Source organism: Acidithiobacillus sp. AMEEHan, assembly GCF_030996345.1.
GTDB lineage: Bacteria > Pseudomonadota > Gammaproteobacteria > Acidithiobacillales > Acidithiobacillaceae > Igneacidithiobacillus.
Genome location: NZ_CP118747.1, coordinates 2,326,043 through 2,441,385, shown reverse-complemented (window position 1 = coordinate 2,441,385; position 115,343 = coordinate 2,326,043). Strand labels below are relative to the sequence as shown.

Sequence of the window (115,343 nt, the reverse complement as noted above, 5' to 3'; positions counted from 1 at the left end):
AATGATCTCGGTAATCCCCTGTTCGGCATCGTCCACCACGCAGCAGAGCAGATAGGCAAAGGGTCCATCGGCACGCAACAGAACCGGGGGATGCTTGGGAAAACTGGGCTCCTGGCGTCCCAAGTAGCGATCGTACCATGTAGTGTGGGGCAGTCCACGGAGATCGAGGCGCCAGGCTCGCGGTCTGCGCGGCGGCCGGCCGCGACAGGTACAGGACCGTTGGACGAGGCTTTGTCGGGTACAGTCGCAGGGGTAGGCAAGCTCTTGCTCTTGCAGGTGTCGCAGTGCCGCGGCGTATTGCTCCAGATGCTGCGACTGATAGCGAATGGGGCCGTCCCACGCCAATCCCAAGGAGTCCAGTTGCCGCAGGATCTGCTCGGGGGCCTCGGGCCGGCAACGGGCGCCGTCGATGTCGTCGATACGCAGCAGCCAGCGACCACCCTGGGTCTTGGCGCTCAGGTAACTGCCAATGGCCGCCAGTGCCGAGCCCGCATGCAAGGGTCCGCTGGGGCTCGGCGCAAAGCGGCCGGTAATGACTTGCGCCGAACGAATCGGTAGATTGTTGCAGGAATCCGTAGGCATCGTTGCAAAATGCGAAAGAGGAAGCAGCCGTTCATGCCAGCATACCCTGTCTGCAGCGAAACGCTGAATCTATGCTTTGGAGGTACCTGAATGCCCTCCGCGGAGTTTGCCCTGATTGCCGAACTGCGCGATGCCCTGGGCCAGGGGCGGGCTGGGGATGGTACCCTGATCGGCATTGGCGATGACGCGGCGGTGCTCGATTGCGGCGGACGGGCGCTGGTCGCCTGTACCGATACCTTGGTGGCGGGACGGCATTTCTTTGCCGATGTGAACGCCGCGGATCTGGCCTGGAAGGCGTTGGCAGTCAACCTCAGTGACCTCGCAGCCATGGGTGCCGAACCGCGCTGGGCCTTGCTCAATCTGGCCTTGCCTGTTGGCGTGGCAGGGACGGAGTGGCGTGCCGATTTCATACGTGGTTGGCAGGCTCTGGCATCTTCCTGGGCGCTGCGTCTGGTGGGGGGCGATACAGTGTCCACCGCTGGGCCGCTGACCGTGACAGTGAGCGCCCTGGGACTGCTGGAGGGGCCGGCCTTGCAGCGCAATGCAGCACAGATGGGCGACGACATCTACGTCACGGGCACCCTGGGCGATGCGGCACTGGCCCTGGAGCGCGCCTTTGCCGCGCGCCGGGGAGAGGAGAACGCGCTCCTGGTGGGGGACGACTGGCTGGAGCAGCGACGCTTGCGTCCTACGCCCCGCCTGGCCTTTGCGCAGGCGGCGCAGCAGTTGGGTGCCCGTTGCGCGCAGGATGTCTCGGATGGCTTTCTGGCCGATCTGCGTCACATATTGTCTGCCTCGCGGGTAGGCGCACGGATCGATGCCGATCAGTTGCCCCTGAGCCCGCCACTGGCCGGCTGGGTGGCGGGGGATTGGGAGCGACTGTCGCGCAGCGCCCTGACCGGTGGCGACGATTATGAGTTGATCCTCTGCGCGCCGCCCTCCCTGGCCGTCGCGCTGCAGGACGTGGCGCGGCGTACGGCGACGCCTCTATGCCGGGTGGGGAGGATTCTACCGGTAGAGGCGGGCGTACGACTCTTCTGGCAGGACGAAGAGCGGCCGCTGCCGGCACGATGGGGGCATGAGCATGAACTCTGAATTCCCGATTTATCTTCCTCTGCGTCCCGCTGCCTTGCCGCTGGCGCAGCGGGTGGCGACGTGGATCGAATGGGCCGGGCAGCCGGTGCGGCTGTCGCTGTGCCGCGAGCTGCCGCTCCACTCTGTACAGGGCGTAGCCTTGGGAGACTTTGCCAATGCCGCTGCCTGGCAATCTGCCGGGGGAATTCTTCTCGACCCCCTCGACTGGTCGCGGCTTGCAGAATACCTTTGTCGCCATTGGTTCCTCACAGCAATGCCACGCACCCGCTTTGGCGTGACGCCGGTGGACGCGCCCTTGCCCGGAGAAATCTGGTCTGGCGGCGGGGACGGGATGGCGCTGGATCTGGCGCCGCCGGAGTGGGCCTTGTTGCGTTGGGCCGAGAGCCGCGGCTGGCAGCTGGCGACCGCCGAATCCTGCACCGCTGGTGGAATTGCCGCGCGCATCGCCGCCTTGCCGGGGTCGTCGGCCGTGCTGCGCCAGGGTTTTGTGGTATACAGCAATGCCGCCAAGGAGGAGATGCTGGGGGTGGCGGGCAAGACGCTGCAGGTGCACGGTGCCGTGTCTGAGGAGGTGGTAGGAGAGATGCTCGATGGCGCCCTGCGTCACGCCGACCTTGCGATTGCGGTCAGCGGCATTGCCGGCCCCGGCGGCGCAGTGCCCGGGAAGCCCGTCGGCACCGTTTGCCTGGGCTGGGCAAGCCGCAACCAGCGTGAGCTGCGCACCCTGTGCTTCGCCGGGGATCGTTGGGCCGTGCAATATGCTGCCGGTTCGGTCGCCATCGGCGGTCTGCTGGGCTTGCTGACAGAGAGTGAGCATCCCAAGATTGGTCTGTACGAATCCCTCGGGTAGAATGCCCGGGTGTCCACATGAGGAGATGGCAAGATGGATGATCAACGGAGCAAGGCGCTGGCTGCGGCCCTGTCGCAAATCGACCGCCAGTTTGGCAAGGGTGCCATCATGCGCCTGGGTGAGCAGAGCGCCATCAAGGACATTGCCGTCTATTCCACGGGTTCCCTGGGGCTGGATCTGGCCTTGGGGGTCGGTGGACTGCCGCGCGGGCGCATCGTCGAGATCTATGGGCCGGAATCCTCCGGCAAAACGACCCTGACGCTGCACGCCATCGCCAGTTGTCAAGCCGCCGGCGGTACGGCGGCCTTCATCGACGCCGAACATGCCCTGGATCCCACTTACGCGCAGAAGCTCGGGGTGGATCTCGAAAATCTCCTCATCTCGCAGCCGGATACCGGCGAACAGGCACTGGAAATTGCCGATATGCTGGTGCGCTCCGGTGCCGTCGATCTCATCGTCGTGGATTCCGTGGCCGCCCTGACGCCCAAAGCGGAAATTGAGGGCGAGATGGGCGATTCGCATGTGGGTCTGCAGGCGCGGCTGATGAGTCAGGCCCTGCGCAAGCTCACTGCCAACATCTCGCGTACCAATACCCTGGTCATTTTCATCAATCAGATTCGTATGAAAATCGGCGTCATGTACGGCAGCCCGGAAACCACCACCGGCGGCAACGCCCTCAAGTTTTACGCCTCCGTGCGCTTGGATATCCGCCGTATCGGCGCGATCAAGAAGGGCGACGAAGTCCTTGGCAACGATACCCGGGTGAAGGTGGTCAAGAACAAGGTGGCCCCACCGTTCCGCGAGGCGGAGTTCGCCATCTATTACGGCGAGGGAATTTCGCGTCTGTCGGAGCTGGTCGATCTGGGGGTCAAGTTCGACATTCTGGAAAAGAGCGGGGCCTGGTACAGTTACGGCAGCGAGCGGATCGGGCAAGGTAAGGACAATGCCCGTCAGTATCTGAAAGAGCATCCGGAAGTGGCGAAGGCCATTGAGGACAAGGTGCGCGCCGCGGCCCTGGGCCACCCGCTGGCCTTTGCCGAAGAGGTGCCGGGGCTGGCCGAAGCCGAAGGGTGAGCGACGGGGAAGCGGCCATCGAGGCCGTGGCCCTGCGCCTCTTAGCGCGGCGGGAATATGCCCGCGCCGAATTGCGATCTCGCCTCTTGCGGCAGACTGGCTTCGCTGCCGAGGCGGTGGACGCGGTCCTTGCGAGTTTAGTAGAGCGCGGATATTTGAGCGACGCCCGCTACCGCGAGGCGCGGATGCGCAGTCGAGCGGCGCGTGGGCAGGGCCCCATGCGGGTGCTGCAGGACTGGCGTGCGAGTGGCGCAGGCGAGGACCGCGTCTTGCTGGCCGAGGTGGATTGGCTGGCGCGGGCGCGGCAGGTGTTGCAGAAGCGTTTTGGCGAGCAGGCGCCCAGCGACGCCAGGGAGTGGGTACGCCGGGCGCGATTTTTACAGGGTCGCGGCTTTCCCCCCGACCTGATTCGTAAGGCTTTGGCCCAAGAGGATTTGTTTGCGGATGGGGAGTGAGCCCCGCCGAGTATCGTTCAGGGAGTCACATGAAGTCAGCAGCCATCCGTAGCGCCTTTTTGCAGTTTTTTGCCAGCCAAGGGCATCAGGTCGTCCCCAGCAGTCCTCTGGTGCCGCGTAATGACCCGACGCTACTCTTCACCAACGCCGGCATGGTGCAGTTCAAGGATACCTTTCTTGGGCTGGAGCAGCGCCCTTATACTCGGGCAGTCTCCACCCAGCGCTGCATGCGTGCTGGCGGCAAGCACAACGATCTCGAAAACGTTGGCTATACGGCGCGTCACCATACTTTCTTCGAGATGCTCGGCAATTTCTCTTTTGGTGATTACTTCAAGCGGGAAGCCATCCAGTTCGCTTGGCGTTTTCTCACCCAAACCCTGGGCCTGCCGGCCGAGAAGCTCTGGGTGACGGTTCACGACAAGGACGACGAAGCGGCCGAGATCTGGCTGAACGAGATGAAGATCGACGCTGCGCGCTTCTCCCGCTGCGGCGACAAGGACAACTTCTGGAGTATGGGCGATACCGGCCCCTGCGGTCCCTGTTCGGAGATCTTCTACGATCACGGTCCGGCAATCCCCGGCGGCCCGCCCGGAAGCCCGGAGGCCGACGGTGACCGCTACATCGAGATCTGGAATCTGGTCTTCATGCAGTACGACCGGGACAGCTCGGGCAAGCTCACGCCCTTGCCCAAACCTTCGGTCGACACCGGCATGGGTCTGGAGCGTCTGGCGGCGGTCCTGCAGGGTGTGCACAATAACTACGACACCGATATCTTTCAGGTACTGATCGCGGCAGCGGCGGAGCTGGCCGCCACGCCCTATGGCAGCAGTGCCGAAGGCGACACCAGTCTGCGGGTCCTGGCAGATCATATCCGTGCCTGCAGCTTCCTGATCACCGATGGTGTCATGCCGAGTAACGAAGGTCGCGGTTATGTGCTGCGGCGGATCATCCGCCGTGCGGTGCGGCATGGGCGCAAGCTTGGCATCGAGGACGCATTTTTCTACCGTCTGGTGGCGCCGCTGGTTGCCAGCATGGGCGACGCCTACCCGGAGCTGCGCCAGGCACAACACGAGGTCGAGCGGCAGCTGCATCGCGAGGAAGAAAAATTCCGCGAGACCTTGCAGCGCGGGCTGGATCTGCTCGACGAGGCCATTGCCAAGCTGCCGGTGGGGGCACCCATCCCCGGTGAAGTCATCTTCCGCCTGTCCGATACCTACGGCTTTCCGGTCGATCTGACGGCGGATATCGCCCGTGAGCGTGGGCTGGAGATGGACATGGCGGGCTTTGATGCGGCGCTGGCGGAGCAGCGCGAACGCTCCCGTGCGGCGTGGTCCGGCAGCGGCGCGGTGAAGGCGGAAAAGATCTATCACGATCTCGCCATGCAACTGCCGTCCACCGAATTTCTCGGCTATGGCGGTTGCGACGGCGCCGGGAAGGTGCTCGCAATGGTCCGGGATGGCGCCTGCGTCGATAGCTTGCAGGCGGGCGAGTCCGCCGCGATCATCCTCGATCAGACGCCTTTCTATGGCGAATCGGGCGGGCAGGCGGGTGACTGCGGCAAGCTCTTCCACGGTCAGGAAGTCCTGTTTTCCGTGACCGACACGCAAAAGCCGGTACCCAGCCAGCACGTGCATATCGGCACCCTGGAACGTGGCAGCATCCGCGTCGGTGAGATTCTGCAGGCAGCGGTCGATCCCGTTGCCCGTGCCGCCACTGCCGCCCACCACTCGGCGACGCACCTTCTGCATGCCGTGTTACGTCGCCGTCTGGGCAGCCACGTGCAGCAAAAGGGATCGTTGGTGAATGCCGAGCGTCTGCGCTTCGACTTCAGCCATCCGGAGCCCCTGGGGTCGGCGGAACTACAGGCCATCGAGCGCGAGGTGAACGCTGCGATTCGTGCCAATGTGCAGGCCGAAACGCGAGTATTGCCCCTCGCTGAGGCGCAAGCCCTGGGTGCCATGGCCCTCTTTGGGGAAAAATATGGCGAGGAAGTTCGCGTGGTGCTGATGGGGGAGCACTCGCTGGAGTTTTGTGGTGGCACCCATGTCGCTGCCCTGGGGGAGATCGGCTTCTTCAAGATCCTGAGCGAGTCCGCCGTTGCGGCGGGGATTCGCCGTATCGAAGCGGTAGCCGGGGAAGCCGCCTTACGCAGTGTGCAACAGGATGAGGAACGCCTACGTGGGGCGGCGGCGTTGCTCAAAGCCGCGCCTGCGGAGCTGGATCAGCGGCTCGCCCAGACCCTGGAGCGCCTGCGGCAACTGGAGAAGGAGCTGGAGCGCAGCAAGCGGGAATTGGCCGCCACCGCAGGTGCCGATCTGGCCGCGCGGGTAGAGCGCATTCGGGATGTGCCGGTCCTGTTGCAACGCCTGGATGGGATGGATGCGAAGGCCTTACGCGAGGTGCTCGATCGTCTCCGTTCGGAAATCAGCTCCGGCATCATCGTGCTGGCTGGTGTGGCGGACGAGAAGGTCTCTCTTCTGGCCGCAGTCAGCAAGGACCTGCACGGCAAGGTCCATGCCGGTGAGCTGGTGAATGTGCTTGCGAAACCGCTGGGAGGTAAAGGTGGCGGACGACCGGACATGGCGCAGGCGGGCGCCGCGCAAGCGGAAGGGCTGGACGCGGCGATGGCCGAGGCAAGAACCTGGTTGAACGAGAAGATGGCTTCTTGAGGAAGTGACTTCTGTTAGGGGCGGCCAGGCTCTTGGTCGCCCGGCCCATGATCTCCGTGTCCATGATCTCCGCGACCTGGGTTGCCATGGTCGGGGCCATGTTCATATCGTGGACCTGGTTGCGGGTGATAGGGACCCTGTTCCGGTCCGTGTGGCCGGTACTGCTGGGGGATGGGCGGCTGGGGCCTAGCCTGTGGCCGGAAATGCCGCCAATGCGGGTCGCGCGCGCGGTAGTGGGCCTCGTTCTGTACCCGCTGCCAATCGCCAGGATGCCAGCGCTGCAATCCCGGGGGCGGCGCCGCAACGGGGCGCCACGGCCCACGATAGGCTGGACCTGCCCACCAACGATTGCCGTAAAAATAGTAGTAGCTGGAGCCACTGTAGAAAATGGGCTGGGAGCTGCCGTAGGCCGCATAGACGCCCAGACTGGGTAGCCACACCATCAGCGGCGGAGTGGCGACGACCGCAGGCGGGTAGTACGCCGGCGTGCCGATGTTCAGTTGCAGATCGATGGGGTTGGCCATCGCCGCGCTACTCAAGCCCAGAGCTGCAATACCCAATAGGCCATTTCTTAGGGAAATTCTCTTCTGCTTTTTCATGATGCTCTCTCCAGTTGCGTCCCACTCGTAGTCAAGCGCTGCTACTCTGCGCTATTCTCCAGCCAGACTCTACCGGCCAGCTTACGACTTTGCGGCGGAAAGGTGCGAATGCAAAAGTGTGAGAAATCATGAATTGTCCCGTAACGCCTGATGATCGATACGGCTGAGCTGGAGCAGCTGCTACTTGCTGTTGCGCGTGGCGATCAGCAGGCTTTCCAGCGTTTTTACCGGGAGACGTCCGCGCATCTCTACCCTGTCGCTTTGCGTATTTTAAGAGAAGATGGCCGAGCGGCAGACTGTTTGCAGGATGCCTTCCTCAAGATCTGGCTCAAGGCATCCGAATACCGCGCCGGGCGCTCTCCCATGGCCTGGGCGGCGGCCATCGTGCGCTACCAGGCGATCGATCTGTTGCGACGCATGCCCAAGGACGAGCCTGGCTGGGAAGAGCCTGACTGGGAGCGGGAAGAATGGGGAGCCGTGCACAATGAGGCCGCATTGTATCCTGCCGAGCGCAAGCGCATGGAGGATTGTTTGCAGAAGATGACGGCGGAGCAACGTCAGGCCGTCGTGCAAGCCTTTTATCGTGCCGCGAGCTACGAAGAGGTGGCCAAGCACTTCGGAGCGGCTCTGGGGACGGTGAAGAGCTGGATTCGCAGGGGGTTATTGTTTTTGCGGGACTGTTTGCAGCATGAATCTACGTAACCATGCACAGCTTGCCGAGCAACTGGCGGCGCTGTATGTGATCGGCAGCCTGCGGGGAAGGGCGCGACTCCGCTTTGCGCGCCTCGTGCAGCAGGATGTCGTCCTTGCGCAGATGGTGGAGCGCTGGGAGGATCTGCTCTTGCCTGCATTGCTTCCTGCGCGCCCGCAGCCGGCGCCAGAGCGGGTGTGGCAGGGAATTCGCGCGCAGTTGCCTAGACCGACCGACGCCTGGTCTGGATCGTCGCATTTGCCCTGGTGGCGCCGCCTTGGCCTATGGCAAGGCCTGAGTGGGGCGCTGGCGATAGTGCTGGTGATCACCTGGTTGTGGCCCAGTGCGCCACAAATGCCCATGCTGGCAGTCGTCAACAATGGCCAGGGACAGGCAACCTGGGTGTTCCACGCGAGTGCGCATCACATGCGCTTGGTCACTCTGCGAAACACCCAGATTCCCCCGGACAAATCCATGCAGCTGTGGGCCATCGTGCCCGGTAAGAAACCCGTCTCGATGGGCCTGTTGCCGATGCGCGCCGGGCAGACGCCGGTGCTGCCGGTGCCGGACCATATGAACCTTTCCCATGCCCGCCTGTTGGCAGTGACCATGGAGCCCGCTGGCGGTTCTCCTACCGGGCAACCCACCGGACCCATTCTGCTCCAGGCGACGCTGATCCGCGGTTAGGATGCATCCGCAGGGCCGCGCCGTGCGTACTAGACTGTGATGACACGATTCATCACTCTTTTTTCGTCACAGGCAGGAGAATATCATGCAGAAAAATGAGCAAGACGGCGCAAATCGTCGGGATTTTCTGAAAAAAAGTGCCCTTTTTGGTTTGGGCTTGGCCGCCGCCGGAAATCTGGTTTTGCCAGCTACGGCGCGGGCCGCTGGGATGTCTGCGAACAGTGAAAGCCACGATCTGGGTATCCTCAATTTTGCCTTGAATGCCGAACATCAGGCGATTGCGGCGTACCAGGTGGGTGCCGACAGTAAGCTGCTGAAGCCAGGTCCACTCAAACTGGCCCTGGAATTCCAGAAGGATCATGAAGCGCATGCGGACGTACTCGCTGAGACGATCCGGAAGATGGGTGGTAAGCCAGTCGCGGCAAAGCTACCGCTTACCGCTCCCATGGGTGATTTGGCCAAGGCGTGGGGTTTCCCTGTCGACAAGTTGAAGGATCAGGCCGATGTGCTGCATTTTGCCGCAGGCTTGGAAATCGGCGCCGCCAAAGCGTATTTGGGGGCGGTGAAACAGTTCAGCAATCCCGAGCTGGCCCACGCCGCAGCCAACATCGAAGGTGACGAGGCGATGCATTTTGCCACCCTACGCTACGCTCTGGGGATGAATCCGGTGCCCGCTGCGTTTATCTCGGCCATGCCGAATGACTGAAGTAGCGTGGTGAAAAAGAGGCGCTGCGGCGCCTCTTTTGTTGTCCGGGGCCCACGCTACCCGGGAAAATGAGCGGATTTGCGCAGGGTTAGCCCAGCGGATGCCGCAATCGTCGCGCATAGGAGTATCACTAGGGCCATGGGCAGGGCGCTGGGGATGTCGATCAAGCCGACGCCCATGGCAGCGACGGCAGCGCTGGCGAATTGCAGGCTGCCAAGCAGGGCGGAAGCGGTGCCCGCCTGTTTTCCTTGCTCTTGCATGGCCAAGGCGCTGCTGTTCGGGGAAACCAGACCAATCGAGGCGACATAGAAGAACAGCGGCACGATGAGGCCTGCAAGGCCCGTTTGTGGTAGGAGACTGGCAAAAAGCAGGAACACTGCGGCGCCGAATTGAATGAATAGGGTCGTCCGTAACAAAGAACGCGAAGAATAACGTCGGTGCAGAAAGCGATTGAACTGCGAGAGAAGGATCAGGCCCAGGGCATTGAAGCCAAAGATCCAACCAAAATCATGCGCTGGCACTTTGTGTAACTCGATGAATACGAAAGGGGAACCGGCGATGTAGGCAAACATGCCGGAAAAACTCGCGGCGAGAATGATGGCGTAGGGACGAAAGCGCGGATCACGAAGCAGGGTCCAGAAGCGCGCGACAATGGCATACAGGTGGAGCGAATGCGCGGGATCTCCGCGATGGCCGGCAGGCAGGAGCAGGGCGCTGGCCAGCAGGCTCAGGAGCCCGAGGACCGCCAGCAGGACGAAGATTGCTTGCCAGCCAGACCAGAGGAGCAGATAGCCGCCAAGGAGGGGTGCAAAAATGGGAGCCACCCCCATGACCAGAATCATCCGTGCAAAGACGTGGCTGGCGTCCTGCGGCGGGAAGAGATCGCGTACCAATGCGCGGCCAATGACCGGCCCTGAGCACGCCCCGATGCCCTGCAGCAGGCGAAAGAACGCCAACCAGGCGGCGCTGGGAGCAAAAGCGCAGGCAATGGAAGCGGCCATATAGAGCGCCAGCGCGAGTAGCAGAGGAGGGCGGCGGCCGAAACGATCGCTGATGGGACCGAGGATCGCTTGGCCCCCAGAAAATCCGAGAAAAAAAGCGGCTAGGGTAAGCTGAATGGCAAGTTGGTTGACCTGAAAATGCTGTTGTAGTGTCGGCAAACTGGGCAGGTACATGTCGATGGAAAGCGCGCCGAAGGCGCTGAGGCTGCCGAGAAGAAATACACTGCGCCGCGGGTGAAAGTTTTCCGTCACAGCTTTGCTCCCAGTAGGAAAGGGCGATGATAACGCAGCATTATGGCGGCAGCCAGAGCGATCAAGCCCATGTGTTTGCGTAATTTGGGGGATAAAAATTTTTGCAACATTCTCATGATATATAACAATTAACAATTCAGTTTTGACAATGGATGATTATCCTTGTTAGGGTTTGGCTTCACTATTTTTGCCGTGTTCTAAACGGGAGAGATCATGAAGAAGGAAATTATTGTTGGTGTTTTGTCTTCTGCGACTTTGATTTGTGGTAGCACTTGGGCATTGGCCAGTACCGAGATGCCAGCGCAGACGACGCCTGCTGAGCCGATGGTACAATCTCCTGTCAAGCTGCATGTGGACCAGCAGGAGCTGCATCACTTCGCCGCGGCAGTGAAGGAAATTCAACCTATCGATATGCAGGCGCATACCGTCATTTCCAGCAAGAGCATGAGTGAAAAAGAAAAACATCAAAAGCTAGAGGGCTATGACAAGCAAATTACTGCAATTCTTGCGCAGCATCAGCTGACGCCAACAAAATATGAGGCGTTGCTAAAAAAGGCCGAGACCGATCCAGCTTTTGCCAAGCGGACCGAAGCGGCCTTGCACGGCTTGGGATGATCTGCTCAATCTTCGAGGGTGCTGATATCCTGGGTGATTTCCTCACCGCGAGCTTGGGCGCGCAACAGCCGGCGCATGATTTTACCCGAGCGGGTTTTGGGTAGGCTGTCGACGAAGTGGATGTCGTCGGGACGGGCGATGGCGCCAATCAGGTCAGTCACCTGGGCGCGTAACGCCGCGCTCAGTTGATCATGATCGTCTCCCTGGTGGGAGGCCTTGAGGATCACGAAGGCAGATATCGCTTCTCCCTTGATCTCATGCGGAACGCCGACTACGGCAGCCTCGGCGACGGCGGGATGGGAAACGAGGGCAGATTCGATCTCCGCCGTACCGAGGCGATGGCCGGATACATTGAGGACATCATCGATGCGGCCCATCACCCAAAAGTAGCCATCCTTGTCGCGACGGGCGCTGTCGCCGGCAATGTAGTAGCGATTGGCGAACTTCCCCCAGTAGGTCTGCGCGTAGCGTTCGGGATTGCTCCAGATGCCCCGCAGCATGCCCGGCCAAGGGCGATCGATGACGAGATAGCCCCCCTGGTCGGCGGCATGGATTTCCTCACCCTGCTCATTCACCACCTTGGCGGAAATTCCGGGCAGGGGCAGGGCGCAAGAGCCGGGTTTGTTGGCGCTGACACCCGGCAGTGGGGCGATCATATGACCGCCGGTTTCGGTCTGCCACCAAGTATCGACGATGGGGCATTTCCCGCCGCCAATGACGTCGCGGTACCAGATCCAGGCTTCGGGATTCATCGGTTCGCCCACGCTCCCAAGCAATCGCAGGCTGCTGAGATCGTGTTTCTTGACCCAGGCATCGCCCATCTTCATGAAGGCGCGCACTGCCGTCGGCGCTGTGTAGAGGACAGTGATGCCGTGGCGTTCGACCATCGACCAGAAGCGATCGGGTTGCGGGTACATGGGTGCGCCTTCATACAAAAAGACAGTGGCGCCATTGGCCAGTGGACCATAAACCACGTAGCTGTGCCCAGTGATCCATCCGACATCGGCGGTACACCAATACACGTCGTCATCTCTTAGATCGAAAGACCAATGACTGGTGAGCTTCGCCCAGAGCAGGTAACCGGCACTGCTGTGCAGAATCCCTTTGGGTTTGCCGGTACTGCCCGAGGTGTAGAGGATGAAGAGGGGATGCTCCGCGGGGAAGGCGGGGGCAGGACAGTGGGCCGACAGCCCGGCGACTGCCTCGTGCCACCACAGATCGCGGCCGTCGAGCATGTCGATATCGGTGCCGGTGCGCTGCAAGACAATGACCCGTTCCACCTGGTGTTCGTGCTCGCGCAATAGGGCCTGATCGGCATGGCGTTTGAGCGGGACGATCTTGCCACCACGATAGGCGCCATCGGCGGTGAGCAGAACTTTGGCACCGGTGTCCTCCAGACGATCCTTGAGTGCCTCGGCGGAAAATCCACCGAACACCACGGAGTGCACAGCACCGATACGCGCGCAGGCAAGCATCGCCACTACCGCTTCGATAACCATGGGCATGTAGATCACGACCCGATCCCGGCCTCGACCTTCTCGGCGCGCAGGGCATTGGCAAAGAGGTTGACCTCGCGGTGCAGTTGCGCGTAAGTCAGGGTCTTGACGCTGCCATCCTCTCCCTCCCAAATCAACGCTGCCTTGTGCTTCTGCGCTCCGTGCAGGTGACGATCGATGCAGTTTTTTGCGACATTGAGGCTGCCGTCGGCGAACCAGCGGTAGAAAGGCGCCTCGCGCCCGTCGAGCACCTGCGAGAATGGCTGCTCCCAGAGCAGGTGTTCGCGCGCCAGAGCGCCCCAGAAAGCATCAGGATCTCGTTCCGCTTCTGCCTGCAGACGCTGGTATTCGCCATGATCGAGATGCGCCCGGGCGGCGAATGCCTCGGGGACCGGGAAAAGACGCTGGTTCTTCGATGTTTCATGTGGGTGTAGCCTGAGATCCGTTTACGGGATCAGGTAGAGCCATGTTGATAAAGTTCTTGTGGGTACGGGTAGCCACGGGCTTTTGCCTTGGCGGACTGGAGGAGGCTATTGAAGCCTTCCAGAATCCCGTTGGTGAATCTGGCTTCTCGAACCAGCGGAGCACACCATCCCAGTGATTTCATGACGGTGTAGGCGACCTTGACCATTGGCGGTAATCCGCTGTCCTTGACGTTTTCCACCCAGGCCTTGAGCAAGGTGGCGCCCTAGGTGGCGATTCTGGACGGTGAAGATTCTTGGAAGGTCAGGCGAAGCTGATAAGCCTGTGCTGTCTTGAGGTTCTGTTCTTGAGGATCTCCCGGAGCCTGGCGCTTTGCTTGGCGGAGAGCTTTCCCGGGTCTTGAGCCAAAGCCAGCGGCTCTTTTTCAGGTCTGGTTGGGAGAGGGCTTCCCCCTTGCGTACGGCATCTACGGCCTCATTGACGAGCTTCATGAGGTGAAAGCGATCGAAGGTGACCTGGGCGTTGGGCAGGTGTTCTGCGGCCCCTTTTGGAAGGCTGGCGAGAGGTCCATGCTGACCTCCGTAATGGCCTCGGCGCTGCCGCCATGGGCCTGCAGATCTTCGGCGAACTGCGCAAAAGTCTCGGCATCCTTGCCGGGTGTGGCAAACAGCAGGCGCTTCGCCACGAGGTCCACAAACAGGGTGATGTAATCATGGCCGCGCCGGCTGCTCGTCTCATCGATACCGACGGAATGGACCTCTGACACTGTCCGCGGCCTCGCGGGCCTTGGCGACGTAATGATCGAGCACCCGCCAGAGTCTGGTCCGTCTCCCGCACTAGGCGGGAGACCGTCAACACGGGCATCTCCCGGACCATGGCCATGACTAGAGCCTCAAAGAGCAGCGTGAATCCCGAGCCTTCCGCGCCCAAGGGACGGATACCAAATGCACGCCGTGTTCCGGGCAATGGACCCGTGGTACGCGGGCATGGAGATAAGCCGCATGCTGGAAGAAGTCGATGGTGACGCCAGACCTTCTCCTGGGTGTCATAGACCGGGCAGTCCTGGCCGCAGACCGGACAGGGAACTGACTACCCCTTGGAAGTTCACATGCAGGTCCAGGCGCCTTTTCCTCCACCGTGAACCGCACATCGTCCACCATCCACGGCGGAACCACCCCAACGCCAGAGTGAACAGTTGATTACCTTTGTCCATCCTTATCCTCAGCTCGCTGCCCTTCCATAAAGCAATCATACCGCCTTACCCACTCAATGTGTCGGGAGCCAAGACGCTCTTCGTTGAGATGGGAATCGATAGATTGAGTCATGATCGTCGTCATCGCTGCTGCTGGCTTATGGAGCGATGGTAAGACCTCTGCCGGCAACTGGCAAACGGGAGCGGACTGCAGCAATTCACTGGGTCACGCAGAGCTGGACACCTGCTCTGCGATGCTTCGCAGGATTCTTTTGCGCAGCTGCTCCTCCGCAAGCAGCAGTTTCTGCGGGGAGGCGAGGCAGGCTGATAATGCCCGACTACCGATACCAAATCCCCATAATGCAAAAGGTGAAACAAGTGCTTCGCATTTTTATAGGGCATTTCTACGCATCCGGCGCTTTGTGGCCAGCCATAACTCTTGCGCGGGTAGAAGTGGATCGCTCGGCCATCGTAAAAGTAATTGACAAATCGGACGTTGGGAGCGACATATTTCTGCCAGTAGACCAGATGACCGTGATAATGTCCGCGTTGATCTGGCGATAGGCTGAGATATTTTGTCTTCGTGACGCGGATGGGAAAAGTGCCGTGCATCGTCGTGTCGGCAAGGCGCTGATAGACTGGCCAAGTCCCATCTGGCGTAGACTGTAACACGCCGGTGTTGACCACGGAATGATATCCCCAGTGACCCGCCAATGCAGGTCAGTTGCCGAGGAGGGCGGCACTTGCCAGATCCGCAGCTGCTCGGGATGATGATCTTTGCGAACCTCGACCCACTGAAACGGATAGGGGTTGTAGGGGATATGCCCCGCCTTCAGCCGAGCAATCAGGGTGGCATTCGCCCGTCCCCGGGAGATGCCATTGGTGGGCAGGATCTTACTGACTCGTTCAAATTGAATGACTCCGCTGCGGAATTCCGGGTTCAATGCAGAATAGCCCCAGCGGTTCGATAAATCCTGCAATTTTTGTGGAACGGAAACATCCCAGGCGGCGACCGTGCGTAGCGCGCCATAGCGTCCCATATAAGTACCATAGACCACATGAACGTAGCCGTAGCGCGCCAGTTGTTGCCACACCCACTGCCAGGCATTGGCGTTGCTCGCAAGATTTCCTGCGGCAAAACTGTTGCTGGCGAAACCTCCCAGCACTGGCAACAGGCACAGGGTCAGCAGGCGCCTGCGAAGCAGGCCAGATGTTGCAGGCAAAGCCAAGGCTCAGAGTCCACCCTGATATTTTAGGGATACTTCATGACATTGCGGACAAACGAATACTCGCACCGCCATTTTCTTCTCAAAGGCCTCTTCTGCGTCATCGGCGATTTGCCCGCCGACCAACGCGGCGCCTGCCCCAAGAATTCCAGTCAACCCGCCCATGCGGATTCCGTGCGAACCCATGTCCTGCATGGCGCTTTGACAGGCCGGGCAGTTGACAGCTGGCATTTCTTCCTTTCCGAATCCAAACATAGCGGCGTTCCTTGGGGTTATGAATGACGATCTGTTGACCATTTTGGATGCAGATTGGTTCCCTTAGATCGATCTTTGTCTTGTGCGTTGTCGCCAACCCTGATCCAATGGCCTCCATTGTTGGGGAGAGTGATGGAGATAGCGAAGCAATATTCGATAGGTATCGGTATCGAAGCTGGCCGAATCCGCGAATTGTTCTATTACTCCGTTATCTTCTCGTACGATTCCCATATGACACCAGTGATCAAAAACATGGAGAGAGGCGCTATTGTCCTCCTCGGGAATGCCGATGGGCCCAGAAAAAGGCCAATGTTGGATTTGCAAAATCTGCATGGCGGCAGATAGACGTTCATCGTGCTCCGCCGCAGATTCCTGGCCGGCACATACGCCACGACAGCGTTTGATTTGAAAACCAAAACAGGCGCCTTTGCCTTTTTGCAAGCCCAAGCGGATATCGCAAAGTCCCCATTCTTGTGCCAGACGCTTGAGTGCGGCCTTCGCGCTGCGGCGATTGGCGAAAATTCCGTGGCAGACCCCTGGCCGAATCTCTTCGCCGCAGCGGATCTGTGGTGCAGCGCTCCCTGGGCCGGCCCAAACGATGGTGCATAGCTCCTTTTTTCTGCGCAACTGGCGGTTGTAGAGAGGATTTCTTTCTTTCACCAGACGCGATTCCAGCAGCAGTGCGCCCAACTCGCCCTGCGTTTCCAGCCATTCAATGCGCTCCACCTGCTGCGCAATCTGCATTTCGCGGTCGTGGCGGAAATCATTACGGAAGTGCTCCAGGACTCGTTTGCGTAGGTGGATGCTCTTGCCAATGTACAAAGGAATCTCACCGCTCCCAAAAAACAGATAGACTCCCGGCCGATTGGGAATACTGCGAAGGAATTCTGCATCCAGATTGGGAGGTAGACATTCCTGCTCCCATTGCAGTTTGCAGGCTTGCACGACCTCGGGCAAACGCTCGTCGGCGAGGCGGCGGAGAAATTCCGCAACGACTCGCGCATCGTCCAAGGCACGATGACGATTGCGGCAGGGGATTTCCAGTCGATCGATGATGGCGTCCAGACCATGTCGCGTTTCTTGGGGGAAAAGTCGCCGCGAGAGTTTGACGCTGCATATCGCCTTCGCTTGGAAAGGGATCTCAACGCGCTGGAAGGACTGGCGCAAAAAAGCGAGGTCGAAGCGTGCGTTGTGGGCGACCACGATGTGCCCCTCTAAGCGGAGCGCCAGGCTTGCAGCGATTTCCTCAAAGCGTGGCATATCGCGGAGCATATTGGGATGAATCCCCGTCAACTGCGTGATGTAGGGGGAAACGGGGCAACCGGGATTGAGTAACTGCGCCCATTGCTGCGGCTCTTGCCCAGGCGTAAGGGTCACCATGCCGATTTCGAGAATGCGGTCCTGCTGGGGGCGCCCGCCAGTGGTTTCCAGATCCAGGCAGACGATGGGTTGTTCCAGTTCAGCGAGCAAACGATTGAGCGAGGTGGAAAGATGTTTCATGGGTCCATTCTATTGTGCTTTGCGAGGATCTTCATAGGCTGCGGTTGACAGGAGAGGCGTCTTCTGGAATAGTACGCCGACCAGAAATTGGGGCTATAGCTCAGCTGGGAGAGCGCTTGAATGGCATTCAAGAGGTCAGCGGTTCGATCCCGCTTAGCTCCACCAAACCAAAGGATCCGGAAAAGTTCCGGATCCTTTTTCTTTAGCGGTACCAAAGAATCGCGTTGTTTTCGAGGGGCACCTGACAAAGCGGATGCTGCGCAACGATCCGTGGGGTGTAGTCGGAAACCGGACGACGCTTGGCGATGTTGCAGCGATAATTGTAGCTGTTGACGGCGCCAGTGAGGGTCTCGGAGCGCTGCATTGGATGCAGTTCCGGGCCGGCTCCCTCGAGACCATTGGCAAACAACTCTACCTTGATCATTTCCGCGGGGATGTCGTCCAGGTACGTATGTATCTGGAACTGATATTCCTCGCCGATTTCCTCAACGTGCAGTTCGCCAAAACGCAGGCCGTGCCAATGCGCCTTCAGATGGTTCTGCCAAGCGCAGATACTCTGCAATTGTTCCAGTGAAGAACGTTGGCGCAGCCGCCTGGCGGCGGGTAGGTAGAGTTCTTCGACGTACTCCTGGAGCATGCGATGGCTGCTGAAGCGCGGAGTGAGCTCTGCCATGCTGGTGCGGATCTTTTCCACCCAGGCGCAGGGACAGCCGCTCTCGTCACGGCCTTGATAAAAAAGCGGAGCGATTTCTTGCTCAATGGTCTGGTAGAGCTGTTCGGCCTCTTGCCGATCCCAGGCCAAATCGGCATCGTGTTCGTGGCGGTCGCCCAGGGCCCAGCCGACCGCGTCGCTATAGGCTTCTGCCCACCACCCGTCCAGTTCGGAAAAATTCAGACCGCCATTGACGAGAACTTTCATGCCGCTGGTGCCACTGGCCTCCCAGGGGCGTCGGGGCGTATTGATCCACACATCCACCCCTTGCACCAGTTGTGCCGCCACGAGCATATCGTAGTCGGCAATGAAGACGACCTTGTGGAAGAGGTCGGGATGGCGGCGGAGAAACTGGGTCCATTCCTGGATCATGGCCTTGCCGTCACCGTCCCGTGGGTGCGCCTTACCGGCGATCAGGAGTTGCACCGGATGACGGAGATCACTAAGGATGCGATACAGGCGTTCCGGATCACTGAGCAGCAGATTGGGACGCTTGTAGGCGGTGAAACGGCGGGCAAAGCCGATGGTCAGGGTGTTGGGGTCGAGAACGAGGGCGGCGGCATCGATTTCTGTCTGTGGACGATGCGCCATGGCCAGCTGTCGTTGCAGGCGGTTGCGGGCAAATTCGATGAGTCCTTTGCGCCCTTGTGCCCGCAGTTGCCAGATTTCCGCATCGCTCACGTTGCGAAAGTGTACAGCGATTTGCTGTAAATCACCCAGCCAGCGCTCAGTGCCGCAGTGTTTTGTCCATAGGGCATCGGCCTCAGCATTATCCCAGGAGGGAACATGGACGCCGTTGGTAATGCCGCATACCGGGATTTCATCGGCCGGCCAACGAGGAAAAAGTGGTTGAAAAAGATGTTGGCTCACTTTCCCGTGCAAGGCACTGACGCCATTCACGTGGATGCTGCCGTGGATGGCCAGCCAGGCCATGTTGAAAGGCTCCCGGGGGTCATCCGCATTGGCCCGGCCGAGCGCCAGGATCTGCTGCAGGTCAACGCCAAAGATCTTGGGTGCGCCTTCGATATAGCGGGAGATGAGTTCCGGCGCGAAGCGGTCGAAGCCAGCCGCTACTGGCGTGTGCGTGGTAAAGACGTTGCCGGCGCGGGTGGCGTTCAAGGCACACTGGAAGTCGCTGCCATGATCGCGCATATGACTATGGATGCGCGCCAGGATGGCGAAGGCGGCATGCCCTTCGTTCAGATGACAGATCTCTATCTCCATGCCGAGATGGCGCAGCAGCAGCCAACCGCCCGCGCCCAGGCAGATCTCTTGCTGCAAACGCATTTCTGGGCCACCGCCATAGAGTTCGGCGGTAATACCCCGGTCGGCGGGGCTGTTGAGGGGATCGTTGCTGTCCAGAAGATAGAGCGGGACGGTACCGACCTGGGCCTGCCAGGCACGCAGGATGACGGTACGACCGGGAAAGGGCAATTCAATACGAAGCCACTGCCCTTCCCGATCGCGCACCGGGAGAACGGGAAGTTGGGTAGGATCGTTGTAGGGGTAGAGCTCCAGTTGGCGGCCACAGTCGTCGAGACTTTGCCGGAAATAGCCTTGCTGCCAGAGGATGCCGATGCCGACCATGGGTACGCCCAGGTCGCCCGCAGTTTTCAGCACGTCGCCAGCCAGAATCCCGAGACCCCCGGAATAGATGGGTAGGGCCTCGGAGAGACCGAACTCCATGCTGAAATAGGCGACGCGTTGCAGCTGTGCCGCGGGGACATTTTTTTGAAACCAGCTTTCCCGACGGCTCTCCTGGCGGTGGTATTGCAATTGCGTCTGCAGCTGAGCCAGGAACGCCTCGTTGCTGGCCAAGGCATCGAGTTTGCCTGCATCCAGATTCTGCAGCAGCAACCAGGGGTTGCGGGTCCGGCTCCAGAGTTCTCCATCGAGTTGCTCCCAGAGGACGTCGCTGTGATAACTCCAAGACCAGCGCAGATCCAAGGCCAGTTCGATGAGCCCGTCCAGTGCCTCCGGCAGTTGGGGCAAGACATACGATGGGGTGATATTCATGCGCGTCCTCCGGCTCCGCTACCTCATTGTAGACCATTCGCCCATCCGCAGCGGCGAACTATACTGACAAGTATATAATTGGATCAGGAGGTCAGATATGGGTGAGACAGTGGTGGATCTGCTTTGTATTGGGGCCGGCGGTGCGGCGTATCCGGCGGCGTTTCGTCTGGCGCGGGTTGGACATCGGGTACTCATGGTCGACCCCAAAGGCGTGATGAGTGGCAACTGTCTCTATGAGGGCTGTGTGCCATCCAAGGCGGTACGGGAGATGGCGTCTTTGGCTGGCGCGCTGGGGCGCTTTGGTACGCAGCTTGGGCTGGCTGAGCGGCTGGCGCCGGACTATACGGCCATCGTGCAGCACAAGGACCGGGTGCAGGAACGTCGCTATGCCCAGCACGCACAGGAGCTTGCTGCACAACCCGGTATCGAGCTACGCAAGGGGGTGGCACGCATTCTGGATCCCCATACCGTGCAGATCGATGATGAGCGCGGTAGCGAGAAAATCCAGTGCCATCACATCCTGATTGCCAGCGGTTCAGACGTTTTCGTACCTCCCATTCCCGGGGCCGAGCATTGTCTGACCAGTCATGATCTCTATAAACCGGATCCCGTCCTGCGCAATTTGCCCAAGCGCCTGATCGTAGTGGGTGGCGGCTATATTGGCCTGGAAACGGCGTCTTTCTTTGCCGAGCTGGGTAGCCAGGTGACGCTCTTGCAGAAGGGCGGACAGATCCTGAACGGCATGGACCCGGGCATGGTGGCCCTTCTCCAGCCGTTGTTGCCGGCGGCGCTGCGGATCCTGACCGATGTCGATGTGCAGCGCATCGAGGCCCAAGGTCCGCTGCGTCGGGTGGTTTGGCAACGGTCCGGGCAGGAGGAAAGTGCCGAGGCGGAGGCGGTGCTGCTTGCGGTGGGGCGTTCCCCAGTGATTCCCGAGGGTTGCGAAGGGATCGGTATCGAATTTGACCGACACGGCATCCGCGTTGGGCCTTCCCTGCAGACCCGCTATCCGCATATCTACGCCGCCGGTGACGTCAATGGTCGGGTGCCGCTCTTTCATGCAGCGGTACGGCAATCTCTGGTTGCCGCCCATAATATCCTGGGCGGCAATCAGCCCCTCGATTACGCGGACTTCTACAACGTGCCAACGACGATCTTCACCCTCCCGGCCGCGGCCTATATCGGCGTTACCCCAGCCAAGGCCGAAGGACGCGAGCTATTGGTGGGCCGCTATGATTTCGCCGAAGACTCCCGGGCGCAGATCCTGGAGCGCCTGGAGGGAGAGATTCGCTTGTTCTTCGAGCCTTCCTCCCTGCGCCTGCTGGGGGCTGGATCGTCGGCATCGATGCCGGTAGCCTTATTGGGCAGATGGGAACGGCGCTAAGCCTGGGGGCGACGGCCTATGATCTCGCCCGTTTTGCCGACCAGCATCCTATGTCCGCCGAGGGCATTGGCAAGGCCGCCCGTAGCCTCTTCTGAGGCGCTAAGCGGCCGCGTTGTCAGCGGATGGCCGGACGGACGAAGGCCTGGGCGCCAGCGTAGGTGGCGGCAGTGCCCAATTCTTCTTCGATGCGCAGGAGCTGGTTATACTTGGCGACGCGCTCGCCGCGGCAGGGTGCACCGGATTTGATGTGACCGCTGTCCAGGGCCACGGTGAGGTCGGCAATGAAATCGTCGGTGGTTTCCCCGGAGCGATGCGAAACGAAGGCCCCCCAACCGTGGAACTGGGCCAGTCGCGCGGCAGCGAAGGTCTCGCTGACGGTGCCGATCTGATTGAGCTTGATGAGCACGGAATTGGCGATGTTGTCCCTGATCCCGCGGGCGATGATCTCCGGGTTGGTGCAGAAGATATCGTCGCCCACCAGCTCGATGCGACTGCCCAGCCGCGCGTTGAGTTGTTTCCAGGAATCCCAATCGTCCTCGGCCAGGCCATCCTCCAACAGCACGATGGGATAGTCATCCACCAGCTTGCTGTAGTATTCGATCATCTCTTCGCTGCTGATGGCACGCTTTTCGGTGTGCAGCTGATACAAGCCATCTCGATAAAATTCCGAAGAAGCCGGGTCGATGGCGATGCCGCAATCCTTCCCCGGGACGAAGCCGGCCTTTTCAATGGCAGCGACGAGCAGATCCAGGGTTTCGTGGTTAGACTGCACCGCCGGGGCAAAGCCGCCCTCGTCGCCCACGCCAACGCTCAGGTGTCTTTCCAGAAGCAGACTTTGCAGGGCGTGATAGACCTCCGCGCCCCAGCGGATGGCTTCGCGGAAAGAATCGGCGCCAAAAGGCACCAGCATGGTTTCCTGAAAATCCGCCCCCTGCCAGTGGGCATGGACGCCGCCGTTGAGGACGTTGAGGCAGGGCACCGGCAGGCGGGAGGCAGCAGGGCCACCGAGATAGGCATAGAGGGGCAGATCCTTGCTCTCGGCGGCAGCGCGGGCGCAGGCCAGGGATACGGCGAGCAGGGCATTGGCCCCCAGGCGAGATTTGTTGGCAGTCCCATCCAGGCCGAGCAGGGTATCGTCGATCATTTTTTGGGCGCTCGCGTCCAGATCGATCAGATTGGGGGCGATCTCTTCTTCAATGTGCTCGATGACTTTCCGCACCCCTTTGCCAGCAAAGCGTTTGGGGTCCTGGTCGCGCAACTCCAGGGCCTCGCGGCTGCCGGTTGAGGCACCCGAGGGCACCGCGGCCCGTCCGCGGCTGCCATCGGTCAATAAGACCTCCGCTTCGACGGTGGGGTTGCCGCGCGAGTCGAGAATTTCGCGAGCGGTGATGTCTTCAATCAGGCTCTCCATCATTGTCTCCTTGCTTTGGGGGGAATCGGATACCGCGAGGTCGATGATCTCCAATCTATTGGTGCCACCCGGGTGACCTTGGCTTGGACCCTGAGTGAGAATGATGTGGCCCTGTTGCCAGCCGTTGTCGAGCAGCCAGCGGCGTATGGCGCTTTCCCAGCTGCCAGAGCCTGGGTCGAGTAAGATCGGGTAGACCCCCGAGTAAAAACACAGACGCTGACAGGTTGCCGGGTGACGGCTGGGGGCAAGGATCCAGGTCGGCGGCCGCAGGCGCGCGATGCGCGCTGCGGTAGCCCCGGTTTCCGTGGGGGTGACGATGAACTGCGGCTTCAACATTGCGGTTGCCGCGTGCACGTCGCAGGCGATCACCGCTTCCACGGCTGCCTTTTCACTCTTTTGACAGCTGAGCTCTCGGGCGTTGAAGCCCGAGCCTTCGATGTCGGCAGCGATGCGCGCCATCATGCGCACGCTTTCGAGCGGATAGTTGCCCATGGCCGACTCCTCCGAGAGCATCACGGCGTCGCTGCCATCGAGGATGGCGTTGGCGACGTCGTTCACCTCGGCGCGGGTGGGACGGGGGTTGTTGACCATCGACTCCAGCATCTGTGTGGCGGTGATGACTGCCTTGCCGGCAGCGCGGGCACGGTGAATGAGTTCTTTCTGCTGTCGGGCAATGCTCTGGATCGGGATCTCCACCCCCAGATCGCCGCGCGCCACCATAATCCCATCGCAAGCCGCGAGGATTTCTGGCAGATTGCGGAGGGCGCGCTGACGCTCGATCTTGGCCACCAGAAACGGCTCCTGACCCTGTTGCGCGGCTATACGACGGGCCTGCTCCAGCTCGGCGGCCGACTCGACGAAGGAAACGCTGATCCCATCCACCTCCAGAGGCAGAATGGCGCGCAACAAGTCCTGGTCGTGCGGCGTGAGCGCAGTGCCGGCGAGCAGCAAGCCGGGCAGATTGACGCCCTTGTGGGAGCGCAACTCGCCGCCCACCACAACGCGGCAGTGCAGTATCCCCTGTTCCTCTGTTTCGACGCGCAAATGCAGGAAGCCGTCGGCCAGGAAGACATCATCTCCCTTGCGCAAAGGACGCGCGAGTTCCGGCAATTCCAGAGGCAAATAGGCCTGCCCCTGCTCTTCGTGGTAGGGTCCCGCCCCCAGACGCAGACGTTGACCTTTTTTGAGCTGGAGGGGCTGCGGCAATGCCCCGATGCGAATCTTGGGCCCCGGCAGATCCGCGAGGATGGCTACCCGTTTGCCGATCCGCGCGCTGGCGCTACGGATGCGCTGGATGCGTTGGGCATGCTCGGGGATGCTGCCATGGGCGAGATTGATGCGTGCGACGTCCATGCCGGCCCGCAGCATGGCCTCGAGGACGGTGACGCGATCAGAGGCCGGACCGATGGTACAGACGATCTTGCTTTTCTGGCGCGGCAGATGACCCATGCGCGCTCAGCCCTCGTGCAACAATGCCAAGGCATGGTCCAGGCCGCGATCCTCGACCACCAAGCTGTGAATGGCCCGGCACAGGGCGACAGCTTCTGGTTGACTGCGTTGGTGGACATTGCGGCCAGTGGCACAGCCCGCCGTGTGCCCGTCGCGCAGTTGCTCGTCCAGACGGCGGACGAAGTCCGCACTGCTGACTTCCGAGCCCCCGGCACAGACCAGCTGCGTGCGTCCGGCGGCGGCAACCGCTTCGCCCAATAGCTTGGCCTCGGCCTCACCTTGGGCATTCAGTGGTGGGTTGACCTTGACGAAATCCGCACCCAGGCAGGCGACCAGCCCAGCGGCCCCGGCAATCAGATGTGGATCGTGTTCCCGTTTACCCACCGCTCTTCCGCGCGGATAGGCCCAGATCACCGCCAACAGACCGAGGCTATGGGCATCGTGGATGAGTTGCGCGGCCTCCGTCAACATTTCCGCTTCAAATTCCGAGCCAGGATAGATGGTGTAGCCCACACCCACGATCGTCACCCCGGCATGCTGCATGAACTCCTTGACCTGCGCCATGCTTTGCCACTGACGACTGCGGGGATCGTGTTCGGCGCCGGAAAGCAGATGGGTCTTGCTGTTGAGCTTGAGCAGGTACGGAATCTCGGGGTAGTCCCCTCCATACTGCGCCACCAGTCCGAGCTGGGTGGCGAAGCAGCCAATGGGCGCCTGGCTGGCAATGCGAAAAAGATGTTCTGGATCGGCGTCCGCGGCGGCGACGTTACCGCCCACGAAATCATCATTCAGATGTTCGACCTTCTGGTCACCAGCCATCAGGAACAATCGGCCGGAGCCTTGGGTAATCCGTTCATAGTTTTCCTGCCAGCGTCGGCTGGCCTCCCGGCTGATACCAATGGGAGCTTTGCGTTGCTGTTGCATGGCGTTCTCCTTTCAGGGTACGAGATTCTCCACCTCGATCTGCCGCAGAAGTGGGTCTAGATCGTTGTGGGTGAAAATGCTGGTGCCCGGCTGTGCCGCCGTCGCACTACCGCAGGCGACGGCAAGGCGCAGGGCTTCCTCCGGACGTTGCCCTTGCGCGAAAGCCGCTACCAGCCCGGCGACCATTGAATCGCCAGCGCCAACGGTGGAGCGGATTTGGATGCGTGGCGCATTGGCGAAGAAGCTCTGCTCGGAGCCGATGAGCAGGGCGCCCTCGCCACCAAGGGAGACACAGACGTAATCGATGCCCTGTTGTTGTACCTGGCGGGCCGCGGCGATCATCTCCTCGCGAGTGCTCAGACTTTTGCCGCTAAGTTGGCGCAATTCATGGGCGTTGGGCTTGATCAGAAACGGTTTGGCGGCGATGCCCCGTTGCAGGGCTTCGCCGTTGGCGTCGAGGATGACCCTGGCCCCTTGCTGCCGCAGCTGTTCGATGAGCTGCGCATAAAAATCCGCCGGCACGCCGGGGGGCAGGGAACCGGTGAGCACGGCAATGCCAATGTCGGCCAGACTGCAGACCTTGCTGCGCACCTCTTCGAGAACCAAGGAGGAAAGCAGCGGACCCTGTCCCGTCACCTCGTACTGCACCGCGGGGTCTTGTTGCAGTAGGGTGGCATTGATCCGCGTTTCGCCGATCACTTCCACACAGTGGGGATCGTCCAGGCTGTGGCGCAACAACGTTTGCAGGAGGCGGCCCACATGTCCGGCGACCACGCAGCAACTGTGCGCACAGACGAAGAGCTCTTTCAAGGCACGCGCAACGTTGATGCCATTACCACCGGGATCGAAGCGAGTACTGCTGGCATGGGTTTTTTGATCGGGGAGCAACTGCGCAAATTCATAGCTGACGTCCACCGCCGGATTCAGGGTCAGGGTGACGATGTTGGCACAGGGATGGCACTCGGCGTTTTGCGGGCTCATTTGGACTTCTCGGCATAGTGCAGGAGGGCGGCCAGGGCGGCGGAAACCAGGCGTGCGCGCGGGGGATCGGCACGTGAGGTGAGGATGATCGGCACCTTGGCCCCCATGACAATGCCCGCCAGGCTGGCATGGGCCAGATATTCCAGATCCTTGGCGAGGATGTTGCCGGAAACCAGATCCGGCACGAGCAGGATATCCACCTCGCCAGCGACCGGACTAGAGATTCCTTTGACCTCGGCTGAATGGGCGGAGATGGCATTATCGAAGGCCAGGGGCCCATCGACGATGGCGTGCTGGATCTGCCCACGCTCTGCCATTTTGGCCAGGCAGGCGGCATCGACGGTGGAAGCGATGGCGGGATTCACCGTCTCCACTGCGGACAACGCCGCTGCCTTGGGCTGCTCGACACCGAGGATCCGGGCGAGATCGATGGCGTTTTGCAGAATCGCTGCCTTGCTGAGTAGGTCCGGGCTGATGTTGATCGCCGCATCGGTGATGAGCAAGGGTTTGTGGTAGCTTTCCAGCTCGGCGACAAAGATGTGGGACAAACGGCGATCGGTGCGCAGTTTGGCGAGGATGGGATGGAGAAAGGCATCGCTGTGGATGTGGCCTTTCATGATGGCCGCCGCTTCGCCGCGTTCGACCATCTGTACCGCCTCTTCCGCTGCCGCCTCACTGCTTGGGACGTCAATAATGCGAAACGATGGACAGTTACCAGTCTCCTGTCGCAGATTCTCCAGCAATGCACGGATCTGTTGCGCGCTACCCAACAGAATGGGCTCGATGATGCTTTGTGCCCTGGCGGCACAGGCCGCTTCCAATACTTCCCGTTGGCCGGCATCCACCACCGCCACCGGAATGTCGTCGAGCGGCGCTACCTGCTGCAAGATCGCGTCAAAATGAGAAAACGGCATGTGAATCTCCGATGTGCTCACCAATAAGCTCCCCTACTTTGAGCATTTCAGCCTTCCAGCTGACGTGAGCGCAATGGCAGGCTTCCATGGTGCTCCTCCAAAGTCAGACCGTGGCCTTCCACGCGGAAAGTATAGGTCAAAATTCCCCCGAGCAGACTGAGCAGCGCCAGCCCGAGCAGGAGCAGCTCTACGCCCAGATCGTGTTGCAGTATGGGCAGCAAAAAGACGGCCAGGGTAGCCCCGATTTTGGCGAAGGCAGCGGCAAAGCCCGATCCAAGGGCGCGGACCTGGGTCGGATACATCTCGGTAGGCAAGATGAAGGTGGTCGCATTGGGCCCGACGGTCATGGTGAAATTGTAGACGGCAAAGCCCAGAAACAGCGCAACAAAGGACCAGTGCGCCGTCGTCGCCAGCCAGAGCAGCAGCAAGCCCAGGGTCATCCCCCAAAAACCCTGGATCTGCATCTGCATCCGTCCAAAACGGGGGACGAGCCAGAGGGCAGCCACGGCGCCGGCGAGGAGAAAGAAATCCACCTCTGCCGTGTGCAGGGTGTTGACCCAGTCTCTCTGGGAGGCCGAAAGATCCGGCGGCAGGAAGCTCATCGAGGCAAGCAGGATCGGAGTGAACAGGCCGATCCCGTAGGTCGTCATATCCATCAGAAACCAGGGAAGAGTGACCAGTGAGCTGCGCCGACGATATTCCTTGGTAAACAATATCTGCCAGGCAGGCTTGGCAGCGACTGGAGTCTTGCTTACCTCATGGATACGATGGCCCAGTTCTCTGCCCATCCGCTGTAATTCTGTGGCGCGTTGTGGCGCAAAACGGGTAAGCTCCGCTACGGCGATCTGATTGTGGCCGTGCGCCATCAACCAACGTATGCTCTCGGGTAGTCGCCACCGACCCAAAAAGTAGGGCAGGGCGATGGCGGCCTGCCAAGCCATGAGCCAACGCCAGGCGGTACCGCTGCCGTCTATCAGCAGCAGGGCGATCCCGGCGCTGAGCAGCATGCCCAAGGGTTGCAGAGCCATTGACGCGGCGAGCATGCGCCCGCGATGGTGTTGCGGCATGAACTCAGAAATATAGCTGCTCCCTACCGGAAAATCGCCGCCCACGGCAATCCCGAGAACCAGCTCTCCCAGAAGCAGAAGAGTGGCGTTAGGCGCGAGACTGAGCCAGATCCCTGCAAGCAGGAGGCCCAAGGCATTGGCGATGAGCAGCGGCCGGCGGCCAAAACGATCGGCCAAGTGCCCGCTCAGCAACGCGCCGATGACCGTGCCCCCCATCAGGCTCGCCGCTGCCAGGCCCATGCTGCTGGGATGAAGATGGAAAGGCGTGTGTAACAGCGGCAGGCTGATGCCGAGTACCATCATGCTCACGCCACTCAGTAGCGGACCGGCGGTTGCCAGCAGCCAGAGGCGGTAATGTCGCGATGACAGGTGGGCCTGGTCGAGGATCCCTGCCATTGCTTGATGGTATGGATGGACTTCGGTGACGCGTTCCTCTTTCATGAAGGGAGCATACGGCGCACTCCCTGCGTCGGCAATGCGAGACTAGAGGCCGGGAATGCTGGTGATGCCGCCGTAGACCCCAAGTCCGGCGCTGGCGCCGCCTAAAACCAGAACCACCCAAAAATACCAGCCGCGCAGGCGATGCTCGTCGGGGAGCGCCTTGAACGCCAGAGCAATCAGGAAGCCCAGCACCAGCGGGAGCAAAAGCGCATTCATGACCTCTACCGCGATATCCAGGCTGACCAGATCGGGAATGAAGATCACCGCGATGGTACCCGCCAGTAATACCAGGGTGTAGGTGCCATAGAACCAGGGTGCCTCCTTGGGATGATGCTCGAGGGAATGCTTGAAGCCCGTGACTTCGCCCCAGCCCCAGGCCGCCGCCAGGGTGGCAACGATGGCGGCAATCATGCCGGCGCCGACGATGCCCAAAGAGAAGACGATGCGTCCCCAGGCCGTCCCGAGAAAGGGCGTAATGGCCTCTGACAACTGTTGCACGGTATTCAGGGAGGCATTGGGATTGGACATGCCAATAGTTGCAGCGGTTGCGATCAATACCGCGGCCATGATCAGCTGGGTGATTACCGAACCGATGGCGGTATCCCAGCGGGCATGAGGGTAGTCCATCGGGCGTAGCCCCTTGTCGGCAACGGCCGATTGCTGGTAGAAGATCATCCAAGGCATGATGACGGCGCCGATGTTCGCTGCCACCAGCATCATGTAATTGCGGTTGCCGAGCTCCACTTGGGTGAGGCCGTGTAACAGGCTCTGTAGATCGGGATGGGCGGCCCAGGCGATACCAAAAAAGACCACTTCAAAGGCCCCAAAAATCAGGGCAATTCGCTCTACCCGGCGGTACGAGCCAGTAATCACGATCAACCACAGTGCGCTGGCGCCCAGAACCACCCCCAACGCTCGCGGTAGGCCAAACAGCTCACTTACCCCCGCCAGACCAGAAAATTCCGTAAGTAAAGCGCCAGCGCTGGCAATGCTCAGTCCGGTTACGGAAACATAAGCCCAGTGCTTGCCAAAGGTCTCGCTGATCAGCTCCCCATGACCTTTGCCGGTAAAGATCCCCAGGCGAACCGTCAGCTCCTGTACCACATAGAGGATGGGCATCAAAATCAACTGCAAGAGCAGCAGTCGGTAGCCCCATTGCGCACCGCTCTGCGCCGCAGTGATGACACTTCCCACATCGGTGTCCGCCAACATCACCACCAGCCCGGGTCCCAGCACGGCAAGAAAGGTGCCTAATCGGTGTTTTTTGGGGAGGGGTAGACCGCTCTGTGCGATTGCCATGCTCTGCGAACCTCTTCTATCGTAGAAATGATAACGCGAATGATTATCACAAAAGAAGAAAAAGTCAATGTCTACGGCTGCCGTCGCTGCTTTCTTACACTTTTTCCAGATCCTCCAGACTTTTTTGCCGGGGTTCGACGCCGTAGCGCCAGGTCACCCAGACCGCAAGAAGAGAAATAGCCGCTAGCAGAACCAGCAGGCGGGGGAGACCCCAAGTTTTCTCCAGGGAGGGGAAGAGAAGGGCGGAGAGGAGGGCGCCGGCACGGGAGATCCCCGTGGCCAGGCCGGCGACGCTGGCGCGGTATTCGGTGGGAAAAAGCTCTGTGGCGAAAGCAAAGACGGTGACGCCAGGCCCGATTCCCACCCCTAGGGCGTAGATCGCAGAGGCTACGTAGATGCCGCTCAGCCAGTTCTGCGCGGCGGCCAGCGCAAACAACAACAGGCCGGCGGTCATGAAGAGAAACCCGGTGCTTTGCAGCGGAACCCGGCCCCAACGGTCGATCCGGGGCATCATATAGCCGATGCCCAGCAGCGAGATACAGAGGATGCCGGCGTTGATGGCCGCTGCTGCCGCGTCACTCGGCGCAAAGCCGCTGCTGCGCAGCACCAGAGGGAAATACAGTCCAATCCCCAGTCCGACCACATCCAGACAGAACCACGGGAAGATGCTCAGAAACAGGCGACGCAACCACGCCTTCTGTATCAGAATCCGCCAGGAACGGGACGGTGCAGCAAAATCCCGCAGCATCGCCTGTCGTTCCGCGGTAGTACTTTCTGGGTGCAGTTGCAGCAGAGCCAGGTCCGCTTGCGGCATCCTCTCGTGGCGCACCAGCCAACGTGGCGACTCCGGTAGCCCGCGCCGTAGCCAAAGGAGCGCCAAGGCGGGTAGGGCAGCGCTGCCCAACATCCAGCGCCAGGAGTCGCTGCCGATGAACAGCAATGACCAACCAATGGCAGTGGACAACAGAGCACCCACGTACCAGGCCATGTTCACCCTTGCGAAGCGATTTCCGCGCAGAGCCGACGGAGTATATTCGGCGACGATGGTGGCGACCAAGGATAGTCCAGACCAATGGCGATGCCGGTGAGCAGGCGTCCGGCGAAGAGCATGCTCAGGTTGGGGCTCAGGGCGCTGAGCAAGGCCCCGCCAATATACAGCAGCATATTTGGAGTGAGGAGTCCTCGCCGTCCAAAGCGGTCGGTGAAAAATCCGCCAAACAATCCCCCGAGCAACGAGCCGATCAGGGCCATGCCCATGAGCAGTCCGGTTTCTGCGGCATGCAGGTGCCAAGCACTGTGCAGCGGCAGAAGCACTACAGCCATGATGCTGAGATCGTAGCCATCCAGAAGCATGCCCAGCATTGCTGCGCCCAAAGCACGACGCACGCCAACATCCTGATGTGGGGTACTGGAATAGCGAGACATGAGCGACTACCAGTTGGCGCCATGCTTATGGCGAGGGCCGTTGTTGTAACACAAAAGCATGGGCTCCTCGACACATTGAGTGGGTAAGGCGGTATGATTGCTTTATGGGAAGGGCAGCGAGCTGAGGATAAGGATGGACCAAGGTAATCAACTGTTCACTCTGGCGTTGGGGTTGGTTCCGCCGTGGATGGTGGACGATGTGCGGTTCACGGTGGAGGAAAAGCGCCTGGACCTGCATGTGAACTTCCCAAGGGGTAGTCAGTTTCCCTGTCCGGTCTGCGGCCAGGACTGCCCGGTCTATGACACCCAGGAGAAGGTCTGGCGTCACCTCGACTTCTTCCAGCATGCGGCTTATCTCCATGCCCGCGTACCACGGGTCCATTGCCCGGAACACGGCGTGCATTTGGTATCCGTCCCTTGGGCGCGGGAAGGCTCGGGATTCACGCTGCTCTTTGAGGCTCTAGTCATGGCCATGGTCCGGGAGATGCCCGTGTTGACGGTCTCCCGCCTAGTGCGGGAGACGGACCAGCGACTCTGGCGGGTGCTCGATCATTACGTCGCCAAGGCCCGCGAGGCCGCGGACATGTCAGAGGTCCATTCCGTCGGTATCGATGAGACGAGCAGCCGGCGCGGCCATGATTACATCACCCTGTTTGTGGACCTCGTGGCGAAGCGCCTGCTGTTTGCCACACCCGGCAAGGATGCCGAGACTTTTGCGCAGTTCGCCGAAGATCTGCAGGCCCATGGCGGCAGCGCCGAGGCCATTACGGAGGTCAGCATGGACCTCTCGCCAGCCTTCCAAAAAGGGGCCGCAGAACACCTGCCCAACGCCCAGGTCACCTTCGATCGCTTTCACCTCATGAAGCTCGTCAATGAGGCCGTAGATGCCGTACGCAAGGGGGAAGCCCTCTCCCAACCAGACCTGAAAAAGAGCCGCTGGCTTTGGCTCAAGAACCCGGGAAAGCTCTCCGCCAAGCAAAGCGCCAGGCTCCGGGAGATCCTCAAGAACCAGAACCTCAAGACAGCACAGGCTTATCAGCTTCGCCTGACCTTCCAAGAAATCTTCACCGTCCAGAATCGCCACCAGGGCGCCACCCTGCTCAAGGCCTGGGTGGAAAACGTCAAGGACAGCGGATTACCGCCAATGGTCAAGGTCGCCTACACCGTCATGAATCACTGGGATGGTGTGCTCCGCTGGTTCGAGAGCCAGATCACCAACGGGATTCTGGAAGGCTTCAATAGCCTCCTCCAGTCCGCCAAGGCAAAAGCCCGTGGCTACCGTACCCACAAGAACTTTATCAACATGGCCTACCTGATCCTCGGTAAACTGGATCTCAGGCTACCCACATGAAACATCGAAGAACCAAAGCATGGGCATGGCGTAGACGAATCCCCCCGGATTAGTGGAGGCCATCTTCCGTTTCTTGAGAGGAGCGTGTCTTCCATGGTCCACGGTGATGAATGACCTCCCCAATTTGTAGAGTCCGTTGACGGTCTCAGCGAACGGGATGTCGTAGGAGTCTCCTTTGCTGCCGACGGCGACTGCTACGGCGGGCTTGGTTATAGATTACAATAAGCGTTTTCTATGGCTTCTTGGGGATGCTCGAAAAAAGGTGATGCTCTTTAGAAAGCTGAGAAATAAACCTTTTTCATGGGTAAATAAAAATATGTCAATTATCCTTCTTAAGCTTACATATCCCAGTTTTTTCCACCGAGTTTTTTGATGTGAATATTGTGCGCTAGTCGAATCGACGGGCGAATCAACAATTGCGCGCTGCCGATGACGAAAAGCCAGACGCCAGCTGTTTCTGTCGCGGAGTAAAAGAAGAAAATACTACCAATCAGAAATAAGAAACCAATTATGAAATCGTTAACGATACTTAATGTTTCGTAACGACGATCAATGACAAGGGTATCGCGTTTGCCAAGAGAGAAATCCAGGCAATCATCCTGCTGATTATCGATGGCAGCCATTGCATCTCCGTTTTTACGACCGAAATTGGAACCCTACTACGAGTTATGGGAAACTGTCAAAACGCTTTGCCACGAACATTGCCTCTGGGCAGGATGGTCGTGGCGTACAACGTGCGCCGCCTAGCCTTTACTGGGGGCGTAATGCGCCCAGAGTCCAGGTGTTTGGGCTAAAAAGCCCAAAGCAAGGAAGAAAAGTTCCGCAAAACGGCCATTCCTTGCCTCGTGCGCCGTTGTCACCACGCTAGCTCTGATTTTTAGGGGTTGATCTAGGTTCCTCTTTGTACTCTTGGTCATGGCAGCCTCCACGCACGGTCTTGCAAGTAGAGTATTCCAATCCTATCTTGGAGAAGATTGGAAACGAGCTGAACTTTCCGGAATTCGACTTGTCCCAAGCAACGGAATCATGCGATCACGGAGACTGGAATGTTTTTATTTTATGCCCTGTTCATCATCCTTCCACTACTTTGGTTTGCCGCCATGTTCGCCGGAATGAAAAGCACTTATGCCAAAGAAGATTCGAGCAAGTAGCAGAATAAAGACAAATGGTACCTGTGCTTCTATGAATATATTCTCTCAAGTTACAGAGATTTTCGGAATCACCGTTGGCGTCTTTGTATTTGTTCTTCCTATGAGTAACGTAGCACTATACTTCTGGGATCGAGTAACAGACCGTCACAAAAGGAACCTCAGTGCGAGATAGCTTCCCGCCACCGTTTCTCTGCAACCTGTCAGACTGAAGCGCAACGGATTTTGACAGGTGATAACCAGAGATTGCGATGTCTGTCAGGAGGATGTGGATCTGCCAAAAAACTAGCGGCAAGCAGACTGATTACCAGCGGCGTGCCATTAGCCGCGATGGAGAGAATGCATGAGAGATTGCACCTGCCCTGCGAAGAGAATGCCTGTTGGGGACACCGGAAATCCCATGTACTGCAAGGACCCTGCCGTCCACGTATTACAGGTGTGTAGCGCGTCATAAGTCCGCCACGAGCGAAAAAACTCACCTCCCGGATACCAGGGCTCTTTCTTGGGAAAGCCATGCGCATGAAGCGGCTCGTCGAGGGAACCAAGAATATACTGAGTCAAGCGTAAAAAGCGGGCGTGACTGACCTGTAATGGGAATAAGCGAACCTGAGGAAGCAATTGCGTAGGCCAATCCGGAGAACGAAGTCCTTGAATCAAGACCACGCTTTTGGACGGAAGTAACGCAGAAAGTCCGGTCAAAACTCCGGGGTTTTGCGCCATATAAAAACTACGGTTTCCCCATCCAATCAAGAGCTCTTGATCGGAGCTAAACCAGTGCTGCAGTACCGGAGCAACTTCGAGAAATGACTTGGCCGGAACTGCCCACCCAGTATGCCAGCCAGTATCGAGCACAAAGATATGTATTTCTTTCCCGGTAGTGGCCTGTAACCCAGCTGGATCATAAAGCTTCGAAGATAAGGGATTTCTTGCGGAAAAGGAAGCGGGTGCACAGGCTGTCAAAGAAAGAGCCAGAAGTGCCAGGAGAAAATATCGTAATGATCTACGCAAGGCTATGAATCCATAGAATTAGATGACTGCTCGACACCAAGATCCTGGGTTAGGGCTCTATTCAGGCTATCGGTTCCATCCATGCTGCTGTTTTCGGGAGGTAGTGAGCAATGCCTTCCAAAATACCAGCGGCGTAATTCCCGTTCATTCCCAGGAATCCGCCCTTGGCAAGGTAGAGGGTATCGCGTAGGTCGGAGGCTGATGCCAACCGAAGCGCCTGTTCCCGAACATCAGGGTGGGCGTTGGCCACCAAGACTGAGTTGATATGACTACCCAAAACCTCCAAATCATTGCCTGAATCGCCCGCAAAAACTGTTTGATCTATAGAATATCCGTGTTGGTGGACGAGAAACTCTATGGCGTGCAGCTTACTGGCGCTGCAAGGTAGGATATCCAGCAAACGTATATTAGCCAGTTCATCGACGGACCAAATCAGCTTGGCATTTACGCCCAAGCCCCAAAGTCTTTGCAAAATTTCCTCTTCGAGAGCCGCATAATCCAGGTCAAGAGCTAGATAATAACTTACCTTGAACATACCCTGCTGTGCCGTTGGTTGGAGGCTGATGGCAGATATGTTGGCAAGCTCTTTGGTGATATCACCATGGGTCATCCCCCCCAATCTGGAGCGATTTCCGCAGCCCAATGTTGCCATGGACGCCATTTGTCATCCGTCAAGGCGTAGATACTCGTTCCTACATCACCGATGATGAACTGTGGCATGGGTAGCTGCCAGTAGTCGATGGCTTCCGTGACGAGGTCCAAATGACGCCCGGTCACCATGATCAACTGCACTGCAGAATGCGCGCACAGACCCCGGAAACGGGGTCGTGCCTCTGGGCTTTCCAAAGAAATGCCATTTGGGATCAACGTTCGATCCAGATCGCAACACAGCAATACCGACTGCCTTTCTTTCTCTGGTCTATCCATGCTACCGGTCTCCCATTCGGGGTCTTGATCATTTCCTGACATTTCCTGAATCCCCTTACATATCCAAAAACTGATAGTGGGAAATTGCTTCCAAGATCCCCGCTAGACCCTCAGATTGACAGGAATAAACGTCATCGGACAATCGCGCCCCTTCGCTTCCTCCGCCTATTTGCGCCGCAAGAATATTTCCCCCCAATAATTCGAGGTCAGCTTGTGGGCTACCAACGACCAGAACATGCTCGAGGGGAATATCATGCCGATCGGCGACATAGCGAACGGCAAAACCGAGAGATGCGCGTTGCGGAATGACCAAAAACTCCTGTGGATTGATTGCCACGACACGAGCGGGGATATCCTGGGCATGCAATTGACTATCTAACGCCGTGATACCGCCAAAATCGGAGCCACTATGAATGAAACCATGCACCGTATACATGCCTTGACTACTCCTGCTTGCCAAATGGACGCCGGCTGTTTCAGCAAGCAGATCGTAGACGCGGTCACCTTGCCAATTCACTGCTATGTGACGGCTCCATGCCTGATCTCGAGTCAGGCTTGTGCCATAATGGATATAGGTACCGGCGCCAGTAATGAGAAGTTCGGGGACCCCCAAGCCGCGTTCTTTGAGAAGCATCAGAAGCTCGGAGAGGGGGCGCATGGTCACCAGTCCCAGGGCTACCCGCTGCTTCCGCGAAAATAACTGTGCCGCCAAATCCGCCGGTCCGATCGGATACTGGTCCAAAAGACGAACACCAAGGAACAGCAGTCGTTTGGAGGTAACGCGAGGCTCTCTTGGGGTCAAAATATCTGGTGTAGAGGGAGCATTCATCGGGCATTCTCTGAGTGCCTCCAAGTATTGTTCAACATGCGCCGGCCAAGTGTAATGGCGGCGCACAGCGGCGACCCCGTTTTGCGCGTAGTGCCGCCGATTCCTTGCGTCGTTGAGAATGGCCAGCAGTTTGCTGCTCATCTCATCCGTGTCCAACGGATTGATGAGCAGGCCATTATTACAGTTGGTGATAATGTCTTTCGGGCCTCCGTTTTCCGTTGCCAGGACCGGAAGACCACAAGCCGCCGCCTCGATCAGCGTCAACCCAAAGGGTTCAGTCAACGCCGGATTGATAAATACCCCTCCCAAATCAGCCGCCCAACGATACAGGTCAGGGACATCCTCGGGAGAATGTTGCCGTGGGTAGGCAACTTTCCCATAGAGGTTATAGCAGTCAATCAGGAATAACATTTCTGTTAACACTTGCCTGAGGCCTGCCGGCATATCACGTATATCTTCCCGATTTCCAGCAATAATGACCAAATTTGCGCGGGCTTGTAGCTCTGGATTTTTCCCATAAGCGTGAATCAGGCCGGCAATGTTCTTACGTTCATCTGGGCGGGACAAAGCGAGAATTGGCGGCCGTTTCGCATTTCGTAGAAAGCGTTTTAACTCTTCAACAATCGGTGGCGCTGGACGGGAAACTGGTGCGAATCGGGAGAGATCTACCCCCGGCGGTATTACGCGCATGCGCTCAGGATTAGCTCGATCGTACATCCCGTACTGGCTATCGATCTCGTCTTGGGTGCTGGCCACGACAAGAGCAGCCGTGGAAAGAATTTCTTCCTCTACGTGGATTCTATGGGACAATCGGTATTTCTCTTCCAAGACTGTCTCGGATTCGCCAAAAGCCAGCAAATGTTGCCGCTTGCTGCGGCCCAGGGAATGAGCCGTGTGCACCAGCGGGACGCCAAGCTGTAATGCCAAGCGCATGCCTACGTAACCGGCATCGGCGTAGTGACTGTGTATGACACTTGGCGCCTGTGCCTGCTTGCGTAAGTATTCAATCGCATGATCGCTGAAACTATCCAAATACGGCCAAAGCGACTCTTTTGGCAAATATTCCTCGGGCCCGGCAGGGAGTCGAATGATATGTGCTTTCGGCTCATCCGACAGAATTTCCTGTTCTTGTTGATAGTCATCACTCACTCTAGGATCGATGATTTGACGGGTCAGCAGGTCAACTCGTGAAACTTTCGGATGTGCCGCCAGAGCATGAAGTAGCTCAAGTACATAAAGTATCTGACCTCCGGTGTCTGCATCCCTCCCAAGCTCGATGTTCTGGCCACGAATGAGCCCGTGGATACTGATAAGCACCAAGTAAAGCAACGGCGAGCCCTTTTCTTGCGGATGATCCGCCGGTTCTACCAATTGCTTGTCTACGGTCATGGGCTAAGAATTCACCTCGCTAACCTCAGCAGGGCTAGGTTCGTCAATACCTAAGCGAAGCAACAACCCAGGATCATCCAAGAAATAGCGCGCAAGAAGAAATCCCGCCGCACTCCACACTTGCCCGATATTGGCGCGTCGCCCTACCAATCGACCTAAACGACCATCGTAATATTCTGGCCACCGATTTAACATCAAGCGCTTTTCGACCAAATTCCAGGCCATTCCCGCGAGGTCTGCTCGCCCGCTTTTCAGCAGTGCTGATACCAGAGGCCAAATCAGCACCGGCCAATGCCCACCATTGTGATAAGACCAGGGGATGTTTTTTGGATCCGAGCCAGTAATCAGTCGCCATTCATCCCCTTCGATAGCGGGGTAAACCAGCTTCATGGGCATGCGCCCAATCAAGTCGGTCCAACGCTGTTCGATCAGGTTGGTCAACGCCACGCGCTGATTCGCGGTAGCCATACCAGTTGCCAACATCAGCAGATTACCCTGCGCGAAAAACCGAAAATCCATTCTTCCGGGTCCCAAATTGCCAACGAAGTACCCGGCATCATCCGGAAGCCAATCCTGTACCCACAAGGGAATCGTTTCGGGATGAATATTAAATAAATTCTCTACATTCTCACCAAGCATTTCCGTTTCAAAACGATAAATCCGGTTGAGCACGTCCATATCCAACCAATAATATCGTTGCACATAGGAACGCAAAATTTCGCGCCGCCGTTGTGCCATATTCAACAACCAATGGCTCCCAGATTCTGGAAGTAACAAAGAGGCAGCACGCAACGTACTGTCAAATAGGGCCTGAATTTCGAGAGGGTGGCCGTAGACTCCCATGCGCCGATCGATCATGAAGGAGCCGTCGGGGACCGGCAAGGTTGGAAAGACCTCGAAACGACTCTGCAGACACAAACTCAGGATCATCCGCAGCATCCGCTGAATTTCCGGGCCGTGCGCAAAAGCAATATCACCGGTGTAATGTACATATGCTTGCAGCAATATCGACCACCACATCATTGAATCCACTGGCGCCACCCTGCCAATGGCTCGATCGCCGAAATCGGCAATGATTCGCTCGTTGCCAGACTCATCATGCTGCACACGAAAGGAGGCCGGTAGAACTCCAGGCGCAATTTGTTGGCCTTCGAGATCTTCTTGCTGCCCCCGCAACTGCATGATCAGATAAAGAAAGGATCGAACTACGTCTTCCCGGTTTTCCAATAGCATGATCAGACCAACCGGAAAGAAATCCCGCACAAAACAGTCGGCGTAGTTGCTTGCTGGCGCGTTGAGATCGACGCTAGCAACCGTGCCTACCAACTGCCCACGATAAAATACCTTCGCATCCTCGATTAATTGGTAAGCATCGTCTAGTGCTGGGCTGGCGCCTGCGTAACGCGGGTACGAAAAACAGGGCTCTGACGGGATCAACGAAATTCTCCTTCAACCTGTCTGTTGTCTGACGGTGGCGCATCAAATGCGCCTAGTCAAGCTTACAATAAAATTCCTTGGGATTACTCGGTAGGGCTCCCGACAGGGCGCATACCTGCGCCGCTAACTGACTCGCCAAACGTAAGGACTCGGTAAAGGCACGTCCCTGTAGTCGCGCGTATATCCATCCTGCACTGAAGGCATCTCCTGCACCAACGGTGTCCCGAATTTGTACCGGTACTGCAGGATGTTGATGGAGAGATCTACCGTCCCAATACGCCGCGCCCTGGGCGCCAGCCGTTACCAATATCTCTGCTACGGCAAAACGCTGGCCCAGGGCCGCCATAGTGTCAGCTAAATCGGCTCCCTGCAGACAAAATTCTTTTCCCAATAGGGCAAGTTCCTCATGGTTGCATTTCAATATCGAAGCCCCAGTCAGAAACTCCTCGAGAGTGTTCTTTTCCCAATTGCCAGCACGCAAGTTGATATCCACGAAGCGCCAATTTGCACGCGAAGCCAATTGGCGCCATGTATTTCGGCTGGGACCGTTTTCGCGCAGAGCCAGAGTCCCGTGATAGAGCCAAAAGGATTGGTTACGTGTAGCGTCAACCAATGGCTTGTCATATTGGATCGCGTCGTAGGCCTGATGGGGCAAAATTTCAAAACGGTGCTCACCGTGCCCTAAATCGTGGACGAGTACCCTCCCTGTCGGCAGTGTCGCATCTTCTTGCAAGATTGCCCGGGCGTCCGGCCAAAGCTGGAGGTGGTTTCGGATCCGGGCGCCGGAAGGATCCTTTCCCAATCTGCTGATAAAGCGTACGTTACTGCCCAGCGACCAAAGGTGACACGCAACATTGAAGGGAGCTCCACCAACCCGCTGCGTATCCCCAAAGTCATCCAGCAGGCATTCACCAAAAATCCAACCGTCCATTCATGTGGTTTCCATGCTGATTTTCTCCAAACTTTCCCGAACGACCTGTTCTGGCTGCAAGTTTTGTCCACTCATCCAACCCAAGAGTATGCCCACCAACGCCAGGATGGATAGAATTGGGTAGCCGATGCTTGCCACCAAAGGCCCACCCAAAAAGGTGCCCAGTACCGTCGCAATCGCCCCACTGGCGTTGAACAATCCCATGGCTGACCCTTGGCTAAACGGCGTCAAACGCGCAGTCAATGTCATTCCGGAAATACTTTGCAACGGCCACGCAAGAATGATCAAGGCAAAGCCAATGAGCGCGATGACGGCCTTTGGAATGGGCAAATAGAAAACGCTCAGCAATAACAAGAAGCCAAGAAAACGCAGTAGCAATGACCAGCGATAGACGCGTCCAGCACCATATTTCCCGGATAATCTCGCCCCTACAGAGTACAGCACGAGGGCAATCGCGGCAGTAACGGCGTAGGTACTGGAGGTAAGAGCGGGCGCGACGTGGTAGGCATGCTGCATGGCGACCGGGAAGTAGGCAAAGAATGCTGCCACGCCAAATGCGACGATAAACCAGGAGAACAAAAATCGGCCAAAGCGACTGCCCAACACTTCCGAAAGACGCCTCACGCCCTGTAGCGAGAGGTGATGGGAAAAGCGCGAAATCCCACCAGCTAGAAGCTCGGGCCTGCCGAAGATGGCGAGGAAACGCCAGTCCAGATCCCGCCGCATACGCTGACCCACCTGCACCCTCCAATCAATCTCCGATTTACTGGGAAGCCCCTTAGCGCCGAGCCAAAGGGCCGGGAGAATGATCGCTGCGGAGCATAGGAGTCCCACGGTAAAATTCGCCACGAATATGCCGGCGACCAACAGTCCCATCACCTGTCCGGCTCCATTCAGCGTTTGCAACCATCCAAGCCGGGGCTCCCAGTCATTTTGCGGATCAAATTCGACGACGAAGAGGCTCGCCATCGTCGCCGCCGCCGATGTGCCGGCACCCGCCAGGAAGGACAGCGCCGTCCAAGGGATGATGCCCGGTACAAAGGGCATGATTGCCAAGGACGCGGCTAAGACTAAGAAGCCGGCATAAAAAATTGGGCGATAAAGGCGGTAACGATCCGCCATAACGCCCCACAGGGGTGAGGTGAGGAGTCCGAGATTGAATCCCCCCATAACATACGCAACCCAGCTGAGATGATGGGTGACCCCAACAATCATCAGTGGCAGTAAGATAGGCAGTAAGCCTGATGAAACAGCGCCCAGGAGTGCATACGCGAGAAACCATATGGAAATCCAGCGTCGCGGTTCACCCAACACCTGGCGGAGGCGCGCCATCCGCTCCTCCATCAGGCGGACACGTTGTATGACCCATTCTTCGCGAAATGATCGAAAGGTACCGCGCTTAGCATCCGTCATGGAACCCCTCCTGGCAGGTGGCGAGTGGTTAACGTGACTCCAAAGCCCATAAGTATTGTGAATGCCTAGAGACAGTTTGGTTCCCTCGATGATGAAATCTCCCGATTGAATCCATTTGAAGGGGGGGTGGCAACATCGCTTCAGGGGGTCACATTGAACCCCGGTGATGTGCTCAGCGTGACCAATATGGGCTTGGAGATCCTCTGCGAAACGGGCAAAGGCCGCTGCGTCCTTGCCGGGTGTGGTGTAGAGCAAGCGCCTCTTCTCCAGAGCCATCAACAGAGTGATCTAGTCGTCCGTAGGTAGAGAGGCAAAAAATGCAGCGATAACCCACCGAAAAGCAGGATGAATATCATCAGCATCGGATCACTCCTGCCCCGTGGATTTCTTGTGCTCAAGAATGGCCCTTCCGAGTCCTTCGAGGGGGGAGGGATCAAGTTCTTCTGCCGCCTGCACCAAGGCTGCGACGGTATACTGCGGGTTTGCGCCTACGAAGCGAGACAAAAGATTCCGCGACCGCGACCGCTCTCGATCCACTACCTTGGCAGTGGTCGTAAACCCCCGTGGCACACGCGCCGAAAGTTCATCGTGCAACTCGCGCACAAAGGCAGCGCCAAGCTCCCAGAGAGCGGAGAACACTTCATACTCAAGATCATCGGCGGGGAGACGGAATTGGTTCATGCAGCAGCGCTACGACATTATTGATCGTAAAGAAGCAAAAGCTCGCCGCTCAGGGCACCTCACACTTCCATTCGTTCGCTGATTTTTCAGTGCGGCCTCTGCTTTGGTCCTGCCAAGTCGCAAATTCTCACTCGCGTCGGAAATGGAGTTTTTAAGTACTCCAAGCAGACGATGGATTCAACTCAATCGGCTTTTCCCAATAACCGTCCGACAGCTTGACTGTAACAAAAGTTTTACATTTACGTAAAGTTTCTTGCCGAATTTGATTGATCAGCCACCGCCTTTGTTACCGCACGACAACTAAACATGTTTCAAGCTTACATGAGTGGCGCGATAATTCTGATCCTCCAGGGCATCCGTCATTCTGCAAACATCGCAGCTATGTGGCTCCGCACCACGCCGGTGCGAAGAATCGCGATGCGCACCAACGATGGGCAGGCTGCACCACAAAATCTCCTTTTCTGCAACATGAGAGGGAGGTATTAATCATATTCCAAATCATGAAAATAGTTGAGACGTTGGCGCTGTCGGTAGCAAGTATTGTGCGGAACGAATATTGCTTTATGAAATTGGGCGTCAAGTTAGCGATTGTTGGCCAGATCACTCATGATCGTGGTAGAGCCCAAACGCGATTGCAGCGCCCTTCTGAACAGTGCAGGAGTGTGAATAGCGAGTAAAAGTGAATTTAGTGTGCCGACGCCTTGACATAAGGGAGTGAATTGATTATGCGATACGTAGCGGCCCTTTCAGCAGTCTTTGCTGGTGCTTTTCGAAGTTATATGTCATTCTATATTGCTACGGAAAGAACGTTTCGGAACGTATTTGTTCGTAAGGTCTCACTGTATTTTGCGAATCGTAGTTGGCAACCACGCAATTTTTTCGATTTTGCTCTCGTGGCACTCATATGCCTCATTATAGCAGAAGTTGCAGAGGTGCAGGCGCCTCTATCAGCACAGATATACGTCTCGTGTTTCCTGATTGGTGCGATGCTAGTTTTATACAATTGGGATCTGCACCGGAAAAGTGCAGTTAGTAAATTACTTGCTCGCTACGCGATTATCTTTGCGAGCGCATATTTCGGGTGGCGTTACCTTTATTGGCGAGCAACGGAGACCATGCCCATCGGTTATGGACTGGATAGTGAGATAGCTGGCTGGTTATTATTCTTAGCAGAGTCTTACGGTTTTATTATGCTAATGTTTAATCACTTGGTGAACATTAATCCAATTGACCACCGCATACCAGAATTGCCTAAAGCTGAGTTGGAACTGCCGTTTGTGGATGTTTTTATACCTACCTACAACGAAGATCTGGATGTAATCGTCCCCACCTTGGCAGCAGCGGTGAACCTCGACTATCCGAAGAGCAAATTCCAAGTTTGGTTTTTGGATGACGGCGGTACCGAAAAGAAGTGCCAGCAGCCAGATGTAAAGAAAGCAGCGAGCGCCAAAGAGCGTCGGGATCAGTTGCATGCTTTGGCTGACAGATTTGGAGCAAAGTACCTGACCCGGAGGGATAACTCTCATGCGAAAGCAGGAAATATTAATAATGCCTTGGAGGTTTCAGCGGGAGATTTAGTTGCGATATTGGACTGCGATCATATTCCGACCCGTGATTTTTTGCGCAGCACAGTACCGTTCTTCTTGCACGATGATAAATTATTCCTAGTTCAGACTCCTCATAATTTCGTAACACAAGACCCGGTCGAAAAAAACTTGTTGTTGCCGCGCGGACCGGGAGAGAACGAGTTATTCTATGACGTCATGCAGCCCGGACTAGATTTTTGGGGCACTTCCTACTTTTGCGGATCGGCTGCGGTTTTACGTGAGCCTGTATTGAAATCGCTTGGGGGGATCGCCGGTCAAACGATCACGGAAGATGCAGAAACAACCATTGATGCGATGCGCCTGGGATATCGTACCCTCTATTTGAATAAAGCTATGGTGAGTGGTTTGCAGCCGGAAACCGTCACGGGGATGGTCGTCCAGCGGGTACGTTGGGGAACAGGGATGCTACAAATATTTCTGTTAAAGAATCCTTGGTTTCAGAAGGGGTTGAAAACAGTACAAAAGCTGCTCTATACCAATCTGATTGTCTATTGGCTGTTCGCATATTCGCGTCTCATATTGCTAATGGCACCTCCAGCATACTTGATTTTTGGTATCACTATCTGTCATACGACACCTAAACAGCTTCTGGTGTACCTAGTCCCTTATTTAGCTAGTTCACTGATCGTTGCGCAGCATTACTATCGTCGCGTGCGTTGGCCATTCATCTCGCAGGTATATGAAACCCTGCAGAGCGTATTCATAGCTACGGCGATGACAAAAGTTTTCTGGAGCCCAAAATCTCCAAACTTTAAAGTTACACCAAAAGGCGAGTATCTTGACCGCCATTTTATTTCCGTGCTGTCCTGGCCTTTTTATGTGTTGCTGTTGGTAAATATCGCTGCCATATTATCTGGTGTAGAGCTCATTCAGCAAGTTGGAGCTCAAGTTGATGCGATTGGCTTTGTCATGTTTTGGGCAGTGCTTGACACTCTCTTTCTACTCGCTGTTCTTGGGGTTGCCCATGAGAAGCCTCAGCGTCGCACTTCTGCCCGAGTTCCATTGAGGAAACAGGTAGCGATAAATTTCGGTACGAACAAGAAGCCGGTGCTTGGAAATACCCAGGATATTTCTTGGCGAGGCGCTTCCGTGGCTATCGATCATGAAGTGGGATCGATCCATCTTGGGTCTGACATTTCCCTGGATTTTGGAGCAGGCGAAGTGCTGCGTGCAAGGGTTAGTGGGATGCGTGATGCGGTTCCCGGAAAACAGATCTTGTTGTCTGTACTGTTTGATCATAGTGATGTGGAGAACGTCATAACCGCCGTCAACATTGCCTATGGCTCCAGCAACGATCTTTTGCGTTTGGCGCGCGAGCGTCGGCGATCACGGAGCATTTTAGGGGCGTTAATGCTGTTCATGCGCCTTGCGCTGGTTTTTGGTGGCAAGCATGTTTGGCATTTGTTGCGTGATATGCCAATAACGGATCTGGTTCAGCGCGTCTGCCAGGTTCCACTTTCAGTGGTATGGATACGTCGCAGTCACGACTTCCGGACGCCGACGATGTCTCCAGTTCCACAAAACGTGGCCCCTACACCACCCTCCTCTCGGAGTATTTCGGATCTCGATGCTATGTGGGTCGTTCCGTCAACGCTGGAGCCTGAAGGAGGCGCGGCATGAAGTGGTCGGCACTGGCTTTCCTCATGGTCTTTCTCTGGCCCAGTTGGACTTGGGCGGACTCTGGTCTGATAGCAACTGCCTCGGATGGGTCTGTCTCTGAAAGTGACAACGTGAATCAGCCAACATATGAAAAGATGGTTAAGCTGGCCTTCGCTACCACGATAGGTAGCAAGGCGCCGATTATCCTCCAAGGCCATGGCGCGACTGTTCGCATTCCTTTTTCTATCCCGTTTGGAGAGAAGGTCAACTCGATCAATGTGCATATTTACGGACACGTATCCCGCAGCTTGGCTAATTCGGCTCTGTTAGAGGCGGAATCTGATGGGGAAACCATTGCTCAGTTAGACGTACAATCAGGTAAAGATGTAGACAAAAAATTTGCAATTCCCACGCAGCATCTCGACCCCGGCTTTCACAGTCTGATCTTGAAGCTGGTTGGGGTCACCGGCGACTCGGAACTAAATTGGGTCCAACTGGACCCTCGCGCTTCTGATTTTGCGTATTTGACTACTCCCAAACCAATTCCCGCGCTTCTCGATCACATGGATTGGTTTTTCGATAGGGCAGCCCTGAATTATGCACCAAAAGTGGCGGTCTATTCTCCACCGAATAAAGATAATCTACAGGCGATAAGTTACGTGGCGCAAGGCATAGGTTTGCGTTATCAATTCTTACCCGTAAAAATTCAGTGGCATATGTTGCAAGTCAATCGCACTGATTATGGCTTCGACAGCATAGTTCACAAGTTGCCAGAAAATAGTCGCATAGCGATTATCGTAGGAACGACTGATGAGATAGGAGAAATTCTTAAGCAGGTTGGCATTAGCGAGGTAACCAAAACATCAATTTTTATTCGACAATTCCCTAACCATATTAACCATTATCTACTCATCTTGACCGGGAGGGATCAAGACCAGGTCCTCCAGGCTGCTGAGACCTTCGCCGATCAACATTTGCACTTCCCTCCAGTTTCAAGCTTGAGTCTACAGAAAGAAATAGGTTCTGATTCCAAGTCCGAGACCCTACCGGTAAACGTGACGCCATTTGCGCGTTCCACTTTTCCATTGTCAGCGGCAGGATTCAAGACAGCAACTCTCAATGGGTTTAGTGGGCCTATATCTGTGCGGATCTGGAACGGTGGGTGGCAGCGCGATGGTGAACTCCGGCTAAACCTAATTTACTCTGCCGGGATGTCGGGTACTGCTGATCTAAACGTTCTTTTTAATGGTGCTTTGGAAGGTTCGATACCTCTTAACTCCCCTACAGGCGGTAAATACCTAAAGTATGCGGTGAGCATCCCCAGCACTGTAGCAAAGTCAGGATGGAATACTTTAACCCTGGTGCCCAATCTGATTCCTGCCTCTAGCCATGATTTTCTGTACAACGTGGAGCGGGACAATCTTCAACTGAGTGTATTTTCCGACTCGACGTTTACTTGGCAAGGGGGGAGTGTTCTACGCCATCTCGATCTGACCGCACTTAGTTCCGCAGGGATGCTGGGGCTACGACCCGGACAGCAAGTGAACTTGGTTTTACCAGAACATAGCGGCTCAGACACGTTATCGGCTATGGTGACATTACTTGGTAAGATCGCCCAGATTTACGGGCAGGTTTTTCCCGTTCATGTAAGTTTCGGCAACGATCTGCACGATGGCCCAATACTTGCCATAGCACCTTTGTCACAATTACCAAGCACCCTCCGACGCTCAGTGGGAATCAAATCGAGCAATACGGGAGGAGGTACTTGGGAGCTTACACGGATGTTGCGCAACATAGAGCCCGGAAGCGGACACAGTCTAACAGTTTATGATTTTCATTTGCAAAAACAAACCCTGGCGCTGAGCTCGAGCTACCACGAACATCCGCTGATCGTGTTTTCTGCTGTCGAGCCAGGCACATTGGAAGGGGGCGTGGATTCATTGATCGGCTTTGATCTTTGGCCTCAACTTCGGGGTTTTACCGATTGGTGGCAAACCGGCGGCAAGAGCGTACACGCTGTGGCAATGGAAGACATTCCTTTTTTCGCCTTTGGCGCCAGTGGTGGAATAGGCGTGTGGGTAAGCAGACACGTATGGCTTGCTATTGCATTATTTTTCGCACTTGCGTTGGCGATGTCCGTGCTGATCTATACCCGAGTGCGCAGTCGATATCGGCGTTTACCAGCGGAGAGTCAAGTTTTGGATGGTGTCCAAGGCAGGACAAAATGAGATTCCCTCATCCTACTATCCTATCGTACGGCTTTCGATCTTTCGTTCTAACCGTGCTTCTCTTTGGCATTTTTGCTAAGCCGGCCATGGGCGAAAATTTTGCGCTTGTTGGCGTTCAGCAATCCGCACAAAGCTCATATGACTACCTTGGCTGGATTCAACCGTTCGTCGGCAGCGCTCTCGGGCGTGGACTTTATGGACAAATTTTTCTCAACTATCTTACCTTTCACTATTCTAGTAGTGTGGGTGACGCACCAGTACTGGTGCAAGCACGGGTCCCCGGGGTTTCCCTTGGGCTCGGTTATGCATTTTCTGTTGGTGTGCTGCAGGTGAATATATCCGGTAGCTTTGGCTATCAGTATTTTTCGTTGCAACCGGCAATTCCAGCAGGTGGACCCTATCGGTCTAGTTTTACCTTTGTTCCCCAGGTGCAATTGCATCTTCCTCTGAGTCATGGATTCTATCTGTCAGGCATTGGTAGTTATGCTTTTGGCCAGGATTCATACTGGTCCAGACTGAGATTCGGAATCCCCTTGGGTGCGCGCTGGCATTGTGGCCCTGAATTCATTCCTTCTGGTGGACGTAATTACCAGATCCGGCAATATGGTGCGTATGTCGATGTCAGTTTGTCACAGGGCTGGGGGCTAACCTTGGATGGCGGAATGCAGCAACAAGATGGCTTAGCTAATGTTGGTTACGCGGCGCTTTCTCTGAGCAAGACTTTCTGATTTTTGTGCCTTCTTCCAACTTGCTCTGGCTTGCGACCTTGGTGAATGTAATAAGGGTAATATATGGCAAATCCAGGCAGGTTGCTGATGGTAGGGCTACTGTGTTTGGGGGCATTGATGAGCAGCGATGCAGTCTTGGCAGTCGAACTCCTACCGAATACGGTGGCAAAGTGGGTTGTCTATTGGCAGGCATACTCCAGGCATTTCCTGGACCCGCAAGGGCGTGTGATTGATATCCACCGAGGAGGAATCAGTACTTCTGAGGGACAGTCCTACGCCCTGTTTTTTTCCCTAGTTGCCAATGAGCCTAGCCGCTTCGCCGAAATCCTTTCTTGGACGAACGATAATCTCGCGGCAGGTCAGTTGGGAGTAAAATTGCCAGGTTGGCTCTGGGGAAAAAAATCCCCGGGAAAATGGACACTACTTAGCGCGCACTCTGCTTCTGACGCCGATCTCTGGTTAGCGTACACGCTCATACAAGCGGGGCGTCTGTGGCATCGTCCCGCATATCGAGCATTGGGGTTACGGCTGGCGCAAACTATCGCCAACAAGGAGGTGGTCAACATTTCGTTCGCGCGCAGAGTGAATGCTCGCACTATGAAGCTAAGCTCGACGCCAATGCTTTTGCCTGGCTCCTATGGATTTTCCCTAGGGTATCGCCGATATGTTTTTAACCCCAGTTACATGCCATTGCCGCTGCTGTTGGGCTTGGCTCAGGCAGACTCGACAGGCCCTTGGCAAGTGATGGCATCGCAGCTTCCCAATTTTATGCGTATGATCAGTCCGAAAGGTTTCGCACCGGATTGGATTGGGTTAGATGCTGATGGTCGGACTTTTGTTCCACCGCAAGGTGACGAGGGCAGTTATAACGCGATAAGGGTCTACCTTTGGGCAGGAATGTCAAAAGGTGAAAAACCTTTCGCCCAAGAGTTAATGCAGAGTCTCTTTGGCATGGCCGCTTATTTGCACCAGCAGAACTACCCGCCCGTTGCAGCGAACAGTCTGACTGGTCAGCCACAAGGACAAGGGCCGGCGGGATTTTCCGCAGCGGTTCTTCCATTTCTCGTGGCTACTCACGATATTCGAGCAGTAGCAAGGCAAACGGAACGATTGCAACATAGTTTTGACCGTCAGTCTGGCTTGTTAGGGAAGCCCGCTTACTATTACGATCAGAACCTCGCGCTTTTCGCTTTTGGCTATCTTTCTCATGCTTTCCGTTTTTCGCGACACGGGGAGTTAGAGACATGGTGGTCTCCCGATCATTTGAGCACCGAAAATTCGGGTCGTGATACTCCCTCGCTGGAACTGCAGTATGTCCGCGCTGTAAGGGATGATATAGCGGACGGCCACGCCCTCTCGCCAGGACTGGTTGGGTCTCCACAAGTGATTGGGCCCAACGTGGTTATCGCCAGAGCAACTGCTATGCAGCAGAAAAAAAACCTTGGCGATGTAGCAAAATCTCCGCATGTAGTATTGTGGGACGAGTTGAACGCGCCTTGATATGTCCGAACATTTTAAATTTTCCTGGGCACGACGAAGATAAAATTATGGAGTCACATTTGTGGTTGCATTGAGACAACAATAGGTTAGTTAACGCGCGTTGCTAGTGTTGGAAATTAGGAATCAACTGGGAGGACTGTATGAATGAGATCAGAAAGGCATTGTTTCCTGTTGCTGGCCTGGGAACTCGCTTTCTACCGGCGACAAAAGCGAGTGCGAAAGAGATGATGCCAGTGGTGGACAAACCGTTGATCCAATATGCTGTTGAGGAAGCTATCGCGGCAGGATGTGATCAATTGATTTTCGTAACTGGCAGAGGTAAACGCGCAATAGCGGACCATTTCGATGTTTCTTACGAGCTGGAAGTGGAATTGGAAAGGAAGAGCAAGAATAAGCTATTGGAACAGGTACGGTCTATCCTTCCTAAGCACGTGAGCACCATTTTTTTGCGACAGCCATATCCTCTAGGTCTGGGCCACGCCGTGCTTACGGCCCGCCCAGTGATCGGTGATGAGCCTTTCGCCGTTCTTCTCGCAGATGACCTGATGCTTGCGGAAATCCCAGTCTTAAGCCAGATGCTGGATCAGTATCGGCGATATCAGACGGTCATTGTGGGAGTAGAAGAGATTTCTATCGAGCACAGCAATCGCTACGGTGTGGTCGCCGCACGTCCATGGGAAAAAGGCATCTACCAAGTTAGCGCGATCGTTGAAAAACCGCGTCCGGAAGAGGCCCCCTCCAACCTTGGTGTGGTTGGCCGTTATATCCTTCCCGCTAGGATTTTTGATTTTCTGGAGACAACAAAAATTGGTGTGGGTGGTGAATTGCAGCTCACGGATGCAATATCCCGTCTTCTTGGCGAGCGTCAAGTCCTCGCCTATCTCTTCAACGGAAAACGATATGACTGTGGCGACAAATTAGGATATCTACAGGCCACAATCGCCTTTGCGCAAAGACACCCGGAAGTGGGCGATGCGTTTTCAGAGTATCTGGCGCAGCTCTCTCGATCTTTGTTGCACCGCTTCTCGCTTGAAGAATCGACGTAAGAATCTAACGTCCGCACTTTGTTGCGGGTTGTCGGTCATGCCGGAGCTATGATCGAATCTGGTGTACGGGCCGGTTACAGCTGACTTGAGGGGGTGGCGCACTGTTGCTAGAACAGGGTTTCGAGATCCGATCAGCAACAAAGGAATGCGCCGTGAAAGAAGATAGCAAAGTAGCGGGAGAATGGGCAGAGCTTGGAGTGGGCATTGAAGAGATTCTGCTACAGGGGCCAAGAAGTTGATTCAGCAGGCGGTGGAAGCCGAGCTTTCGGCCACCTTGGAGGAGCTGCGCACGGTGCGCACGCGGGATGGTCGGCAGGCAGTGGTGCGTAATGGCTACCAACCAGAGCGCGAGATTCTCACCCGCCTAGGCCCTGTGCCTGTGCTGGTACCCAAGACACGCGACCGCTCGGGTTCGGGGTTTGGCTTTCGCTCACGCCTGGTGCTTCCGTATGTCCGCCGTTCTCAGACCATTGCTGCCGCTCCGCCTTGGCTGTGTTTGCGCGGAGTGTCTTCCGGCAACCTGCGCAGTGCCCTGGTGGCCTTCTTGGGCGAGCAGGCGCAGGGATTGTCCCCGGTCGCGCTGGGGCGCCTGAAAGCCGAGTGGGCGCAGGAGCACGCCGAGTGGCAGCGCCGATCTTTACGGGGGAAACGCTACGCATGCCGGCGGGCCGATGGCATCTACACCAACTTGCGGGCGGAGGATGACCCGCGCTCTGCCTTTTGGTGATCATTGGCGTGACCGCAGAGGGACGAAAAGAAATCGTGGCGGTCACGGACGGTCTGCGCGAGTCCAAAGCGTCATGGCTGGAGGTACTACGGGATCTGCGCGACCGGGGCGTGCAGGAAGCGCCGTTGCTGGCCATTGGGGACGGTGCGCTAGGCTTCTGGTCGGCTTTGACCGAGATCTATCCGGACACCCGCCACCAGCGCTGCTGGGTACACAAGACCGCCAACATCCTCAATGAGCTGTCCAAGCGGCTGCAGAGCAAGGCCAAGGCCGCCTTGCAGGACATCTGGATGGCCGAGACCCGGGAAGCGGCAGAGCAGGCTTGGCAAGCCTTTGTACGGAACTACCAGGCCAAGTATCCGAAGGCGGTGGAGAAGCTGCAGAAAGACCGCGACGTACTCCTCACCTTCTATGACTTCCCGGCGGAGCACTGGAAGCACATCCGCAGCAGCAATGCCATCGAGTCAACCTGTGCCACGGGTCGCCAGCGGACTAGCCGCACCAAGAATTGTGTTTCCCGCAGCAGCTTTCTCGGGCTGAGCTTCAAGCTCCTGCAGGAGGCCGAGAAACGGTGGCGAGGCATTCAGCACCCCCAGAGGCTCAGCGACCTCTTTGCCGGGGTGATCTTTATCGATTGGGTACCGGCTTATGAAACCCTGGCGGACCCTCAACAGGACGCCACCTGAATCATGTCAGCAAATCCTCATACACCATTCTTTACCGTAGCTCCTATTCTTTCCCGAAGGGCGTATCCGGGCTTCAATTGCCGAGTACCGGTAGACATGCGCAAGCCCTTCGATGGGCTGTCGGCTTTGGTACGGCAGTTCTTGGGGTGGGATCCCTTGGGCACTGCTTTGTCTTCTTCGTGAACCGTCGCGCCACGCAGATGAAGGGGGTCTATTGGGGTCGGACCATGTCTTCTTTGGCTCATAAAAAAGCCCGAGGTAAGCCAGAATTCCCATGAGGGTGGCTGAACGACCTCTGCTCTATTGTCCTTGAGGTTCAACGCGAGCAGTGAAATTTGGCAGAACTGTAGCCAAAGACGGAAAAAAAGAGTGCAAGATGTTATCTTAACTAGTTGTTTTAATTGGTGCCGGCAACAAGAATCGAACTCGTGACCTTCTGATTACAAATCAGCTGCTCTACCTGCTGAGCTATGCCGGCACGGTTCTCGGATTATAGGGGCGGGCGGACTTTTTACCAAGCGGCCGTAGCTATGTTTGAGACTTTAGGTGCGGCTGCTGCGCTGGCGTTGAGGCCTTCTGATCCAGGCGCTGTTGTTGCGCGTCGATATGTATCAGGTAGCGCAGGAGGATCATGGCGCTGATAAGGGCAAGCACGAAGAGGATCAATAAGATGGCCAGGGCGATGGGAATTTCCGCGTGCATCATAAACTCCTTCGGGGTGGGGGATCAGGTGACCCCCCGGTGCTTGCTCAGTGCATTCCTGGCATGCCGGGAATCATCGGCATAGTGCGCAGGTAGAGTTGCGAGAACATCCACCAAGTTAGGCCAATGGTAATGACGAAGAGGGGGATGAACATGACAAGTGCCACGGTATTCCAGATGTTGTGTTCGGAGATGTCGATATGCAACAAAAAATAGACCTGCGCGATGATCGCTAGGCCAGCGCAACCAACAATCGCGAGGAGCAGGGCAAATGGTGGTAGTACGTGGCCGCTGACCAGGATAGTAGCCGCCAGCATCAGCAGGGAAGCGATAGCAAAGCCCGTGACGTAATGGGACTTACTGGCCATCTGAACTTCGGGATGATGGATAGGATCAGAGTGTCCATGACTCATGACATATACCCCCACAGATAAACGAAGACATAAATAAACACCCACATGACTGCTTGGAACTTCCAGAACATACGGAGACTTAGCAATCTGCCAACGACATCTTCGCTGAAACCTTGGCGCACAATCTGGTACAGCATGACCAGCATCCATAGCAATCCAACAAAGATATGTGCGGCATGGACTTGGGTGAGAGCGTAGAAAGCGGAGAGGCCGCCGCTGACTTCTGGGGTGACCCCCATGCCGATCATGCGCAATACATCATGGATATCAAGGCCAAGAAAAACAATGCCCAAAACCATCGATGCAATGATCGCATTGATGACGCCAGTTTTGTTGCCTTGCTTGAGAGCTGTCATCGCAAAACCGTAAGCGAGCACACTCAAGAAAAGTGCCATGGTCTGAATGAAAGTGTACCAGGGCGCAACGAACTGCGCTGGAGTCGGGCCGGTATAATAGCTGTGGCTGTAACTCAACACACCATACGCGGCAAAGAGGGTGGCGAAGAGCATGCCGTCACTCAATACATACATCCAAAAGCCGAAGGTCCGAGTGGAAATAACGTCATGCCCTTCGTAGTCGTCGGACCACAGGGTCGCCTGGCTGGGGTCGATGGAAACATCGTGTGTGCTACTCATAAGTACTCCTTACATGGGGTAGGCGGACGGTGCCGGATCGGTCCGGCAGCGTGCCAATCAAAAGGAATCCCGTGAACTCGGCGGCGTGCCGGTCTGCTCTGACTTCAATGGTGAGTAGGCTGTTGCCGTACCCCCGTGATAGCCACCGCGTATGGGTTCGGACTGGGTGTTCCCCAACATGCGTTCTCGCGATTCCCGATCCAGACGCTCCATCTCCTCTGCGGAAATAATATAGCCGGGATCTCCCTTGGCCGAGCGATAGATCATCAGCAGTACTGCTGCGACCAGAGCCGCTACCGTCAACCACCAGATTCTCCAGGTCAGTCCAAAGCCCACGAGGAAGGTCATCGCGCCGATGTAGACGGCGATGCCGGTATTGTTAGGCATATGGATGGCTTTGAAGTGGTCCGGACGGGTCCCCTCTAGCCCATGCTCCCGCCGCCAGGCCGCTTCGTCTCGGGCGTTGACGTGGGGAACCATGGCAAAGTTGTAAAAGGGCACCGGAGTATCGGTGAGCCACTCGAGGCTGCGGGAGGTATTCCAAGCATCGCAGCTGTGCACGCGATTTCTTACACGATCGCGAATACTGACATAGAGCATCCACACAAATGCGAGAACAGAAAGGCAATACACGGCAATGCCAATTTCCTGCACCGCAAACCAGCCCGCCCACTGCGGATTGAAAGGCCAATCGAGGCGTCGGGTCTCGCCCATGAAGCCGAGCATGAACATCGGGAAAAACACCAGAGCGGTTCCGGCGGTAAAGAGCCAGAACATCATCTTTCCCCAGTATTCGCTGAGCCGGAAGCCAAAGACTTTGGGAAACCAGAAAATCACCGCCCCAAAAACGGCGTACACGATGCACAACAGCATCATGTGGAAATGGGCAACCACGAATACACTGTTATGGACCATGTAATTGATGGCGGGAATGGACAGCATCATGCCGGTCAGACCACCAATCAGCAGCAAGAACAATGCGCCAACCGCCCAGAGCATGGCGGCGCTCATGGTGATGCGTCCCTTATACATGGTAAAAGCCCAATTGAAGACTTTTACGCCGGTCGGGATACCCACCAACATCGTTGCGACGCTGAATTCCGTACTTACATAGGGACCCATGCCCATGGTGAAGAAGTGGTGCAACCACACGATCCAGGACACTCCGGCAATGGCAAAAGTTGCCAAAACCATCGCTGTGTAGCCAAAGATCGGCTTTTCCGAAAACGCAGGAATGATTTCCGAGAGCATGCCAAAGGCGGGCAAAATGACAAAATACACCTCGGGATGACCCCAGAGCCAAAAGAGATTGGTATAGAGCATCAAGTTGCCACCGAAGCCGGCGGTAAAGAAGTGCGTGCCCAGGTAGCGGTCGGCACCTACCAAGGCCAGAGCGACCTGCAGGCAGGGAAAGGAGGTGAGGGCGATGATGTTGGCCGATACGGCTGACCAGGTGAATACCGGCAGACGGCTCCAGGTCATGCCGGGAGCGCGCATTTTGACGACGGTGGCAAGAAAATTGATGCTGCCGAGGGTGGTTCCCAGAGCGACGAGTTCTAAGGTCCAAATCCAATAATCTACGCCTACTCCCGGGCTGTAAGAGAGTTCAAAAATGGGCGCATAACCGAACCAACCATTGTGGGAAAAGTCGCCCAGAAACAGAGACGCCATGATCAGAACCACGGCGGCGGCAGTGATCCACAGGCCCAAGGCGTTGAGGTAGGGATACGCCATATCGCGAGCGCCAATCTGCAGCGGCACGATGATGTTCATGATCCCTACCAATAATGGCGTGGCGGCGAGCAAGATCATGATCAAGCCATGGGCGCTATAGATCTGACCAAAATGAAACGGCGTCAGATAGCCATGAATGGCGCCCATCACCTTCATGCCATTGTCTCCAGGGCCGTCGCCGAGGAGCTGCTGGGTGCGCATCATGAGGCCATCGATAAAACCTCGAAACAACATCACCAAACCGAGAATGATATACATAACGCCGAGCTTTTTATGGTCGACGGTGGTAAACCATTCTTTCCACAGATAAGTCCATTTACCGTAGTACGTAATTCCAGCCACCAAGGCGATGCCAACAATGACGATGACTACGAACAAAGGCGCAAGAATGGGGTTTGTATAGGGAACCTCAGACAGGGCCAAGCGTCCCAATAATGGACTCCAGGGTCCAGGTACGTTAACCAACATAGCGTTTCTCCATTGTTTTGCGGATCAAGAGCGATGTTCCGCCGCCTGCAGTTGTAGGTAATGGAACATATTTTCGGTCATGAACATGGGTAGCGGCCATTTTTTTCCATTCATCACCTCCAAAATGACGTGATTGAAGAGGCCGGGTTCTACATGGCCCCATTCCGGCGTCTTTTCTGCGACGTTGATATAGGGTTCGGCAAAGCGATTGAACTGCTGATAATCCATTTGCTGCGGATTGTTCTCAAGACCCTTGGCCCAATGGTCGAAGTCCGTCTTGCTCACCACATCCGTCTTGAAGAGCATCCAGGAAGTGCCGGCACCACAATAATCTGCAGCTATTCCCTGATATGTTCCTATTTGATTACTCATTAGTGCATCTTTGGTGCGCATGCCGGGCATGACGTCGATCATTCCCAACAACTGAGGAACGAAGAAATCGGTAGTAACCGCGGTAGAGGTGAGCTTAAAGAATACTGGGGTGTGTGCGGGAACGATCAGCTTATTGGCGATGGCGATATGATGGAATTGTGGGTAGATGAACAACCACTGCCAATCTGTGGCGATGACATCGATATCGATGGGATCGCCATGGGGTTTGATCTGCTTGGTAATCGCGGTCGGGTTATAAGGATTAACGGCAAAACTGCCGTTGATGGCTACCGCCCAAGAGAGAAAGGCGACCGCTGCAATGGGAATACCCCAGAAGGCGACCTCTAATACATTGGAATGCGACCATTTGCCGTCATAATCGGCATGCTTGTTGCCTTTTCGATATTTCCAGAGAAACCAGACAATGAGCAGGGCGGTAATGCCGACGATGGACAGCATCACCACCACGTCGATCATCATGTACGTGTAGCTGGCGCTGGCGCCCACTCCTTTAGGATCAAAGATCCACCACGGGGAATGGCGAGCACAACCGCTCAGGCTCAGGGCCATGGCGGGCACAAAGGCTAGCCGCGCCAGGCGTAAGGGGGTGCGAACTTGCATGGATTTGCTCCTTAGCGTTGATCCAGAGACAACTTGATCTGAACATTGTCGTTTATAGCCTACAGACGGCTATAGATACAATCTGGAAATTTCTATGCGTTGTTGAAAAAGATGAATAAAAACAAGACATAATATGAACATATGCTGATATTATTTTAACTGAATGAAAAGTCGATGTTATTTTATTTCGGTTAATAATATATGATTTAAGTGATTGCTTGTGATGGCGTTGGGGAAGCGCTTGCCGCCTGTCATAAAAACGTCACATTGCTCTGCTAGACTACGGCTTTCCGTGCGAGAAGGAGGCTGCGATGTCCGAAAAAACCGTGGTGGAGGTCCAGGATGCCGATCCCACAGCCGCGAAAGTTACCGATATCCCGGACGACCTGAGCCCAACAGGAATCCGCAATTTTGTTGTCAGCGACAGTACGGAAATGGCGCAGCAACATCATCTCGCAGCAGTGCGACGCTATCTTGCCGAACACCAGCTGGATGCCAGCAGCGGGAACATTGCCGCGGCTTTGGGTATCGTCGCCTCCGACGTTTCTGAGGATGACATTCGTATGATCCACGCTGAGCTCGAAAAGGAACGGGTTGCCGATACCGACGATACCCTCAACCCCGATTGGCGTAGTGGCGGCTATCCCTATAAAAATCGCATGACCCGTCGCGACTATGAGTATCTGAAATACGATCTCCAGGTGGAGCTGCTGAAATTGCAAGCTTGGGTGAAGAACACCGGACAGCGGCTGGTGGTGGTCTTTGAAGGGCGAGATGCAGCAGGCAAGGGGGGTACCATAAAACGCTTCATGGAGCATCTCAATCCGCGCGGGGCGCGGGTGGTGGCGCTGGAAAAACCATCGGAAAAAGAGAAAGGGCAATGGTATTTTCAGCGCTATGTTGAGCAACTACCTACCGCCGGAGAAATGGTCTTTCTGGATCGCTCCTGGTATAACCGAGCCGGTGTCGAACGGGTCATGGGTTTTTGCAGTGAGCAGGAATATCAAGAGTTCATGCGTCAGGCGCCGGAATTTGAGCGGCATTTGGTCTACAGTGGCATCTACTTGGTCAAGTTCTGGTTTTCCGTTACTCGCGAAGAACAACGTCGACGATTCGAAGAACGTCGGCATCATCCGTTGAAGCAATGGAAATTATCGCCCATGGATCTCGCTTCATTGGATCGCTGGGAAGATTACACCCGTGCCAAGGAGACGATTTTTTTTCATACCGATACTGCTTATGCGCCGTGGACGGTGGTCAAATCCGACGATAAAAAACGGGCGCGCCTCAATGCCATGCGCCACCTTTTGCATACCATCCCTTACGAAAACAAGGATGTCCAAGCGATTGGCAAGGTGGACAATCTCATCGTCAGTCGTGCCCATGTGATGTATGGCGAGACCTGCCCGCAGGACCTCAACCCCTTCCAGCCACCACGGGAAAGCTAAGACGTTACATGTCCCTACGCGCTCGCCATAGAGAGCGCGCGGGGATTTTGCTCCGGCGACAACGATCTTGGTATTTGGCGGCAATTTCCGACACTTCCGCGAGGAGGCCGGCGGAGAGGGTTATTGGTTGCAGGCCAAGGTTTTGTAATCCCTGATTTTCCACCAAAAGCTCGTTTTCTGTTTGTTCTTTGCGCGGATTATCCACAAATTGCAGTTCCGCACCTGTCAGTTCGTGAATCAGGCGCGCGAGATCGCGTACGCGATGAGTCTCGGTAGTTTGGTTGAAAACCCGCACCCGCTCTCCCGGTGCCGGCGGATGTTCAATAGCCAAACGGATGCACTGTACCGTATCCCGGATGTGGATAAAGGCACGCGTTTGTCCGCCAGTGCCGTGCACCGTCAGCGGATGCCCAACGGCGGCTTGCAGGATAAAACGATTCAGTACCGTGCCAAAATCGCCATCGTAATCGAAGCGATTGATCAGGCGCTCATCGCGACTGGTTTCCTCGGTTTCAGTGCCCCATACGATCCCCTGATGCAAATCGGTGATGCGTAACCCATCATTCTTGTTATAAAAGTAAAAGAACAATTGATCCTGGGTTTTGGTCATGTGGTAAATGGACCCCGGATCCGGCGGATAGAGGATTTCCGTATCCTCACTTTCTTCGCCATTTTCGGGAGAGAGCAAGCGAACCTTTTGGTATCCCTCGGGTAGCTTGAAACTGGAAGTTTTGTAGCCGTAGACTCCCATGGTCCCCAAGTGCACCAAATGGCAGGACTCTTCCATGCCATTTTCGACAATGGCGCAGAGAACGTTATGGGTGGCATTGAGGTTGTTATCGACCGTGTAACGCTTGTGCCAAGGGGATTTCATGGAATAAGGGGCAGAGCGTTGCTCCGCAAAGTGAACGATGGCGTCAGGACGCCAATCTTTGATGAGCGATTTGAGTTCGTTGTAATCGCGGGCGATATCAAAGGTGGCGTGTCCGATTGCTTGCCCGGTAGATTGTCGCCAAGTCTCGAGGCGTTCGGACAGAGAGCGAATTGGGGTGAGGGACTCTACGCCTAATTCCTCATCCTGCCGGCGCCGTACCATGTTGTCGATGATAAAAAGCTCGTGGCCGTGGGCAGAGAGATGCAGGGTGGTGGGCCAGCCACAAAATCCGTCACCACCCAACACCAGTATTCGTTTTTGCATCATGGGTCGTTCCTAACATTCCTTGCTCAAGAGTAGACGAGAGTCTGGTTCCATGGCAATGCTCGGCAAATTGGCTGGAAATATGACGCAATTATTACAAATGGGAATCCTTGGCGTCTCGGTCTGGCACGTTCATAAAAGTGTCATAATTCTGTGCTACTCTCGAACCTTCGTCAGAATTCGCAGGAGCGTTCATGAATGCGGTCAATGTCCTCGATCGGCAAGCGGTTACGCGGAAACACCGGCGCATATTGTGGGCCTCGGGTCTGGGTATTTTTCTCGATGGCTATGACCTCAGCATCATGGCCATTGCCCTGATCCTGCTCAAGGAGCAGTGGCACCTGGCGCCGTCCGAATTGGGGGGGCTGGGTACCGCGGCGCTGGTGGGCGCGTTGGTAGGCGGGCTGTTCGGTGGGCCAATCGCCGATCGTTGGGGGCGTAAAACGATTTACCTGATCGACATTGCCGCATTTTTCTTTGCGGCGTTGCTTTCCGGCTTTGCCTGGGATGCCACGTCACTAATCGTGCTACGTTTTTTCCTTGGGCTGGGAGTGGGCGCCGATTACCCTCTGAGCTCCACGTACATGGCGGAATTCCTCCCGAAAAAGTCGCGGGGTGCAGCCATGACCTGGATTTTTGGCTTGTGGATGGGGGGTGCCTTGGTCTCCAGTATAGTGGGAATCGCACTCTTGCACTCTGGTCCGGATGCTTGGCGATGGATGCTGGTTTCTGGTGCCGTTCCAGCGGTCCTGGTGCTGTGGCTTCGGCGCAATCTGCCGGAGTCACCGCGTTGGTTCATCCGCCGAGGTCGTCTGCAGGAGGCCAATGAAGTGGTCAGCTGGCTCGCACCCCAACTCAGTGAATCCGAGCGGCAAGCGGCGTTGCAGGAACTGGCGGCTAGCATGGAAGGCGCAAAGCAACACAACTGGTTCGATCTGTTTGGCAAAACCTATCTCCGCCGTACGCTGTACGCGGCCATCCCTTGGTTTCTCATGGACGTGATGGGATATGCCATGGCTATCTTCCTGCCGATCATGCTCTTGCATCTGGGCCTGCACACCCCGGAGCAAGCGGTGATTGGAAACGCCGTGTTCACGGCGAGCTTTGTGTTTGGCTGGGTACCGTTGGCTCTGCTCATTGACCGCATTGGTCGACGCAAGACGCAGATCTGGGGTTTCCTCGGAGATGCTGTGGGTCTGGCTCTGGTTGGCGTCTTCGCCCTGACGGGGGAACCTCCCTTCGCCATCGTCGCAGTGGGCCTGATTCTTTTCCAGGTGGCTAACAGTTTTGGTCCCGGCAATACTACCTGGATCATTCCCACCGAGCTCTACCCCACCGAGCTTCGCGCCAGCGGTCATGGCTTCAGTACGGCATTCAGTCGAGTCGGCGCCGCGACCAGTGTCTTTTTGTTACCCATCCTCCAAGCACATTTTGGTGTCGGTGGTTTGCTTCTCATCCTTGCCTCGGCCGGGCTTCTGGGCGCAGTGTTGACGCAAGTTCTGGGGGTGGAGATGGCGGGCGAGACCTTGCCGGAAACCGGTGGCAAGCCGGATGCCAAGGTAATCGCTCGGGAAGCGGCCTGATTAGTTCCCCTGCACGGGAACGAGGTGCTCGAGAAAATCTTTCGTGCACTTATCCCAACTATACTGCAAGGCGACGTTGCGGCAGTCGTCGCGCCGCAGGTTAAGGGCGAGAAGAGCAGCTTCCCGCAAGTCGTCGCGAAGATAACCATTGAGTCCGTCGACGATACTGGCCTGCGGACCGGTTACCGGGTAGGCGGCTACAGGCACGCCGCAGGCATTCGCCTCGCGTACCACCAGACCGAGCGTATCGGTGCGGCTGGGAAAGACCATGACGTCAGCGGCTGCGACGTGGCGGCTCAGGTCTTCACCGTGACGCATACCATGCCAATGCACATCCGGGTATTTGTGGCGCAGTTCGTCGGCCTGCGGTCCGTCGCCAACGACGTGCTTGCTGCCTGGGAGGTCGAGACAGAGGAAGTCTTCCACATTTTTCTCGACAGCCACGCGACCAAAATACACGAAAGCCGGTCGCGCGCCAGGGAGAATTTCGCGCGGGTCTTGCCCAGGCCAGGGCCGAAAGAGTGAACTATCGACGCCGCGGCTCCATTGCGTCAGATTACGAAAACCCCAGGTCCGTAATTCGTCGGCCAAAGCGGCATTGGACACCATGGTGTGCGCGGCGCCGTTATGGAACCAGCGCAAGAAAGCATAGCTCCAGGCGAGGGGCACGGGGGACCTGGCGGCAAGATATTCGGCAAAACGGGTGTGAAAGGATGTGGTGAACTGCCACTGGTGGCCTGCGCACCAAAGCCGTGCAGCAAGACCCAGTGGGCCTTCTGTGGCAATGTGTATGGCGTCTGGAAGGTTTTCCTGAAAAGTTTGTCGGACGAGGGCGAACGGCTGAGTGGCAAGGGGAATTTCCGGATAACTGGGGCAGGGCATGGTGGGGCCATCACCGTTATGAAGCACATGCACTTCATGTCCCAGCCTCCGCAGCTCCTTGACCGTCGCCTGCAAGGCGCGGACAACACCGTTCACCTGGGGGGACCACGCATCAGTAACCAGGGTAATTTTCATTCCGTCTCCAGACGCGATGAGATGACTTGTTGCGCAGGCGTTTCCAGATCCGGCCAACGAACCAGCCGTAGGGTGCCGTCAAAGTCTTCCACCAAAGCGGTGCAGCTCTCCACCCAGTCGCCATCGTTGTAGTATTCGATGCCGTTCATCCGCTTGATTTCGGCATGATGGATGTGGCCGCAGACGACGCCGTCGTAGCCTCCGCGGCGACATTCCCGCGCGACGAATTCCTCATACTGACTGATGAACTGCACGGCGCGTTTGATACGATGTTTGACGAAGGCGCTCAAGGACCAATGACTGCGGATTCCCAGAAGGCGATTGAGGCGTTGATGCCATCGGTTCAGGGTCAATAGGAGGCTGTAGCCACGATCGCCCAGATGGGTGAGCCAGCGGGCGTAGTGCATGCTGAGATCAAATTGGTCGCCGTGGGTGATCCACAACTGGCGTCCATCGGCAGTTTGGTGGACACAATGCGGAACGATACGGATTTCTCCTACAGCGAGTTTGTGCTCGTCCCCCTCCAAAAAGGAGCCCAGCAGGCTCAGGACAGGATCATGATTGCCTTGCACGTAGGTGACCTGCACTCCGGCCCGAGCCTGGCGCAGCACCTTTTGAATGACGGTGCTATGCGCAACGGGCCAGTACCAGCGCCGTTTCAGGGCCCAGAAATCGATGATGTCGCCCACCAGATAGAGATGCTCGGCTTCATGGTGGCGAAGGAAATCCAGTAATGCCTCGGCCTGACAGCCTTTGCTACCCAGATGGATGTCGGAAACAAAGATGGTGCGATAGTTGCCGTGTCTGGCTTTGGGAGATGAGCTTGGTGGAAATTCGGTCATGGAAAATGTTCTGGCCGAGGATTTCTAGGGATTATAGCCGTGTCGAGAAGTCTTTGTCTCGCATTCCGGCAAAGGCGGCATCGGTCAGTAAACTGTCACAAAAATGTCATAAAAGATTCATAAAAACGTAACATAAAAACGTTACACTGCAGCGTAAGGTATCTTCGTTCGTACACCGCAATCATACATAGGGACTTGCCATGATCCATGCCCTTATCGCTGCAGGCGTACATCACGTCACACACCTGCGTGAGCTCTTGACCATGCTTGCTGCCACCCGTTGGGAGGAGATCGATCCGCTCTTTCATGCGCGGGTGATGCTGCATGGTAACGGACCCTTCGCGGAATCTCTTGAAAAGCGGTTGCGGAGCCAGCGAGCCGTGCCCAGGCAAGTACGGAATATCCGGGCGCTCGGCATGCAGCTGCGGCAGTGGTCGCCGCAGCTGTTGATCTTCGCAGACTGGGGTAGCCACCTGGCAGGCACCTTGCTAGAAAGCCAGGGAGAGCTTCTGCATTGTGGAACAGCAGTCATGGCACTCGGCCCTGAAGGCGACGAAGAGGCGATGATCGCTCTGGATGCGGGTGTCAATGTCTACGTGGGGACGCCTGCCAGCGAGGCGCTGGTATTGGCCCAGGCGAGTGCGCTGCTGCGTCACGGACATTCCTGGGAACAGGCAGTGATCGATATTCCTGGGATCCTACGTGTCGATCCGGAGAGTCGTCGCGTGTATATCTTTGACCAGGAATTGGACTTGACTAAACGTTTATTCCGCTTGTTTCACTATATGGCGCAGCAGTCGGAGCGTGCCTTTTCACCGATGGAGATCGCGCAGCATCTGACGATGAGCCAGCGGCAGATCCAACAGAACACCGTTGCCGCGCAGATTCACCGCCTGCGCAAGCGGCTGGAGGAGGTCGGGGCCTCGAGCTGGTTGCAGACCGTGCACGGGTTCGGCTATCGCCTGAGCATTCCGCGTGCGAAATAAAAGCCATCGAATGTCACATTTTTGTCATCTAGGCTTCATCATAGTGTCACACGATTCTGATACCCTGAGGCCTTCCCAAATCAGGAGAGTATTTCCGTGAACATCGCTTACCTCGTACATCTGGCCAACTATTCTGATGGCATTCTTTATGTCCTGATGCTTCTCTTGCTGATCGAGCTTGCCGTCATGGTCGACCGCTTCTGGTACCTGCGCCGCACCTTGGCGCGCGGCGACGCCATCGTTCATGAGCTGGCCAGTCATGGTCGCCTGGATCGCGTCGTGCTCGACCGCCTCGCCGAACAGGCGGGTGGGCTGCCGGAGGCGAGCCTGTTGCGCATGGCAGCCAGCCACGCCGGCCAGGTCAAGGGCGATGCCCTGGCCAACCGCCTAGAAGAAGCAGTGATCGTGCTTGCCCCCCAACTCGACCGCCGTCTCTGGTTGCTCGATACCATCATCACCCTGGCCCCGTTGCTCGGCCTCTTCGGGACAATCATCGGCATGTTCCACGCCTTCCATGTGCTGGCAGCGCCGGGCCACGCACCCACGGAAGTTACCGCAGGCGTTGCCGATGCCCTGGTCGCCACGGCTTCCGGTCTGTTCATTGCCATCCTGGGCCTGCTCACTTTTAATGCCTTCAACAATCAGGTACGCATGATCCTGCTGCAGCTCGATTCGGTGAAGACCATGCTGCTCAACCGCATGGACGGACAGCCCATGTTGCATCCTGACGCCGATCCCAGCGAACCGGCCGCACAGGCAGTGGCGATGGCGAGGGCCAGCTGATGGAACGGCGTTACTTCGAACGCAAGAAGGGCCGCATCGAGATCATTCCGATGATCGATATCATGCTCTTCCTCCTGGTGTTTTTCATCATGATTACGATCCAGATGATCCCGGATCAGGGGCTCAATCGTAAGCGATCGCTCCGCGGCGTTCTTTCGTTGAGGGTATTGTGTTGCCAGCATGATGGCTCCTTGGGACGCTTGGAGAAGTAAGATCATGCGCAGCTCGGAAGAAAAGACGCGGTATTGGCAGGAGATGGTGACGGCACAAGAGACCAGCGGGCTGTCAACGCCGCAGTTTTGCCAAGGGCAGGGTCTGGTTCTTTCGCAATTTTACTACTGGCGGCAGCGGCTGCGGGGTGGGGCCAGCCAAAAGACGGCGGCATCTTCCAGCGTTGCCCCCTTGCCCGAGTTCCTGAAGCTGGGATTGCCAAGCGAGCGGGAGACAGGGATTTCTTCCTTGGAGATTCGTCTGGACTTGGGCGCCGGCTGCACCCTTACCATTCGCCGCGGCTGAGATGTTTTTTCCCGAGGGGCGCATCCGGGTCTTCGTCTGCCGGGTACCGGTAGACATGCGCAAGTCTTTTGACGGGCTGTCGGCTTTGGTGCGGCAGTTCCTGGGGCAGGATCCCTTGTCTGGGCACTGTTTCGTCTTCGTGAACCGCCGCGCCACGCAGATGAAGGTGATCTACTGGGATCGCACAGGGTATTGCCTCTGGGCCAAGCGCCTGGAGCGCGGCCAATTCTGGAGCTGGCAGCGACCTCCAGCGGGGGAGTTGGATTGGACCGGTTTGAAACTCCTGCTCGAGGGCCTCGAAGTGGCCAAAACACGCCGTCGCTATCAGCGCCAAGTCCCCGAAAAACTGGCGGAAACTGGGAGTTAGCGCTATGATTCTGCAATGGAAACAGAGACTTCCTCGCTCCCACGCAACTACCCCGAAGCCCTCGCCGCTTGGCAATTGCAGGTGCTCCTCAACCAGTCCCTGCGGGAAGAATTTCAGGCACAGATCCAAGGTCTTCAAGCCCAGCTGGATTGGTTTCGCCGCCAGCTCTTCGGACCCAAGAGCGAGCGCCGTCTTCCGCCTCCTCCCATAGAGCAGCTCAGTCTCGGCGAGATCTTCGAGGCGCAGGAAAAACAGCCGGTTCCTACCCGTACCGTCGCTGCCCATACCCGCACGGTGGCCAAGCGCCCCGAGGAGAAGGCAGAGAGCCTGCCCTTCTTCGACGAATCGCGCCTGCCGGTCGAAACCATCGTGCTGCCGGCTCCCGAGACCCAGGGGCTGGACCCTTCGGCCTATGAGATCATCGACACCAAGATCAGCTATCGCTTGGCCCAAGAGCCCGCCAGCTATGTAGTTCTCAAATACGAGCGGCCCGTAGTGAAACTGCGCGACTCCGGAAAGATCACCCAGGCCCCGGCGCCTGCCGCGGTCTTGGAGGGTGGTCGGGCTGACGTCAGTCTCCTGGCGGGAATCCTGATCGACAAATTCCTCTACCATCTGCCCTTGTATCGGCAACATCAGCGCATGACCCAGCAGGGGCTGCGGGTGAGCCGCTCCTGGCTCACGGACTTGGTGCAACGCTCCATCTTCCTGCTTGCACCGATTTATGCGGCGCAGTTCGAGAGCATTCGCCAATCGCGGGTGCTGACCATGGATGAAACCCCCATCAAGGCCGGATTGTCAGGGAAGGGCAAGATGCACCGAGGGTATTTCTGGCCCGTCTTTGGCGATGCCCAGGAGATCTGCTTTCCCTATGCCGCCACCCGGGGCACGGTCCACATCGAAGAGCTACTCGGCAAGCTGCCGCCGGGCACCGTACTCCTGAGCGATGGCTATGCCGCCTATGCCCGGTTCCAGAAAGAGAACGAAGGGCTAGTCCATGCCCAGTGCTGGGCGCATAGCCGCAGAGAATTCGTCAAGGCCGAGGCCCATGAGCCCGAGCGGGTGGCCGAAGCCCTCCGGCAGATCCGGGAGTTCTATCGCATCGAGGAAGAAATCCAGGAGAAACAACTCACCGGGCAGGCCAAGCGGGAATACCGCAGACGACATACCCTGCCGCTGGTGACAGCCTTCTTCCACTGGGTAGAGCAACAGCTCCAGGACATCGCCCTGCTACCGAGCAACCTCTTCACCAAGGCCTTGGCCTATGTCCATGGCCGCAAAGGTCCGCTCCAAGTCTTTCTGGAAGATCCCGACGTACCCATAGACAGCAACCACATCGAACGACAGATCCGACCGATTCCCCTGGGCCGGAAGAACTGGCTCTTTTGCTGGACCGAGTTGGGCGCCGAGTATCTCGGGATCATCCAGAGCCTGCTCAGTACCTGCCGGCTTCAGGGGGTGGACCCGTACGACTACCTCGTCGATGTCCTGCAACGGGTGGCCACCCACCCCGCCAAGGACGTGGCGCAGCTCACCCCAAGACTCTGGAAAGAGCACTTCGCCGCCAACCCCCTGCGTTCTCCGCTGTATCACGTCCGCAAGCCCGCATAAAGAACGCCGCGGGGAGACCGGTTACGCTCAATCTGCAGTTGCCGCAGTCCAGCGAGGCCAAGCAGTTGCCGCGTCCGCATATGACCATCAATATTCAAGAGGATGGTTCAGTGGTGGTCAAAAATCAGCACTATGATCTGGCGGGCCTGGAAAATTTGATTCGTCACGATGGTGATCCAGGCAAGACCGTGATCACCATCGCCGCAGATAAAGCGGTGGCCTACCAGAAATTCATCAACGTCATGGATACTTGCCAAAAGGCGGGTGCCAGTGATATCGGCCTGGCGGCCAAGGCGAGCTGAGATGGGTGCTGTTTTGTCTAACCGTTCCTCGGCGCCACAGCCCAAAGGGTATTTCGGTCGTGCGTTGATCATCGGTGCCGTCATCGAGATCGCCCTAGTGGCAGGACTGATCTGGGTCAGCAATCAGAAAAGCCCACCGCCGCCACCCAAGCCGAAGCGTATCGCCATTCATATGGTGCAGCCGCCCAAGCCCAAGCCCTTACCGCCACCTCCGAAGCCGGTGGTGCATCCCAAACCGGTCCCAAAACCTTTGCCGAAGCCTATTCCTCGGCCGGTTCCGCGCCCGGTTCCGCATCCAGTGGTGCATCACGCGCCAACGCCAAAGCCCCTTGTGGCCAAGGCGCCTCTGCCGACGGCGCCGGTAGTGCCGCCAGCGCCACCTGTCACACCGCCGCCTCCACCACCTCCGGCACCAAGCCCGGCGCTTGCGCAAGCGGCCGTCGCCCGCTATGCCGCTTTGGTGCGGGCACAGGTGCAGTCGCAGGCGCGAGTACCGGAGGCGGTGCGTTTGATGCACCTCAGTGGTAAGGCGGTGATCAGCTTCGAACTACTGCCCTCGGGCAGCCTGGTTTGGGCAAAGTTGGCACAGTCCAGTGGGGTAGGTGCCATCGATCGAGCGGCTCTCGCCGCGGTGAAAGCCGGAGTGTATCCGCCATTCACCAAAGACATGCCAAAAAAAGCAACAATCTTTGATGTAGAAGTCCATCTGTCGGCAAATTCATAATATCGCCTGAGCGTGGATGGTCAGCGATCTGGAGGGAGCTTTGAAACACCTTGCACGGGTTTTTTTGTTGGCGTTGTTCGTAACGGCATTCGTGGGGCCGGTTCTGGCCGAAACCACCGTGGTCCCAGCGGTGCCGGGGCTGAAATTTCAGCATTACACCTTCGCCATGCTCTGGCAGCCCGGCGTTTGTGCCACCTGGACACGGGTGAGTGCCGCCTGCGACGGCTTGACGCCGAGTTCGCGGGCGAGCCAACAGTGGAGTCTCCATGGCTTGTGGGCGAGTCGCCCGCAAAAACTCGTTGCCAGCGGCATGGAACCCAAGACTTGGTGGGAGCATGGCTGCTTCTGGTTCCAAAACCAAAGCACTGCTCCAAAAGATAGCTGTTCTCTGCCGCCTCTCGATCTGTCGCCAAAAGTAAGTGCTGCGTTGAGCGCGCAGATGCCCATGCGCAAGGTTTGTCTCGACCGGCACGAATACTATAAGCATGAAGCCTGTTTTGGGGAAAAGCCCGATCCCTTTTTTCAGACGGCGCTACGCTTGTTGGGCGACGTCAATGCCAGCAGCTTTACCGCCTATGTGCGGGAGCACCGCGGGCAATGGGTCAAGCGCAACGATCTGCTCCGTGCTTATAGCACGGCATTTCATCTTCCCAACGCGGAGTCCCTCGAACTGCGTTGCGAGAGCAAAGACAACCATAGCGGCCACGAGCTGCAGGGGGAGGGAACGATCCTTACTGAGGCCTGGGTCACCATCCGTGCCGATAGCCTGCAAGAGTTTCCGCGTCCAGAGGCATTTATGCCCGGGCGCAAGGGCAATTGTGCCAAGTACATTCATATTCTTCCTTGAAAGGAGCGTCACGTGGCGGGTTTGAGTCGTAGATCTTTTTTGCGGCAACTGGGCCTCGGTGCTGGTGCCGCCGTTGCCGGCCCCCATCTGTTGGGTGTGGCCCGTGCGGCTGGTGTCAGCAATGAACAAATGCTGCGCAGTAAGATTGAGCATGTCGTAGTCATTTTTCAGGAAAATCGGAGTTTTGATCATTACTTCGGCACCTTTCGGCCGAAGAATGGGCAACAAGTGGTCAATCTCCTCGACAAGGATGGAAAGATCGATCCACGCTTCTTCAACCTGCAGAAAAATCCCGCCGAGATCCCCTATGCGAATTTGCCGTTGCCGACGGAAATCGAGGGTTTTACCCAGGCGAGTTTGCCCAACCAGCCGTTTCATTTGGCGCCGTACATCCCTGCCGACGGCAATGTGCGCTGGGATCCCAAGCATCGCTTCTTCCGCATGATGGCAGAGGTCAACAACGGCAAAATGGATCTCTTTGTGGCCCTAGCAGGAAGCTCGCACCGACACCTGCATCGCGACGAATTCCGCAAGATGAGCCCTGCCGATATTGCTTTTGATTTGGCGCGTCCCAGTGGTCCGGTGATTGGCCATTACGAGGCAGTGGATCTGCCTTTCTATCACCGTATGGCCCACGAGTATGTCCTTTTCGATCATTTCTATCAGGCCATGAGCGGTGGCAGTACCGGCAATGCGCTCTACTTGGCAGCCTGTCGTTCCTGTGTGAACCCGCAAGTGCCAGATGCCCATATCGCGCCCTTCGATCCCAAGGAAGCGGGGTTGCAGCATGCTTTCTTTGACTTGCCTTACGACCATCGCCGGGTAATGGTCAACGACCTACCGCCAGTACAAGGGCCAACCAATGCCGGCGAGCCCGACGTGCTGAAGATCAGCCCGCCGCCTGCGGCGCAGACCTACGACAACATTGGCGATCGTCTCGATGCCGCCAAAGTGGATTGGGCCTGGTACAACGAAAACTGGAATCGGGTCAAACCCTGGGCGCTCAAAACCGCCTTCGGCCCCGGCGATGGTTCGGCAGTCATCGACAGTAGCCAGCTGTATGTTGCCCACCATAATCCTTTTCAGTACTACCCACACTGGCCGGAATACGTGCGCAATGGCCACATGCGCGACGCTGAGGATTTTCTCGAGGATGCGCGTCAGGGACGTCTTCCTGGGGTTTCCTTTTTGAAGGCTAGCGCTGCCCACGACGAACATCCTGCTGATTCGGCGCCGGCGGTCGGTATGGCCTGGGTCGAGCGCCTGGTGCGCGCGGTTGCCGAGGGACCAGCCTGGGAAAAGACCGCCATTTTCATCACCTATGACGAGGGCGGCGGCTTCTGGGATTCTCTGCCGCCCAAAGTGGTGGACGACTATGGATTTGGCACCCGCATTCCCGCCCTACTGATCAGTCCTTGGGCGCGCGCGGGCTTAGTGGATCATCACTTGGCGAGCACCGCCAGCATCCTCAGATTTATCGAGACGCGCTTTGGCCTGGCGCCGCTCACGGAGCGAGACCGCAACGCCTACGATATGCTCACGGCTTTCGACTGGGATCAAAAGCCCGGCGATCTGCGGGTCTGACCAAGATTTTTTTGGGGCGGGCTCTCAGCTCCAGAGCAATAACACGCATCAACAAGTAGTAACTGTGCTACGCTGATCCTCGATGGGCTTCCTGGGGATAGCAGCGATGACGAAATCGGTGATTGTGGTCGGGGCAGGGGTGGTGGGCTTGTCCATTGCCCTGCATTTGCAAATGCGTGGCTGGCAGGTGCAGCTCTGGGATCGCCAGCCAGCGGGGGAGGGCACCTCCTACGGCAATGCGGGCTTGATCCAACGCGAGGCGGTCTTTCCGCAGCCGTTTCCCCGCGACATCCAGGAACTATGGCGCTATGCCGGCAACCGCAGCAGCCGCGCGCAGTACCGGTTTCGCGCCTTGCCGCCACTGGCACCAGCCTTTCTGCGCTATTGGCGTGCCTCCCGCCCCGATCGCCTGCGTCGTAGCGCCAAGGATTATGGGGCACTGATTCGTCATTGTATTGAAGACCACATGGCCCTGGCAGCCCTGACCGACGCTGGCGAACTGTACCGCCCCGGAGGTTGGGTGCAGGTCTTTCAGGAGGCGGAGCATTGGCAGGCGGAAATCGAAGCAGCGGTCTACAAGCGTCTGCATTTCGATGTCGAGTACGAAGCCTGGGATGCTGCGCAGCTCGACAAGCGACTGCCCATGATGCGTCCGGGTCTGGCCGGCGCGATTCACTGGACGCAACCGCTGGCGCTGGTGGAACCCGTGGCCCTATCCCAAGCCTACCTGCGCAGCTTTCAACAACAGGGTGGAGAGTTCGTGCTGCAGGACATTCGCACCCTGGAGAAAGCAGGGAAAGGCTGGCAGGTTCAGGGGGAAAGCCTGCACAGTGAGGCGCCGTGGGTGGTGCTGGCCCTGGGTGCTTGGACCATCGATTGGGTCAAGCCCCTGGGTTATCGCCCACCGGTCTTCGTCAAGCGCGGCTATCATCAGCACTACTCGCAAAAGACAGAACCTGGTCTCCCGCTGCCGGTATTGGACAGCGAGGCGGGTTATGTACTTGCCCCGATGCGCCATGGTCTGCGCCTGACCACGGGCGCGGAATTTGCCCAACGCGATGATGCACCTTCCCTGCGCCCGCTGCAGTTAGCGGAGGTGGCGGCGCGCAAGCTTTACCCCGGCCTGGGCAACGCCCTCGACCCAGAACCCTGGCTTGGGCATCGCCCCTGCACCGGCGACATGCTGCCAATCATTGGTCCGTTACGCCAACAACCGGGCATTTTCCTCGCCTTCGGTCATTGTCATCAGGGTCTGACCATGGGCCCGACTACCGGCCGCCTGGTGGCGCAGATGCTAGAGGGGGATGCCCAACCCTTTGTCGATCCGCGGCCCTATCGACCCGAGCGCTTCGCATGATAGATACGAGCGAAGGCATCCATCCCGCCTACGGCCAAGTCCCCATCTGCGACTGCGGCGAAGCCTTGCTCGCCATTCCGGCCCTGTTCCCACGTCTGGAGCCCCACCCCTATGTGGCAGCAGGCGCGCCCTATGCGGGGCATTCCCCGTGGTTCCTGCGTAGCGGCGTACTGCTGGCGCTGGAGAAGGCCCAGGCGGAGCTGCAACGGCAATGGCCGGGTTGGCGGATTGCGATCTTTGATGCCTGGCGCCCCCTCGAAGTACAGGCGTACATGGTCTGGCGGCAGTTCTTGCAGGAGGCCACGGCGGACGGCGCTTTGTCCCATCTGCAGTCCTATGACTCCCCCAGCGCCCTGTGTGCGCAGGAGCCGAAGCTCTACCAGCGATTGGCGCCACGGGTCTATCGCTTCTGGGGAGTACCGAATCCCGATCCTGCCCGCCCACCGCCGCACAGCACCGGAGCGGCTCTCGATTGCACCCTGTTGGACGCCGAGGGGGCCTTGGTGCCCATGGGCGGCCCCGTAGATGACTTCAGCGACCGCGCCGTGCCGGAATACTTTGCCAAGGCCCCGGCGGGATCCACCGCAGCCGACTATCATCGCCATCGTGAGCTACTACGCGCAGTTCTGGCGTCGCAAGACTTTGTCCAGCACCCCGGCGAGTGGTGGCATTTTTCCTTGGGGGACCAACTCTGGGCCTGGCGTCTGGGTGCCGCGCAGGCGCGCTACGGACGGGTCACAGCCCCGGCTGGTGGCGCGTCCAAGGCGCCGGCCCCAACTGCATCAGCAGGGAAGGATTGTCCCAGCCGGCTTGCCGGTGCTCCACCAGCACATCGGTGCTGATGCCGCCGCGCACATACCAGCGTCCTAGCAGACGTAGATAGCGCGGCTCCAGCAACTGCACCAGATCATCGGCGATCCGATTGGTCAATGCCTCGTGAAAGGCGCCTTCGTTGCGATAGCTCCAGAGGTAGAGCTTGAGAGACTTCAGCTCCACGTTGCGCTGGTCGGGAACGAAATCGAGAAGAAAATGGGCAAAGTCGGGTTGGCCGGTCAGCGGGCAGAGGCAGGTGAATTCCGGTAGGTCCATGTGCACCAGATAATCTCGCTCGGGATTGGGGTTCGGAAAACTCTGCAATGCACGGCTCGGTTGACTGGGCATCAAAATCTCCTCAAGATCGCTCATTCGGCCACCATCATAGCAAAATTGGCGCCCATGCGTCTCACCGCCATCCATCTCCACGGGTTCAAATCCTTCCGCAACGCCACCCGCATCGAGCTGCAGCGCAATCCTCTGGTGATCGTTGGGCCTAACGGCTGCGGCAAGTCCAATGTCATCGACGCCATTCGCTGGGTTCTAGGGGAATCTTCGGCACGGCAACTGCGCGGTGGCGCCATGGCCGATGTCATCTCCAACGGTTCCGGCAGCCGCGGGGCTGCGCAGCAAGCCGTTGTGGAACTGCTCTTTGACAACTCCACCGGCAAAGCCCCGGCACCGTGGACGGCGACCGCAGAGATTCGCGTGCAACGGCGACTCTCCCGCGACGGCGATAGTCAGTACCGCATCAATGACGCGCGCTGTCGACGGCGCGATGTTGGCGACCTCTTCTTGGGCACCGGTCTGGGTGCCAGCAGCTACGCTATCATCGAGCAGGGAACCATCGGGCGGATCATCGAAAGTCGGCCGGAAGACCTGCGAGCGATGCTCGAAGAAGCGGGCGGTATCAGTCGCTACAAGGAGCGACGGCGCGAGACCGAGCAGCGCATCGCTGAAACTCGGGAGCATTTGCAACGTTTGCGCGATATCCATGGCGAAATGGAGCAGCAGTTTCAACGGCTGACTCGCCAGGCCGAGCAGGCGCGCAAGTTGCGGGAGCTGCGTGCGGAAGAGCGGCGCTGGCAATGGTGGGAACTGGTCCAGCGTCTGGAAGCCATTGTTGCGGAGCAGGAGCAAGTGCAAGGCAAACTCGTCGCGAGCGCGATGCAACTGCAAGCACTGCAGGATGATGAGCTGCGGACGCACGTTGCTCTGGAAGCTCTGCGCAACGAGCTGGCGCAGCAGGAAGAACAGCTGCGCGAAGCGCAAGCAGAGCAGTATGCCGCGCAGGCCGAGCAAACATTAGCCGAGCAGGACTGGCAACGCCTGCAGGAAGAAGGGAAACGTCTGGAGCGTAGGCAAAGCGAGGAGCGCCAACGGCAGACGCGCATCCAGGAAGAGAAAGCGCGGTGGGTTCGTCAGTTGCAGGAGGCGCGCACCCGGTTGCAGGGCTTGCAGGAGCGTGAGCAGGTTCGCAGCACGGAAGAACAGCAGTTGCACCTGGAGCGAGATCGGCTCGAGCAGGCAGTCCGTGATGCGGAACTCGTGCAGCAAGCCGTGCGCGATAAGTTGCAAGACTGGCGTCGCCAAGTGGAAGTACAGGAAGCACAGTGGCGGGAGCTGCAGCCGCGGATCGCGGAGATGGAACAGCGCCGCGTTCGCTTGGCGAATCGCTCAGTCCCTGCGCCAGAGGAATTGGGGAGGCGTCAAGCTTGGGTGGATGAGGCCACTGCCGAGCGGGAGCGGGTTGAGGCTGAGCTCGTGGCTACCGAGCAGAACCTGGCACGACTCACGATGGCAGTCGAGCAGGCCCAGGAGGACTGGCAACGGCTGCGCGACGAGCTACAGCGTCGCCGCGCGCAGCGGGATGCCCTGGAACGTCTCGCGCGGGGCTTGCAGAAACAGGGGCGGAGTGATGCAGACAGGGCGCTAAGTGGAATATTGGCGGTAGATGCGGAATGGGAACGGGCGGTCGAGCTGGTGCTGGGCGAACGCCTGCACGCCGTGCTCAGCGAAGCGGATACACTTCCGCCAGGCCCTGGCAGCTGGCTCTGGGTTTCTCCGACCAAGCCAGCTGCCTCCCTACCAGAGGATGCCCTATGGCATCGACTGCGGCTGGAAGACCCTTGGAAAGAGGCACTTTTGCCTTGGCTTTGGGGCCTGCGTTGTTGCACCGACCTGAACAGTGCCATGCTGCATATTGCGGAGTTGCAAGCCGGCGAGCATTGGCTTACACCCGACGGTGAATTGCTCTCTGCCACGGGTCTGTGGCGTTTGGGGACAGAGGCGGATGCAACCAGTTGGCTGCGCGTACGCCGTGAACTGGAGGAAATCGGCGCGTACCTGCCGGAATTGGAGGGTAGAGCAAGCCAGGCAGAGCAGGCGCTGCACAAGAGCCGCGAGGAATTGGCGCTGGCCCGCCGCCAAGAGCAGGATCTGCGCCGACAAGCGCAAGCGGCACAGGCGAAATTAGCGCAAGCGCGGGAAAGACTCGCCGAGTGGCAAAGCACCCTCGTGGCTGAACGGCAACGGGCTGCGGCCGAGAGGGAAGAATGTGAGCATCTGGACGTGGAGCTGCTACAACTCAGACAGCGCCATACCCGACTGGACGAAGAGCTGCGGCGGGAGCGCACGCGGGCGGCAGGGCTTCGCCAACAGGAGGAAGAAGCTCGGCGGAGCCTCGATGATCGCCGGCGAGCGCAACAAGAGCAGAGGCAGCGTTTTGCCCGCCTGCGGGATGAGGGCCAACGCGCGGCGCTGGAGCAGCAGCGCCTCGAAAATGAGCAGCAGATGGCCAGGGAGCGCCTGCAAAGTCTGGCAGAGGAAGGCGAGCGTGCGGCGCAGGCGCTGGCTGAGCTCGACAGCGCCCGGGAGCGCTGGCAGGCGGATCTCCCCGACGCGGATGAGCGCCGTCGCCGGCAGCTGGCCCGTCGTAGTGCTGCCCAGCAGCGGTTGACACAATTACAGGAAGCGGGTGAAAAACTGCGCGAGCAGCTTCGCACTCTTGATCAGCAACGCCAGGCTGGACAGCAGGAGCAACGGCAGACCGAGGTGCGACGAGCCAAACAGGAGGCGGAGCTTGCCCACCTCGAGGAACGTCACCAGGAGCTTTTGCAGATGGCGCAGGAACTGGCCGCGATTCTGGGCGAGAGCCCAGGACCGATGCCCGAAAATGGCACTCCACAAACGGAGCTGCAGCGCCTTCAGGCAGCCATCGTTCGACTTGGCAACGTCAACCTAGCCGCCGAGGAGGAACTCGCAGAACTCAGGGAGCGTCAGGGCGATTTAGCCGCGCAGGTGGCGGATGTCGATCAGGCCCTGCTCAGCCTGGAGAGCGCCATGGCGGCGATGGACGCGGAGACCCTGGAGCGCTTTCAACACACCCTGGAACAAGTGAATCGCGGGTTGCAGCAATATTTTGCCGAGCTGTTCGGCGGTGGTATGGCAGCCCTTGCGCTTTGCGCCGGTGATCCGCTTGTGGCCGGTCTGCTGCTGCGAGCACAGCCGCCAGGCAAGCGCAATAGCACCTTGCAGCAGCTATCTGGCGGCGAAAAGGCCCTGACCGCCATTGCCCTGGTCTTCGCCATCTTTGCCCTCAATCCGGCGCCATTCTGTATTCTCGATGAGGTCGATGCACCTCTCGATGACGCCAATATCGAACGTTTTTGCCGATTGTTGCGAGAGCTCGCGAAAGAAACCCAGTTCCTGTTGATCAGCCATCGGCACTTGACTCTGCAGGTAGCGGAGCAACTGGTGGGCGTGACGATGATCGAGCCGGGTGTTTCCAGTATCGTGCCCGTGGATGTTGCCGCACTCCTTGCCGAGAACGAGACTACGTCAGCGGATGACAGGATCCGTGCAGGCTGAGGATCGGCCAGCCTCGCTCTTGGGCAGTGGCCAACAGGATCTTGTCCGGATCGACAGCGACGGGGTTTCCCACCAACTCGAGTAGCGGCAGATCATTGTGGGAGTCGCTGTAAAAATACGCTGTGGACAGACTGTTTTCCCAAGGTAAGCCCTGGGCGCCCAGCCATTGGCGCAGACGCTCCACTTTGCCCTCCTGAAAACAAGGAATGCCGTAACTGCGTCCCGTAAACTCGCCGTACTCGTCGCATTCCGCCTCAGTCGCCAGCAAGGTCGGTACCCCCAGCTCTACCGCAATGGGCGCGGTCACGAAGCGATTCGTCGCGGTGATGATCAACAGGGTATCGCCAGCGTCCGCATGTTTGCGCACCAATGCTCGGGAGGCATCCGTAATCATGGGCAAAACCCGCTCCTGCATGTACTGGCAATGCCAGGCATCGAGCTGGCGCCGTGGATGCGCGGCCATGGGTGCCAGCACGAAGCGCAGGAAATCGCCCATGTCGAGCTCACCATTCATGTAATCGCGATAATAACGATCGTTCGCTCGCCGCAATTCCTCGCCATCGACGATGCCCAGGGTGCTCAAAAATTCCAGCCAGGCGTGATCGGAGTCCCCAGCGAGCAGGGTGTTGTCGAGATCAAAAATGGCCAGGGCCAAGGGGGTTCCTCACGTTAATTGTAAAAGCCCGGCGCAGTATATCAGGGATTACCCGCAAACCTAGACCGTTTGCTCCTGCGGACGGTGCGGCAGGAAAGCGGCTAGAACTCCCAGTAAGGGCAGGAACGAGCAGATCTGATAGACCGCATCGATGCCCCAGAGATCGGCCAGCTGCCCAAGGACTGCCGCGCCAATGCCACCCAGGCCGAAAGCCAGACCGAAGAATAGACCAGAGATCGTCCCCACCTTACCCGGCACCAGCTCTTGGGCATAAACGACGATGGCCGGAAAGGCAGAGGCAAGCAAGAAGCCAATCACCACCGTCAGCAGGGCACTCAGCGTCAGGCCCACGTACGGTAGAGCGAGGGTGAAGGGGGCAATGCCCAGCAGTGAAACCCAGATTACTCGCTTGCGGCCAATGCGATCGCCAATCGGGCCACCGAGCAGGGTGCCTGCCGCCACCGCCGCCAAGAAAATGAAAAGATGCAACTGCGCCTCGCGCACGGGAATGGCAAAGCGATGCATCAGATAGAAGATCAGGTAGCTGCTGATGCTGGTTAGATAGATGAATTTGGAAAACATCAAGGTTACCAGGATGACCATGCTCCGTCGCAGCAGCGCCTTGGGCAAGGCCACTCCCTCGGTTTGCTGCGTTTTCTTCGGCTGACGGTGTTGATGCTGATACCAACGTCCGACGAAGCTCAGGATGACGATGGCGGCCAAGGCAAATAGGGAAAACCACGACAGGCTCTGTTGCCCGTTGGGCATGACGAGGAAGGCTGCGAGCAACGGACCCACGGCAGTACCCACATTGCCGCCTACCTGAAAGATCGACTGCGCAAGGCCGAAGCGCCCGCCCGAGGCCATGCGCGCTACCCGCGAGGACTCCGGATGAAATACCGAGGAACCTAGGCCCACCAAGGCCGCAGCAAGAAGCAGGACCAAGTAATTCGCGGCGATGGACAACAGTAATAGCCCGGCAAAGGTGGAGACCATCCCCAAGGGCAAGGACCACGGCAAGGGGTGGCGATCGGTGTACCGCCCCACCAGGGGCTGAATGATCGAGGCCGTTAACTGATAGGCCAGGGTGATTAGCCCGATCTGCGCGAAACTAAGATGAAAATTGCTGCGAAACAGAGGATACACGGCCAACATCAGCGATTGAATACTGTCATTGAGAAAATGAGAGACACTGATGGCGCCCAGGATGTCGAAGCGCGTGGCCCCCTGCGGTTGCCGCCGAACCGCAGTTTCCTGGCGGATGATGCTGGACATGCTGACCCCAGTGAAAAAGGAAAGGCGTAGTCTACGAGGCGGAAAGCATACCGTCTAGTAGGTATTCGCTTGCTGAACCCCGCAACGGCTTGCCCCAAGGCTAGAGGGTAGTGTTTAATTGCGGCCATGACCGAAGCCAACGTTTCCCCTCAGCCGGCAGAAAAGCAAACCCCGCAGGAAGTATTTTCCGACACCCTGAACTCCTTGGAGAAGATTGTCGAAAAAATGGAAAGCGGGCAGTTGGGTCTGGAAGACTCTGTCAGTTTGTTCCAACAGGGCATGGATTTGGCCCAGCGGGCAGAAAAGCAACTACGCGAGGCGCGCCAGAAGGTGGAAATCCTCCTTGGTGGTGAGGTGACTCCCATGGCCAGCGATGCCGAAGAGGATTGACTATAGATGAAAGATCGCACCGAATCTTTTGCGGCCTTCCGCGAGCGGATCGTAGCGCGCAGCGAACAGAAGCTGGAGAGCTTTCTTCCCCCGGACAATGCCTTTCCTGCACGCCTGCATGAGGCGATGCGGTACAGCACGCTTGGCGGTGGGAAGCGGGTGCGCCCGTTATTGGTCTATGCCACCGGGACGGCGCTCGGAGTGCATGAATCCTTGCTCGACCGGCCAGCGGCGGCGCTGGAAATGATCCATGCCTATTCTTTGGTGCATGACGATCTTCCAGCCATGGACAATGACGATCTGCGCCGCGGGCGTCCGACCTGCCACAAGGCGTACGACGAGGCGACCGCGATTCTGGTGGGCGATGCCCTGCTCACCCACGCCTTTCGGGTGCTATCCGAACCTTTCGGGATCAGTCCCGGGCAACAGCTTCGTATGGTCGCAACCCTTGCGCAAGCAGCGGGCTCCCACGGTATGGTGGGTGGGCAGGCGGTAGATCTGGCGGCGGTGGGCCATCAGTTGGCGCAACCGGCGCTCGAACAGATGCATCTGCTCAAAACCGGCATGTTGATCCGCTGTGCCATTCAGCTCGGACTGGCCGCCGGTGGCGTCACAGAAGACTCTCGCCAAGGATCGGCACTGATTCGCTATGCCGACCGGGTGGGCCTCGCCTTTCAGGTGCAGGACGACATCCTCGACGAAATCGGCGACATCGAGCAGACGGGCAAGGCAAAGCAAGGGGCAGATCGTGAACGGCAGAAGCCGGGATTTGTCTCCTTGCTGGGTCTCAAACAGGCGCAGGACTATGCGCGTAGCCTGCTCGACGAGGCCCTCGGCGCGCTGGAGACCTGGGGCAAAGAGGCCGATCATTTGCGTGCCTTGGCCCGCCTGATTGTCGAGCGGAATCGATGAACCCTCTACTGCAAAAAATTCCCGATCCAGACACCTTGCGGGGGATGTCCCGCACTGAACTCAAGCAGGTCGCCAAGCATCTGCGCCAGTTTCTCATCGAAACCCTCAGTCAGACCGGGGGGCATCTTTCCTCCGGCCTGGGTACGGTGGAGCTGGCGGTTGCCCTGCACGCCGTTTTCCAGACGCCGGAGGATCGCTTGATCTGGGATGTTGGTCATCAGGCCTATCCTCATAAGGTACTGACCGGGCGTGGCGCACGATTCCCCACCCTGCGTCAAAAGGATGGACTCTCCGGCTTTCTCAAACGCGAGGAAAGTCCGCATGACGCTTTTGGCGCTGGCCATTCCAGCACGTCGATCAGTGCGGGCTTAGGCATGGCAGTGGCCTCTGCGCTCGACAATACGCACCGACAGGTGGTGGCGATCATCGGCGATGGCGCCATGACCGCCGGCCTCGCCTATGAAGCGTTGAACAACGGCGGCGTTCTCGATGCCGATCTGCTGGTCGTGCTCAACGACAATGAGATGTCCATTTCACCCAATGTGGGAGCGGTATCCCAATACCTCACCCGGCTCCTTTCCAATCCTCTATACAACACGGTGCGCGAGGGTGCCGGTCAGGCCCTGAGTCTGGTGCCGCCGTTGCGCGAGCTGGCAAAAAAGGCGGAAGAAGGTGTCAAAGGTCTGGTCTCCCCGGGCCTCCTTTTCGAGGAGATGGGCTTCAACTATTACGGACCCATCGATGGTCACGATCTCGATACGTTGATTCCGACCCTCGAAAATCTGCGCAAGATCCGTGGTCCGCGTCTGTTGCACGTCATCACCAAAAAAGGCAAGGGCTACGCGCCGGCGGAGAAGGATCCTTGCGCTTACCATGGCGTCACGCCATTTGACCGAGACAGCGGTGCCATGCGCAAATCGTCGGCGGTCAGTTACACGAAGATTTTCGGTGACTGGCTCTGCGATAAGGCAGCCAAGGAAAGCAAGCTGGTTGCGATAACCCCCGCCATGCGCGAGGGTTCCGGTCTGGTGCGCTACGAACAGCTCTATCCCGAGCGCTACTTCGATGTGGGCATAGCCGAGCAGCATGCGGTGACCTTTGCCGGCGGTCTGGCCTGTGAGGGCTTCCATCCGGTCGTGGCCATCTATTCGACCTTTCTGCAACGCGCCTACGATCAGCTATTGCATGATGTGGCAATTCAAAATTTGCCTGTCCTCTTTGCCGTGGACCGTGCTGGTCTGGTCGGCGCCGATGGTGCGACGCATCAGGGCGCTTTCGATCTGGCCTACGCGCGTTGTATCCCCAACCTGGTCATTATGGCCCCCAAAGACGCGCAGGAAATGCGCGATATGCTCAACACCGGCTATGCCTATCCCGGCCCCGCCATTGTCCGCTATCCGCGCGGCGCCGCAACGGGAGTGATCGACGCTGCAGACTTGCAGCGTCAGATCCCCATCGGCAAGGGCGAAATCCTGCGCGCGGGGAAACGCTTGGCCATTCTTGCCTTTGGCACCCGCGCCGAAGCTGCTATGCAAGCAGGACAAGAGCTCGATGCCACGGTGGTCAATATGCGCTTCGTCAAACCGCTGGACCATGCCCTGCTCGATCATTTATCCGTCAAGCATGAAGCCTTTCTCACGGTAGAGGAGGGGGTGCGGATGGGTGGTGCCGGCAGTGCCGTGGCCGAATACCTGCTCGACCAAGGGCAGCGGCCGCTAGTCAAGATTCTCGGCTTGCCCGATCAGTTCATCGAACACGGTGAGGCGTCGCTATGGCTTGCGGAACTGGGTCTGGACGCCGATGGAATTCGTCGCGCCGGTGAGGAACTGCTTGCCCGCCTTGCTGGCACTGGCTGTGGCGCGTAATATCTGACCAAATCAGTCAAGCATTCGACGAGGTTCAATGTAGTGAGAGATTGCGCTGCAGAAACGCTGGAAGATGTACAGGGGCGCGCCGACCCGCGTGCCATTCCCATTCAGAGGGTTGGTGTCAAAGCGGTGCGCCACCCCCTGCGCATCGTGGACCGTGCAGGCAAGCAGCAGCAGGTGGCGGCCTATTGCAATATGTATGTCGCCTTGCCAGCACATCTGAAAGGCACCCACATGTCGCGCTTCATTCAGATCTTGCAAGAGCAAGAGGAAGCCCTGCGGGTTGATGGCTTCGATCGCTTACTCGTGCTGACGCAGGAGCGTCTGGAAGCCGAGAGTGCCCGCATTGAACTGCAATTCCCCTACTTCGTGCGGAAAAAGGCGCCGGTCTCCGGAGTGGAGAGCTATCTCGACTATGAAGTGGAATGGACTGGCGAAATCTCAGGCGACGAGATCCGCTCGCAACTCCTGGTGCATGTGCCGGTCACCAGCCTTTGTCCCTGCTCCAAGAGCATCTCCGAATATGGTGCGCACAATCAGCGCTCGAGGGTCAGCGTGCAGGTGGAGGCACGGAGTCCCTTGTGGATCGAGGATCTGATCGATCTGGTGGAAAGTGAGGCCTCCTCGCAGCTCTATGGCGTCCTCAAGCGACCCGATGAAAAATATGTGACGGAATATGCCTACGATCACCCCAAGTTCGTCGAGGACATGGTGCGCGATGTCGCGCTTCGTTTGCAGGGCGATGCAAGGATCCGCCGTTATTCCGTCGCCTCGGAGAATTTCGAGTCGATCCACAATCACTCCGCCTATGCCCTGATCGAGGGGGAGAACTGATCCGTGGCAGGCAGCAGCATCGGTGAGCTGTTTCGCGTCAGCACATTTGGCGAAAGTCATGGACCGGCAATTGGCGCTATTGTCGATGGCTGCCCCCCCGGGCTAACGCTCACGGAAGCCGATATCCAGGTCGAGCTGGATCGCCGTCGGCCCGGGCAGTCGCGACACACCACGCAACGGCAGGAGGCGGATCAGGTCGAGATTCTTTCCGGTGTTTTCGCGGGCGTCACGACCGGCACGCCGATTGGCTTGTTGATTCGCAATACCGACCAACGCTCGCAGGACTACAGCAAGATCAAAGATAGCTTTCGTCCTGGGCATGCCGACTATACCTATCTGCAAAAATTCGGCGTGCGGGACTATCGGGGTGGCGGGCGTTCTTCCGCGCGCGAGACCGCCATGCGGGTGGCCGCCGGTGCCATTGCCCGCAAATACCTGCGCGAGCGTCTGGGCACTCAGATCCGGGCTTGGCTGGCGCAGATGGGCCCCATTCACGCGGTCCAGTTCGACGACGCACAAATCGATCAGAATCCTTTCTTCTGCCCGGACGCCCAGGCGGCCGAGCGCATGGCAGAATACCTCGATGCGCTGCGCAAGGCCGGCGACTCCATCGGTGCGCGCGTCGACGTGCGGGTTACGGGCATGCCCGTGGGCCTCGGGGAGCCGGTCTTCGATCGCCTCGAGGCCGACGTCGCCAAGGCGCTGATGAGTATCAATGCGGTGAAAGCAGTGGCCATTGGCGATGGCTTCGCCGTGGTCGAGCAACACGGCAGCGCACATGGTGATGCGCTGACTTCTGCCGGTTTTGCCAGCAATCATGCTGGTGGAGTGCTCGGTGGCATCTCCAGCGGCCAGGATCTGCGGGCCTCGGTTGCCATCAAACCGACCTCCAGCATCCGCATTCCCAGGCCCAGCATCAACTTGCAGGGCGAAGAGATCGAAGTCGTTACCACCGGCCGTCACGATCCCTGCGTGGGCATTCGTGCCGTACCCATCGTCGAGGCGATGTTGGCCATCACCCTGATGGATCATTATCTGCGCCATCGCGCGCAAAACGCGGATGTCACGCCACCGGTAGCGCCTATCCCCGGCCAATGCTGAAGGCGCGTCACGAGGGGCAAGCCCTCGTTGCGTTTTATTTTTTCTATTTTTGTGCCCTCGGCGCCTTCATGCCTTACTGGGGACCCTGGTTGCGTAGTGTGGGCCAGGATGCCTTCGCCATTGGTCTGTTGACGGCTGCTGTACAGTTCAGCAAGGTGCTCGCCCCCAATGTCTGGGGCTGGCTCCTGCACCATGCATCGATGCGATGGTTGATCGGAGCCGGTGGCCTGGCTGCGGCCCTAAATTTTTTGCTGTTATTCTGGGCGGGCGGCCATTTTCTGGCTCTGCTCCTGATTACCCTGCTGTTTTCTTTCTTTTGGGCGGCCACTTTACCGCTGGTGGACAACATCAGTATGGCTTGGGCGGAGCGGCAGGGGCGTCGCTACGGACGCATTCGTCTCTGGGGGTCCATCGGTTTCATCGCCCTGTCCTTGGCTATGGGCGTCCTGGTGAGCCAATGGGGGCTCCGTAGCTTCTTGCCCGGCATTGCACTCTTTTTGTTCTTGACCTGGTGGGCCAGTCGTTTCCTCCCTTTTGACAGTGAACCACAGACTATTGCGTCGTCGACACTTCCCGCCTTTTTGCCGGAACTGCGAGATTTCCGCCTGTGGTTCTTTCTTGCCGCCGGCATTCTGGAACAGGCCAGTCACGGCGTCTATTACGCTTTTTACTCCATCTACGTGGAGGCCCATGGCTACGACAGCACCACCGTCGGTCTGCTCTGGGCCCTCGCCGTCCTTGCCGAGGTGCTGTTCTTCTGGTTTGGCGATCGCATCCTGCAGCGCTGGGGGACGATGACCATATTTGTCAGTGCCTTTTTGCTCACCGCTCTGCGGTGGATGGTGATCGCCGTGTGGCCAGGCTTCGTCTGGATCGTCCTTGTGCAGACCCTGCACGCGGCCAGTTATGCTGCTTTTCATCTAGCTGCCATCCACTGGGTCTTTGCACGCTTCCCGCAAGCCCTGCGGCCCCGTGGCATGGCCCTGTATGCAAGCTTGGTCTACGGCCTGGGCGGGGGGCTGGGCGCATTGGCAGCGGGTTGGGCCTGGTCCCACTGGGGAGGTAGCTTCACCTTTTTCGTTGCCGGCGTCCTTGCCGCCGTGGCGACCCTCTTGTTACTGGGCATGTTTCGTCCGCATTCCGCTCTTGAAAAGTGGGTCTGAAGCGCCCATCTCCCAAGCATCATCCGACATGGGAGTCGCCAGATGCGCAGTGACAAGCTCACCACCAAGTTTCAACAGGCCCTGCAGGAGGCACAAAGCCTCGCTTTGGGCAGTGATCAACAGCAGATAGAACCTATTCATCTTCTCATTGCCTTCCTCGACCAGGATGGCGGCATTGCCCGTCCTCTGCTGAGCAAGGCAGGCGTGCGCGTCGATGCCCTGCGCAACGAACTCGGCCGCGCCCTCAACAATTTGCCGAAGGTGCAAGGCGGGCAGCCGGGCGAAGTGCAGTTTGGCCGGGATCTTGTCAACCTCCTCAATCTCGCTGACAAGACCGCGCAAAAGCGTGGGGATGGGTATATCTCTACCGAGCATTATCTCCTGGCCCTGATGGAGGACAAGGGCGAGGCGGGTCGTCTGCTCAAGGAGAGCGGTGCTACCAGCAAGGACCTCGAAGCCGCGATCACGGCACTGCATGGCGGCGAAAAGATCAACGATGCCAATGCCGAGGAACAACGCCAAGCCCTGGAGAAATACACCATCGACTACACCGAGCGGGCGGCGCAGGGCAAGCTGGACCCGGTGATCGGTCGCGATGACGAGATTCGCCGTACCATCCAGGTTCTGTTGCGGCGCAGCAAGAACAATCCAGTACTGATCGGTGAGCCGGGTGTCGGCAAGACCGCTATCGTCGAAGGCCTTGCGCAACGGATCATCAACGGTGAAGTGCCGGAATCCTTGCGCAATAAACGCCTGCTGGGTTTGGATCTGGGCGCGCTGATTGCCGGTGCGAAATTCCGCGGTGAGTTCGAAGAACGCTTGAAGGCTTTGCTCAACGATCTTGCCAAAAGCCAAGGGCAGATCCTTCTTTTTATTGATGAAATCCATACCCTGGTCGGGGCGGGGAAGGCCGAGGGTGCTATGGACGCCGGCAACATGCTCAAACCCGCCCTGGCGCGTGGCGAGCTGCACTGTATCGGCGCCACGACCCTGGACGAGTACCGCCAGTATATCGAAAAAGACGCGGCCCTGGAGCGTCGTTTTCAGCGTGTGTTGGTGGACGAACCCTCGGTGGAGGACACCATTGCCATCCTGCGCGGCTTGAAGGAGCGCTACGAGGCGCATCATGGGGTCCGTATCACCGATCCCGCCCTGGTCGCGGCAGCGCAACTCTCGCACCGCTACATCAGCGACCGCAACCTGCCCGACAAAGCCATCGACCTGGTCGATGAAGCGGCGTCGCGGATCAAGATGGAGATTGACTCCAAACCGGAAGCTCTAGATGAACTCGAGCGTCGCTTGATCCAGCTCAACATCGAAAAGGTTGCCTTGGCCAAGGAGAAGGATGAGGCCAGCCGCAAGCGTCTGGAAGTGTTGGAAGAGCAAATCAGCGAGTTGGAGCGTAAATTTCAGGAATTGGAGGAGGTCTGGAAGGCCGAGAAGCTCGCCATCGAAGGTACCTCGCAAATCCAGAAGGAGATTGATCGCCTGCGTGTGGAACTCGAAAATGCCCGGCGTGCAGCCGATTACGACCGCATGGCACAAATCCAGTATGGCCTGATCCCGGAGCTTGAGGCGCGTTTGCGACAGGCGGAGCAGCAGGAGGAGGGGGCCGCACGCAAGGCTCCGACCTTGCTACGCACGGAAGTGCGAGAGGAGGAGATTGCCGAGGTCATTGCCCGCTGGACCGGCATTCCGGTAGCGAAGATGCTGGAAGGGGAGAAAGAAAAGCTCTTGAAGATGGAGGAACGCCTACAGGCTCGGGTCGTTGGCCAGAGCGAGGCGGTACAGGCGGTGAGTAATGCCATCCGCCGCTCGCGGGCGGGTCTCTCCGATCCGCGGCGGCCCAATGGTTCTTTCCTCTTTCTCGGACCTACCGGCGTTGGCAAGACCGAACTCAGCAAGGCCTTGGCCGAGTTCCTCTTCGATAGCGAGGAACAGATGGTGCGCATCGACATGAGCGAGTTCATGGAGAAACACTCGGTGGCACGACTGATCGGTGCTCCTCCCGGATATGTGGGCTATGAAGAGGGTGGCTACCTCACCGAAGCAGTACGCCGTAAGCCCTATTCTGTCGTGCTTTTGGACGAGGTGGAGAAGGCACACCCCGAGGTCTTCAATATCCTTCTACAGGTTTTGGATGACGGGCGCCTGACCGATGGCCAGGGGCGTACCGTGGACTTCCGCAACACCGTCATCATCATGACTTCGAACCTCGGGTCCGACCGGATTCAGGAGTACAGTCGCACGGGCGATGAAGACGCCATGCGCAGCGCCGTGATGGCGGTGGTACAGGCGCACTTCCGTCCGGAGTTCCTGAACCGTATCGACGAAACCGTGATCTTCCATCCGCTGAATGCGCGGCAGGTACGGATGATCTGCGAAATCCAGATGCAGGGCCTGCGGGCGCGCTTGCGCGAACGGGATATGGATATCGTGCTCAGCGATGCGGCCATTGATCGTCTGGCGGAGATCGGTTTCGACCCCGTCTATGGCGCCCGGCCCCTCAAGCGGGCCATCCAGGCCGAGATCGAGAATCCCCTGGCGCAAAAGCTTCTGCGTGGCGAGTTTCCGGGCGGCACGCTCTTACACGTCGATCTGGAGGATGACGAATTGGTTTTCCGCGGCGAACCTCTCCCCGGGTAACGTGTCGAACTGTTGATGCTTCGCCCGAGACTGGCGTCAGTCCGGGCGAATTGTTTACCATGGCAGGCTGATTTTGCTTGTTAGCTGCCCAGGAGAGTTTTCATGCGTCTTCGATTGCTGGTTCTTGCCGCTGCCCTGTCGCTTGCCGGTTGTGCAGGCAGTAGTCCTGTTTCCGAAAATGGGGGGCATGGCAAGGTGTTGTCCAAAGATCGGGCGCAAGAGTTGGTCAGCGGCGTTACCCACGACCAGGCGCAGGTGACGAAGGTTTTGCCCGGGCCGGGCGGGCTGACCGCACTGGTCATCGCGGATGATGGACATAAAACCCTTGCCTATGCCAGCCCGGATGGGAAGTACCTGATCCTGGCGCAGGCCATCGTCAACAGCAAAGGCGAGAACGTCATCCGGCACGACGCCGAGGAGGCAGGTCTACTGCCGAAACCCCTGGGTGCGGCACAACTCGCCGAGCGCGCCAGTCAGGCCAAGTCGTTTGTCTTGGGTACCAAGGGCCCCGAGCTGATCGCCTTTGTCGATCCCAATTGCATTTTCTGTCATAAGTTTTATGAGGACGCCAAGCCCCTGATCGCCGAGGGAAAACTGCGTGTCCGCTATGTAGTCGCGGCATTTCTGAAGCCGTCGAGTCTAGGGAAGGCAGCCGCCATTCTTTCTGCCCGGGATCCGGCTGCGGCGATGGCGAAGAATGAAAAGGGTTTCAATGAGGCAAGCGAGGAGGGAGGGATTTCCCCGGATGCCAACCCCAGTCCCAAAGTCATGGCAGAGGTACGGAAAAACACGGAGCTCCTGCAAGATAGTGGTGAAGTGGCAACCCCCACCATCGTCTACTGCGACAAGGATGGTAAGGCGCAAATCAGCCACGGTATGCCTGAAGAGCTCGACAAATTCGTTTCTGGAATCACGTCGATGAATGCCGAGGGCAAATGCGAATGAGCACAGATAGCACGGTACTCGTGCAGCGCCAGGACTATCGCAGCCCTGATTTTGCGATCGACTCGGTGGATCTTGAACTATTTCTTCGACCACAAGACACCGAAGTGCGATCCCGGCTTGCAATACGGCGCCGGAACTCCGGTGCCAAGGACTTGCTACTCGATGGCGAGGGACTGGAGCTCCTGTCTCTCTCCCTGGACGGCGAGGTCCTCGCCAGCGATCGCTATTCCTTCGAGTCGGGGAAGCTGCGAATCAGCGACGTTCCTGAACACTTCATCGTGGATTCCCGCGTGCGTATCCAGCCGGAAGCCAACACTGCCTTGTCGGGCCTCTACTATGCCGATGCGGTCTTTCTCACCCAGTGCGAGGCGGAGGGCTTTCGGCGCATCACCTGGTATCCGGATCGCCCAGACGTTCTGGCCCGCTTTACGGTCACCTTGCATGCCCCCAAGGCCACCTGTCCCATCCTTCTGTCCAATGGCAATTGCGTCGCAACGAGCGAAGCGGATAACGGCTGGCACTGGGCGCGGTGGGAAGATCCGTTTCCCAAGCCGTGCTATCTCTTTGCCGCCGTCGGTGGTGCTTTTCATGTTGCCAAGGACCAGTATGTCACCGGCTCTGGCAAGAAAATCAGCCTGGAATTGCACGTGGCAGAGCGCGATCGCGATGCCTGTGAGCAGGCCTTGCAAAGCCTGAAAAAGGCAATGGCCTGGGATGAGGAGGTCTATGGGCGGGAGTATGACCTCGATCGCTATCTGATCGTCGCTACCGACAGCTTCAATATGGGAGCGATGGAAAACAAGGGATTGAATATCTTTAATTCCAAGTATGTGCTGGCCAGTCCGGAAACGGCTACCGATGCCGATTATCAAGGAATTGAGTCGGTTATCGCGCATGAATATTTTCATAACTGGACCGGCAACCGCGTTACCCTGCGTGACTGGTTTCAGCTCAGCCTCAAAGAAGGTCTGACGGTATTCCGTGACCAGGAGTTTTCTGCCGACATGAACTCCCGCGGTGTGCAGCGCATAGCCGATGTTCGTCGCCTGCGCGCGGCCCAGTTTGCCGAGGATGCGAGTGCCCTCGCGCATCCCGTGCGCCCGGAATCCTACAAGGAGATCAACAACTTTTATACGGCGACGGTCTACGAGAAGGGCGCGGAAGTGATCCGCATGATGCATACCCTGCTCGGCGTGGAAGGGTTTCGCGCCGGGACCGATCTCTATTTTCAGCGCCACGATGGGCAGGCGGTGCGTATCGAAGAACTGCTGGACGCCCTGGCGACCGGAAGCGGCCGCGACCTCTCCGGGTTTCTGCGCTGGTATTCCCAGGCTGGCACACCACGCCTCAAAGCCGAGGGACATTTCGATGCGGAGAATGGTCGCTACCATCTGCGCCTGCAGCAGCACACGCCGGCAACGCCGGGCCAGGAACAAAAGCTGCCGGTACCCATTCCCGTGCGTCTGGCCTTTTTTTACGAGGACGGCCGTGCAGCGCGCTTGCCGTCCGGGGACGAAGAACTCGTCATCCTTTTGCAGGATGCCACTCAGGATTGGGACTTTGGGCCTTTTCCCAGAGCGGTGATTCCGTCGCTCCTGCGCGGATTCTCCGCTCCGGTACTGCTCGAACGCGCGGATGCCGAAGCCGCAGATGCGTTTCTTGCCCAGCATGACAGTGATCCCTTCAACCGCTGGGACAGCCTGCAGCGTCTGGCGCAGAAGGCCTTGCTGGCGAGCATTGCCAATCCCGAGCGAAGCGTGCTCAGCACAGAACTCCAGGCCGCCTTCGCTGCGGCGCTCTCGCAGCCCCTCGACGACCCGGCATTTTCCGCCGAACTCCTGAGCCTCCCCACGGAAGAATCTATCGGCCAGCTGATGGATCCGATCGATGTCGATGGCATCCACGTGCAGCGCGAGGCCCTGCGTCACGCACTGGGGGACATTTTTGCCGAGGATTGGCGCCACCTCTACCATGATCTGGCGGCTCCCTATCGTCGGGATGGCCGGGCCATGGGTACCCGTCGCCTGCGTAATCTTGCTCTGTACTATGCCATGGGATCAGCGCAAGCGGAGGAGGCACAAAGCTGGGCCGAGCGGCAATATCGCAGTGCCGACAATATGACCGATCGCCTCGCCGCCTTGCAGGTCCTCGCCTTCGCTCCGCACTACGACGCCGATCCCCTGCTCTCCGATTTCTACCAGCGTTGGCAATCTCATCCTCTCATCATCGATCGCTGGTTTTCCTTACAGCTCGGACGTGCTGCACCGGAAACCTTGCGGCGGGCGCAGGAGCTGCTGCAACATCCGGCATTTTCCTGGCGGGTTCCCAATCGCGTGCGCGCCGTGCTTGCCGCCTTTGCAGCAAATTTGCCGGTCTTCCATGCCAGCGACGGCTCCGGTTATCGTTTTTACGCGCAGCAGATCCGCCACCTGGATGATCTCAATCCGCAGACCGCTGCGCGGCTGGCGACGGTCTTCAGTCGCTGGTCACGCTATGACGAAGAGCGTCAGCGGCAAATGCGAACCGTCATGGAAGAGCTACTGGGCAAGGACGGGTTGTCTCGGGATTTGGGAGAAATTCTCGAGCGCTCGCTTGGGGTATCGGAAGAAAGGAGCTGAAGATGAGTATCGAAGGGGACGAGCTGTTACAAAAAGCCTTGGCATCGAAAGAGGAAAATTATCTGGATGCTGCCTATGCGGTCTTGGGCGGAGACAACAAAAACGATCAAGTAGCGCAACTAGCAGGCTTTTTCTTTGATAGCAATAACTGTGAAGCGCTACGTAAAATTTGCGCCAATCAGCAGGTCGATGCAGAACAAGCACGCGAATGGGAAGTCAGCGATGCGGAGTATTGCCTAGCCCAGAAAATTGCCCTGCTGGCACGGCGGGTGGAGAGAGCACGCGAAGGCCTCGGCAACTGCTGAAATTGCCGTAGGACGTTTTGCTTCAATCCCAAGGGCGGGGGCCTGACGAAAACGCTCCCAGTGTTTGCCAAAGCGCTTGCTCTCCCGCTCCCTCCGGGCTTCCAGATAGCCCAGCAGGATCCCTGCGCTGAAACCAAGCGCACTATGGCGGCTTTCCGCATGAAAGAGCTGCGGCAAGTCCTGATGTGCTACCTGAGCATCGCGAATGATTCCGGCCGCGTCCAATAATGCATGCAGCTGTCTGCCGAAAGCCTTGGTATCTTTGTTCGGCCAGAGCTCGGAAACATGACGCAGGGTATCCCGCAGGTTTTTGAGCGCAATGCGCAGTCGGTGAAATTGCGCAGTTTGCTCCGGTTCCACAAAAAGCAGATGCTCATCCATGCGTTGCAGCCGTTCTTCCACGTAGCTGCGCAAACTCTGTTTGTTTTGCGGCGGGTTACGCAGTACTTGGGACCACAAGGCGAGAAGTTCCGCAGCAAGCCGCGCCCGAGAATCTACTCGTGGATCGCGCGTCGTTTTGCGTGCATCGTGCAGGGCCTCCCGCAACGGCGTCGCGGGCAGAGAGAAACGCGGGGCGATGCTCTGCCAATGCTCGGCGAGAGCGTCCAGATCCCGTTGCAGGCTCTGCTCATGAAACCACACTGCCAGACCGTTGCGTACCCCACGCAAGCGATCTTCGGGATCTGCGCCCTTGCTGAAGCGCAATAACGCACGCAGGGCGCGCACCTCTTTCCGCAACTGGTGCAAGGCGTCACACTCGTCCAGCTGCAACCAAGCCAAGCCTCCAAGAATGCTCTGCGCCGAGTAGAGGAGGAGACGGCCAAGGGCGTCACCGGCATTGTCCCGCCCGCGAATGGTGGGTGCTTTGCTTCTCGCTACGGGAATCTCCTTTCCGAGTAGCGCACTGCCGCGTGCCAGCTTACTGGCATCATCTGGGCAGAGCGGCAAACTAGCGCAAAGGGTACTGGCCAGCTGTAGGAGATCGGCAAGTTCACCGTCCACCAGTTCCAATTCGATCTCGTGAATTGGTCGCTGCTGACCAGCGGCACGGATCTCTCCCCAGTCTGCAGCGAGCAGGATACGGGCATCTTGATGGCGCACTTCGTGCTCACGCCGCTGAAAGACAGTTTCCATGACCGGGACGAGTGCACGATGTAAATGAGGCGCAAGCACTGTCATCAGGGCCTCATCAACGGCAAAGACGCCGAGATCCGGCTTTTTGCTGCGTACCGGTTGATTCCATTCCGGGCGCTGATGCAGACCCCCGTCTACGCTCCCCGCGAGTTTGACCGTCGCCACCCAGTCGCGGCCTTCCTTGCGTACACGGTAAGCGATCCCCGCTGCCCGTAGGGCGCCATCCGCACTATCGTAGTAGATGGCGTGCATCTCTTTCGGGGCTATAGCGGCACTGTCCACCAGAGGGTGGTGCAGGATTTCCTCCCACAGTTCGGGGTGCAAGACCTCGAGCTTGATCTCACGCTCCATAGCGCTCCCCGGTTTCCACAAAGCGCAATATCCTAGCCCATTGCGGCAGTTCCTTGCGTGCCTCAGCTGCACGTAGATCCGCTAGGCCCAGCCCGTGCATGGCGGCACGAACATAAACCTGACTATCGTGCAGAGTGGCCACCAAAGGCAGTTCCAGTTCTCGCAGAAACTCCGACAAGATCCGTTCGGCCTGGCTGCCCAGCTTGACACGATTGGCAATGACCCCAAGACGTACTTTGCCCTTGCGAAAGCGTTTGATCTCTTCCAGGCGTTGCAAATATTGCTGGCTGGCATCCATATCGAAAGGGGAGGGCGCGATGGGCACCAGCAAAACCTCGACTTCGCCCAGCATGTCTTCCAGACGCCCGCGCTTGAGTCCTGCAGGTGCGTCAAACACCACATAATCGCTCGGCGGGTAGCCGCGAAAGTCGCGCTCGGGGTCATCGATGAGGTCGATACGCGGCAAGTGTTGCGGTCGTCGCTTTCCCCAGCTCAGGCTCGAGCCCTGGGGATCCAGATCGGCCAGCAGCACGGAACCGCGTAGGGCGAGGAGGCTGGTAAGATTGGTCGAGATCGTGGTCTTTCCCGATCCCCCCTTACTGTTCAGTACCAGCACGCGACATTGCGACTTAGCCACTGTTGCTGCCCCGGGCATATTGATCGAGGAGAGTCAGCTGGGCACTGAAGCAATCGCCATCTACCTGACGCAGAGAGCGGTAGCTGCCGTCTGCCTGCATTTCCCAGGCATTGCAGTGATCTTGCAGGTAATAGTCCAGTGCCTCGCGGCGGATGCGCTTCTTGAGATCTGGGTCGCGAATGGGAACAGCGACTTCCAGACGTCGGAACAGGTTACGTCCCATCCAATCGGCACTGGAAATCCAGACCTCTGGGTTGCCATTTCCACCGAAGAAAAAGACGCGGCTGTGTTCGAGGAAACGCCCGACAATGGAAATTACCCGGATGTTTTCCGAAACCCCAGGGATCCCCGGGCGTAAGGCGCAGGCCCCGCGAACGATAAGGCTGACCTGCACCCCGGCCTGCGAGGCATGATAGAGATCGCGGATCAGGTCGGGGTCGATGAGCGCGTTGACGCGAATGATGATGCGTCCACGCGGGCCGAGGGCGGTTTCCGCGGCGATGCGCTCGCGCATCGCGCTGAACAGATTGAAGGGGCTTTGCAGGAGGTGTTTGAGGCGGGGCGCCTGGCCGATGCCGGTGATGTGCATGAACAAGGCGTTCATGTCGGCGGTGATGCCGGGATCGGCAGTGAGCAGGCTGAAGTCAGTATAGATGCGCGCGTTGCGCGGGTGGTAGTTGCCGGTACCGAGATGGCCATAGAGGCGTATCCCATCCTCCTCGCGGCGCAGGACGAGGATCATCTTGGCGTGTACTTTGTGCTTGACGACGCCGTAGACCACCTGCACGCCAACGCTTTCCAGTTCTTCCGCCAGACGGATGTTGTTGGCTTCGTCGAAGCGCGCCTTGAGCTCGATGACTGCAGTCACCTGCTTGCCAGCCACCGCGGCATCCATCAGGGCTTGGACGATCGCGGAGTCGCTGGTGGTGCGATACAGGGTCTGTTTGATTCCCAGGACCTGCGGATCAGCGGCGGCCTGGCGGACGAAATCGATGACCGGGGTAAAGCTTTGATACGGATGATGCAGGAGCAGCGGACCCCGCCGTAGTTGGGCAAAGATCTCCTCACTGCGCAGGCAGCGGTCGGGTAGGCCCGGCACGAAGGGGGAGTAGAGCAGGTCCGGACGCGGGACCATGTCGATGATTGCCGCCATGCGGGACAGATTGACCGGTCCACTCAGGGTATAGAGGTTTTCTGCCGGCAGATCGAAGTGGCGCAACAGGTATTCATAGACATGCGCCGGGCAATTGTTCGCCACCTCCAGACGTACCGCCTCGCCAAACGGTCGCGTGGTAAGCTCGTCGGCAATCGCATCCAGCAGATTGTCGACTTCTTCCTCATCAACAAAGAGTTCGCTGTTGCGGGTCACGCGGAACTGATAGAACCCTTTTACTTCCAGACCAGGGAAGAGCTGATCGATATTTTCGTGAATCACCGAAGAGAGGAACACGAAGTCCGTAGGGCCGGCAAGCTCGTTGGGTAACTGGATGATGCGTGGGAGAATGCGCGGCGCTTGGACGATGGCGATGGGACTGTGACGCCCGTATGCATCATCTCCTTCGAGAACGATCGCAAAATTCAGGCCCTTGTTTTGTACCTTGGGAAAGGGGTGGGCGGGATCGAGGCTGAGGGGAGTCAGTAGCGGTAGGACTTCATTGCGGAAGTATTCTGCCACCCAGCGTCTTTGCGCCGCCTTCCATTCTCGTCGCCGCAGCAGATGGATTCCCTCTGTGGCCAAGGCAGGAATCAGGCGGTCATTGAGACAAGAGTATTGTGCGGCAATGATCTCGTGCGCTACCCGCGATACCGCCCGCATCTCTTCATCGGGGCCGAGACCATCGAGACCTAGCGGGCCGGCCCCATATTTGCGCCGCTGCATGACGCCAGCGAAGCGAACCTCGAAAAATTCATCCAAATTACTGGAAACGATGGTGAGGAAGCGCAACCGCTCCAGGAGTGGCACGCGCTCGTCGTCGGCCAAGGCCAGCACCCGTCGGTTGAATTCGAGGATGCTCAGATCTCGATTGAAATACAGGCCAGAGTCGTCGAGCGCTGGAGGAATATCGAGATCAGCCAAGCTGGCGATCCTCCATACGCAGCAGTGCAGCGCGTAAGGTATTCTGGAGCAGTGTGGCCACCGTCATCGGACCGACACCGCCGGGGACCGGGGTGATCCACGCGGCACGTGCCGCCGCCGGGCCAAACTCTACATCGCCAGCAATGCTGCCATCCTTCAGGCGATTGATGCCGACATCGACCACTGCGGCACCTGGTTTGATCCATCTGCCGCGCACCAGGCCAGGTTTGCCCGCAGCGGCGACCAGGATGTCGGCGCGTGCCACGTGCGCCTGCAGATCCCGGGTGAAGCGATGACAAACCGTCACGGTCGCGCCGGCAAGCAGCAATTCCAGTGCCATGGGCCGACCAACGATGTTGGAGGCACCGACGATCACCGCCTCCTTCCCTTTGATCGGTATTTCATATTCCTGCAGCAACGTCATGATCCCGGCCGGTGTGCATGAGCGTAGAGTGGGCGCACGCAGGGCCAGGCGCCCGACATTGTAGGGATGAAAGCCATCCACATCTTTCTCTACGGCGATGGCTTCGATCATGCTTTCGGCGTCGAATTGGGCAGGGAGTGGGAGCTGTACGAGAATGCCGTCGATCTGATCATCCGCATTGCAGCGGGCAATTTCCTGCAGCAGCTCCGCTGGGCTGCTGGTGGCCGCCAGGGTATGGGAGAATGACTGGATGCCTACCTGCGCGCAGGCGTTTTTCTTGTGCTGGACGTAAATCTGCGAGGCGGGATCCTCCCCCACGAGTATGACCGCGAGTCCAGGAACCCTGCCATGCTGGTTCTGAAACGTCTCCACAGTCCCGCGTAGTTGCTCACGCAGACGTCCCGCAACCGCTTTGCCATCGATCCGCACCGCCGTCATTTGCCACCCTCCGCAATCGCAGATCGGGTCGGAGCAAAGAGACGGGTTGGGGAGTCCATGAGGTCCTTCTATGGGTAAGGGCTACAATATTGATGGAGATTGTTCGGGGCCGACTGCACGTTGTCAAGCGCTTGCGACTTACTCTTGATACGCCGCCGCGTCGGTAAGATCTGCGGAGGAATGGCGCCCAGTAGCACGCAGCAGCAAAGTGATGAAGATGGCAAACAGAAAGTTGAGTGCCAGGGCATACAAACCGATGTAGCCGGGGATGATCCAGCCAAAGCAATGGAGCGCATACCCGGATTTCTGGAAATCCGTCAATGAAGCTGCCCAGATGGCCCAGCCCAAAGCAACAGCCCAGGCGATGAGTAGGGCGCGGGGGTCAAACCAGCGGGTGTAGATACCGCTGACGATCGCCGGCAAGGTCTGCAAAATCAAAATCCCACCGAGGAGCTGCAGCTGGATGGCAAACTCTGTGGGTAGCAAGAGGATGAACAGCAAAGCCCCAAATTTCACTACCAGCGATACGAGCTTCGCCATTTGCGTTTCCCGCTTTGCATCGCAGTCGGGACGGATATAGGCGCGATAGATATTTCGGGTAAACAGATTGGCGGCGGCAATGGACATGATCGCTGCGGGAACCAAGGCGCCAATGGCCACTGCGGCAAAGCCGATCCCAACAAAATAATCCGGGAAATAGCGTAACAGTAGACCAGGCATGGCGAATTGCGGTCCGTATTGATGAAAGTAGGGTGCCAGCGCCGGAATGCTGGACAAATTTGCTGCATAGGCCATGTAACCGAGCAAAGCGATCAGCCCCAGCACAAACGAATAGGCCGGGAGAAAGATCCAGTTGCGGCGCAAAGTCTTCGGGCCTTGGGAAGAGAGCACGGCGGTGGTGGCATGCGGATAGAGCATCAATGCCAAGGCAGAACCCAGTGCCAAGGTCAAATAAAAGGACTGCGTGCCCAAATTCCCGGAATGAATGGGGGGCAGATAGAGATGTTCGGCGGGAATGGCGGCAAAGATCTTCCCGAAACCGCCGAGCTTCCATGGCACGACAATGATCAAGGCCAGCACGGTGACGTAGACCAGCAGATCCTTGACCACGGCGATGGAGGCCGGCGCGCGCAGACCGCTGGTGTAGGTGAAGGCCGCCAGAACCACAAAAGCGATGATCAGAGGAAGCTCCCCGACTATGCCGTGGGTGGGAAAACCAAGGCCGCCAATCACAACCTCCACCCCCACCAATTGCAAGGCGATGTAGGGCATGGTGGCGACGATACCCGTGACGGTGATGACCAAGGCCAGCGCTGGACTATCATAACGAGCTGCGACAAAGTCCGCGGCGGTGATGAAATTGTGACGTTTGGCGATGAGCCAAAGCCGGGGGAGAACGGAAAAAACCACAGGATAGACCAATACGGTGTAGGGAAGGGCGAAGAACCCCAGGGCCCCGGCGCCGAATACCAAGGCTGGCACGGCAACGAAGGTATAGGCGGTGTAAAGATCGCCACCGATGAGGAACCAGGTGATCCAGCTGCCAAAACGGCGCCCGCCCAGTCCCCATTCATGCAAGTGCCCCAAGTCGCCGCGTTGCCAGCGTGCGGAGAGGAAGCCCAGAACGGCAATCAGCACGAAAAGGGCGACAAAAACGATGGTGGCAGTGATATGCATCGACTCAGCCCTGCCGTTCCACACGTCGCCAGGCGAGGTAGATGAAGAAACCGGAAAGCGGTACCCAGCCGATCTGCCACCAGTAAAAAAATGGGATTCCGAACAGCACCGGGGTGGCGCGGTTATAGAGCGGCACCGCCAATACCGCAATGCACGGTATCGATAAATACAGTACTCCCCAAAACCCCAGTCTTGCCGATTTTCTCTTCATGCTGCCTCGCCACTGTGTCACAGAGTGGCGAAGAATAGCAAAGAATCGCGATTGCGCTCAGTCCCTGCGCGCCGAGAGGCTGAATTCTGGGTGGTTACCAGACAGAAAGACGTCATAGCCCCAGAGTCTTTGAATCATTTCCAGGGTTGACTGCGCGTCTTTTTCGGAAAGTGGCATTGCGTCCAATTGACGCAGCTCCAAGTGTCGATCCCCCCAGCGGTCGACCTTGTCGATCACGATGTTGGGTGGGCGACTGCTCTGCGCCACCTGTTGCGCCAGGCGTTCCCGAATTTCCCGGTAGCCCGCGTCGTCATGAATGGCGGTAACCCGGTAGGCCGCATTTTCCGGGTCATTGTGCAAGGCAAAGAGGTGCAGGTCGCGAATTACCTTGGGCGAGAGGTATTGCAAGATAAAGCTGTCATCGCGAAATTCTCGCATAGCAAACAGAACCTGTTTTTTCCAGTCTGGATCGCCGGCGAAGGCAAAAAAACGGCGGTCTTCTTCCGTGGGGGCGCTGCAGATTCTCTGGATGTCCCGAAAAATAGCAAAGCCCAAGGCGTAAGGATTGATTCCGCTGTAACGCGGATCATCGTAATCGGGTTGGAAAACCACAGCCGTATGGCTGGCATAAAACTCCAGCAGGCTGCCATCCGTAATTTGTCCCGTCTCGTGTAAGCGGTGCATGATGTAATAATGCACAAAGCAGGCGAAGCCTTCATTCATGATCTTGGTTTGCCCTTGCGGATAGAGGTACTGATTGATCTTGCGTACGATCCGCAAGATTTCACGCTGCCAGCTGGGCATCTGTGGCGCATTTTTTTCGATGAAATATAACAAATTTTCGGTGGGTTCCGGCGGAAATCTCGATTCCTGCGCGGGTCGCTCGGGGCTGCTGGTCGGGGGCAGGGTGCGCCAGATCTCTGAGAGCTGCTGCTCCAGATAGCGTTCCCGTTCCTGCCGGCGCATTTCTTCCTCTCGCGCGGATAGCTTGCGCGGCCGGCGTGCGCGATCGATGCCATTTCTGGCGATGGCGTGGGCCGCGTCCAGTACCGCGCTGACCTCCTGTATACCGTAGCGTTCCTCACAGGCAGCAATATACGCCTGGGCAAAACTGAGATAATCGAGAATTCCTTCCGCATCGGTCCATTGCTGAAAAAATACATTGTTTTTGAAGAAGGCATTGTGTCCATAAGCGGCATGCGCTATGACCAGGGTCTGCATGGTCATGGTATTTTCTTCCATGAGATAGCTGATGCAGGGATTACTGTTGATGACCAGCTCATAGGCCAGGCCCATCTCCCCGCGCTTGTACTGACCCGACTCGATGGCGTGCTGTTTGCCAAAGGACCAATGGGCGTAATACACCGGCAGGCCAATGGAGGCGTAGGCGTCGAGCATCTGCTCGGCGCTGATCAATTCCAGCTGATTGGGATAGGTATCCAGGCCGAGCTCCTCCTGCGCGATCTGTGCGCAGGCGCGATCCACGGCATCCAGGCGGGAGAAGGACCAGTCATTGTCACTGAACAGGAGACGATCAACCATGTTCGAGTACCTGCGGTTTAGAGAAAAGCTCGCGGAACATCGGATATACGTCTTCCCGTTGCTGTGCCCGGGTGCAGACCATATGCGGAAAAAATTCTGCGAGTTCCTGATATACCTGGAGCAAATGACTTTCGTCATCGCGGTTCACTTCTAGATAATAAAATGCCCGAAGCCGCTGTAAGAGACGGCTGGCGACTTCCTCTACTACCGCGTTATCGGCAAAATAATTGTCGCCATCTGATGCCTGCGCCAGATAGACATTCCACTCGTCGGCGGGGAATCGTGCGGAAATGATTTCTTCGGCAAGGGCCAAGGCCGGCGATACCAGGGTGCCGCCGCCCTCGCGGGCAGCAAAGAATTCCCTTTCCGTGCATTCCTGGGCGACGCTGTGATGTTTGATAAAAACAATCTGTACGTTCTGATACTGCCGCTGCAAAAACAAGTAGAGAAGCAGAAAGAAGCGCTTGGATAAATCCTTTTCGGTTTCCCCCATGCTGCCGGAAACATCCATGATACAGATCATGCTGGCCTGGCTACGCGGCTGGGTGTGGCGGTCGATATGGGCAAAGCGCAAATCGGAATCGTCGATGAACGGCACCGCCCGCATCTTGCGCTGTAATACCGCGATTTGCGCATCGATGTCGCGCAAGCGTTCTTCCTCGATACTCACATCATCCTGTTGCTTCTTGCGTGCGGAAATATCTGCCAGCAGTTTTTCCCGTTCTTCCTGCAATGCCTCCAGGGCCCGGCGTTTACCGGCACGGAGGGCCAGTCGTCGTGCGCGGGCGGCACGCATGGTGCGCGCAACATGCATACGCGACGGGCTCCCGTCGCGCACAAAGCCGCTGCGACGCCACTGTTCTGCCTCGATCTCACCACCAGTACCCTGGCGCAGGTTGGGCAGGGAGAGGCCGTCGAAGAGGAGGTCGAGAAATTCGTCTGGCGAGAGCAGGACGCCTAGAGCATCCTCTCCCTCACCGTCCGGCGCTCCTTCGCGACCCGATTGACCGCCGCCCCCTCCCTTGGGAATCTCGTCGCCCCGCTGGAAACTCTTGTTGCCGGGTAAGACTCGATCCCAGCTACCATTCGCCGGGTCATGGCGAAAGCTCGGTTCGTGCAAATCGTTGGCGGGAATGACTACCGCTTTGTCGCCCTTGCTGAGCGACTCAATGGCCCCGTCCTGCCCATTTTCTCGACGGCCTCTTGCAGCCGCGCACGCACCCGTCGTTGCAGTCGTTCACGATTGGCGTTGGAGCGTGATCCCGAGAGACGACGATCAATGATGCTGCTCATGCAGAATCCCTCCGAGCCAACTCATTGGCTCAGTGATGTTTACGGTAGCGCATATACCAATCGACCAAGAGCCTTACCTGCTTTTCGGTGTAGCCTTTGGCGGTCATCCGGCTGACGAAGTCCTGATGTTTACGCTCGTCCTCGGATGAACTCTTCTTGCCGAAGGAGATGACCGGTAAGAGATCTTCCGTATTGGCAAACATCTTTTTCTCGATCACCGAGCGCAATTTTTCATAACTGGTCCACGCCGGACCAATACCATCATTGGCCGCTTTGGCGCGCAGGACAAAATTCACTACCTCATTGCGAAAGTCCTTGGGATTGACGATCCCTGCCGGCTTCTCGATTTTTTCGAGCTCCTCATTGAGCAAGGAGCGATCCATCAACTGGCCGGTGTCGGGATCGCGGTATTCTGTGTCCTGCAACCAGAAATCGGCATACTGGATGTAGCGGTCGAAAAGATTCTGGCCATATTCGCCATAGCTCTCCAAGTAGGCCTTTTGGATTTCCAGACCCAGAAATTCGGCATAGCGGGGCGCCAGTTCAGTCTTCAAAAATCCGACATAGCGGCTTTCGACATCCTCCGGAAATTGCTCCAGGCGGATCTGGGTTTCCAGAATATGGAGTAGATGCACCGGGTTTGCGGCAACTTCATCGGCATCGTAATTGAAGGTGCGGGAAAGAATTTTGTAGGCAAAGCGGGTGGAGATTCCATCCATTCCCTCGTCCACCCCCGCCGCATCGCGATATTCCTGCAGGCTTTTGGCTTTCGGATCTTTATCTTTCAGGCTTTTGCCGTCATAGATTTCCATCTTGGACCACAGGCTGCTGTTGCCGGGCTCTTTCAGCCGACTCAGCACGGAAAAGCGCGCGAGCATTTCCAAGGTGTCAGGGGCGCAGGGCGCGCTGCCCAAGGCGCTGTTCTCCAGCAGTTTGTGATAGATCCGCGTTTCTTCGGTGACGCGCAGGCAGTATGGCACCTTGACGATGTACACACGATCGAGGAAGGCCTCATTGCGGCGGTTATTACGAAATGCCGACCACTCGGATTCGTTGCTATGGGCGAGGACGATGCCCTGGAAGGGCATGGCACCGAAACCCTCCGTACCGTTGTAAGTTCCTTCCTGGGTGGCGGTGAGCAGAGGATGTAACATTTTGATTGGTGCTTTGAACATTTCGACAAATTCGAGAACCCCTTGGTTGGCGACGTTGAGCCCGCCGGAATAGGCGTAGGCGTCGGGGTCGTCTTGCGAGAAGTCTTCCAGCTTGCGGATATCTACCTTGCCGACCAGGCTGGCGATATCCTGATTGTTCTCATCCCCAGGCTCGACCTTGGTGATGCCAATCTGGTGCAGCTGCGAGGGCATGAGGCGGTGTACCGTAAATTTGCGTATGTCGCCGCCAAATTCGCGCAGGCGTTTGGCCGCCCAGGGGGACATCACTCCCTGCAGGGCGCGCCGCGGGATGCCGAAACGGTCTTCTAGGATTTCTCCATCCTCCTGTGGATCGAAAAGGCCGAGGGGGGACTCGAAGAGCGGCGAAACCTTGCCGTTGGCGGCCAAACAGTAGATTGGATGCTTCTCCATCAGGCTCTTCAGGCGTTCCGCCAAGGATGATTTGGCGGCTCCGACAGGACCAAGCAGATAGAGGATCTGCTTGCGTTCTTCGAGACCTTGGGCGGCATGACGGAAATAGGCCACTAGATTTTCGATGGCATCCTCGATGCCGTAAAAATCTTCGAAGGCGGGGTAGGTGAGGAGTTTACGATTCAGGAAAATCCTGGCTAGGCGGGGATCTGCCTGGGTATCCAGCACCTTGGGTTCACCAATCGCTGCCAGCATGCGCTCGGCCGCACTGGCATAGGTCAGCGGGTCTTTCGCGCAAAGGGCGAGGTACTCATCCAGCGAGAGGATGCTCTCTTGCTGCTGCAAGAAGCGTTCTTGATACTTATCGAACAGACTCATCTGCCACTCTCCTTGCCCGTGGGCTCATGGCAACTCCAACACTGGTTAGACGCCGGGATCGGAGCAACGTTTCCCCCTCTCTCCCCTTCCTCAGCTGTTCAGCATATCTTGTGCCAGGCAGATTGCACCGTGATTGGACCCCATGATTGGGCATTGTTATCTTCGTGAAGCCCGAAAGGAACTGGCGCTGTCCGTTGATGGACAGTTTGCGACATTGTCTGTGCCAAAACCGTGCGCTCCAGAACAATGACCGCACCAAGTTGGTGCGTATGGCGCGCGAAAGCTTCTTCCGGAACGGTGTTATTCGTCGCTGTCCTGCTCCCTGGGCAGGTACTCTTGACGTCGTCGGATTTCACGATATTCGGCGCGGATGGTGCCATCTTCATTCAGTCCTCGCCGGCCACGCAGGCGCCAGCGTCGCCAAGCCAGCCAAACGCTGGCAACAAGTAGAGTCAACGCGAAAAATGCGGCAAAGATGGCAAAGAAGAAGAGAGCGACAACGAGTAGAACGGCAACGCCGACAGTGATGCCGAGCTTTTGCCACCAGGTCAGGTGTTTTGTACTGACGATACGTACCTGCATTGCTCGCTCCTAGAGAAATTCTACAGTTGGGACTGTGAGGGAGGGGAATCGTTCCCTAGGCCAAGACATCGTTGGTGCATGTGCTGGCGAAGGAAGCAGTTCGCGGCCGTCCTGGAGGCGAGAGCGATGCGCGGCGGAGTGTGCCGCCCATACCCATAAGCCTCCAACCAGCGGGGTGGCAAAGGACAGTCGGCCAGCCCTGTTGGCGGGTGCGGGGAAATCTGATAGTGTCCGCAATCGAAGAGGAGATGATTTTGTCCCTGGCAAGGGTAAGCAAGCGATTAGTGGGCTCCTATAATTCATTGATTAACATTGGATATCGAAATTTATGGGCGAATCCCAGTCCCTCCTCCAGATTCCGCAGCATGGTTTTCTCTATGGCGACAAAGATCGGTCCCCTCGCAGTGGTAGGTGATGAACCCCGTCAGGCCCGGAAGGGAGCAGCGGCAGTCACTGATCCAGGTGCCGGGGTGTGGCTGGTTGGCGTCGCCTCCCTATTGATCGAGTGATGGCCGGCGTCTATCAGGCCCTGGCGCGACGCTGGCGACCGCAGTCCTTTTCCGACTTCGTCGGCCAGGAAACGGTGGTCAAATCGCTGCGCCATGCCCTGGATAGCGGGCGTCTGCATCACGCCTTTCTGTTTACCGGCACCCGCGGCGTAGGCAAGACCACTCTGGCGCGCCTGCTGGCCAAATGCTTGAATTGCGAGCGGGGAGTCAGCAGCGAGCCGTGCGGCGAGTGCAGTGCCTGTAAGAGCATTGCTGGCGGGAGCTTTGTCGATCTCCTGGAAGTGGACGCCGCCAGTCGTACGCGGGTGGATGAGACCCGCGAGCTGCTCGATAACGTGCAGTATGCGGCGACCAGCGGTCGCTACAAGGTCTACCTCATCGACGAAGTGCATATGCTCTCCACCCACAGCTTCAATGCCTTGTTGAAAACCCTGGAAGAGCCCCCCGAGCATGTAAAATTTATACTGGCTACCACCGATCCGCAAAAAATCCCGGCGACGATTTTGTCGCGTTGTATCCAGTTCCATCTGCGGCGCCTCGACCCCCCTCTGATCGTGCAGCGCTTGCACCAGATTTTGGCAGCCGAGGGCGTAGAGGCCACAGACGATGCCCTGGCGGCGCTGGCGCAAGCCGCAGATGGCAGCCTGCGCGACGCCCTGAGTCTGACCGATCAAGCGATCGCCCAAGGCGGCGGACGAGTGGATGGCGACACGGTCAGCGCCATGCTCGGCCTTTGCCCGCGCGATGTCGCGACGAGTTTTCTGCTGGCCTTGCTGCAGCGTGACAGTAGCCAGGTCTTTGCGTTGTTGCGCGAGCAGCAGGCGCTGGGGCAGGATGCCGCCGCGCTATTGGATGCCCTGATCGAAGAGTTGCATCGCTGCAGCCTGGCGCAATGGCTGCCGGAGCAGAGCGGTGCGCTGGCATCGCAGTTGCGCGATCTCGTGCACCAAGAATCTCCTTTGCTGCTGCAATCCTGGTATCACATTCTGCTCGCGGCGCGGCGGGATTTTTCCCTTTATCCCAATCCACGCATGGCGATTGAGATGGCCCTGTTGCGCCTTCTCGCCTTCCTGCTTCCGGAAGGGCCATCACAGGGGAAGAACGTGATCCGTTCCCAGGCTGATCCATTGCCCACGCCTGAGTCGGCAGATCGTATGGTAGCGCCTTCCAACCCACAAAGGGACTGGGAAGAACTTTTGCCCAAGCTCTCGTTGAGCCCTTCGCTGAGGGAATTTTTACGGCACAGCCGGGCATCGCGCTGTGATCGGGTAGTGCTGGAGCTTGCCCTCGACCCCGCCTACGAGTCTTTGTTGCGCAAAGAGGAGGCTACCCTGCGCACGGCATTGCAGAATCACTGGCAGACTGCCACGGATCTTCGCTTGACGCTCCTGGACCCCAACGCGGCGACGGGAACTCTGGCACAGGAGGCGGCAGCGCGGGAACAGGCACGACGGTCGGATATCGAGCTGCGGGCCTTGGCCGACCCACGGTTGCGAGAGTTTCAGGATGCTTTGCAGGCGCGGGTGCTGCGGGTAGAGATCATTGATCGGGCGAGCAATTCTTAATGGAGGACTAGCGATGATGAAAGGTGGCTTGGGCAATATCATGAAGCAGGCGCAGCAGATGCAGGAGCGTTTGCAGCAAGTGCAGGAAGAACTAGCGCATGTGGAAGTGCAGGGGCACGCGGGCGGCAATCTGGTAGAAGTGACCATGACCTGCCGCAACGATGTGCGGCGGGTGCGGATCGACGCTTCCCTGCTCGAGGATGGCGATAAGGAGATGCTGGAAGACTTGGTGGCAGCCGCAGTCAATGATGCCCTACGCAATGCCGAAAAGACGAGTGCGGAACGCCTTTCCACCGTCACCGGTGGTATGAATATCCCAGGTTTGAACCTGCCCTTCTGAGCGATGGCGGGTAGCACTCCTTCCCTGGACAAGATCGTCGGTCTGTTACGACGTCTGCCGGGTATCGGCCCGCGCTCGGCGCAGCGGATCGCCCTCGATCTGCTACTGCGCAAACGCGAGCTGATGCCGCAACTAGCGCTCGCCCTGCAACAGGCCCATCAGGCCATCCGCCACTGCGGCCGCTGCAACAATCTCTGTGAAGATGCGCTGTGTGGCTTGTGCAGTAATGGGCGACGCGACCACAGCATCCTCTGTATCGTTGAATCACCCGCAGATCTCTTGGCCATCGAAGACTCTGGTGCCTATCAGGGGGAGTATTTTGTGCTCATGGGGCATCTTTCGCCGCTGGATGGCATCGGTCCGGATGCCCTGCATCTCGATCTGCTGGAGAAACGATTGGCGGAGGAGGGACTGCAGGAGGTGATCTTGGCGACCAATTCGACCCTCGAAGGGGAAGCAACGGCACAATTCGTGGCGGCGCTGGTGCCTGAGGGGCTGCGCGTGACGCGCATTGCCCGTGGCATTCCCATGGGGGGAGAACTGGAATATCTGGATCGTAGTACCTTGGGGCGCGCGGTGCAGGGACGCGCTGCCCTGGAACCATAAGAAACCTTATACAATACCGTAGAAACGACGACGAGGAAGAGATCGATGATTACGGCATCTGCGCCCTTGCCTGGGGATAATGTCTTTTTTCTGTTGATGGGGGCCATACTGGTTTTTGCCATGCATGGCGGCTTCGCCTTTTTAGAGCTTGGCACCGTGCGCCGGCGCAGTCAGGTGAACGCGCTGGTCAAGATCCTCAGCGATTTCGGTATCTCCACCATCGTTTACTTTTTCATCGGCTATCACATTGCGTACGGCATCAGCTTCTTTGGCGACGTGCAGCAGCTCACCGCCAGCGACCAGGGTTTCGCCATGGTGCGCTTCTTTTTTCTGCTCACCTTTGCTGCGGCGGTGCCGGCGATCATCTCTGGCGGCATTGCCGAGCGGGCGCGCTTTGTGCCGCAACTGATGGCGACTGCCTTTCTGGTGGGGCTGGTGTATCCCTTCTACGAGGGCATCGTCTGGAACGGGAATTATGGCATTCAGGCGTGGTTTACCCAGCAGTTTGGCGCGCCCTTTCATGACTTTGCCGGCTCGGTGGTGGTGCATGCAGTGGGTGGCTGGATGGCGTTGATCGCGGTCTGGCTCCTGGGCCCGCGCCGTGGCCGCTATGGCCGTGACGGTAGCATCCATCCCATGCCGCCTTCCAATATTCCCTTCTTGGCGCTGGGCTCCTGGATTCTGATCATTGGCTGGTTTGGCTTCAATGTCATGAGCGCGCAGCAGCTGCAGGCAGTGCAGGGCTTGGTGGCACTGAATTCCTTGATGGCCCTGGTGGGCGGGATGCTGGCTGCCCTGGCCTTGGGCAAGGGGGATCCCGGTTTTGTGCACAATGGTGCGCTGGCGGGCCTGGTGGCCATCTGTGCCGGTTCGGATGTGGTGCAACCCATCGGCGCGCTCGCGATTGGTGCCATCGCCGGCGCCATCTTCGTCTACCTTTTCACCTTTGTGCAACACCGGCTGCGTCTCGATGATGTGTTGGGCGTCTGGCCTCTGCATGGTGTTTGCGGTGCCTGGGGGGGCATTGCCGTCGGCATCTTTGGTCTGCGCGCCCTGGGTGGTGCCGGCGGGGTCAGCATTGTCTCGCAGATCCTTGGTACGGCGCTCGGCCTTGCCATTGCCATGCTCGGCAGTCTCCTCGTTTACGGTCTGCTGCGCAAATTGGTCGGCATTCGCCTGGACGCAGAAGACGAATATCTGGGACCGGATCTGGCCATCCATCATGTCAGTGCCTATCCTGAGGAGGACATTCAAAAGGCCTGAGGACCATGCCCATGCATCGTGAGCTGCTGCCGGAAAATCTCCCTGCCCTGCCCAAGCGGCCCCTTGCCGCTCACAAGGGCAACTTTGGCCATGTCTATGTCCTGGGCGGGAGCATGGAGATGGGCGGCGCTCTGAGCCTTGCGGCCTTGGCGGCCTATCGGGCCGGCGCTGGGCTGGTCACCGGCATCGGGCATCCCCAGTCGCAGGCCTATTTTGCGGCGCATCTGCCGGAAGCGACCTGGATGGATTGGCCGCCGCGCCTGGCCAGCAGTCTCCCCGATGATGGAGTTCTTGCCCTCGGGCCGGGGCTGGGCCAGGGGCTGGCGGCCCATGACTTGGTGCGCGAGGCGGCAGCCTTACCGCAACGCCGGGTCTGGGATGCCGATGCCCTGAATATCCTGGCCCGCTTCGGCCCGGGCATCCTGCAGGGTGGGGGCGAACGTATCTGTACGCCGCATCCGGGGGAGGCCGCACGCCTGTTGCACAGCACTGCCGCAACGGTGCAGGCCGACCGGGAGGCGGCGATTGCCGCGCTGGTACGGCGCTATGGGGGTGTCTGGGTCCTCAAAGGGGAAGGCACTCTGGTCAGTGACGGCAGCCTGCTCGGGCGCTGCCCTTGGGGTAACCCTGGTATGGCCACGGGAGGCAGCGGTGATGTTCTCACTGGCCTCATTGCCGGTCTTTGGGCACAGGGATTGCGCGCCTTGGAAGCAGCGAGCCTCGCGGTCTGTATCCATGCCCGGGCTGGTGATCTGGCCGCAGACGAACTCGGTGAAGCGAGTCTGTTGGCCCGCGATATCCTCGCGCAGATCCCGCGCGTACTGCAAAACTGGAGGATTTCTTGAGCGAAGAACAGGAGTTGCGTGACTGGGATCGACAGCATTTCTGGCACCCTTTCACGCAGATGTCCTGCTGGGGGGATGATGATCCCTGGATCATCGAGCGCGGCGAAGGCAATTATGTCTATGATATCCGCGGGCGTAAGGCCTTGGATGCCATTGCCAGTCTGTGGTGCAACGTCCATGGACACCGTCACCCGCGCCTGGATGCCGCGCTGCGCGCGCAGCTGGACAAAGTGGCGCACACCACGGTCCTGGGCGCCAGCCATCCCGCGGGCATCCGCCTGGCGAAGGCCCTGACGGAGATCGCTCCCGCGGGACTCGAACGGGTGTTTTTCTCGGAGGACGGTGCCGAGGCGGTGGAAGTGGCGGTGAAAATTGCCGCACAGTATTGGCAGAATCTGGGGAGGAAGGAAAAGCGCCGCTTTCTCTCGGTGGACGACGCCTATCATGGCGATACCATTGGCGCCAGCTCGCTGGGTGGCTTCCCTCTCTTCCATGGGGTGTACGGCCACCTGCATTTTCCCGTAGACCGGCTGCCCAGCCCTTGGTTGCTGCAGCAACGCCTGCAGGGCGATGCCGAGTCTGCCTGCGCAAGCTGGCTGCAGTCGCTGGAGGATATCCTGCGGGAGCGCGCGGATGAGATCATCGCCCTGGTTCTGGAGGGGGGGGTGCAGGGTGCGGCTGGTATCTTGCCCTACCCGCGGGGTATCCTGGCGGGGGCGGCGGCGCTTTGTCGCCGCTATGAGGTATTGCTGATCGTCGATGAGGTCGCCAGCGGCTTTGGTCGTAGCGGCACGCTGTTCTACTGTGAACAAGAAGGGGTATCTCCCGACCTTCTGGCCCTGGGCAAGGGGATCAGTGGCGGCTATCTGCCCTTGGCAGCTACTTTGGCACAGGAACCGATCTATGCAGCCTTCCTGGCCCCCTTTGGTGAGGCCAAGCAGTTCTACTATGGCCACACCTACACGGCGAATCCGCTGGCCTGTGCAGTGGCGCTGGAAAATCTGGCGCTCTTTGCGGAGAGCGATCTGCTGACCCAGGTGCGCGCACGCATCGCGCAACTGCAGCAGGGATTGCAGCGCTTTGCCGGCTTACCTTTTTCGTCAGCGCCCCGGCAGTTTGGTCTGATGGCAGCCGTCCCCCTGCGTGATCCGCGCAATGGCAATGCCTATACCTATGGGGAGCGGCGTGAGTACGCCGTCTGCCGCCGGGCCCGCGACGCAGGGGTCTACCTGCGACCTCTGGGCGACAGCATCGTTCTGGTGCCCCCGCTTTCGGTGACAGCCGCAGAAATAGACCTTATTCTGCAAGTATTGCAAGACAGCATGGCTGAGGAATCCAAGACATGAAAAATATCAGTGCGCTGATGACGACCGAGGTGATTTCGGTGCGCGAGGGCGATGGTGTGGAGGAGGTCAGCAAGAAGATGCTGAGCTCTGGGCACCACAGCCTGCCAGTCGTGGACGACCGCGGCCGGGTGACGGGGATTATCACCGAACGCGATCTGATCGATGCCCACCGGCAGGTGCATCTACCCACGGTGATTTCCATCCTGGACAGTGTGATTCCCATCTCCGGCATGCACGAGTATGCAGAAGAATTGCGTAAGGTCACTGCGGTCGATGCGCAGGGCCTCGCCACCAAAAGGCATCTACAACTGGCGCGCCCGGAGGAAAGCATCGATACCGTGGCCGACCGGATGTTCGAACATCGGCTCCACGCCTTACCCGTGGTCGATGGTGAGGGGAAGCTCTTGGGCATGGTCAGCCGTTCCGATATCCTCCGGGGGCTCCTGTCCCAATCATGATCCGGGAATTGCCCGACCTGGCGGCTACCGAGGCCTGGGCACGGGACTTTGCCCGGCTGACGCCGATCCCCGGAGTCATTTATCTGCAGGGAGATCTAGGGGCGGGAAAGACCGCCTTGGCGCGCGCCCTGATCCATGCCCTGGGCTACAGCGACGTTGTCCGCAGCCCCACCTATACCCTGGTAGAGGAGTATGACACGGCAGCGGGGATGGTACTGCACCTGGATCTGTATCGGTTGGTAGAGGCAGAGGAACTGGAATACATCGGCCTGCGCGATTATTTGCAGAAAAATGCATTGTGGCTGGTGGAGTGGCCGCAGCGCGCCCTTGCGTATTTGCCACCAGCCGACCTACGGATAGACATGTCTCTTGCAGAGGCTGGTGCGCACCGCCTCGTCGTCCATGCCGCGAGTCCACGCGGTACGGACTGGCTGGAGGCCCTGACAGTGGCGTCGGCGGGCTTGTCCGCGCATGCCTGAAACGCGGCGTCGGGTGCAGGTGATGAGTCCGCAGCTGGCGGACCGGATCGCTGCGGGTGAGGTGGTGGAACGCCCCGCTTCTGTGTTGAAAGAGCTCATCGAAAACAGCCTCGATGCCGGTGCTCGGCGCATCGATGTGCTCCTCGAAGGGGCAGGGATCGAGCTGCTCGAGGTGCAGGACGATGGCATCGGTATCGAGGCGGAGGATCTGCCTCTGGCCCTGTCGCGACACGCCACCAGCAAACTCTACGATGATGTGGAGCTCGAGCAGATTCAGAGCTTCGGCTTTCGCGGAGAGGCCCTGCCGGCCATTGCCTCCGTCGCGCGCCTGGAAATCATCAGCCGGGCCGTCGGGACGAGTGCGGCGCGACGCCTGTGCCTGGCAGCTGGCATCCTGCAAGAAGATACTCCGGCGGCGCGGGCTTTCGGTACCACGGTTCGGGTGGAGGATCTGTTCTACAATGTTCCGGCGCGGCGCAAATTCCTGAAAGCCCCTGCCACCGAACTTGCTCGTATCCAGAAGCTCTGGCGTCAGCTGGCCCTCAGCGCCTTTCCCGTAGATCTGCGTCTGCAACAAGGAAAACGCCTGTTGGCGCAGTATCCGGCAGCCCTGAGCGAGGCGGATCAGGATGCGCGCGTGGCGGCCATTCTCGGCGATGAATTTCTCCGTAATGCCCTGCGTTTCGAACAGGAAGGTAACGGCTGGCGACTCTGGGGCTGGCTCGCTTTACCCAGCTTTAACCGACCCCGCGCCGACGAGCAGTATTTCTTCGTCAATGGCCGTGCGGTGCAGGACGCCAGCCTGCGTCATGCCTTGCGCTCCGCCTACGCCGATGTGCTCTACCAGGACCGCCAACCCGTCGCCATCTGCTATCTGGAGCTACCGACTGCGCTGGTGGATGTCAATGTACATCCCGCCAAAACCGAGGTGCGCTTTCGCGAGGCACGACTGATCCACGACTTCGTCCGGCATAGCCTGGCAGACGTCATCGCCGATCAGGCGCGCCCACGCGCAGCGTCCGTTTTCTCTGCAGAAAGGGTCGAGCAGCCGATTGGCAAGGGATATTATGGCGCCCAGGCGCCTCTTTCGGGTTTTGCCGCGGGCCAGGTGCAGGAGGGCAGCAGCGAGAGCTACTGGCAGAAGTTGGTCGCTCCCAGCTTTCGCGATGCGCCTCGCTCTGCTTCCGAACTCCCACCGCTGTCGTCGGCGGAGCCGGATGCGCTGTGGAAGGAGTACCCTCTGGGACGGGCTTTGGGACAGATTCATCAGCGTTTCATCGTCGCGGAGAACCGCGAAGGGATGCTGCTCGTTGATCAGCATGCGGCCCATGAGCGTATCCTGTATGAGCGCTTCAAGGCGCAGCGGGTGGCGGGGCAACGGCAAGCGCTACTTTTGCCTGTGCAGGTCGAAATCAGCCCCAGCCAAGCCGATCGTCTGGCGGAGCGCGCCGAGTTGTTGCGCGAGGCCGGCCTCGACTGGTCGCGCAGCGGACCAGGAAGTCTGCGCATTCACGCCTGCGCACTGGGGTTTCCCCAAGCTGCCATTGCCGATCTGGTGGCGGACTGCCTCGCGGAGGAGCCCGCCTGGCAGGCCGGACAAGGCGACGAACGTCTGGCGGAGATGGCCTGCCACGCCGCCATCAAGGACCATCATTCCTTGAGCCTGGCGGAGATGAATGCCCTCTTGCGGCAGCTCGAGGCAACGCCACGCTTCACGCAATGCAATCATGGTCGGCCCACCATCGTCCAGTGGAACCTGGCCGAGCTCGATCGCCTGTTTCTGCGTGGACGCTGAACGTCGCTCTTGGGAATATGGATTTTCCGGATACCGAGACATCCCCCCTGCCAACCCTCTTCCTGCAGGGGCCGACGGCGAGTGGCAAGACGGCTCTCGCCCTGCGTCTGGCAGATTGCTTTCCCATCCGCCTCATCAGTGTCGATTCGCTGGCCATCTATCGTCATTTTGATCTGGGCAGCGCCAAGCCCGATGTTGCGCTCCAGGCCCGCTATCCCCACGCCCTGATCGATATCCGCGAACCGGAAGAGATCTACTCGGCCGGCGATTTTGCTCGGGACGCCCGGGCGGAAATCACTGCGGCCCGTGCCGCCAGACAGATCCCTCTATTGGTTGGCGGTACTGGTCTATATTTTCGCGCGCTGGAACGTGGCATAGCCGAGCTGCCAGCCGCCGACCCGCGCTTGCGCCAGCAGTTGCAGGAAAAGGCCGCGCGGGATGGCTGGCCGGCCCTGCATCGGCAACTGGCAGAGAAGGCGCCGGATCGGGCAGCCGCGATCCATCCCCACGACGCTCAACGGATACAGCGCGCCCTCGAACTGCTGGCCCAGGGTAAGACGAGCGAACCCTGGCAAGGGGGACTGCCCGGACCGCTTTGGAAGATCGTCCTGCAGCCCCCGCGGGCAGAACTGCATGCGCGTATCGCTGCACGCCTGCAAGCGATGTATGCTGCGGGTTTCCGCGAGGAGGCCGAGGCTCTCTTCGGGCGCTACGGGTTGGAAGATTATCCGGCCTGTCGCTCGGTGGGCTACCGCCAACTATTCGCTTGGTTGCGTGGCGAGTACTCCCTGCCCGAGGCGGAACAGGCCGCTCTCTATGCCACCCGGCAGCTGGCCAAGCGGCAGGAAACCTGGTTTCGCGCTGAGGAAACCGACTGGCGTCTGTCCTCCGCAGACGGTGTGCAAGTGGCGCAGGTGGTAGCCGAGCTCCGGGAGCGTCTGCAGGGCATGACAGGGTGACGTCATGATAACGCTCTGACTGAGGCAGTGGAGGGATACGTGAGGTCCTGGCGGATTATCGCTTGCTTCGTGGTACTGGCTGCCTTCACCGGCTGTGCTCCAAAGATGCCTCAGCTTGCGGCGCCCACCAAATTGCAGGACTTGCAGCTCAGCAAGGGGCTGGTGCTGACTGGTGCGACTCAGCCAGCCAAAGCGGATTGGTGGCAAGCCTTGCTCAATGAACGCCAGCAGGAGATTCTGCGTCTTGCTTTACGCAACAATCCAGATCTGGAAGAGGCCGAGGCGCGGGTCCGGTTGGCAGCTGCGAGCCTGCGTAGCGCTGGCGCGAAGCTCTCGCCGCAGGCCGATCTGGCCGGTCATATCGGGGTGAGTCGCTGGACGCAAAATCAGTTCTATCTGCCCCCTTATGCCGGAGAAAGCTCCTGGAATAATGCCTTGAAACTGGATTTCTCCTACCACTTCGATCTCTGGGGCAAAGAGCAGGAGCGGGTACATGAGGCGCAATTACAGCTTCTGATGATGCAGCAGAAGCAAAAGGCGGCGACCCTGGTGCTGGAGGCTGCGGTGCTGCAGCAGCTGCTGGCGATTGCCGGTAACGCTGCAGCCCTTGCGCAACTGCATGCGGAACAGAGGATATTGCAACAGATCGAAAGCATCGAAGAGCAGCGGGAGCAACATGGTCTGAGTAATTCCCTGTTAGCGCTGGAAAATGCTGCT

The 115,343-nt window shown here is 58.1% G+C and carries 98 protein-coding genes, 2 tRNA genes, 1 other RNA gene and 6 pseudogenes (2 of these 107 running past the window's edge); 55 read left to right on the top strand and 52 right to left on the bottom strand.

Features of this window, described 5'->3' with window-relative positions; genetic code table 11:
- A protein-coding gene (gluQRS, locus tag ORD17_RS12380) for a tRNA glutamyl-Q(34) synthetase GluQRS (RefSeq protein ID WP_308388790.1) crosses the window boundary here: on the bottom strand, window positions 1-582 show its 5' portion. Its footprint begins 285 nt before the window's first position; the window shows 582 of its 867 coding nt (coding positions 1-582); its start codon is at window positions 580-582; the stop codon falls past the left edge of the window.
- A gap of 90 nt (window positions 583-672) precedes the next feature.
- On the opposite strand from gluQRS, the gene thiL reads away from it, so the two are divergent.
- From thiL to alaS, 5 genes are read left to right on the top strand one after another with little or no spacing between them, the layout of a single operon-like run.
- Complete coding sequence (gene thiL / locus ORD17_RS12375; protein ID WP_308388789.1) at window positions 673-1,677, top strand: thiamine-phosphate kinase; 1,005 nt, start codon at window positions 673-675, stop codon at window positions 1,675-1,677.
- Window positions 1,667-2,527, top strand: a complete 861-nt coding sequence (locus ORD17_RS12370) for a CinA family protein (RefSeq protein ID WP_308388788.1) — start codon at window positions 1,667-1,669, stop codon at window positions 2,525-2,527. Before thiL ends, ORD17_RS12370 begins: the two co-directional genes overlap by 11 nt.
- Before the next feature lie 33 nt (window positions 2,528-2,560).
- Window positions 2,561-3,601, top strand: a complete 1,041-nt coding sequence (recA, locus tag ORD17_RS12365) for a recombinase RecA (RefSeq protein ID WP_308388787.1) — start codon at window positions 2,561-2,563, stop codon at window positions 3,599-3,601.
- Window positions 3,598-4,056, top strand: a complete 459-nt coding sequence (locus ORD17_RS12360) for a regulatory protein RecX (RefSeq protein WP_308388786.1) — start codon at window positions 3,598-3,600, stop codon at window positions 4,054-4,056. The genes recA and ORD17_RS12360 overlap by 4 nt, the downstream gene beginning before the upstream one ends.
- Before the next feature lie 29 nt (window positions 4,057-4,085).
- The gene (gene alaS / locus ORD17_RS12355) at window positions 4,086-6,725 is read left to right on the top strand and encodes an alanine--tRNA ligase (protein ID WP_308388785.1); all 2,640 of its coding nucleotides are present in this window, start codon (window positions 4,086-4,088) and stop codon (window positions 6,723-6,725) included.
- Window positions 6,726-6,739: 14 nt separating this feature from the next.
- Here the strand turns inward: alaS and ORD17_RS12350 are convergent, their stop codons facing one another.
- Window positions 6,740-7,324 carry a hypothetical protein gene (locus tag ORD17_RS12350; RefSeq protein WP_308388784.1) on the bottom strand — a complete coding sequence of 195 codons (585 nt, stop codon included), beginning with the start codon at window positions 7,322-7,324 and terminating at the stop codon, window positions 6,740-6,742.
- 150 nt (window positions 7,325-7,474) lie between these two features.
- Here ORD17_RS12350 and ORD17_RS12345 point away from each other — a divergent pair, with 150 nt between their 5' ends.
- The 3 genes from ORD17_RS12345 (at window position 7,475) to ORD17_RS12335 (ending at window position 9,408) form a co-directional block, all read left to right on the top strand.
- The gene (locus ORD17_RS12345) at window positions 7,475-8,026 is read left to right on the top strand and encodes a sigma-70 family RNA polymerase sigma factor (protein ID WP_308388783.1); all 552 of its coding nucleotides are present in this window, start codon (window positions 7,475-7,477) and stop codon (window positions 8,024-8,026) included.
- Window positions 8,013-8,702 carry an anti-sigma factor domain-containing protein gene (locus tag ORD17_RS12340; protein ID WP_308388782.1) on the top strand — a complete coding sequence of 230 codons (690 nt, stop codon included), beginning with the start codon at window positions 8,013-8,015 and terminating at the stop codon, window positions 8,700-8,702. Before ORD17_RS12345 ends, ORD17_RS12340 begins: the two co-directional genes overlap by 14 nt.
- An 85-nt stretch (window positions 8,703-8,787) precedes the next feature.
- Complete coding sequence (locus ORD17_RS12335) at window positions 8,788-9,408, top strand: ferritin-like domain-containing protein (protein ID WP_308388781.1); 621 nt, start codon at window positions 8,788-8,790, stop codon at window positions 9,406-9,408.
- Window positions 9,409-9,464: 56 nt separating this feature from the next.
- On the opposite strand, the gene ORD17_RS12330 is transcribed toward ORD17_RS12335, so the two are convergent.
- On the bottom strand, window positions 9,465-10,661 hold the full coding sequence (locus tag ORD17_RS12330) for a Bcr/CflA family multidrug efflux MFS transporter (RefSeq protein ID WP_308388780.1): 1,197 nt from the start codon (window positions 10,659-10,661) through the stop codon (window positions 9,465-9,467).
- 213 nt (window positions 10,662-10,874) lie between these two features.
- Between ORD17_RS12330 and ORD17_RS12325 the strand changes: the two genes are divergently transcribed.
- Window positions 10,875-11,276, top strand: coding sequence for a DUF4168 domain-containing protein (locus ORD17_RS12325; protein ID WP_308388779.1), 402 nt, complete (start codon window positions 10,875-10,877; stop codon window positions 11,274-11,276).
- Window positions 11,277-11,281: 5 nt separating this feature from the next.
- On the opposite strand, the gene acs is transcribed toward ORD17_RS12325, so the two are convergent.
- The 7 genes and pseudogenes from acs to ORD17_RS12290 form a co-directional block, all read right to left on the bottom strand.
- Window positions 11,282-12,781 (bottom strand): acetate--CoA ligase, encoded by a 1,500-nt coding sequence (gene acs, locus ORD17_RS12320; RefSeq protein WP_308390104.1) that lies wholly within the window; start codon window positions 12,779-12,781, stop codon window positions 11,282-11,284.
- Between the two features lie 5 nt (window positions 12,782-12,786).
- On the bottom strand, window positions 12,787-13,065 hold the full coding sequence (locus ORD17_RS12315; RefSeq protein ID WP_308390103.1) for an acetyl-coenzyme A synthetase N-terminal domain-containing protein: 279 nt from the start codon (window positions 13,063-13,065) through the stop codon (window positions 12,787-12,789).
- 161 nt (window positions 13,066-13,226) lie between these two features.
- Window positions 13,227-13,451: a transposase gene (locus ORD17_RS12310; RefSeq protein WP_308388778.1), complete on the bottom strand. Its 225-nt coding sequence runs from the start codon at window positions 13,449-13,451 to the stop codon at window positions 13,227-13,229.
- 181 nt (window positions 13,452-13,632) lie between these two features.
- Window positions 13,633-13,889 (bottom strand): annotated as a pseudogene (locus tag ORD17_RS12305) (transposase); the annotation flags it as partial.
- 639 nt (window positions 13,890-14,528) lie between these two features.
- On the bottom strand, window positions 14,529-15,059 hold the full coding sequence (locus tag ORD17_RS13525; RefSeq protein WP_374693414.1) for a L,D-transpeptidase: 531 nt from the start codon (window positions 15,057-15,059) through the stop codon (window positions 14,529-14,531).
- Between the two features lie 560 nt (window positions 15,060-15,619).
- Window positions 15,620-15,868: a hypothetical protein gene (locus ORD17_RS12295; protein ID WP_308388776.1), complete on the bottom strand. Its 249-nt coding sequence runs from the start codon at window positions 15,866-15,868 to the stop codon at window positions 15,620-15,622.
- A 63-nt stretch (window positions 15,869-15,931) separates the two neighbouring features.
- Window positions 15,932-17,368 carry an exonuclease domain-containing protein gene (locus ORD17_RS12290; protein ID WP_308388775.1) on the bottom strand — a complete coding sequence of 479 codons (1,437 nt, stop codon included), beginning with the start codon at window positions 17,366-17,368 and terminating at the stop codon, window positions 15,932-15,934.
- An 89-nt stretch (window positions 17,369-17,457) separates the two neighbouring features.
- Between ORD17_RS12290 and ORD17_RS12285 the strand changes: the two genes are divergently transcribed.
- Window positions 17,458-17,533 (top strand) — tRNA-Ala (locus tag ORD17_RS12285).
- A 37-nt stretch (window positions 17,534-17,570) separates the two neighbouring features.
- Here the strand turns inward: ORD17_RS12285 and glgP are convergent.
- The gene (gene glgP / locus ORD17_RS12280; protein WP_308388774.1) at window positions 17,571-20,096 is read right to left on the bottom strand and encodes an alpha-glucan family phosphorylase; all 2,526 of its coding nucleotides are present in this window, start codon (window positions 20,094-20,096) and stop codon (window positions 17,571-17,573) included.
- Window positions 20,097-20,193: 97 nt separating this feature from the next.
- Between glgP and ORD17_RS12275 the strand changes: the two genes are divergently transcribed.
- A complete protein-coding gene (locus ORD17_RS12275; RefSeq protein WP_308388773.1) occupies window positions 20,194-21,480 on the top strand; it encodes a dihydrolipoyl dehydrogenase in 1,287 nt (428 codons plus the stop codon).
- 115 nt (window positions 21,481-21,595) lie between these two features.
- Here the strand turns inward: ORD17_RS12275 and eno are convergent, their stop codons facing one another.
- From eno to ORD17_RS12235, 8 genes and pseudogenes are all read right to left on the bottom strand, one after another.
- Window positions 21,596-22,891 (bottom strand): phosphopyruvate hydratase, encoded by a 1,296-nt coding sequence (gene eno, locus ORD17_RS12270; RefSeq protein WP_308390102.1) that lies wholly within the window; start codon window positions 22,889-22,891, stop codon window positions 21,596-21,598.
- 48 nt (window positions 22,892-22,939) lie between these two features.
- Window positions 22,940-24,340, bottom strand: a pseudogene (gene pyk / locus ORD17_RS12265) (pyruvate kinase); the annotation flags it as partial.
- Between the two features lie 6 nt (window positions 24,341-24,346).
- On the bottom strand, window positions 24,347-25,264 hold the full coding sequence (locus ORD17_RS12260; RefSeq protein WP_308388772.1) for an aldolase: 918 nt from the start codon (window positions 25,262-25,264) through the stop codon (window positions 24,347-24,349).
- A gap of 12 nt (window positions 25,265-25,276) precedes the next feature.
- Window positions 25,277-26,245 (bottom strand): 1-phosphofructokinase, encoded by a 969-nt coding sequence (pfkB, locus tag ORD17_RS12255; protein WP_308388771.1) that lies wholly within the window; start codon window positions 26,243-26,245, stop codon window positions 25,277-25,279.
- Complete coding sequence (locus tag ORD17_RS12250; protein WP_308388770.1) at window positions 26,242-27,180, bottom strand: bifunctional enoyl-CoA hydratase/phosphate acetyltransferase; 939 nt, start codon at window positions 27,178-27,180, stop codon at window positions 26,242-26,244. The genes pfkB and ORD17_RS12250 overlap by 4 nt, the downstream gene beginning before the upstream one ends.
- Window positions 27,181-27,206: 26 nt before the next feature.
- The gene (locus tag ORD17_RS12245; protein WP_308388769.1) at window positions 27,207-28,667 is read right to left on the bottom strand and encodes an MFS transporter; all 1,461 of its coding nucleotides are present in this window, start codon (window positions 28,665-28,667) and stop codon (window positions 27,207-27,209) included.
- A gap of 42 nt (window positions 28,668-28,709) precedes the next feature.
- The gene (locus ORD17_RS12240) at window positions 28,710-29,966 is read right to left on the bottom strand and encodes a divalent metal cation transporter (protein WP_308388768.1); all 1,257 of its coding nucleotides are present in this window, start codon (window positions 29,964-29,966) and stop codon (window positions 28,710-28,712) included.
- 94 nt (window positions 29,967-30,060) lie between these two features.
- Window positions 30,061-31,289, bottom strand: a pseudogene (locus tag ORD17_RS12235) (MFS transporter).
- Window positions 31,290-31,524: 235 nt separating this feature from the next.
- Between ORD17_RS12235 and ORD17_RS12230 the strand changes: the two are divergent.
- Window positions 31,525-32,742 carry an ISL3 family transposase gene (locus tag ORD17_RS12230; protein WP_014003049.1) on the top strand — a complete coding sequence of 406 codons (1,218 nt, stop codon included), beginning with the start codon at window positions 31,525-31,527 and terminating at the stop codon, window positions 32,740-32,742.
- Between the two features lie 338 nt (window positions 32,743-33,080).
- On the opposite strand, the gene ORD17_RS12225 is transcribed toward ORD17_RS12230, so the two are convergent.
- The 10 genes and pseudogenes from ORD17_RS12225 to ORD17_RS12185 all read right to left on the bottom strand — a co-directional run bounded on the left by ORD17_RS12225 (window position 33,081) and on the right by ORD17_RS12185 (window position 42,505).
- Window positions 33,081-33,365: a YrhK family protein gene (locus tag ORD17_RS12225; RefSeq protein WP_308388767.1), complete on the bottom strand. Its 285-nt coding sequence runs from the start codon at window positions 33,363-33,365 to the stop codon at window positions 33,081-33,083.
- Between the two features lie 846 nt (window positions 33,366-34,211).
- The gene (locus ORD17_RS13520; RefSeq protein WP_374693413.1) at window positions 34,212-34,742 is read right to left on the bottom strand and encodes a DUF2459 domain-containing protein; all 531 of its coding nucleotides are present in this window, start codon (window positions 34,740-34,742) and stop codon (window positions 34,212-34,214) included.
- Between the two features lie 217 nt (window positions 34,743-34,959).
- Window positions 34,960-35,508: an HAD family hydrolase gene (locus ORD17_RS12220; RefSeq protein WP_308388766.1), complete on the bottom strand. Its 549-nt coding sequence runs from the start codon at window positions 35,506-35,508 to the stop codon at window positions 34,960-34,962.
- Complete coding sequence (locus ORD17_RS12215; protein ID WP_308388765.1) at window positions 35,505-35,867, bottom strand: HAD family hydrolase; 363 nt, start codon at window positions 35,865-35,867, stop codon at window positions 35,505-35,507. The genes ORD17_RS12220 and ORD17_RS12215 overlap by 4 nt, the downstream gene beginning before the upstream one ends.
- Before the next feature lie 13 nt (window positions 35,868-35,880).
- Window positions 35,881-38,043 (bottom strand): HAD family hydrolase, encoded by a 2,163-nt coding sequence (locus ORD17_RS12210; protein ID WP_308388764.1) that lies wholly within the window; start codon window positions 38,041-38,043, stop codon window positions 35,881-35,883.
- A gap of 3 nt (window positions 38,044-38,046) precedes the next feature.
- Complete coding sequence (locus ORD17_RS12205) at window positions 38,047-39,480, bottom strand: glycoside hydrolase 100 family protein (protein WP_308388763.1); 1,434 nt, start codon at window positions 39,478-39,480, stop codon at window positions 38,047-38,049.
- A 52-nt stretch (window positions 39,481-39,532) separates the two neighbouring features.
- Complete coding sequence (locus ORD17_RS12200; RefSeq protein ID WP_308388762.1) at window positions 39,533-40,411, bottom strand: PfkB family carbohydrate kinase; 879 nt, start codon at window positions 40,409-40,411, stop codon at window positions 39,533-39,535.
- Window positions 40,412-41,824, bottom strand: coding sequence for an MFS transporter (locus ORD17_RS12195; RefSeq protein WP_308388761.1), 1,413 nt, complete (start codon window positions 41,822-41,824; stop codon window positions 40,412-40,414). It abuts the gene before it with no gap.
- Window positions 41,825-41,971: 147 nt separating this feature from the next.
- Window positions 41,972-42,112 (bottom strand): annotated as a pseudogene (locus ORD17_RS12190) (ISL3 family transposase); the annotation flags it as partial.
- A 78-nt stretch (window positions 42,113-42,190) separates the two neighbouring features.
- Window positions 42,191-42,505, bottom strand: coding sequence for a hypothetical protein (locus ORD17_RS12185; protein ID WP_308388760.1), 315 nt, complete (start codon window positions 42,503-42,505; stop codon window positions 42,191-42,193).
- Between the two features lie 725 nt (window positions 42,506-43,230).
- On the opposite strand from ORD17_RS12185, the gene bcsA reads away from it, so the two are divergent.
- The 6 genes and pseudogenes from bcsA to ORD17_RS12155 all read left to right on the top strand — a co-directional run bounded on the left by bcsA (window position 43,231) and on the right by ORD17_RS12155 (window position 52,626).
- Complete coding sequence (gene bcsA, locus ORD17_RS12180) at window positions 43,231-45,732, top strand: UDP-forming cellulose synthase catalytic subunit (RefSeq protein WP_308388759.1); 2,502 nt, start codon at window positions 43,231-43,233, stop codon at window positions 45,730-45,732.
- Entirely contained in the window at window positions 45,729-47,939 is a 2,211-nt protein-coding gene (locus ORD17_RS12175) for a cellulose biosynthesis cyclic di-GMP-binding regulatory protein BcsB (RefSeq protein WP_308388758.1), read from the top strand. Before bcsA ends, ORD17_RS12175 begins: the two co-directional genes overlap by 4 nt.
- Complete coding sequence (gene bcsS, locus ORD17_RS12170) at window positions 47,936-48,667, top strand: cellulose biosynthesis protein BcsS (protein WP_308388757.1); 732 nt, start codon at window positions 47,936-47,938, stop codon at window positions 48,665-48,667. Before ORD17_RS12175 ends, bcsS begins: the two co-directional genes overlap by 4 nt.
- 117 nt (window positions 48,668-48,784) lie before the next feature.
- On the top strand, window positions 48,785-50,167 hold the full coding sequence (bcsZ, locus tag ORD17_RS12165; protein ID WP_308388756.1) for a cellulose synthase complex periplasmic endoglucanase BcsZ: 1,383 nt from the start codon (window positions 48,785-48,787) through the stop codon (window positions 50,165-50,167).
- 140 nt (window positions 50,168-50,307) lie between these two features.
- Window positions 50,308-51,213: a UTP--glucose-1-phosphate uridylyltransferase GalU gene (gene galU / locus ORD17_RS12160; protein ID WP_308388755.1), complete on the top strand. Its 906-nt coding sequence runs from the start codon at window positions 50,308-50,310 to the stop codon at window positions 51,211-51,213.
- Between the two features lie 85 nt (window positions 51,214-51,298).
- A pseudogene (locus tag ORD17_RS12155) lies at window positions 51,299-52,626 on the top strand (IS256 family transposase).
- 402 nt (window positions 52,627-53,028) lie between these two features.
- On the opposite strand, the gene ORD17_RS12150 reads toward ORD17_RS12155, so the two are convergent.
- The 6 genes from ORD17_RS12150 to ORD17_RS12125 all read right to left on the bottom strand — a co-directional run bounded on the left by ORD17_RS12150 (window position 53,029) and on the right by ORD17_RS12125 (window position 57,571).
- Window positions 53,029-53,104: transfer RNA gene (locus ORD17_RS12150), tRNA-Thr, on the bottom strand.
- A 50-nt stretch (window positions 53,105-53,154) separates the two neighbouring features.
- The gene (locus ORD17_RS12145) at window positions 53,155-53,331 is read right to left on the bottom strand and encodes a hypothetical protein (RefSeq protein WP_308388754.1); all 177 of its coding nucleotides are present in this window, start codon (window positions 53,329-53,331) and stop codon (window positions 53,155-53,157) included.
- 44 nt (window positions 53,332-53,375) lie between these two features.
- On the bottom strand, window positions 53,376-53,741 hold the full coding sequence (locus ORD17_RS12140; RefSeq protein ID WP_308388753.1) for a hypothetical protein: 366 nt from the start codon (window positions 53,739-53,741) through the stop codon (window positions 53,376-53,378).
- Entirely contained in the window at window positions 53,738-54,376 is a 639-nt protein-coding gene (locus tag ORD17_RS12135) for a cytochrome c oxidase subunit 3 (RefSeq protein WP_308388752.1), read from the bottom strand. Before ORD17_RS12135 ends, ORD17_RS12140 begins: the two co-directional genes overlap by 4 nt.
- A 57-nt stretch (window positions 54,377-54,433) precedes the next feature.
- Window positions 54,434-56,578 (bottom strand): cbb3-type cytochrome c oxidase subunit I, encoded by a 2,145-nt coding sequence (locus ORD17_RS12130; RefSeq protein ID WP_308388751.1) that lies wholly within the window; start codon window positions 56,576-56,578, stop codon window positions 54,434-54,436.
- 24 nt (window positions 56,579-56,602) lie between these two features.
- Complete coding sequence (locus tag ORD17_RS12125; RefSeq protein WP_308388750.1) at window positions 56,603-57,571, bottom strand: ubiquinol oxidase subunit II; 969 nt, start codon at window positions 57,569-57,571, stop codon at window positions 56,603-56,605.
- 311 nt (window positions 57,572-57,882) lie between these two features.
- On the opposite strand from ORD17_RS12125, the gene ppk2 reads away from it, so the two are divergent.
- A complete protein-coding gene (gene ppk2 / locus ORD17_RS12120) occupies window positions 57,883-59,019 on the top strand; it encodes a polyphosphate kinase 2 (RefSeq protein ID WP_308388749.1) in 1,137 nt (378 codons plus the stop codon).
- Between the two features lie 4 nt (window positions 59,020-59,023).
- On the opposite strand, the gene ORD17_RS12115 is transcribed toward ppk2, so the two are convergent.
- Window positions 59,024-60,220 carry an NAD-dependent epimerase/dehydratase family protein gene (locus tag ORD17_RS12115; RefSeq protein ID WP_308388748.1) on the bottom strand — a complete coding sequence of 399 codons (1,197 nt, stop codon included), beginning with the start codon at window positions 60,218-60,220 and terminating at the stop codon, window positions 59,024-59,026.
- Window positions 60,221-60,411: 191 nt separating this feature from the next.
- On the opposite strand from ORD17_RS12115, the gene ORD17_RS12110 reads away from it, so the two are divergent.
- Window positions 60,412-61,800: an MFS transporter gene (locus ORD17_RS12110; RefSeq protein WP_308388747.1), complete on the top strand. Its 1,389-nt coding sequence runs from the start codon at window positions 60,412-60,414 to the stop codon at window positions 61,798-61,800.
- Here the strand turns inward: ORD17_RS12110 and ORD17_RS12105 are convergent, their stop codons facing one another.
- Together ORD17_RS12105 and ORD17_RS12100 are read right to left on the bottom strand one after the other, a co-directional pair.
- Window positions 61,801-62,817, bottom strand: a complete 1,017-nt coding sequence (locus ORD17_RS12105) for a glycosyltransferase family 1 protein (RefSeq protein ID WP_308388746.1) — start codon at window positions 62,815-62,817, stop codon at window positions 61,801-61,803. It abuts the gene before it with no gap.
- Window positions 62,814-63,659, bottom strand: a complete 846-nt coding sequence (locus ORD17_RS12100; protein ID WP_308388745.1) for a UDP-2,3-diacylglucosamine diphosphatase — start codon at window positions 63,657-63,659, stop codon at window positions 62,814-62,816. The genes ORD17_RS12105 and ORD17_RS12100 overlap by 4 nt, the downstream gene beginning before the upstream one ends.
- 200 nt (window positions 63,660-63,859) lie before the next feature.
- On the opposite strand from ORD17_RS12100, the gene ORD17_RS12095 reads away from it, so the two are divergent.
- From ORD17_RS12095 to ORD17_RS12040, 12 genes and pseudogenes are all read left to right on the top strand, one after another.
- A complete protein-coding gene (locus ORD17_RS12095) occupies window positions 63,860-64,645 on the top strand; it encodes a winged helix-turn-helix domain-containing protein (RefSeq protein WP_308388744.1) in 786 nt (261 codons plus the stop codon).
- 96 nt (window positions 64,646-64,741) lie between these two features.
- Complete coding sequence (locus tag ORD17_RS12090) at window positions 64,742-65,428, top strand: MotA/TolQ/ExbB proton channel family protein (RefSeq protein WP_308388743.1); 687 nt, start codon at window positions 64,742-64,744, stop codon at window positions 65,426-65,428.
- Window positions 65,428-65,556: pseudogene (locus ORD17_RS12085) on the top strand (ExbD/TolR family protein); the annotation flags it as partial. The gene ORD17_RS12090 and the pseudogene ORD17_RS12085, both read left to right, overlap by 1 nt.
- Before the next feature lie 88 nt (window positions 65,557-65,644).
- Window positions 65,645-65,944, top strand: a complete 300-nt coding sequence (locus tag ORD17_RS12080) for a hypothetical protein (RefSeq protein ID WP_308387602.1) — start codon at window positions 65,645-65,647, stop codon at window positions 65,942-65,944.
- A gap of 1 nt (window position 65,945) precedes the next feature.
- Window positions 65,946-66,311 (top strand): IS66 family insertion sequence element accessory protein TnpB, encoded by a 366-nt coding sequence (gene tnpB, locus ORD17_RS12075; protein ID WP_308387601.1) that lies wholly within the window; start codon window positions 65,946-65,948, stop codon window positions 66,309-66,311.
- Window positions 66,312-66,326: 15 nt separating this feature from the next.
- A complete protein-coding gene (locus ORD17_RS12070; RefSeq protein ID WP_308387974.1) occupies window positions 66,327-67,922 on the top strand; it encodes an IS66 family transposase in 1,596 nt (531 codons plus the stop codon).
- Window positions 67,856-68,224, top strand: a complete 369-nt coding sequence (locus ORD17_RS12065) for a biopolymer transporter ExbD (protein WP_308390101.1) — start codon at window positions 67,856-67,858, stop codon at window positions 68,222-68,224. The genes ORD17_RS12070 and ORD17_RS12065 overlap by 67 nt, the downstream gene beginning before the upstream one ends.
- A 1-nt stretch (window position 68,225) precedes the next feature.
- Window positions 68,226-68,948 (top strand): TonB family protein, encoded by a 723-nt coding sequence (locus ORD17_RS12060; protein ID WP_308388742.1) that lies wholly within the window; start codon window positions 68,226-68,228, stop codon window positions 68,946-68,948.
- A 40-nt stretch (window positions 68,949-68,988) separates the two neighbouring features.
- Window positions 68,989-69,795 carry a ribonuclease I gene (locus ORD17_RS12055; RefSeq protein ID WP_308388741.1) on the top strand — a complete coding sequence of 269 codons (807 nt, stop codon included), beginning with the start codon at window positions 68,989-68,991 and terminating at the stop codon, window positions 69,793-69,795.
- A 12-nt stretch (window positions 69,796-69,807) separates the two neighbouring features.
- Window positions 69,808-71,379 carry an alkaline phosphatase family protein gene (locus tag ORD17_RS12050; RefSeq protein ID WP_308388740.1) on the top strand — a complete coding sequence of 524 codons (1,572 nt, stop codon included), beginning with the start codon at window positions 69,808-69,810 and terminating at the stop codon, window positions 71,377-71,379.
- A 106-nt stretch (window positions 71,380-71,485) separates the two neighbouring features.
- Window positions 71,486-72,736, top strand: a complete 1,251-nt coding sequence (locus tag ORD17_RS12045) for an FAD-dependent oxidoreductase (RefSeq protein WP_308388739.1) — start codon at window positions 71,486-71,488, stop codon at window positions 72,734-72,736.
- The gene (locus ORD17_RS12040) at window positions 72,733-73,578 is read left to right on the top strand and encodes a M15 family metallopeptidase (protein ID WP_308388738.1); all 846 of its coding nucleotides are present in this window, start codon (window positions 72,733-72,735) and stop codon (window positions 73,576-73,578) included. The genes ORD17_RS12045 and ORD17_RS12040 overlap by 4 nt, the downstream gene beginning before the upstream one ends.
- Here the strand turns inward: ORD17_RS12040 and queF are convergent.
- A complete protein-coding gene (queF, locus tag ORD17_RS12035; protein ID WP_308388737.1) occupies window positions 73,472-73,897 on the bottom strand; it encodes a preQ(1) synthase in 426 nt (141 codons plus the stop codon). The two genes, ORD17_RS12040 and queF, sit on opposite strands and share 107 nt — an antisense overlap.
- Before the next feature lie 54 nt (window positions 73,898-73,951).
- Between queF and smc the strand changes: the two genes are divergently transcribed.
- Entirely contained in the window at window positions 73,952-77,419 is a 3,468-nt protein-coding gene (smc, locus tag ORD17_RS12030) for a chromosome segregation protein SMC (protein ID WP_308388736.1), read from the top strand.
- Here the strand turns inward: smc and ORD17_RS12025 are convergent.
- Window positions 77,385-78,074, bottom strand: a complete 690-nt coding sequence (locus ORD17_RS12025) for an HAD family hydrolase (RefSeq protein WP_308388735.1) — start codon at window positions 78,072-78,074, stop codon at window positions 77,385-77,387. The two genes, smc and ORD17_RS12025, sit on opposite strands and share 35 nt — an antisense overlap.
- A gap of 60 nt (window positions 78,075-78,134) precedes the next feature.
- Window positions 78,135-79,349, bottom strand: a complete 1,215-nt coding sequence (locus ORD17_RS12020) for an MFS transporter (protein ID WP_308388734.1) — start codon at window positions 79,347-79,349, stop codon at window positions 78,135-78,137.
- 126 nt (window positions 79,350-79,475) lie between these two features.
- Here ORD17_RS12020 and xseB point away from each other — a divergent pair, with 126 nt between their 5' ends.
- The 10 genes from xseB to ORD17_RS11970 all read left to right on the top strand — a co-directional run bounded on the left by xseB (window position 79,476) and on the right by ORD17_RS11970 (window position 92,131).
- Window positions 79,476-79,739, top strand: coding sequence for an exodeoxyribonuclease VII small subunit (gene xseB, locus ORD17_RS12015; protein WP_308388733.1), 264 nt, complete (start codon window positions 79,476-79,478; stop codon window positions 79,737-79,739).
- Between the two features lie 6 nt (window positions 79,740-79,745).
- On the top strand, window positions 79,746-80,651 hold the full coding sequence (locus ORD17_RS12010) for a farnesyl diphosphate synthase (protein ID WP_308388732.1): 906 nt from the start codon (window positions 79,746-79,748) through the stop codon (window positions 80,649-80,651).
- On the top strand, window positions 80,648-82,516 hold the full coding sequence (gene dxs / locus ORD17_RS12005) for a 1-deoxy-D-xylulose-5-phosphate synthase (RefSeq protein WP_308388731.1): 1,869 nt from the start codon (window positions 80,648-80,650) through the stop codon (window positions 82,514-82,516). The genes ORD17_RS12010 and dxs overlap by 4 nt, the downstream gene beginning before the upstream one ends.
- A 42-nt stretch (window positions 82,517-82,558) precedes the next feature.
- On the top strand, window positions 82,559-83,353 hold the full coding sequence (folE2, locus tag ORD17_RS12000; RefSeq protein WP_308388730.1) for a GTP cyclohydrolase FolE2: 795 nt from the start codon (window positions 82,559-82,561) through the stop codon (window positions 83,351-83,353).
- A gap of 3 nt (window positions 83,354-83,356) precedes the next feature.
- Window positions 83,357-84,454: a chorismate synthase gene (gene aroC, locus ORD17_RS11995; protein WP_308388729.1), complete on the top strand. Its 1,098-nt coding sequence runs from the start codon at window positions 83,357-83,359 to the stop codon at window positions 84,452-84,454.
- Complete coding sequence (locus ORD17_RS11990) at window positions 84,448-85,617, top strand: MFS transporter (RefSeq protein WP_308388728.1); 1,170 nt, start codon at window positions 84,448-84,450, stop codon at window positions 85,615-85,617. The genes aroC and ORD17_RS11990 overlap by 7 nt, the downstream gene beginning before the upstream one ends.
- Window positions 85,618-85,659: 42 nt before the next feature.
- A complete protein-coding gene (gene clpB, locus ORD17_RS11985) occupies window positions 85,660-88,263 on the top strand; it encodes an ATP-dependent chaperone ClpB (RefSeq protein ID WP_308388727.1) in 2,604 nt (867 codons plus the stop codon).
- Window positions 88,264-88,365: 102 nt separating this feature from the next.
- Window positions 88,366-89,208: a thiol:disulfide interchange protein DsbG gene (gene dsbG, locus ORD17_RS11980; RefSeq protein WP_308388726.1), complete on the top strand. Its 843-nt coding sequence runs from the start codon at window positions 88,366-88,368 to the stop codon at window positions 89,206-89,208.
- A complete protein-coding gene (gene pepN / locus ORD17_RS11975; RefSeq protein WP_308388725.1) occupies window positions 89,205-91,826 on the top strand; it encodes an aminopeptidase N in 2,622 nt (873 codons plus the stop codon). The genes dsbG and pepN overlap by 4 nt, the downstream gene beginning before the upstream one ends.
- Window positions 91,827-91,828: 2 nt before the next feature.
- Entirely contained in the window at window positions 91,829-92,131 is a 303-nt protein-coding gene (locus ORD17_RS11970) for a hypothetical protein (RefSeq protein ID WP_308388724.1), read from the top strand.
- On the opposite strand, the gene ORD17_RS11965 is transcribed toward ORD17_RS11970, so the two are convergent.
- From ORD17_RS11965 to ORD17_RS11915, 11 genes are all read right to left on the bottom strand, one after another.
- Window positions 92,063-93,616: a CHAD domain-containing protein gene (locus tag ORD17_RS11965; protein ID WP_308388723.1), complete on the bottom strand. Its 1,554-nt coding sequence runs from the start codon at window positions 93,614-93,616 to the stop codon at window positions 92,063-92,065. The genes ORD17_RS11970 and ORD17_RS11965 overlap by 69 nt on opposite strands.
- A complete protein-coding gene (locus ORD17_RS11960) occupies window positions 93,606-94,253 on the bottom strand; it encodes a ParA family protein (RefSeq protein ID WP_308388722.1) in 648 nt (215 codons plus the stop codon). Before ORD17_RS11960 ends, ORD17_RS11965 begins: the two co-directional genes overlap by 11 nt.
- Complete coding sequence (gene ppk1 / locus ORD17_RS11955; RefSeq protein WP_308388721.1) at window positions 94,246-96,330, bottom strand: polyphosphate kinase 1; 2,085 nt, start codon at window positions 96,328-96,330, stop codon at window positions 94,246-94,248. Before ppk1 ends, ORD17_RS11960 begins: the two co-directional genes overlap by 8 nt.
- Window positions 96,323-97,192, bottom strand: coding sequence for a bifunctional methylenetetrahydrofolate dehydrogenase/methenyltetrahydrofolate cyclohydrolase FolD (gene folD, locus ORD17_RS11950; protein WP_308388720.1), 870 nt, complete (start codon window positions 97,190-97,192; stop codon window positions 96,323-96,325). The genes ppk1 and folD overlap by 8 nt, the downstream gene beginning before the upstream one ends.
- Window positions 97,193-97,330: 138 nt before the next feature.
- Window positions 97,331-98,869, bottom strand: coding sequence for a monocarboxylate uptake permease MctP (gene mctP / locus ORD17_RS11945; RefSeq protein ID WP_308388719.1), 1,539 nt, complete (start codon window positions 98,867-98,869; stop codon window positions 97,331-97,333).
- Between the two features lie 4 nt (window positions 98,870-98,873).
- On the bottom strand, window positions 98,874-99,080 hold the full coding sequence (locus ORD17_RS11940; RefSeq protein ID WP_308388718.1) for a DUF3311 domain-containing protein: 207 nt from the start codon (window positions 99,078-99,080) through the stop codon (window positions 98,874-98,876).
- Between the two features lie 57 nt (window positions 99,081-99,137).
- Window positions 99,138-100,622, bottom strand: a complete 1,485-nt coding sequence (locus ORD17_RS11935) for a SpoVR family protein (protein WP_308388717.1) — start codon at window positions 100,620-100,622, stop codon at window positions 99,138-99,140.
- Complete coding sequence (locus ORD17_RS11930; protein ID WP_308390100.1) at window positions 100,615-101,757, bottom strand: YeaH/YhbH family protein; 1,143 nt, start codon at window positions 101,755-101,757, stop codon at window positions 100,615-100,617. Before ORD17_RS11930 ends, ORD17_RS11935 begins: the two co-directional genes overlap by 8 nt.
- Before the next feature lie 2 nt (window positions 101,758-101,759).
- On the bottom strand, window positions 101,760-101,915 hold the full coding sequence (locus ORD17_RS11925) for a hypothetical protein (protein ID WP_308388716.1): 156 nt from the start codon (window positions 101,913-101,915) through the stop codon (window positions 101,760-101,762).
- A gap of 29 nt (window positions 101,916-101,944) precedes the next feature.
- Entirely contained in the window at window positions 101,945-103,879 is a 1,935-nt protein-coding gene (locus ORD17_RS11920) for a PrkA family serine protein kinase (protein WP_308388715.1), read from the bottom strand.
- A gap of 300 nt (window positions 103,880-104,179) precedes the next feature.
- On the bottom strand, window positions 104,180-104,461 hold the full coding sequence (locus tag ORD17_RS11915; protein ID WP_308388714.1) for a hypothetical protein: 282 nt from the start codon (window positions 104,459-104,461) through the stop codon (window positions 104,180-104,182).
- Window positions 104,462-104,849: 388 nt separating this feature from the next.
- On the opposite strand from ORD17_RS11915, the gene ffs reads away from it, so the two are divergent.
- The 12 genes from ffs to ORD17_RS11855 form a co-directional block, all read left to right on the top strand.
- Window positions 104,850-104,946, top strand: an RNA gene (ffs, locus tag ORD17_RS11910) — signal recognition particle sRNA small type.
- Window positions 104,934-106,535: a DNA polymerase III subunit gamma/tau gene (gene dnaX, locus ORD17_RS11905; protein WP_308388713.1), complete on the top strand. Its 1,602-nt coding sequence runs from the start codon at window positions 104,934-104,936 to the stop codon at window positions 106,533-106,535. The genes ffs and dnaX overlap by 13 nt, the downstream gene beginning before the upstream one ends.
- A gap of 13 nt (window positions 106,536-106,548) precedes the next feature.
- Window positions 106,549-106,875 (top strand): YbaB/EbfC family nucleoid-associated protein, encoded by a 327-nt coding sequence (locus ORD17_RS11900; RefSeq protein ID WP_374693374.1) that lies wholly within the window; start codon window positions 106,549-106,551, stop codon window positions 106,873-106,875.
- A gap of 3 nt (window positions 106,876-106,878) precedes the next feature.
- Window positions 106,879-107,481, top strand: a complete 603-nt coding sequence (gene recR / locus ORD17_RS11895) for a recombination mediator RecR (protein WP_308388712.1) — start codon at window positions 106,879-106,881, stop codon at window positions 107,479-107,481.
- Between the two features lie 45 nt (window positions 107,482-107,526).
- Window positions 107,527-108,744: an ammonium transporter gene (locus ORD17_RS11890; protein ID WP_308388711.1), complete on the top strand. Its 1,218-nt coding sequence runs from the start codon at window positions 107,527-107,529 to the stop codon at window positions 108,742-108,744.
- 11 nt (window positions 108,745-108,755) lie between these two features.
- A complete protein-coding gene (locus tag ORD17_RS11885) occupies window positions 108,756-109,589 on the top strand; it encodes an NAD(P)H-hydrate dehydratase (protein WP_308388710.1) in 834 nt (277 codons plus the stop codon).
- Window positions 109,586-110,935, top strand: coding sequence for an adenosylmethionine--8-amino-7-oxononanoate transaminase (gene bioA / locus ORD17_RS11880; RefSeq protein ID WP_308388709.1), 1,350 nt, complete (start codon window positions 109,586-109,588; stop codon window positions 110,933-110,935). The genes ORD17_RS11885 and bioA overlap by 4 nt, the downstream gene beginning before the upstream one ends.
- Window positions 110,932-111,393 (top strand): CBS domain-containing protein, encoded by a 462-nt coding sequence (locus ORD17_RS11875; protein ID WP_308388708.1) that lies wholly within the window; start codon window positions 110,932-110,934, stop codon window positions 111,391-111,393. Before bioA ends, ORD17_RS11875 begins: the two co-directional genes overlap by 4 nt.
- Complete coding sequence (gene tsaE / locus ORD17_RS11870) at window positions 111,390-111,872, top strand: tRNA (adenosine(37)-N6)-threonylcarbamoyltransferase complex ATPase subunit type 1 TsaE (protein ID WP_308388707.1); 483 nt, start codon at window positions 111,390-111,392, stop codon at window positions 111,870-111,872. The genes ORD17_RS11875 and tsaE overlap by 4 nt, the downstream gene beginning before the upstream one ends.
- The gene (gene mutL, locus ORD17_RS11865) at window positions 111,865-113,667 is read left to right on the top strand and encodes a DNA mismatch repair endonuclease MutL (protein ID WP_308388706.1); all 1,803 of its coding nucleotides are present in this window, start codon (window positions 111,865-111,867) and stop codon (window positions 113,665-113,667) included. Before tsaE ends, mutL begins: the two co-directional genes overlap by 8 nt.
- 17 nt (window positions 113,668-113,684) lie before the next feature.
- The gene (gene miaA, locus ORD17_RS11860; RefSeq protein WP_308388705.1) at window positions 113,685-114,626 is read left to right on the top strand and encodes a tRNA (adenosine(37)-N6)-dimethylallyltransferase MiaA; all 942 of its coding nucleotides are present in this window, start codon (window positions 113,685-113,687) and stop codon (window positions 114,624-114,626) included.
- A 27-nt stretch (window positions 114,627-114,653) separates the two neighbouring features.
- Window positions 114,654-115,343, top strand: partial view of an efflux transporter outer membrane subunit gene (locus ORD17_RS11855; protein WP_374693373.1) — the start only. It continues 774 nt past the right edge of the window; only the first 690 of its 1,464 coding nucleotides appear in the window; its start codon is at window positions 114,654-114,656; the stop codon falls past the right edge of the window.

Excerpts from the sequence above, each read along its gene's own strand:
- bcsZ (WP_308388756.1), top strand. The coding sequence starts at position 48,785 with ATGAGCAGCGATGCAGTCTTGGCAGTCGAACTCCTACCGAATACGGTG.
- ORD17_RS12175 (WP_308388758.1), top strand. The coding sequence starts at position 45,729 with ATGAAGTGGTCGGCACTGGCTTTCCTCATGGTCTTTCTCTGGCCCAGT.
- ORD17_RS12370 (WP_308388788.1), top strand. The coding sequence starts at position 1,667 with ATGAACTCTGAATTCCCGATTTATCTTCCTCTGCGTCCCGCTGCCTTG.
- ORD17_RS12325 (WP_308388779.1), top strand. The coding sequence starts at position 10,875 with ATGAAGAAGGAAATTATTGTTGGTGTTTTGTCTTCTGCGACTTTGATT.
- mutL (WP_308388706.1), top strand. The coding sequence starts at position 111,865 with ATGCCTGAAACGCGGCGTCGGGTGCAGGTGATGAGTCCGCAGCTGGCG.
- tnpB (WP_308387601.1), top strand. The coding sequence starts at position 65,946 with ATGTTTTTTCCCGAGGGGCGCATCCGGGTCTTCGTCTGCCGGGTACCG.
- ORD17_RS12020 (WP_308388734.1), bottom strand. The coding sequence starts at position 79,349 with ATGTCCAGCATCATCCGCCAGGAAACTGCGGTTCGGCGGCAACCGCAG.
- ORD17_RS11935 (WP_308388717.1), bottom strand. The coding sequence starts at position 100,622 with ATGGTTGATCGTCTCCTGTTCAGTGACAATGACTGGTCCTTCTCCCGC.
- ORD17_RS12045 (WP_308388739.1), top strand. The coding sequence starts at position 71,486 with ATGACGAAATCGGTGATTGTGGTCGGGGCAGGGGTGGTGGGCTTGTCC.
- ORD17_RS12340 (WP_308388782.1), top strand. The coding sequence starts at position 8,013 with ATGAATCTACGTAACCATGCACAGCTTGCCGAGCAACTGGCGGCGCTG.
- ORD17_RS12200 (WP_308388762.1), bottom strand. The coding sequence starts at position 40,411 with ATGGACGGTTGGATTTTTGGTGAATGCCTGCTGGATGACTTTGGGGAT.
- ORD17_RS12110 (WP_308388747.1), top strand. The coding sequence starts at position 60,412 with ATGAATGCGGTCAATGTCCTCGATCGGCAAGCGGTTACGCGGAAACAC.
- ORD17_RS11925 (WP_308388716.1), bottom strand. The coding sequence starts at position 101,915 with ATGAGCAGCATCATTGATCGTCGTCTCTCGGGATCACGCTCCAACGCC.
- ORD17_RS12080 (WP_308387602.1), top strand. The coding sequence starts at position 65,645 with ATGCGCAGCTCGGAAGAAAAGACGCGGTATTGGCAGGAGATGGTGACG.
- acs (WP_308390104.1), bottom strand. The coding sequence starts at position 12,781 with ATGCCCATGGTTATCGAAGCGGTAGTGGCGATGCTTGCCTGCGCGCGT.
- ORD17_RS12010 (WP_308388732.1), top strand. The coding sequence starts at position 79,746 with ATGAAAGATCGCACCGAATCTTTTGCGGCCTTCCGCGAGCGGATCGTA.
- clpB (WP_308388727.1), top strand. The coding sequence starts at position 85,660 with ATGCGCAGTGACAAGCTCACCACCAAGTTTCAACAGGCCCTGCAGGAG.
- eno (WP_308390102.1), bottom strand. The coding sequence starts at position 22,891 with ATGGAGAGCCTGATTGAAGACATCACCGCTCGCGAAATTCTCGACTCG.
- ORD17_RS12275 (WP_308388773.1), top strand. The coding sequence starts at position 20,194 with ATGGGTGAGACAGTGGTGGATCTGCTTTGTATTGGGGCCGGCGGTGCG.
- ORD17_RS12220 (WP_308388766.1), bottom strand. The coding sequence starts at position 35,508 with ATGACCCATGGTGATATCACCAAAGAGCTTGCCAACATATCTGCCATC.
- folD (WP_308388720.1), bottom strand. The coding sequence starts at position 97,192 with ATGACGGCGGTGCGGATCGATGGCAAAGCGGTTGCGGGACGTCTGCGT.
- ORD17_RS12070 (WP_308387974.1), top strand. The coding sequence starts at position 66,327 with ATGGAAACAGAGACTTCCTCGCTCCCACGCAACTACCCCGAAGCCCTC.
- ORD17_RS12115 (WP_308388748.1), bottom strand. The coding sequence starts at position 60,220 with ATGATGCAAAAACGAATACTGGTGTTGGGTGGTGACGGATTTTGTGGC.
- ORD17_RS11885 (WP_308388710.1), top strand. The coding sequence starts at position 108,756 with ATGCATCGTGAGCTGCTGCCGGAAAATCTCCCTGCCCTGCCCAAGCGG.
- ORD17_RS11890 (WP_308388711.1), top strand. The coding sequence starts at position 107,527 with ATGATTACGGCATCTGCGCCCTTGCCTGGGGATAATGTCTTTTTTCTG.
- ORD17_RS11965 (WP_308388723.1), bottom strand. The coding sequence starts at position 93,616 with ATGGAGCGTGAGATCAAGCTCGAGGTCTTGCACCCCGAACTGTGGGAG.
- bcsS (WP_308388757.1), top strand. The coding sequence starts at position 47,936 with ATGAGATTCCCTCATCCTACTATCCTATCGTACGGCTTTCGATCTTTC.
- ORD17_RS12100 (WP_308388745.1), bottom strand. The coding sequence starts at position 63,659 with ATGACCGAATTTCCACCAAGCTCATCTCCCAAAGCCAGACACGGCAAC.
- ORD17_RS11875 (WP_308388708.1), top strand. The coding sequence starts at position 110,932 with ATGAAAAATATCAGTGCGCTGATGACGACCGAGGTGATTTCGGTGCGC.
- ORD17_RS11900 (WP_374693374.1), top strand. The coding sequence starts at position 106,549 with ATGATGAAAGGTGGCTTGGGCAATATCATGAAGCAGGCGCAGCAGATG.
- glgP (WP_308388774.1), bottom strand. The coding sequence starts at position 20,096 with ATGAATATCACCCCATCGTATGTCTTGCCCCAACTGCCGGAGGCACTG.
- ORD17_RS12260 (WP_308388772.1), bottom strand. The coding sequence starts at position 25,264 with ATGCAACAGCAACGCAAAGCTCCCATTGGTATCAGCCGGGAGGCCAGC.
- galU (WP_308388755.1), top strand. The coding sequence starts at position 50,308 with ATGAATGAGATCAGAAAGGCATTGTTTCCTGTTGCTGGCCTGGGAACT.
- thiL (WP_308388789.1), top strand. The coding sequence starts at position 673 with ATGCCCTCCGCGGAGTTTGCCCTGATTGCCGAACTGCGCGATGCCCTG.
- dsbG (WP_308388726.1), top strand. The coding sequence starts at position 88,366 with ATGCGTCTTCGATTGCTGGTTCTTGCCGCTGCCCTGTCGCTTGCCGGT.
- xseB (WP_308388733.1), top strand. The coding sequence starts at position 79,476 with ATGACCGAAGCCAACGTTTCCCCTCAGCCGGCAGAAAAGCAAACCCCG.
- ORD17_RS12095 (WP_308388744.1), top strand. The coding sequence starts at position 63,860 with ATGATCCATGCCCTTATCGCTGCAGGCGTACATCACGTCACACACCTG.
- ORD17_RS12350 (WP_308388784.1), bottom strand. The coding sequence starts at position 7,324 with ATGAAAAAGCAGAAGAGAATTTCCCTAAGAAATGGCCTATTGGGTATT.
- ORD17_RS12230 (WP_014003049.1), top strand. The coding sequence starts at position 31,525 with ATGGACCAAGGTAATCAACTGTTCACTCTGGCGTTGGGGTTGGTTCCG.
- ORD17_RS12145 (WP_308388754.1), bottom strand. The coding sequence starts at position 53,331 with ATGATGCACGCGGAAATTCCCATCGCCCTGGCCATCTTATTGATCCTC.
- ORD17_RS12140 (WP_308388753.1), bottom strand. The coding sequence starts at position 53,741 with ATGAGTCATGGACACTCTGATCCTATCCATCATCCCGAAGTTCAGATG.
- smc (WP_308388736.1), top strand. The coding sequence starts at position 73,952 with ATGCGTCTCACCGCCATCCATCTCCACGGGTTCAAATCCTTCCGCAAC.
- ORD17_RS11970 (WP_308388724.1), top strand. The coding sequence starts at position 91,829 with ATGAGTATCGAAGGGGACGAGCTGTTACAAAAAGCCTTGGCATCGAAA.
- ORD17_RS12290 (WP_308388775.1), bottom strand. The coding sequence starts at position 17,368 with ATGAAACATCTTTCCACCTCGCTCAATCGTTTGCTCGCTGAACTGGAA.
- bcsA (WP_308388759.1), top strand. The coding sequence starts at position 43,231 with ATGCGATACGTAGCGGCCCTTTCAGCAGTCTTTGCTGGTGCTTTTCGA.
- ORD17_RS12060 (WP_308388742.1), top strand. The coding sequence starts at position 68,226 with ATGGGTGCTGTTTTGTCTAACCGTTCCTCGGCGCCACAGCCCAAAGGG.
- ORD17_RS12125 (WP_308388750.1), bottom strand. The coding sequence starts at position 57,571 with ATGCAAGTTCGCACCCCCTTACGCCTGGCGCGGCTAGCCTTTGTGCCC.
- ORD17_RS12135 (WP_308388752.1), bottom strand. The coding sequence starts at position 54,376 with ATGAGTAGCACACACGATGTTTCCATCGACCCCAGCCAGGCGACCCTG.
- ORD17_RS12345 (WP_308388783.1), top strand. The coding sequence starts at position 7,475 with ATGATCGATACGGCTGAGCTGGAGCAGCTGCTACTTGCTGTTGCGCGT.
- ORD17_RS12295 (WP_308388776.1), bottom strand. The coding sequence starts at position 15,868 with ATGTTTGGATTCGGAAAGGAAGAAATGCCAGCTGTCAACTGCCCGGCC.
- ORD17_RS11920 (WP_308388715.1), bottom strand. The coding sequence starts at position 103,879 with ATGAGTCTGTTCGATAAGTATCAAGAACGCTTCTTGCAGCAGCAAGAG.
- ORD17_RS12130 (WP_308388751.1), bottom strand. The coding sequence starts at position 56,578 with ATGTTGGTTAACGTACCTGGACCCTGGAGTCCATTATTGGGACGCTTG.
- ORD17_RS11915 (WP_308388714.1), bottom strand. The coding sequence starts at position 104,461 with ATGCAGGTACGTATCGTCAGTACAAAACACCTGACCTGGTGGCAAAAG.
- ORD17_RS11940 (WP_308388718.1), bottom strand. The coding sequence starts at position 99,080 with ATGAAGAGAAAATCGGCAAGACTGGGGTTTTGGGGAGTACTGTATTTA.
- ppk2 (WP_308388749.1), top strand. The coding sequence starts at position 57,883 with ATGTCCGAAAAAACCGTGGTGGAGGTCCAGGATGCCGATCCCACAGCC.
- ORD17_RS12195 (WP_308388761.1), bottom strand. The coding sequence starts at position 41,824 with ATGACGGATGCTAAGCGCGGTACCTTTCGATCATTTCGCGAAGAATGG.
- ORD17_RS12210 (WP_308388764.1), bottom strand. The coding sequence starts at position 38,043 with ATGACCGTAGACAAGCAATTGGTAGAACCGGCGGATCATCCGCAAGAA.
- ORD17_RS12240 (WP_308388768.1), bottom strand. The coding sequence starts at position 29,966 with ATGGCAATCGCACAGAGCGGTCTACCCCTCCCCAAAAAACACCGATTA.
- ORD17_RS12105 (WP_308388746.1), bottom strand. The coding sequence starts at position 62,817 with ATGAAAATTACCCTGGTTACTGATGCGTGGTCCCCCCAGGTGAACGGT.
- alaS (WP_308388785.1), top strand. The coding sequence starts at position 4,086 with ATGAAGTCAGCAGCCATCCGTAGCGCCTTTTTGCAGTTTTTTGCCAGC.
- ORD17_RS12245 (WP_308388769.1), bottom strand. The coding sequence starts at position 28,667 with ATGAAAGAGGAACGCGTCACCGAAGTCCATCCATACCATCAAGCAATG.
- recA (WP_308388787.1), top strand. The coding sequence starts at position 2,561 with ATGGATGATCAACGGAGCAAGGCGCTGGCTGCGGCCCTGTCGCAAATC.
- queF (WP_308388737.1), bottom strand. The coding sequence starts at position 73,897 with ATGCCCAGTCAACCGAGCCGTGCATTGCAGAGTTTTCCGAACCCCAAT.
- dxs (WP_308388731.1), top strand. The coding sequence starts at position 80,648 with ATGAACCCTCTACTGCAAAAAATTCCCGATCCAGACACCTTGCGGGGG.
- mctP (WP_308388719.1), bottom strand. The coding sequence starts at position 98,869 with ATGCATATCACTGCCACCATCGTTTTTGTCGCCCTTTTCGTGCTGATT.
- tsaE (WP_308388707.1), top strand. The coding sequence starts at position 111,390 with ATGATCCGGGAATTGCCCGACCTGGCGGCTACCGAGGCCTGGGCACGG.
- recR (WP_308388712.1), top strand. The coding sequence starts at position 106,879 with ATGGCGGGTAGCACTCCTTCCCTGGACAAGATCGTCGGTCTGTTACGA.
- pfkB (WP_308388771.1), bottom strand. The coding sequence starts at position 26,245 with ATGAGCCCGCAAAACGCCGAGTGCCATCCCTGTGCCAACATCGTCACC.
- ORD17_RS12215 (WP_308388765.1), bottom strand. The coding sequence starts at position 35,867 with ATGTCAGGAAATGATCAAGACCCCGAATGGGAGACCGGTAGCATGGAT.
- ORD17_RS12185 (WP_308388760.1), bottom strand. The coding sequence starts at position 42,505 with ATGAACCAATTCCGTCTCCCCGCCGATGATCTTGAGTATGAAGTGTTC.
- ORD17_RS12335 (WP_308388781.1), top strand. The coding sequence starts at position 8,788 with ATGCAGAAAAATGAGCAAGACGGCGCAAATCGTCGGGATTTTCTGAAA.
- miaA (WP_308388705.1), top strand. The coding sequence starts at position 113,685 with ATGGATTTTCCGGATACCGAGACATCCCCCCTGCCAACCCTCTTCCTG.
- ORD17_RS12225 (WP_308388767.1), bottom strand. The coding sequence starts at position 33,365 with ATGGCTGCCATCGATAATCAGCAGGATGATTGCCTGGATTTCTCTCTT.
- pepN (WP_308388725.1), top strand. The coding sequence starts at position 89,205 with ATGAGCACAGATAGCACGGTACTCGTGCAGCGCCAGGACTATCGCAGC.
- ORD17_RS11990 (WP_308388728.1), top strand. The coding sequence starts at position 84,448 with ATGCTGAAGGCGCGTCACGAGGGGCAAGCCCTCGTTGCGTTTTATTTT.
- ORD17_RS12040 (WP_308388738.1), top strand. The coding sequence starts at position 72,733 with ATGATAGATACGAGCGAAGGCATCCATCCCGCCTACGGCCAAGTCCCC.